The sequence below is a fragment of the Pseudofrankia coriaricola genome, assembly GCF_032027725.1.
Lineage (GTDB): Bacteria > Actinomycetota > Actinomycetes > Frankiales > Frankiaceae > Pseudofrankia.
In genome coordinates this window covers 57,672-158,337 of sequence record NZ_JASNFO010000011.1, presented here as the reverse complement: position 1 = coordinate 158,337, position 100,666 = coordinate 57,672, and the positions used below count along the sequence as shown (strand labels likewise).

Annotated in this window: 82 protein-coding genes and 2 pseudogenes (1 of these 84 running past the window's edge); 49 read left to right on the top strand and 35 right to left on the bottom strand. The window is 71.6% G+C overall.

Annotated features, from left to right (window positions below; genetic code table 11):
* A partial coding sequence (locus QOZ89_RS08150) for an acyl-CoA dehydrogenase family protein (RefSeq protein WP_312623431.1) occupies nt 1–1,283 on the bottom strand: 1,283 nt, incomplete at its 3' end.
* Between the two features lie 104 nt (nt 1,284–1,387).
* Nucleotides 1,388–2,224, bottom strand: a pseudogene (locus tag QOZ89_RS08145) (IS5 family transposase).
* A gap of 860 nt (nt 2,225–3,084) precedes the next feature.
* Here QOZ89_RS08145 and QOZ89_RS08140 point away from each other — a divergent pair.
* From QOZ89_RS08140 to QOZ89_RS08120, 5 genes are all read left to right on the top strand, one after another.
* Nucleotides 3,085–3,303: a hypothetical protein gene (locus tag QOZ89_RS08140; protein WP_083419261.1), complete on the top strand. Its 219-nt coding sequence runs from the start codon at nt 3,085–3,087 to the stop codon at nt 3,301–3,303.
* Between the two features lie 158 nt (nt 3,304–3,461).
* Nucleotides 3,462–4,304, top strand: a complete 843-nt coding sequence (locus QOZ89_RS08135; protein WP_071051197.1) for an alpha/beta fold hydrolase — start codon at nt 3,462–3,464, stop codon at nt 4,302–4,304.
* A gap of 26 nt (nt 4,305–4,330) precedes the next feature.
* On the top strand, nt 4,331–5,161 hold the full coding sequence (locus QOZ89_RS08130; protein WP_241842015.1) for an alpha/beta hydrolase: 831 nt from the start codon (nt 4,331–4,333) through the stop codon (nt 5,159–5,161).
* Nucleotides 5,158–5,559 (top strand): alpha/beta fold hydrolase, encoded by a 402-nt coding sequence (locus QOZ89_RS08125; RefSeq protein WP_071051195.1) that lies wholly within the window; start codon nt 5,158–5,160, stop codon nt 5,557–5,559. The genes QOZ89_RS08130 and QOZ89_RS08125 overlap by 4 nt, the downstream gene beginning before the upstream one ends.
* Before the next feature lie 114 nt (nt 5,560–5,673).
* Nucleotides 5,674–6,444, top strand: a complete 771-nt coding sequence (locus tag QOZ89_RS08120; protein ID WP_312623429.1) for an MBL fold metallo-hydrolase — start codon at nt 5,674–5,676, stop codon at nt 6,442–6,444.
* A 320-nt stretch (nt 6,445–6,764) separates the two neighbouring features.
* Here the strand turns inward: QOZ89_RS08120 and QOZ89_RS08115 are convergent, their stop codons facing one another.
* The 4 genes from QOZ89_RS08115 to QOZ89_RS08100 form a co-directional block, all read right to left on the bottom strand.
* Entirely contained in the window at nt 6,765–9,542 is a 2,778-nt protein-coding gene (locus QOZ89_RS08115) for an ATP-binding protein (protein WP_312623428.1), read from the bottom strand.
* Nucleotides 9,543–9,598: 56 nt separating this feature from the next.
* Nucleotides 9,599–12,373, bottom strand: a complete 2,775-nt coding sequence (locus tag QOZ89_RS08110) for an ATP-binding protein (RefSeq protein ID WP_312623426.1) — start codon at nt 12,371–12,373, stop codon at nt 9,599–9,601.
* Between the two features lie 29 nt (nt 12,374–12,402).
* Nucleotides 12,403–13,143, bottom strand: coding sequence for an alpha/beta fold hydrolase (locus QOZ89_RS08105; protein ID WP_071051226.1), 741 nt, complete (start codon nt 13,141–13,143; stop codon nt 12,403–12,405).
* A gap of 385 nt (nt 13,144–13,528) precedes the next feature.
* Complete coding sequence (locus QOZ89_RS08100) at nt 13,529–14,026, bottom strand: winged helix-turn-helix transcriptional regulator (protein WP_312623425.1); 498 nt, start codon at nt 14,024–14,026, stop codon at nt 13,529–13,531.
* Nucleotides 14,027–14,135: 109 nt separating this feature from the next.
* Here QOZ89_RS08100 and QOZ89_RS08095 point away from each other — a divergent pair, with 109 nt between their 5' ends.
* Both QOZ89_RS08095 and QOZ89_RS08090 read left to right on the top strand, forming a co-directional pair.
* Entirely contained in the window at nt 14,136–14,924 is a 789-nt protein-coding gene (locus QOZ89_RS08095) for an SDR family oxidoreductase (protein ID WP_312623424.1), read from the top strand.
* Nucleotides 14,925–14,953: 29 nt separating this feature from the next.
* Nucleotides 14,954–15,313, top strand: coding sequence for a nuclear transport factor 2-like protein (locus tag QOZ89_RS08090; protein WP_071051191.1), 360 nt, complete (start codon nt 14,954–14,956; stop codon nt 15,311–15,313).
* A gap of 555 nt (nt 15,314–15,868) precedes the next feature.
* Here the strand turns inward: QOZ89_RS08090 and QOZ89_RS08085 are convergent.
* Nucleotides 15,869–17,287, bottom strand: a complete 1,419-nt coding sequence (locus QOZ89_RS08085) for an MFS transporter (protein WP_071051190.1) — start codon at nt 17,285–17,287, stop codon at nt 15,869–15,871.
* Between the two features lie 331 nt (nt 17,288–17,618).
* Nucleotides 17,619–19,454, bottom strand: a complete 1,836-nt coding sequence (locus QOZ89_RS08080) for a glycoside hydrolase family 15 protein (protein ID WP_312623423.1) — start codon at nt 19,452–19,454, stop codon at nt 17,619–17,621.
* Nucleotides 19,455–20,011: 557 nt separating this feature from the next.
* Here QOZ89_RS08080 and QOZ89_RS08075 point away from each other — a divergent pair.
* Nucleotides 20,012–20,422 carry an SHOCT domain-containing protein gene (locus tag QOZ89_RS08075; RefSeq protein ID WP_312623422.1) on the top strand — a complete coding sequence of 137 codons (411 nt, stop codon included), beginning with the start codon at nt 20,012–20,014 and terminating at the stop codon, nt 20,420–20,422.
* A 266-nt stretch (nt 20,423–20,688) separates the two neighbouring features.
* On the opposite strand, the gene QOZ89_RS08070 is transcribed toward QOZ89_RS08075, so the two are convergent.
* The 3 genes from QOZ89_RS08070 to QOZ89_RS08060 form a co-directional block, all read right to left on the bottom strand.
* Nucleotides 20,689–22,023, bottom strand: a complete 1,335-nt coding sequence (locus QOZ89_RS08070) for a Dyp-type peroxidase (protein ID WP_071051187.1) — start codon at nt 22,021–22,023, stop codon at nt 20,689–20,691.
* Nucleotides 22,024–22,057: 34 nt separating this feature from the next.
* The gene (locus tag QOZ89_RS08065) at nt 22,058–23,071 is read right to left on the bottom strand and encodes a hypothetical protein (protein ID WP_312623421.1); all 1,014 of its coding nucleotides are present in this window, start codon (nt 23,069–23,071) and stop codon (nt 22,058–22,060) included.
* A 123-nt stretch (nt 23,072–23,194) separates the two neighbouring features.
* A complete protein-coding gene (locus QOZ89_RS08060; RefSeq protein ID WP_071051185.1) occupies nt 23,195–23,728 on the bottom strand; it encodes a hypothetical protein in 534 nt (177 codons plus the stop codon).
* A gap of 303 nt (nt 23,729–24,031) precedes the next feature.
* On the opposite strand from QOZ89_RS08060, the gene QOZ89_RS08055 reads away from it, so the two are divergent.
* The 7 genes from QOZ89_RS08055 to QOZ89_RS08025 all read left to right on the top strand — a co-directional run bounded on the left by QOZ89_RS08055 (nt 24,032) and on the right by QOZ89_RS08025 (nt 30,828).
* The gene (locus tag QOZ89_RS08055; protein ID WP_312623420.1) at nt 24,032–24,406 is read left to right on the top strand and encodes a PLD nuclease N-terminal domain-containing protein; all 375 of its coding nucleotides are present in this window, start codon (nt 24,032–24,034) and stop codon (nt 24,404–24,406) included.
* 55 nt (nt 24,407–24,461) lie between these two features.
* Entirely contained in the window at nt 24,462–25,178 is a 717-nt protein-coding gene (locus QOZ89_RS08050) for a GAP family protein (protein ID WP_312623419.1), read from the top strand.
* A 107-nt stretch (nt 25,179–25,285) separates the two neighbouring features.
* Nucleotides 25,286–26,461, top strand: coding sequence for an AI-2E family transporter (locus QOZ89_RS08045; RefSeq protein WP_241842011.1), 1,176 nt, complete (start codon nt 25,286–25,288; stop codon nt 26,459–26,461).
* Nucleotides 26,462–26,592: 131 nt separating this feature from the next.
* Nucleotides 26,593–28,050 carry a DUF2252 domain-containing protein gene (locus QOZ89_RS08040; protein WP_071051183.1) on the top strand — a complete coding sequence of 486 codons (1,458 nt, stop codon included), beginning with the start codon at nt 26,593–26,595 and terminating at the stop codon, nt 28,048–28,050.
* Between the two features lie 33 nt (nt 28,051–28,083).
* Nucleotides 28,084–28,254, top strand: coding sequence for a hypothetical protein (locus QOZ89_RS08035; protein WP_491677175.1), 171 nt, complete (start codon nt 28,084–28,086; stop codon nt 28,252–28,254).
* A gap of 583 nt (nt 28,255–28,837) precedes the next feature.
* Nucleotides 28,838–29,500 carry a response regulator transcription factor gene (locus QOZ89_RS08030; RefSeq protein WP_071051222.1) on the top strand — a complete coding sequence of 221 codons (663 nt, stop codon included), beginning with the start codon at nt 28,838–28,840 and terminating at the stop codon, nt 29,498–29,500.
* Nucleotides 29,500–30,828, top strand: a complete 1,329-nt coding sequence (locus QOZ89_RS08025) for a sensor histidine kinase (protein ID WP_312623418.1) — start codon at nt 29,500–29,502, stop codon at nt 30,826–30,828. Before QOZ89_RS08030 ends, QOZ89_RS08025 begins: the two co-directional genes overlap by 1 nt.
* Before the next feature lie 140 nt (nt 30,829–30,968).
* Here the strand turns inward: QOZ89_RS08025 and QOZ89_RS08020 are convergent, their stop codons facing one another.
* Nucleotides 30,969–32,102: a COG4705 family protein gene (locus QOZ89_RS08020; protein WP_241842010.1), complete on the bottom strand. Its 1,134-nt coding sequence runs from the start codon at nt 32,100–32,102 to the stop codon at nt 30,969–30,971.
* On the opposite strand from QOZ89_RS08020, the gene QOZ89_RS08015 reads away from it, so the two are divergent.
* Complete coding sequence (locus QOZ89_RS08015) at nt 32,086–32,904, top strand: COG4705 family protein (protein ID WP_241842009.1); 819 nt, start codon at nt 32,086–32,088, stop codon at nt 32,902–32,904. The genes QOZ89_RS08020 and QOZ89_RS08015 overlap by 17 nt on opposite strands.
* 340 nt (nt 32,905–33,244) lie before the next feature.
* Entirely contained in the window at nt 33,245–35,593 is a 2,349-nt protein-coding gene (locus QOZ89_RS08010) for a molybdopterin-dependent oxidoreductase (RefSeq protein ID WP_312623417.1), read from the top strand.
* Between the two features lie 125 nt (nt 35,594–35,718).
* Here the strand turns inward: QOZ89_RS08010 and QOZ89_RS08005 are convergent, their stop codons facing one another.
* Nucleotides 35,719–35,967, bottom strand: a complete 249-nt coding sequence (locus QOZ89_RS08005) for a beta-eliminating lyase-related protein (RefSeq protein WP_491723645.1) — start codon at nt 35,965–35,967, stop codon at nt 35,719–35,721.
* Between the two features lie 167 nt (nt 35,968–36,134).
* On the opposite strand from QOZ89_RS08005, the gene QOZ89_RS08000 reads away from it, so the two are divergent.
* The 12 genes from QOZ89_RS08000 (at nt 36,135) to QOZ89_RS07945 (ending at nt 49,397) form a co-directional block, all read left to right on the top strand.
* On the top strand, nt 36,135–37,211 hold the full coding sequence (locus QOZ89_RS08000; RefSeq protein WP_312623416.1) for a 2OG-Fe(II) oxygenase family protein: 1,077 nt from the start codon (nt 36,135–36,137) through the stop codon (nt 37,209–37,211).
* 138 nt (nt 37,212–37,349) lie between these two features.
* Nucleotides 37,350–38,405: an ABC transporter substrate-binding protein gene (locus tag QOZ89_RS07995; protein ID WP_071051176.1), complete on the top strand. Its 1,056-nt coding sequence runs from the start codon at nt 37,350–37,352 to the stop codon at nt 38,403–38,405.
* Nucleotides 38,406–38,472: 67 nt separating this feature from the next.
* Nucleotides 38,473–39,822, top strand: a complete 1,350-nt coding sequence (locus QOZ89_RS07990; RefSeq protein ID WP_157910572.1) for an amidohydrolase family protein — start codon at nt 38,473–38,475, stop codon at nt 39,820–39,822.
* Nucleotides 39,819–40,772 (top strand): ABC transporter ATP-binding protein, encoded by a 954-nt coding sequence (locus QOZ89_RS07985; RefSeq protein WP_312623415.1) that lies wholly within the window; start codon nt 39,819–39,821, stop codon nt 40,770–40,772. Before QOZ89_RS07990 ends, QOZ89_RS07985 begins: the two co-directional genes overlap by 4 nt.
* A gap of 171 nt (nt 40,773–40,943) precedes the next feature.
* The gene (locus QOZ89_RS07980; RefSeq protein WP_157910571.1) at nt 40,944–41,702 is read left to right on the top strand and encodes an ABC transporter permease; all 759 of its coding nucleotides are present in this window, start codon (nt 40,944–40,946) and stop codon (nt 41,700–41,702) included.
* Entirely contained in the window at nt 41,699–42,562 is an 864-nt protein-coding gene (locus tag QOZ89_RS07975) for an ABC transporter permease (protein ID WP_312623414.1), read from the top strand. Before QOZ89_RS07980 ends, QOZ89_RS07975 begins: the two co-directional genes overlap by 4 nt.
* A complete protein-coding gene (locus tag QOZ89_RS07970; RefSeq protein WP_071051173.1) occupies nt 42,559–43,938 on the top strand; it encodes a M20 family metallopeptidase in 1,380 nt (459 codons plus the stop codon). Before QOZ89_RS07975 ends, QOZ89_RS07970 begins: the two co-directional genes overlap by 4 nt.
* Before the next feature lie 175 nt (nt 43,939–44,113).
* On the top strand, nt 44,114–45,562 hold the full coding sequence (locus QOZ89_RS07965) for an aldehyde dehydrogenase family protein (protein ID WP_071051172.1): 1,449 nt from the start codon (nt 44,114–44,116) through the stop codon (nt 45,560–45,562).
* 115 nt (nt 45,563–45,677) lie between these two features.
* On the top strand, nt 45,678–47,129 hold the full coding sequence (gene allB / locus QOZ89_RS07960) for an allantoinase AllB (protein ID WP_312623413.1): 1,452 nt from the start codon (nt 45,678–45,680) through the stop codon (nt 47,127–47,129).
* Nucleotides 47,126–48,130: a hypothetical protein gene (locus tag QOZ89_RS07955; protein WP_071051170.1), complete on the top strand. Its 1,005-nt coding sequence runs from the start codon at nt 47,126–47,128 to the stop codon at nt 48,128–48,130. The genes allB and QOZ89_RS07955 overlap by 4 nt, the downstream gene beginning before the upstream one ends.
* The gene (locus QOZ89_RS07950) at nt 48,127–48,939 is read left to right on the top strand and encodes a GntR family transcriptional regulator (protein ID WP_312623412.1); all 813 of its coding nucleotides are present in this window, start codon (nt 48,127–48,129) and stop codon (nt 48,937–48,939) included. The genes QOZ89_RS07955 and QOZ89_RS07950 overlap by 4 nt, the downstream gene beginning before the upstream one ends.
* Nucleotides 48,936–49,397 (top strand): allophanate hydrolase-related protein, encoded by a 462-nt coding sequence (locus QOZ89_RS07945; RefSeq protein WP_198543402.1) that lies wholly within the window; start codon nt 48,936–48,938, stop codon nt 49,395–49,397. Before QOZ89_RS07950 ends, QOZ89_RS07945 begins: the two co-directional genes overlap by 4 nt.
* Before the next feature lie 129 nt (nt 49,398–49,526).
* Here the strand turns inward: QOZ89_RS07945 and QOZ89_RS07940 are convergent, their stop codons facing one another.
* The gene (locus QOZ89_RS07940) at nt 49,527–50,204 is read right to left on the bottom strand and encodes a TetR/AcrR family transcriptional regulator (RefSeq protein ID WP_312623411.1); all 678 of its coding nucleotides are present in this window, start codon (nt 50,202–50,204) and stop codon (nt 49,527–49,529) included.
* Nucleotides 50,205–50,239: 35 nt separating this feature from the next.
* Here QOZ89_RS07940 and QOZ89_RS07935 point away from each other — a divergent pair, with 35 nt between their 5' ends.
* The gene (locus QOZ89_RS07935; RefSeq protein WP_071051168.1) at nt 50,240–50,566 is read left to right on the top strand and encodes a rhodanese-like domain-containing protein; all 327 of its coding nucleotides are present in this window, start codon (nt 50,240–50,242) and stop codon (nt 50,564–50,566) included.
* Nucleotides 50,567–50,793: 227 nt separating this feature from the next.
* On the opposite strand, the gene QOZ89_RS07930 is transcribed toward QOZ89_RS07935, so the two are convergent.
* On the bottom strand, nt 50,794–51,630 hold the full coding sequence (locus tag QOZ89_RS07930) for a dienelactone hydrolase family protein (RefSeq protein WP_071051167.1): 837 nt from the start codon (nt 51,628–51,630) through the stop codon (nt 50,794–50,796).
* 245 nt (nt 51,631–51,875) lie between these two features.
* Between QOZ89_RS07930 and QOZ89_RS07925 the strand changes: the two genes are divergently transcribed.
* Together QOZ89_RS07925 and QOZ89_RS07920 are read left to right on the top strand one after the other, a co-directional pair.
* Nucleotides 51,876–52,700 (top strand): alpha/beta fold hydrolase, encoded by an 825-nt coding sequence (locus QOZ89_RS07925; protein WP_071051166.1) that lies wholly within the window; start codon nt 51,876–51,878, stop codon nt 52,698–52,700.
* Nucleotides 52,701–53,451: 751 nt separating this feature from the next.
* The gene (locus QOZ89_RS07920; RefSeq protein WP_071051165.1) at nt 53,452–53,808 is read left to right on the top strand and encodes a VOC family protein; all 357 of its coding nucleotides are present in this window, start codon (nt 53,452–53,454) and stop codon (nt 53,806–53,808) included.
* A gap of 298 nt (nt 53,809–54,106) precedes the next feature.
* Here the strand turns inward: QOZ89_RS07920 and QOZ89_RS07915 are convergent, their stop codons facing one another.
* The 7 genes from QOZ89_RS07915 to QOZ89_RS07885 are packed head-to-tail and all read right to left on the bottom strand — an operon-like array spanning nt 54,107 to nt 60,611.
* Complete coding sequence (locus QOZ89_RS07915; RefSeq protein WP_071051164.1) at nt 54,107–54,553, bottom strand: PaaI family thioesterase; 447 nt, start codon at nt 54,551–54,553, stop codon at nt 54,107–54,109.
* A 56-nt stretch (nt 54,554–54,609) separates the two neighbouring features.
* Entirely contained in the window at nt 54,610–56,331 is a 1,722-nt protein-coding gene (locus QOZ89_RS07910) for a fatty acyl-AMP ligase (protein ID WP_312623410.1), read from the bottom strand.
* Between the two features lie 39 nt (nt 56,332–56,370).
* A complete protein-coding gene (locus QOZ89_RS07905) occupies nt 56,371–57,132 on the bottom strand; it encodes a thioesterase II family protein (protein ID WP_241842008.1) in 762 nt (253 codons plus the stop codon).
* On the bottom strand, nt 57,129–58,406 hold the full coding sequence (locus QOZ89_RS07900; RefSeq protein ID WP_071051162.1) for a cytochrome P450: 1,278 nt from the start codon (nt 58,404–58,406) through the stop codon (nt 57,129–57,131). The genes QOZ89_RS07905 and QOZ89_RS07900 overlap by 4 nt, the downstream gene beginning before the upstream one ends.
* Nucleotides 58,407–58,410: 4 nt before the next feature.
* Nucleotides 58,411–59,334 (bottom strand): SAM-dependent methyltransferase, encoded by a 924-nt coding sequence (locus QOZ89_RS07895; RefSeq protein ID WP_071051161.1) that lies wholly within the window; start codon nt 59,332–59,334, stop codon nt 58,411–58,413.
* Nucleotides 59,331–59,594: an acyl carrier protein gene (locus tag QOZ89_RS07890; RefSeq protein ID WP_071051160.1), complete on the bottom strand. Its 264-nt coding sequence runs from the start codon at nt 59,592–59,594 to the stop codon at nt 59,331–59,333. Before QOZ89_RS07890 ends, QOZ89_RS07895 begins: the two co-directional genes overlap by 4 nt.
* A gap of 12 nt (nt 59,595–59,606) precedes the next feature.
* Nucleotides 59,607–60,611, bottom strand: coding sequence for an acyl-CoA desaturase (locus QOZ89_RS07885; RefSeq protein WP_071051159.1), 1,005 nt, complete (start codon nt 60,609–60,611; stop codon nt 59,607–59,609).
* Nucleotides 60,612–60,926: 315 nt separating this feature from the next.
* On the opposite strand from QOZ89_RS07885, the gene QOZ89_RS07880 reads away from it, so the two are divergent.
* From QOZ89_RS07880 to QOZ89_RS07840, 9 genes and pseudogenes are all read left to right on the top strand, one after another.
* Entirely contained in the window at nt 60,927–62,120 is a 1,194-nt protein-coding gene (locus QOZ89_RS07880) for an ROK family transcriptional regulator (protein ID WP_071051158.1), read from the top strand.
* Between the two features lie 91 nt (nt 62,121–62,211).
* A pseudogene (locus QOZ89_RS07875) lies at nt 62,212–62,643 on the top strand (Rieske 2Fe-2S domain-containing protein); the annotation flags it as partial.
* 42 nt (nt 62,644–62,685) lie between these two features.
* Nucleotides 62,686–63,360, top strand: a complete 675-nt coding sequence (locus QOZ89_RS07870; protein ID WP_241842016.1) for a hypothetical protein — start codon at nt 62,686–62,688, stop codon at nt 63,358–63,360.
* A gap of 642 nt (nt 63,361–64,002) precedes the next feature.
* Entirely contained in the window at nt 64,003–65,550 is a 1,548-nt protein-coding gene (locus tag QOZ89_RS07865; protein WP_071051216.1) for a sugar ABC transporter ATP-binding protein, read from the top strand.
* The gene (locus tag QOZ89_RS07860) at nt 65,547–66,824 is read left to right on the top strand and encodes an ABC transporter permease (protein WP_083419252.1); all 1,278 of its coding nucleotides are present in this window, start codon (nt 65,547–65,549) and stop codon (nt 66,822–66,824) included. Before QOZ89_RS07865 ends, QOZ89_RS07860 begins: the two co-directional genes overlap by 4 nt.
* A gap of 239 nt (nt 66,825–67,063) precedes the next feature.
* The gene (locus tag QOZ89_RS07855) at nt 67,064–68,137 is read left to right on the top strand and encodes a substrate-binding domain-containing protein (RefSeq protein WP_071051156.1); all 1,074 of its coding nucleotides are present in this window, start codon (nt 67,064–67,066) and stop codon (nt 68,135–68,137) included.
* A 111-nt stretch (nt 68,138–68,248) separates the two neighbouring features.
* Nucleotides 68,249–69,463: a Gfo/Idh/MocA family protein gene (locus QOZ89_RS07850; RefSeq protein ID WP_071051155.1), complete on the top strand. Its 1,215-nt coding sequence runs from the start codon at nt 68,249–68,251 to the stop codon at nt 69,461–69,463.
* Between the two features lie 37 nt (nt 69,464–69,500).
* Nucleotides 69,501–70,508, top strand: a complete 1,008-nt coding sequence (locus QOZ89_RS07845) for a sugar phosphate isomerase/epimerase family protein (RefSeq protein WP_071051154.1) — start codon at nt 69,501–69,503, stop codon at nt 70,506–70,508.
* A gap of 116 nt (nt 70,509–70,624) precedes the next feature.
* Nucleotides 70,625–71,218: a PaaI family thioesterase gene (locus tag QOZ89_RS07840; RefSeq protein WP_083419251.1), complete on the top strand. Its 594-nt coding sequence runs from the start codon at nt 70,625–70,627 to the stop codon at nt 71,216–71,218.
* Nucleotides 71,219–71,285: 67 nt separating this feature from the next.
* Here the strand turns inward: QOZ89_RS07840 and QOZ89_RS07835 are convergent, their stop codons facing one another.
* Both QOZ89_RS07835 and QOZ89_RS07830 read right to left on the bottom strand, forming a co-directional pair.
* Nucleotides 71,286–71,780 carry a hypothetical protein gene (locus QOZ89_RS07835; RefSeq protein ID WP_071051153.1) on the bottom strand — a complete coding sequence of 165 codons (495 nt, stop codon included), beginning with the start codon at nt 71,778–71,780 and terminating at the stop codon, nt 71,286–71,288.
* 409 nt (nt 71,781–72,189) lie between these two features.
* The gene (locus tag QOZ89_RS07830; protein WP_083419250.1) at nt 72,190–73,065 is read right to left on the bottom strand and encodes an AraC family transcriptional regulator; all 876 of its coding nucleotides are present in this window, start codon (nt 73,063–73,065) and stop codon (nt 72,190–72,192) included.
* 48 nt (nt 73,066–73,113) lie between these two features.
* On the opposite strand from QOZ89_RS07830, the gene QOZ89_RS07825 reads away from it, so the two are divergent.
* Together QOZ89_RS07825 and QOZ89_RS07820 are read left to right on the top strand one after the other, a co-directional pair.
* Nucleotides 73,114–73,542, top strand: coding sequence for a DUF2000 domain-containing protein (locus QOZ89_RS07825; protein ID WP_071051151.1), 429 nt, complete (start codon nt 73,114–73,116; stop codon nt 73,540–73,542).
* Between the two features lie 68 nt (nt 73,543–73,610).
* Complete coding sequence (locus QOZ89_RS07820) at nt 73,611–73,796, top strand: hypothetical protein (protein ID WP_071051150.1); 186 nt, start codon at nt 73,611–73,613, stop codon at nt 73,794–73,796.
* A 346-nt stretch (nt 73,797–74,142) separates the two neighbouring features.
* On the opposite strand, the gene QOZ89_RS07815 is transcribed toward QOZ89_RS07820, so the two are convergent.
* The gene (locus tag QOZ89_RS07815; protein WP_071051149.1) at nt 74,143–74,892 is read right to left on the bottom strand and encodes an SDR family oxidoreductase; all 750 of its coding nucleotides are present in this window, start codon (nt 74,890–74,892) and stop codon (nt 74,143–74,145) included.
* Nucleotides 74,885–76,396, bottom strand: coding sequence for a DHA2 family efflux MFS transporter permease subunit (locus QOZ89_RS07810; RefSeq protein WP_312623408.1), 1,512 nt, complete (start codon nt 76,394–76,396; stop codon nt 74,885–74,887). The genes QOZ89_RS07815 and QOZ89_RS07810 overlap by 8 nt, the downstream gene beginning before the upstream one ends.
* 210 nt (nt 76,397–76,606) lie before the next feature.
* On the opposite strand from QOZ89_RS07810, the gene QOZ89_RS07805 reads away from it, so the two are divergent.
* Nucleotides 76,607–77,617, top strand: coding sequence for a sigma-70 family RNA polymerase sigma factor (locus tag QOZ89_RS07805; RefSeq protein ID WP_071051147.1), 1,011 nt, complete (start codon nt 76,607–76,609; stop codon nt 77,615–77,617).
* A gap of 295 nt (nt 77,618–77,912) precedes the next feature.
* Here the strand turns inward: QOZ89_RS07805 and QOZ89_RS07800 are convergent, their stop codons facing one another.
* Nucleotides 77,913–78,266 carry a DoxX family protein gene (locus QOZ89_RS07800; RefSeq protein WP_071051146.1) on the bottom strand — a complete coding sequence of 118 codons (354 nt, stop codon included), beginning with the start codon at nt 78,264–78,266 and terminating at the stop codon, nt 77,913–77,915.
* Between the two features lie 40 nt (nt 78,267–78,306).
* Between QOZ89_RS07800 and QOZ89_RS07795 the strand changes: the two genes are divergently transcribed.
* The 4 genes from QOZ89_RS07795 to QOZ89_RS07780 all read left to right on the top strand — a co-directional run bounded on the left by QOZ89_RS07795 (nt 78,307) and on the right by QOZ89_RS07780 (nt 82,579).
* Complete coding sequence (locus QOZ89_RS07795) at nt 78,307–78,969, top strand: TetR/AcrR family transcriptional regulator (protein ID WP_071051145.1); 663 nt, start codon at nt 78,307–78,309, stop codon at nt 78,967–78,969.
* A complete protein-coding gene (locus tag QOZ89_RS07790; protein WP_312623407.1) occupies nt 78,966–80,069 on the top strand; it encodes an NAD(+)/NADH kinase in 1,104 nt (367 codons plus the stop codon). The genes QOZ89_RS07795 and QOZ89_RS07790 overlap by 4 nt, the downstream gene beginning before the upstream one ends.
* 291 nt (nt 80,070–80,360) lie before the next feature.
* Entirely contained in the window at nt 80,361–82,190 is a 1,830-nt protein-coding gene (locus QOZ89_RS07785) for an FUSC family protein (protein ID WP_312623406.1), read from the top strand.
* 161 nt (nt 82,191–82,351) lie between these two features.
* On the top strand, nt 82,352–82,579 hold the full coding sequence (locus QOZ89_RS07780) for a hypothetical protein (RefSeq protein ID WP_071051142.1): 228 nt from the start codon (nt 82,352–82,354) through the stop codon (nt 82,577–82,579).
* 12 nt (nt 82,580–82,591) lie between these two features.
* Here the strand turns inward: QOZ89_RS07780 and QOZ89_RS07775 are convergent, their stop codons facing one another.
* From QOZ89_RS07775 to QOZ89_RS07760, 4 genes are all read right to left on the bottom strand, one after another.
* Nucleotides 82,592–83,599, bottom strand: coding sequence for an acyl-CoA desaturase (locus QOZ89_RS07775; RefSeq protein WP_312623404.1), 1,008 nt, complete (start codon nt 83,597–83,599; stop codon nt 82,592–82,594).
* 255 nt (nt 83,600–83,854) lie between these two features.
* Nucleotides 83,855–84,571, bottom strand: coding sequence for a GNAT family N-acetyltransferase (locus QOZ89_RS07770; RefSeq protein WP_312623403.1), 717 nt, complete (start codon nt 84,569–84,571; stop codon nt 83,855–83,857).
* A gap of 199 nt (nt 84,572–84,770) precedes the next feature.
* Nucleotides 84,771–85,763, bottom strand: coding sequence for an iron-siderophore ABC transporter substrate-binding protein (locus tag QOZ89_RS07765; RefSeq protein WP_312623402.1), 993 nt, complete (start codon nt 85,761–85,763; stop codon nt 84,771–84,773).
* 112 nt (nt 85,764–85,875) lie between these two features.
* Nucleotides 85,876–87,618, bottom strand: a complete 1,743-nt coding sequence (locus QOZ89_RS07760; protein ID WP_312623401.1) for an amino acid adenylation domain-containing protein — start codon at nt 87,616–87,618, stop codon at nt 85,876–85,878.
* A gap of 281 nt (nt 87,619–87,899) precedes the next feature.
* Here QOZ89_RS07760 and QOZ89_RS07755 point away from each other — a divergent pair, with 281 nt between their 5' ends.
* Entirely contained in the window at nt 87,900–88,568 is a 669-nt protein-coding gene (locus QOZ89_RS07755) for an MOSC domain-containing protein (protein WP_071051140.1), read from the top strand.
* A gap of 289 nt (nt 88,569–88,857) precedes the next feature.
* On the opposite strand, the gene QOZ89_RS07750 is transcribed toward QOZ89_RS07755, so the two are convergent.
* The 4 genes from QOZ89_RS07750 to QOZ89_RS07735 form a co-directional block, all read right to left on the bottom strand.
* Nucleotides 88,858–90,519 (bottom strand): cupin domain-containing protein, encoded by a 1,662-nt coding sequence (locus QOZ89_RS07750; RefSeq protein WP_312623400.1) that lies wholly within the window; start codon nt 90,517–90,519, stop codon nt 88,858–88,860.
* Nucleotides 90,516–90,806, bottom strand: a complete 291-nt coding sequence (locus QOZ89_RS07745; protein WP_312623399.1) for a hypothetical protein — start codon at nt 90,804–90,806, stop codon at nt 90,516–90,518. Before QOZ89_RS07745 ends, QOZ89_RS07750 begins: the two co-directional genes overlap by 4 nt.
* A gap of 40 nt (nt 90,807–90,846) precedes the next feature.
* Nucleotides 90,847–91,671 (bottom strand): YqcI/YcgG family protein, encoded by an 825-nt coding sequence (locus QOZ89_RS07740; RefSeq protein WP_312623398.1) that lies wholly within the window; start codon nt 91,669–91,671, stop codon nt 90,847–90,849.
* A 131-nt stretch (nt 91,672–91,802) separates the two neighbouring features.
* On the bottom strand, nt 91,803–100,666 hold the end of the coding sequence (locus QOZ89_RS07735) for a non-ribosomal peptide synthetase (protein WP_312623397.1). 11,248 nt of this gene lie beyond the right edge of the window; only the last 8,864 of its 20,112 coding nucleotides appear in the window; its start codon lies beyond the right edge, outside the window; its stop codon occupies nt 91,803–91,805.

Sequence of the window (100,666 nt, the reverse complement as noted above, 5' to 3'; positions counted from 1 at the left end):
GCGAGCTCGAGCTCGACGGCGTACCGCGCCCGGGCATCGGCGGCCAGGGACGGGAGGTGGCCGGTGGGGAACAACCCCGGGGCCGGCGCGACGCCGCGCAGCAGCTGCCGGGCCAGGTTCACCTTGTGAATCTCGGTCGGGCCGTCGGCCAGGCCCATGTGGAACGACTCCAGCACCCACCGGCCGAACGGCATCTCCGTGGAGACGCCCAGGGAGCCGTGCACCTGCAGCGCGCGGGACGCGACGTCCATCAGCACCTTGGGCATCGCCGCCTTGACCGCGGCGATATCGGCGCGCACCTTGTCGTAGTCGTTGTACCTGTCGATGCGCCAGGCCGTGCGCAGGACGAGCAGCCGGAACTGTTCCATCTGGATCCAGGAGTCGGCGATCATCTCCTGGACGAGCTGCTTGCGTCCGAGCATCTCGCCCTTGGTAGTCCGGGAGACCGCCCGCTCGCACATCATTTCGAACGAGCGCCTGACCAGCCCGACGGTCCGCATCGCGTGGTGGATGCGGCCGCCGCCCAGCCGGGTCTGCGCCACGGCGAAGCCGGCGCCCCGCTCGCCGAGCAGATGATCCGCCGGGACGCGTACGCCCTCGTAACGGATGTAGGCGTGGATGCCCTCATGTTCGTCGTGCCCGGACACCCCCACATTGCGGACGATATCGATGCCGGGGGTGTCCGCCGGGACGACGAACGCCGACAGCCGCCGGTGCGCCGGTGCGTCCGGGTCGGTGACCGCCATCACGATTAGAAACGAGGCGAACCGGGCGTGCGAGGAGAACCACTTCTCCCCGTCGATCACCCACTCGTCACCGTCGAGGCGGGCCAGGGTGGTGAACCCGGTCGGATCGGAGCCGCCCTGCGGTTCGGTCATCGAGAAACAGGAGACGATCCGGTTCTCGATCAGCGGTTCCAGATAGGTCTTCTTCAGGTCGTCGGTGCCGTAGTGCGCGAGGATCTCGGCGTTTCCCGAATCCGGCGCATGGCAGCCAAAAACGACCGGGCCGGAATGGGTACGCCCGAGGACCTCGTTGAGCAGCGCCAGCTTCACCTGCCCGTAGCCCGGGCCACCCAGCTCCGGGCCGAGATGGCAGGCCCACAGCTTCCGTTCCCGGACCTGGTCCTGCAGCGGCGGGATCAGCTTCGCCCGTACCGGGTCACGCACGTCCCAGGCGTGCTCGATGACGAAGTCGAGCGGTTCGACCTCCTCGCGGACGAACTCCTCGGCCCACTCCAGCTCGCGCGCATACTCCGGATCCGTCTCGAAGTCCCAAGCCATGCCGCCTTGCCTCCTACGGTTGCTCGAACGTCTTTCTCGGTGACAGGCGTTCTTCTTCGATTCGCTCCTGCTGACTTAGAGCCTGTCCTGAATCTTGATGGGCCTTAACTGTCTGTGGCCGCTCGGGGTGCCCAGCGGGCGACTGGTTTGCCTCGGGCGAGGCGGCGGGCCATGGTGCGGATGAGCGCCCAGTGGATGAAGGTGACCGAGCTGGTGGGGTCGCGTTCGTAGTCGCGTGCGAGGCGGCGATGGGCGGTGAGCCAGGCCAGGGTGCGTTCCACGACCCAGCGTTTCGGCAGTGCCTGGAAGCCTTTCTGGCCGTCTTTCTTCCGGACGATCTCGATCGTGGTTCTGAGGATGTTGGTGGCCCAGTCGACGAGCTTGCCCGCGAAGCCGCCGTCGGCGAACAGGTGCCGGCAGGTGGGGGTGGTGAAGTAGTGATCTAGCAGCAGTTGGCGGGCACCGTCGCGGTCCTGGCGGCTGGCCGGGACGACGAGTACGGCCAGCAGCAGGCCGAGGGTGTCGACGACGATGAACCGCTTGCGGCCGTTGATCTTCTTCCCGGCGTCGTAGCCGCGGGTGGTGGCGGTGACGGTCTGGGCACCCTTCACGGACTGGGAGTCGATCACGCCGGCGGTCGGCTCGGTCGCCCTGCCCTCGGCCTAGCGGAGTGCGTCGCGTAACCCGTCGTGCACCGTGATCGTGACTCCTTTCTTCTTCCACCGGTCGAAGAAGCCGTAGACGGTCTTCCAGGGCGGGAAGTCCGCCGGCAGCGCCCGCCACACGATCCCGTTGTGGGTCACGTAGAGCAGTGCGTCGACGACGTCGCGCCGGTCGTGCTTCTCCGGGCGGCCGTCCTTCGGGGCCGGTGGCAGCAACGGCGCCACGTACGCCCACTCCGCATCGGACATATCGGAGAGATACCGGGGAGATCGACCCATGTCCCGACCGTGACCAACCCGCCCCCTCCGGTCGCGTCGCCATGCCGGCAAGATCAGGAACAGGCCACGGCCGGTACATGCCATCAAGATTCAGGACAGGCTCTTATCCGCGGCGGCGTCGCGGCCGCCGTCTCGAGGAGGTCCTCATCGCCGAGGTCGGGGCCAGGAGTCCTCGTCGTCGGATCGCAAGTGAGTCGTCCCGTCGCTCAGCTGATGAATCTTCCTATTTGCCGTGGCCCGAAACGTGGATCGTCGAGTGCCACCGCAGAGAGAACGCAGGACCTCGCATTTGTGATGCGAGTTCGTCGTGATGACGAGGCGTCGTGGCATGTCTGGCGCGCGCAGGCGCTCTGACCAGGACCGTCACCGCCAGCCGGTGGGTTGGACGATGTGCGGGGCCGCCTGTGTGTGGTGTGGGGATGTAGCGGTAGTGAGGCGCCGGTAAGGCTGCCACGCCGCCGGACTCCCGTTCGCCGATCTCACGCTGCGTTACGGCCCGTCGAACGGCACCAACGGATCGATGACGCCGACGTGACGCCGAACGGAACGACACAGGCCGGCACTGTCACGCACAGTACGGGATGAGCGTACGGCGACGAACGCCTATAACACCTCGCCCGCCAGCAAGGACATCACTAAACGGCACGCCACGGCATACGGCGAATCTCTACGACAACCCGCATATGTCAGGGAGAGTCATCCTCACAGTCCCCGGGCCATGGGTCCGAGCCCCACCCGCCCCACCACGCTGCGTGACGAGACATCTAACCTGGGCGAATAGGTTAGTTCTGTGAACCCTCGTTGGGTCGAGGTGCGGGAACGCCGAGGCCAGAGGCCAGTGCTCCCGGTTCGAATCCCAGTTGGCTCCAGAGCAATCGACTACAGCGAGTAGATATGCGCGGCCTCGCGGCGAGCGAGCCACGGTCGCAGGCACAACCACGGGCGGGCCGCTGGAGCGGCTGTTCCTCTCCCATCGCACGGTCGGCTCGCACCTTCACCGGATCTTCCCGAATCTCGGCGTCACTGGGCGGGCGCAGCTCGGTGCCGCGCTCGCCGCGCTCGGCTACGCGGCGGACTAGCCCGGACCCGCGACCCGTCCTCGTGACCACGACGGCTCGACCGGCCGAGATTCGACCGACCAAGACTCAACCGGCTGACACAGTCAACATGCGGATTCGCGCGCGCGGTCGACGGCACACGCTGAGCAGGCAGTTTCGAGACCTGCTCAGGAGGACTGATGAACTGGCCGAGCCCACCCAGGACCCACCTCGCGACACTGCGTCGCAAGCTCGCCGTCGCGGCCGTGACGGTGCTGACCGCGCTGGTGGTCGCCGCCGTGCCGGCAGCCTCCGCCGGTGCCTCGCAGTCAGGCGCACCGAAGCCGACGATCGTCCTCGTGCACGGGGCGTTCGCGGACGCCTCCGGCTGGAACGAGGTCGTCGAGCGGCTGCAGCGCAGCGGTTACACCGCCTATGCGCCGGCCAACCCGCTACGCGGCCTGGCGTCCGACGCGGCGTACATCCGTTCGTTCCTGTCCACCGTCCGGGGCCCGATCGTGCTCGTCGGGCATTCCTACGGCGGGGCGGTGATCACGAACGCGGCCACCGGGAACCCGAACGTCAAGGCACTGGTCTACGTCGCTGCATACGGTCTCGACCAAGGCGAGTCGGTGGCCGCGGCCAACTCGCTCGGCGGTGGGCACACCGACCTCACCGAACACCTTGTCGTGCGTCCGTTCCCCGGTTCCGGCGACCAGAACGGCGACGCTTACGTCGACCCGGCCGAGTTCCCTCGCATCTTCGCCGCCGACCTGCCGCGGCAGGAGGCTGAGGTCCTCGCGGCGGCCCAGCGACCCGGCGTCCTGTCGTCGCTGCTGGAGCCGTCGGGCGTGCCCGCGTGGAAGAAGATCCCGTCCTGGTACCTCGTCGCGTCCAACGACAACCTGATCCCGCCGGTGGCGGAGCGGACCATGGCGGCGCGCATGCACGCGACGACCGTCGAGATCGCCAGCTCCCATGTGGCGATGATGAGTCATCCCGCCGATGTGGTTCGTCTCATCCGCGCGGCGGCCGGGCGATGACGGCCTCGGAAGCGCCACGGACCATCGTGTTCGTTCACGGGCTCTGGCTCACGTCCGAGTCGTGGCAGGGATGGCGTGCCCGGTACGAGGCCGCCGGGCACCGCACCCTCGCGCCGGAGTGGCCAGGCATGGGCCTGCCGCTCGACGAGCTTCGCCTGGCGCCCCGCGCGAGCCGGGTCGGCCTCATCGAGATCGTCGACGCCTACGCCGCGGTCATCAACCAACTCGACGAGCGACCCGTCATCATGGGCCACTCGATCGGCGGCCTGCTGGTCCAGCTCCTGCTCGACCGCGGCCTCGGCTCCGCCGGCGTGGCCATCTCGCCCGGCGGCGTCAAAGGCGTCGCGCGAATCCCGCTCAGCACCGCCCGCAGCGGCCTGGCCGTCCTCGGCAACCCGGCCAACACGCGCCGCACCGTCGCGCTGACGAGGCGCCAGTGGCACTACGCCTTCGCCAACACGCTGAGCCGCGCCAAATCGGACGAACTCTGGGAACGGTACAGCGCCCCGACGCCGGGCCGGCCGCTGTGGCAGGCGGCGACCGCGACCCTCAACCCTCGCGCCGCCAACAAGGTCGACCTGCACAACGCCGACCGGCCTCCGCTACTCATCCATGCCAACACCGCCGACCACACGGTGCCGGCCTCGCTCGCCCGCGCGGCGTACAAGGTGCAGCGCAAGACGGGTGCCGTCACGGAGATCCACGAATTTCCCGGTCGGCCGCACCTCACCGGGCTCGTCGAGGGCTGGGAACAGGTAGCCGACGACGCACTCGACTGGGCGCTGGGGTTCCCGACCGGACCTATCGCGGCACCCGCCACGACCGCGACCGCGCACCCCATAGGGAAACACCGATGAGCTTCGTGACCACCGCCTACGGTACCGACATCTACGTCAAGGACTGGGGTGAAGGCCGCCCCGTGATCCTCGCCCACGGCTGGCCGCTCAGCAGCGACAGCTGGGAGGCACAGCAGTACCACCTCGCCGAAAACGGATTCCGGGCCGTCGCCCACGACCGGCGCGGCCACGGCCGCTCCACCCAGACCTGGCACGGCAACGACATGGACCACTACATTCCCACGCTGGTTATCCACGGCGACGACGACCAGGTCGTGCCATTTCCTGTCGGGGGCGGGGCCTCCGCCGCGATCGTCAAGGGCGCGGCCCTGACCGTCTACGAAGGCGCTCCGCACGGCATCACCGACACCCACAAGCAGCAGCTCGCCGACGACCTGGTGCAGTTCGTCAAAAGCTGACCGGCAGCGCTCGCAGGGGCCGGAGCGCTCCGGCCCTTGCGAACGCGCCGCATCGGCACCGGTGAGAGGTCACACCACCCCCTGGGAGGACGTACAGCCATGAAGGACATACGAGTGACGCACATAGGCGGTCCGACAACGCTCATCGAGGTGGGCGGCTGGCGCATTCTCACCGACCCGACGTTCGACGCACCAGGGCGCCGCTATTCGTTCGGCTGGGGCACCAGCTCCCGCAAACACACCGGCCCGTCGCTGCAACCCGACGACCTCGGCCAGGTGGACGCCGTACTGCTGACGCACGACCATCACGCCGACAACCTCGACGACCGCGGTCGCGCCCTGCTCGCCCGAGTGCCGTCCGTGATCACCACGCGGCCCGGGGCTCGCCGACTCGGCGGCACCGCGCGTGGCCTCGCGCCCTGGGAACACACCGAACTCGAAGCGCCGGGGCGGAACACCATCACCGTGACAGCAACCCCCTGCCGCCATGGCCCCCCACTGAGCCGGCCCGTCGCCGGGCACGTGATCGGGTTCGCCCTGCGTTGGGCGCGGCAGGAACACGGCGTCTTCTGGATCACCGGCGACACCGTTCTGTACCGGGGCCTCCGGCAGGTGCCACGCCGGCTGACCGTCGACACCGTGCTGCTCCACCTCGGCGCGGTCCGGTTCCCCATCACGGGCCGGCTGCGCTACAGCATGACCGCGGCCGAGGCCGTAGAACTGTGCGCACTGCTGCGTCCGCGCACAGTCATCCCGGTGCACTACGAGGGCTGGGAGCATTTCAAGCAGGGCCGCGAGGCCGTCGAGAAAGCATTCGCGAATGCGCCCGACGGGCTCGGCGAGCGTCTGCACTGGCTGCCCCTGCATCCCGCAGAACACGCCTGACCCGGATCCCAATACGCAGTGCGTGCGGTGCGGCTCGCGGGGATGCCTCGTGACCTGCATCGTTTGCTTCGGGCCTGGGGACGGGGACGTGTAGCCGGGTCGGGCCGACCAAAAACCGAGGTGGCTGCCTGTCGGTGCCGCCGCGAGACGGTGGATATTCGGTCGACTCCCTGAATCGACCAGCTCGTGCACGACCTGGCCAGCCACGACACTGACGACGACATCGCGCTCCTGGCCGTTCAGATCGCCGGCGGAGCGAGACCGCCCGACGGCACCCGACAGCCAGTCGGTCGACTGCGTCTGCCCGCGTCGGACGGCCGTCAACTGGCTGAGTAACCGCGCGCGGCGAGCGCTTCAACGAGCTGCGTCCGCCCCCTGATGCCGAGTTTCGGGAAGATCCGGTAGAGGTGGGAGCCCACGGTGCGATGGGAGAGGAACAAGCGCTGGCCGATCTCGCGGTTGCTCAACCCGGCCGCCGCAAGCAGCGCGGTTTGCAATTCCTGCGCCGTGAGCTGCTCCGCCGAAGGCAGCACCCGTCCCACGCTGTCCTCGCCGGCGGCGCGGAGCTCCTCTCTCGCGAGCTTGCCCCAAGCCACAGCTCCGAGCCCGTCGAAGCCGTCGCGGGCGGCGCGCAGCGGAACCCGTGACTCCAGGATGCGCTTGCGTCTGCGTAGCCATGCCCCATGAGCGAGCTGCAGCCGAGCACGGTGCACGGGCCAGGCGCCGAGGTCCATGGCCAACGCGCGATCGAACGCCTGGCCGGCGTCGGCCTCCGGCGCCAGCACCGCTCGGGCATAGGCGAGCGATCGGTGCAGCATCGGCGAGGGGAAGCGCGCGGCGCGCGCCTCGGACCGCGAAACGATCTCCTGGATCTCGTCCCGCCGACCCGAACGGACGGCTGCGTCGGCGAGATCTGGCAGTGCCCATCCCGACATGTCGATGTGGTGCGTCGGGTCGGCGGGGTCGAAGACCCGGGCCAGGATGTCGAGCGCCTCGTCGTAGCGCCCGGCGGCGTTCGCCGCCACGCCTCGCGCGTGCTGTGCCGCCTCGGCGGCGAAGCGCACCCCGACGACGAGCGGGCTGGCGAGTACCGAGTCCGCGAGCCGGAAAGCGTTGTCGCTGTCGCCGCGCATGGCCTCGTGCAGCGCCTGGCTCGACCGGGTGGCGCAGACCCAGAAGTGGTCGCCCGTCTCCTCGGCCAGCGTCTCGGCCTCCTCGAGCTCGGCCCGGACGGTCGGCCACCGGCCCAGCCACAGGCGGATGAAGCCGGCCGAGGCCATCGTGCGGGCGAGCAGCGCGGCCCGGCCCTGAGCGCGGTACCCGGCGGCTGCGGCGCCCATGAAGGACGACGCCGTGACGAAGTCACCGAGGATCAGCGCCGCGCCGCCGAGGAAGTGTAGGCCGTCGATGTCGGTGCGGTCCGGTACCAGGGTCGGGAGCCGCCGCAGGACGCCCGCGCCGAGCACGTCGGACTGCGCGTACGCCTCGATCGCGAGCGTCCGCGGGTCGTCGTCGGGTAGGCCGAGGGTGCCGAGCACGGTGGTGACCCGGGCACCGACGTCCGGGGGAAGGCTCGCCCACCAGCAGCGCGAAGCCGCCCGCCAGCAGAGCGCCGCCGCGAGGTCGGTGTTCCCGGCCGCCCGAGCCTCGGCGGCGAGATCGCAGAGCGCGTCGATGCGCCCGGTATCCCGCACGTCTCCGGGCTCGACGACGTCGCGTACCAGCGCCAGCCGCCCCCGATCGACGACATCGACCTGCGCCGGGTCCACCTTCGCGACGAGCTGCACGGCAACGACCCGGTCGTGCAGCTGCGAGGCGAGTTCGGCCGCCTGCAACAGCAGGGACGAGCGCCGGGCCGGATCGTCGGCGAGTTGTGAGGCTCGGTCGAGATCGCTGACCGCGACACCGAGCGCACCACGTTCCATGGCTCGACCGGCAGCCGCCTCCACCTCGTCGCACGCCCGTTCGTCCGGGCCCAGCGTTGCGGCGGCGCGGTGCCACGCACGGCGGTCGGGATCGTCGGACCATGCGTCGGCGAGCGCGGAATGGATCGTCAGCCGCGCGAAGTCCGGCACGGACCGGTAGACCGCCGACCGAGCGAGCGGGTGTCGGAACCTCAGGCGTCGTGCCTGAATCCGTACGAGGCCGGCTTCGATGGCCGGCTGGATGTCGCCGGTCACGACCTCGCCGCTGGTCAACGTCCGTGCCGTGGTCAACAGGACCGGTAGCGGGCATCCGGTGTCGGCGGAGAACACGGCAAGCACCGCGCGGGTCGGCTCGGGCAACCGCGAGAAATGGCCCGCGAACGCGCTTTCCAGCCGTTCGTTCAGCGGAAGGAGCTCTGGCAGGTCATCGCCACGCTGGGCGGCGGCGGTGAGGCAACGGGGCAGCTCCACTAGCGCCAGTGGATTGCCAGCCGCCTCGGCGAGTATCCGGTCCCGGAGGCCGGATGTGAGCCAGGGGGCGTTGTCCGCAAGTACCCGGTGCGCGGCCGCTTCGTCGAGCTCTGCCACGCGCAGCTGACCGAGGCCGGTTCCGGCGAGGACGTCACTGTGCTGTGTGCGTACCGCCATCACCGCGGCGATCGGCTCGGCAGTGAGGCGGCGCGCGACAAAGACGAGGACGCCGAGAGTCTCCGGATCCAGCCAGTGAGCATCCTCGACGAGGATGAGCAGCGGAGTTCGTGCGGCCCTTTCCCCGAGCAGCTCGAGGACCGCTAGGCCGACGCTGAACAGGTCCGGCCGGCTGTCTTCATGCCCGAACGCGCCGCGTAAGGTTCGCTGCAATCTGGGGGTCAGTGCCGCCAGGTCGTCGAGCACGGGACCGAGCAGCTGGTGCAGCCCGGCAAACGGCAACGTCGACTCCGCCTCCGCGCCGTTTGTCGACAGGACGGCGAGGCCGAGCTCGACGGCGCGGCGCCGGGCAGCAGCAAGGATCACCGTCTTGCCGATGCCGGCATCCCCCCGCAACACCAGTGCCGATCCCTGACCTGCGGCCGCTGCGACAAGTAGGCGGTCCACAGCGGCCAGTTCACGATCCCGACCGTGCAACGCGCATTGTCCGCGACGCGGAGTCGGCCGCGTTCGCGGCCCGGACACCACGGCATCCGACCCGGCATTCGCCTCGGCATCGATGGAGCGACCGGTCCCGGCGATCACCTACGGAGGCTTTCGAGGGCGTCACGGAGTTGCGAACGCGAAGTCACCGCCAGCTTCGGGAAGATCCTGCGCAGATGCGCCCCGACGGTGCGATGCGAGAGGAAGAGCTGCTCCCCGATCTGACGATTGGTGAGTCCGGCCGCGGCCATCTGAGCGACCTGCAGCTCCTGCGACGTCAAGCGGCCGCGCTGGCTCGGTCCAGGGCGGTGGCTCGCCTCGCCCGAGGCTCGCAACTCACGGCTTGCCCGGTTGCACCATGACCCGGCGCCTAGGGCGTCGAATCCATCACGGGCCGCGCGCAGCGGCATTCGTGATTCGACGATCCGGCGTTGCCGGCGCAGCCAGGTGCCGTAACCGAACAGCAGCCGCGCACGGACGAACGGCCAGTGCTGGAGCCCTTCGTTCAAGGCGGCCTGGAAGCCCGCTTCGGCTGCGGCCTCGTCGGCGAGCATCGGCCGGGCATACCTGAGGCTCGCGTGGAGCAAAGGGTTCGGCGTCCGCCGCGCGACGAGTTCCAGCCGATCGAAGACATCGGCTACCTCACGCGTCCGGTGGCATCCGGCTGCGGCCTCGGCCAGGTCGACCACAGCCAGATGGGACAGGGATCCGTGGTGGGACGGATCGGCCACGTCGAAGATCCGCATCAGCTGGTCGACCGCGTCACTGTGCCGCCCCTCGGCGAGCGCCGCCACGCCCCGCACACATTGCACGTGGGCGAGCTGGGGACGCGCCCCCCGAGACGTCGCCCAGCGTTCTACCTCGCTCGCGACCGAGAAGGCGAACGTGGCCTCCCCGTCGTACGCAGCCAGCATCGCCGCGACCAGCCGCGCGGACGTCTCGGCTCCCGGGTACCCGGTCTCGCGCGCGAGGCGAGCGGCTTCATCCGCCGACGAGCGAGCTCTGTCCCAATCGCCGCGCGCGAATGCGCACCAGGCGAGAGACACCAGCGTCTGGGCCAACAGTCCGAGCCGACCGAGGGTGCGCTGGCCGGCGACCGCGTCCGAGAAGTAGCCGGCGGCCTGGTCGAGGGCGCCGACCGTGCTCAGGGCGAGGCCGACCAGGCGCTGTGCCTCAGGGTCGCTCGTCTGGTCGAGAGCGAGGCGGGTCGTGCGGTCGATCACCGCCGCGGCGCGGTCGACCGGTGCGGCCATGGCGACCGTCGCAAGAAGGCGCGGATCGTCGGCGGGCAGCGGCATCCGGTCGACCGCCGCCAGGACGAGGTCCTGCGCCCCGCCCCCCGGCTCGGCCCACCAGGCGACTTGGGCCACGGTGAACAAGCAACGTGAGGCGAGGTCGACGTCGCCGTCCACCCGCATCTGGTCGACGACCGCCACAAAAGGCGCCAGGTTCGTGGTGCTTTGCCAGATCTCCCGCTCGAACAACATGCGAAGCCACGCCAACCTCGCCCGCTGCAGCGGGCCGAGATCGAGCTGCTCGGCCTCGGCCACGACCCGTTCGACGACGTCACGTCGCCCCATCTCGAACGCGGTCTCTGCGGCGAACAGGAGCCGGCGACCGCGTGAGGTGGAACTGTCGCTCAGCGCCGCGGCACGTTCGAATGCCGCGACCGCGACCGCGATCTCCCGGAACTGCCGGGCGCGCTGGGCCGCAGCCTCGAGGTCCGCGGCCACCTGTTCATCTCGTCCGACGACGGCGGCGGCACGGTGCCACAGCCGACGGTCAGGCTCGTCGGCCAGTACCTGGGCCAGTGCCGCGTGCGCAGCTCGGCGACCCGATTCGCTCGCGGACTGCAGAATCGCCGATCGTGCGAGCGGGTGGCGGAACTGGACTCGGCCAGCCCCGACAGTCACCAGGTTCGTCGCGACCGCGGGGCGGAGTTGGCCCTCGGTGACGGGTGCGCCCACGACGACCGAGGCGGCGGCCAGGTGCTCTGCCAGCCCGTCGCCATCGGCCACGGCCACAACCAGGAGCATCGCGCGCGTTGTGGCGGGCAGCCGCAGGGCGCGGTCGGCGAAGGCGCTCTCGAGTCGCGTGGTCAGCGGGAGCCAACTCGGGGGAAGCGGCGCCCCTGCCAGGTCCGCGATCGTCGTCGGGAGCTCCACCAGAGCCAGCGGATTGCCCATAGCTTCGCGAAGCACCAGTTCCCGCTGCTGGGCGGTCAAATCCCCGGCGTCGCGGTCCAGGAGTTCACTCGCTGCTTGATCCGTCAGGCCGGACAGCACCAATTCGGGCAGCGCGGCGCGGGTGAATATCTCGTCGGGATCGTCCCTCGTGGAGATCAACACCACCATCGGCTCGGACTCCAGCCGCCGGGCTACGAAAGCGAGTACGTGGCGGGTCGAGCTGTCGACCCAGTGCGCGTCTTCGACCAAGGCCACCACCGGCGCGCTGGCCGCGTACTCGGTCAGCACGGTGAGGGTGGCGAGCGCGACGAGAAAGAAGTCGTCGGCATCGGGAGGCCGCTCGTCTGCGCCGGCGGTGCCGTCCGTGGCGGTGGCGGTCCCCAACGCGGCACGCAATGCGGCGCGTTGCCTGGCCGGCAGGTCATCGATCATGCCCCGAATCGGCTGTAGGAGCTGGTGCAGGCCGGCGAAGGGAAGGTGCGCCTCGGACTGCACCCCGGAGGCGCGTAGCACGCGCAGGCCCATCGCCGCCGCGCGCCGTCCAGCTTCGGCTGCCAACGCGGACTTGCCGATTCCAGCCTCTCCACGCAACACCAGGCAGCGACCCGTCGCGGGACACCCGGCGAGGATGTCGTCGATGACGCCGAGTTCCCGCTCCCGTCCGAGCAACGGACGGACGGCGGACACAGGTCTCATGCTAGGTCGAGTCTGTGTCGTCATCTCAGGTGCCGGGTCTCGCGGTTGCACCCTGACAGGGCTTCTTGGACGACCGCTACCACGGCGCCCGGCTGGGAGACAGGGACAAGATGCGACGCGTTCACTTCTCGGGTGACCGATCCAGCTCGCTCCGCCATCGCGCGCTGTAGGTCGGGATCGATGAACCGGTCGGACGCGGCGACCAGGTACCACGACGGCAGCGTCGTCCACCCGGCCGAGCTCGCCCGTTCTTCGAGCGCCGCAGCGGCTACCGGCCGCTGAGCCACCGCCAGCGGGCTGGTCACCACGGCGGGCAGGTCAGCGGCCAAGGTGTCGGCGTACTCGCCGGGCCCGAGCCGCAGTTCGCTGACTGAATTCCCCGCCGAGTCAAGGAAATCCTCCGGGCGCAACGAAGCCAGATAGGTGCGCCCCCGCGGCGTGGAAACGACATCGACGACGCTCTGCGCCGGAGCCAGGACAAATCCCGCGACGAACACCACTCCTACAGCGTTCGCGAGGTGGGCCGCGGCCACCGAGGCGACGGCGGCGCCGTACCCGTGGCCCACGAGCAGGACCGGTCCGGGGATCCGCCACGAGACGTCGCGGACATACCTCGCATCCCCCTCGAGTGATCGCAACTGCACCGCGGGAGCTGTCACATCGACGCCGGCCTCACGCAGCAGCCTTATGACAGCCGCCCACACGGAGCCGTCCTCGCACTCACCATGAAGCAGCACCACGGCTGTCGCGCCGTCGCTCACAGTCACCCCTCACCCGCTGACATCGTGACAGCGACGTTAGAAGCCCGCGACCTCGCCCGGCTTCTGCCACATGGCCTAATCGCACCCGTGCGAGCCGGCGCAACGGACCGGTTCCCTGGTGACGATCAATGGCGCCGACCGAAGCGAAAGTTCGTCGCGTATCGGGTCGGCGTCCAGATCGTCTATGCAGGCCGGGCAGGCGCTGGTGGTCGACGCTCCTCACGAGAGCGCCGACGTTCGTGTCGAGCCCTTCGCGGCGGCGTTTGGCGCGAGATGGGGATCAGACGTCTACCTCGGCGCCACCAGGGGGCCGTCCGAGGGATGAGCGCGGAACCCTCTCTGTCAGGCTCGACCCGGCAGCCTGGTCTTAACCACCCCCCGGGGGCTACGTGGCGTCGGCGGTAGAGATGTAGCGGGCGCGCATGGCCGGGCTGGCGGCGGGTCCCGCGGTGAAGACGTAGGCGTCGCTGTCGTCGAGGCGGCGGCCGGTCTTCGCGTCGATGACGACGGGTTCGACTTCTTCTCCACTGTTCGCGTCGACGAGGATCATGCTGCGCTGCTCGGCGGGGAGGCGGGAATTGCCCCACGCCGCCAGCGTCACGATCACCGGGCGCAGCGAGCGGCCGAGGTCGGTAAGGACGTACTCGTGCCGGACCGGGTTGGTCTGGTAGGGCCGGCGTTCCAGCAGACCGTCGGCGACGAGGGTCTTGAGGCGGGCGGTGAGCATGCTGGAGGAGATGCCGAGGCTGTCCTGGAACTGGTCGAAGCGGGTGTAGCCGTCGAAGGCGTCGTGCAGGACCAGCAGCGTCCACCACTCGCCGACGTGCTGCACCGTTGTCGACAGCGGGCACTCTCGGTCCTCGAGCCTGATCCGGCTCGCCATGGCGGACCCCCTCCCCAGTAGCTGCTAAAGTCGAAGCCACTGACTTCTATTTTAGCAGTAACTACGGGGTGTGGGCATCGAGGATGCCCGCGCCCGGAAGGACAGCGTCGTGACCTACATCCCTCCTACCGAGTCCCTGCACGGCCGGCGTGCGCTGGTCACCGGTGGTACCGGGGGCACGGGCGCGGCCATCGCCCGCCGCCTCGCCCATGCCGACGCGACCGTGCTGGTGACCGGCCGCCGCCAGCCGGACGACCTCGATCCGAAGCTGTTCATCCCCGCGGACCTCGCCACCGCCGCCGGGGCGGCGACCGTGGTGGCCGAAGCGCTCGACCGCCTGGGCGGCGTCGACATCCTGGTCCACAATCTCGGCGGTTCCGAGGCACCGTCGGGCGGATTCGCCGCCCTCGGCGAGGACGACTGGGCCACCGAGTTGACCATCAACCTGCTGGCCGCGGTCCGCCTGGACCGCGGCCTGCTACCTGGCATGATCGAGGCCGGAAAGGGGGCCATCGTCCATGTCTCCTCCATCCAGCGCCGGATGCCGCTGTGGAACGGCACCCTTGCCTACGCCGCCGCCAAGGCCGCGCTGACCACCTACAGCAAGGGGCTGGCCAACGAGGTCGCCCCGCGCGGGGTACGCGTCAACACCGTGTCGCCCGGCTTCATTCAGACCGCCGCGGCCGACGCTCTCGTCGACCGGCTTGCTCAGGGCTCCGGCATCAGCCGCAAGGACGCGTTGGCGGGGCTGATGGACTCCCTCGGCGGCATTCCGCTCGGGCGCCCCAACCGGCCCGAGGAGGTCGCCGAACTGGTCGCCTTTCTCGTCTCCGACCGCGCTTCGTCGATCGTCGGCGCCGAGCACGTCATCGACGGCGGCACCACGCCGACCGTGTGATCCGTCCGCCGCTCACAGTCAGGACAGCCATGAGTGACAACGAGCCCCAGCCCATCGCCCCCGACGCCCTACCCGAGGTGATCGTCCGCTACCTGGCCGCGCACCGCACCCACAACACCCCGGCCGCGATCAGCGCGTTCACCACCGACGCCACCGTGATCGACGACGGCACCACCTACCACGGAACAGCGGCGATCGAAACCTGGCTGACCCGCTCGGCCAGCGAGTTCACCTACACCATCGAACTCACCGCCGCGCAGAAAACCGACCAGATCCACTACATCGCCAAGAACCACCTCGAGGGCAACTTCCCCGGAGGCGTCGCCGATCTACGCTACCAGTTCACCCTCCGCGACAACCTCATCGAACACCTCGTCATCGAGCCCTGAACAGCGCTGGCGACAGACGGAAGACTCAACGCAAGGGTCAAACCGTGCGCCATCGACCCCACGGAGAGATCAGCAGACCAGGCAGCACCGCGGCGACCCACCGTCTTACCCAGGCGGATCGCCGGCAGGGACCTGCGGTCAGATGCCACCAGTCGCGGCAGGGGGTGATGCACCTCGACCCCGCACTCGCGGGAGTTGCGATCGTCCGACGTCTTGTATCTCACCGCGCCGCGCTCCCAGCGCGACGGCGGACGCCACGTCGATCAATCCAACCATCGCCAGCTGGTTGGCAGCACGGGAACCGCCCGAGATCCGCAGGTCGATCCCGGGGCGGCCCTCTATGCGAGTCAGATGACCTCAAGATCATCGACCGATGAGGAATACCACAAGGTTTGGATAACGGCACTCCGCCAGTCAACTGAGATTTATCCGCCTCAGATTCATCCGACGCGAGCCGCGTCCAACCGTCCGGCATTGACGACCGCGGGTCGCCAGACAAACAGGTACGCCGCCTTGCGGCATCCGGTCGGGTCCGCAGCCCGGTACGGCGCTCCGCTAGGGCCCGGCGCGGCTTGGGATGAGGAGCGCGATGACGAGGCCGATCAGTGTGATGACCAGCAGCGTCGTGAGGGACAGCGCGAAGGGTCGGCCGCCGGGGTGGGTGGCGGCGACCAGGATCGAACCGGCCGATGCCGTTCCCAGCGATGACCCAAGATTGGAGACACTTCGGGACAGGCCCGAGATATCGCTCTGGTCGCCGTCCGGGAAGCTCGACTGTACGAGGTTGACCGCGGCGGTGAGCATGACGCCTACACCCAGGCCGGTCAGAAGGAGCCCCGGTATGAGGCTGAGGACCCCCGAGGTGGCCCGGACCAGTGCCAGGAGCAGGGCCATGCCTGCCGTGGTGACCACAAAACCCGCTTTGATCAGAGTGCTTTGCGAATGCCGTCTCGCGAGTCTCTCGGCGGCCACAGAGGAGACCAGGATTCCCACGCTGGCGGGGGTGAGCATCAGGCCTGTACGGATCGCGTCGTACTTCCAGACCTGCTGGAGGAACACGCTGACGACGAAGAAGGAGCCCTGCATGGTGAGCCATTGGACGAGCTGTACCCCAAGGCCAAGATTGGCCGTTCGGTTACGGAGGAGACGGCGGCGGAGCAGTGGATCCTTGCCTTTTCGCTCCCACGTGCGCAGGTGCCAGAAGAAACAGGTGAGGATGACCGCGCCGACACCGATGTACAGCCAGACCGGAGACATTCCGCCCTTGGAGATCAGGACCGTGCCCGCGACCGAGAAGTCCTTGCGGGAGACGAACCAGCCATAGGTGTTGGTCTGCAGGATTCCCAGAACCAGGAAGAACAGGCCAGCCGCGGACAGCACTGCGCCGGCCAGGTCGAACGGCGGCCGAGGTCCCTCTCGCGGCTGGTCAGTGAGATTGCGCGCCAGGAAGATGATCAATGCCACCGCCAGGGCCTGGATCAGAAACAGCGCGCGCCATCCGAGCAGGCCTGTGATCAGTCCGCCGATCAATGGTCCGACGGCGGCGCCCAGGGCGCCCGCGCCACTGACCACGCCGAAGTACTTTGCTCGCGTCCTGACCTCGGTGAAGGTCACGGTGACCAGGATGTACACCGGCGGAATCATCAGCGCGGAGCCGGCGCCCTCCAGGATCGAGTTTCCAAAGATCATCAGCCCCAGGCCCGGCGAAAGCGATGCCAGCAGCGCGCCGACACCGTAGACAGCCAGACCGGCGATGAAGCATGTCCGCCGGCCCCAGCGGTCCGACAGCTTGCTGCCGGGGATCATCAGTGCGGCCATGGTGAGCGTGAACAACGTGATCGTTGTCTGCACACCGATCACGGTGGTGTCCAGGTCTTTCGAGATGGCGGTGATGGCCACGTTCAAGCTCGATGCCGCATAGCTGCAGATGAACTGCGCGAGCGCCAGCGGGAGGACGACCGCGCGGGCGTCGATCTCTGACGGACTGCCAGAAGACGGTTTCAGCGTGGTCCTCCTCGGGCGTCCGGCCGGTCGGCTTCGTGAGCTGTCACCCGCCGCCCGCGCGGGACGTCGGCGGAGCCATCACCGGCAAGGGCGAACAGCCAGGTAGGCCCATCCGCGGACCGACGGCCTGGCCCGTGGCGGCCAGGCCAGCGGTCGCCAGGCCAGCGGTCGCCAGGCCAGTGGCGGCCAGGCCAGTGGCGGCCAGGCCAGATCAGCGTCTGGGAATCATTGCCTCGTGTCCGGGATGCCGGTCGGGTCCGGACACGCCAGCCGCTCGTTCGCCGGGTTGACGGCCGTCCGGCTACCCGGGCGCCTTCTCCGCCGCGTCGAGCTCGTCGTCCAGGGCCATGGCCGCGGTGACGAGCGCGAGGTGGGTGAACGCCTGCGGGAAGTTGCCGAGCTGCTCACCGGAAGGTCCGATCTCCTCGGCGAACAGGCCGACGTGGTTGGCGTAGGTCAGCATCTTGTCGAAGGCGTACCGCGCCTGGATCAGGCGGCCGGCGCGGGCCAGCGCCTCGACGTAGAAGAAGCTGCAGAGGTTGAAGGTTCCCTCGGAACCGCGCAGCCCGTCCGGAGAGGCCTCGGGATCGTAGCGGTACACGAGGCTGTCGCTGACCAGTTCCTGGCCCATCGCATCGAGGGTGCTCAGCCACGCGGGGTCCCGTGGGGACAGGAATCCCACGCGGGGCATGAGCAGGAGCGATGCGTCCAGAACGTCGGTGTTGTAGTGCTGGACGAATGCCTCCCGCTTCGGGCTCCAGCCGCGGTCGACGATCTGGTTGAAGATCGCATCGCGGACCTGTGTCCAGCGAGGGACGTCCGCGGGGCGCGAGTACTGGGTCGCCAGGCGAATGCCACGGTCGAAGGCGACCCAGGCCATCAGCCGGCTGTAGGTGAAGTCCTGCTGACCTCCGCGGGTCTCCCAGATGCCCTCGTCGGGCCGGTCCCAGTGGTCGGTGAGCCAGTCGAGCATGGCGGCGAAGGCCTGCCAGCCGCGGAAGCCTCCGATGTCGCCGCTGAGAGCAAGCGCGTCGGCGGCCTCTCCGTAGATGTCGAGCTGGATCTGGTCGGCGGCGGCATTGCCGACCCGAACCGGTGCCGATCCCCGGTAGCCCTCGAAGTGATCGAGGGTCTCCTCACCCAGCTGAGGGTCGCCATCGATCCGGTACATGATTTGCAGCGGCTCACCAGAGGCGGTGCCGCCATCGGTGACCCGGTCACGCAGCCATCGACGAAAGGCCTGGGCCTCCTGGGTGAACCCAAGGTCGATCAGTGATCTGACCGAGAGGGACGCGTCCCGGATCCAGGTGTATCGGTAGTCCCAGTTGCGTTCACCGCCGATCTGCTCTGGCAGCCCGGCGGTGGCCGCGGCGATTGGCGCCCCCGTGGGGGCGTAGGTGAGCAGCTTGAGGGTGATCGCCGAACGGTTGACCGCGTTCTTCCAGCGGCCCCGGTAGGTGCAGGAGCGCAGCCATGTGATCCAGAACCCGCGGCAGGACTCCAAGTCGTCCCGGATGTCGTCCAGTGACAGCGGGCGTGGCGCGGTGCTGTCCGGTGCATCGCTGGTCAGGACGATGGCGGCGACGTCTCCGGCCGAGAGAGTGAAATGGGCCGAGATATCGTTGGAGTCGGCTTGGAACGTGACAGGTCCGGTGGCCTGAAGACGCAGATCTGCGTTGGGCCCTCGGAAGACCGCGGATCCGCGGTCGATCTGTGTGAGGGTGTGCGGCGCGCGTCCGTAGTCGAACCGGGGCCGGCATGTGAACGTGAAGGGGAGGCTCCCCCGTACCACCCGCGCGACTCTCAGCAGGCGATGCCGGTGCGTGGGCACGGTGGTGTCCAGCGGTTCCATGAAGTCGGCGACCTCTCCGACGCCGCTGGGAGCCATGAATCGAGTGACCAGCACGGCGGTGTCCGACAGGTACAACTGGCGGATTGTGAGCTCGCTCTCGCCCGGAAGGTCAGCGGCGAGCCGGCAGTAGCCACCGCGCTCCCTGTCGAGAAGGGAGGCGAAAATGCTGGGCGAATCGAACCGCGGCGTACACCACCAGTCGATCGATCCTTCGGAGGACACCAGCGCCGCGGTCTGAAGATCTCCGATCATGCCGTGGTCGGCGATCGGTGGGTAGCTGGTCACGGTCGCTTCTCCTTCAGTCGGGCCCACGCAACGGGACTGCTCAGACGCAGGTGTCAGCACGTGAGCCACGTCGTCGGAAGGCCCGGCCGGATGCGAGCCCGTTCGTGGGGCGCACGAGAGTCGCGCCCGACGGACGACGCGCGCGCCCCGCCCGATCGGCCGATGCACTCCTACGTTCTGAGCGTGCGCTCGAAAGCGGCGCGGCGCACTCCGACCGCCGGGCCATGGCGCGGGCGTATTGGCTCCATGTGTACATAGGCGCACCATTCATGCACGGATCCGAGTCGCAAAACCCACCGCAACATCATGTTCGCGCCACCCGGCCACCCGGACGTCGACGCACCAGTCGACGCACCAGTGCCGCCCGCGCGATCCGCGAGTGGCGTTCTCCAGCGTCGCCGTTCCGGCGTGGCCTCCAGTCTGGCATGTCCGGAATCCTCAGTTCGCGGCCGGTCAGGGGAATCGTTGGCATGTCACCGTCCGCGACTGATCGAGTCGACCGTTTCCTTATGCGGCGTGATTGTAGAGGTACTACCGGCTGCGGGTTGGAGGACGGCGTGTCGGCTACCCACTACCTTGCGTATGACTATCCGGTTCTAGGCGCCTTCTGGACCCTTTTCTGGATCTTCCTGTGGGTTATCCTTCTGGTTCTCGTATTTCGCGTCGTCGTCGACATCTTCCGGGACAGAGAAATGAGCGGATGGGCGAAGGCAGGGTGGCTCCTCTTCGTCCTGATCCTGCCATTTATCGGTATCTTCGCCTATCTCATCGCGAGAGGGAAGAACATGGCCGAGCGGGACGCGCGGCGGTCGCAGGAACAGCGCGGGATGGTCAACGCCTACATCCGTGAGGCGGCTGGCGGAACCAATAGGGATGTCGACGACCTGACCAGGCTCTCCGGGCTCAGGGCCAGCGGCGACATCACCGCAGCGGAGTTCCAACGTGCCAAGGAGAAGATCCTGCGGTGAGCGCAGGCGTCGCAGGACCGGTCCCGGGTGTTGCCGCCTCGCTGGGCGAGCGCGGGACCGGGCGGTCGGCCCGGGCGCCGCCGGGGGTCGCGTGACCACCGCCGCGGGATGACGATGGCGCGCGGCGCCGGCAGGGTGGCCCCGAGGCCGGCGGCGAACATGGTGGCGGCGATGGAGATCACCGTGACGGCTTTGAACAGCGGATGCAGGGTGTCCACGAGGTTTCCCGCCTGGGTGGCGCGGCGTGTCGGGGCGGTGGTGCGCGGTCAGTCCTTCAGATCGCCCAGCCAGCGCAGTGCGTTCAGGCCTGGCAGGAAGCAGTACTCGCCGCCGCGCGTGACGACGAACCGTGGCAGCGGAGACAGACGCCGGCGCAGTGGCCGTCGGGGGATGGTGAAGCCGGTGGTGCCGTCGTGGACTCCGATGATGGGGTCGCGAGCGTCGTTCGCGCCGAAGAAGACGCCGTCGTTCATCCATTCGGACTGGACGAACTCGAACTGGCGCCCGAGGTGGGCGCCGACGAACGTGAACATCAGGCCGCGGTCGGCCCCGTCGTCGTCCAGGATTCCGGGAGGCAGCGGCGGGCCGTAGACGCCGCCGCGCCTGATCATGCGGTGCAGCCGCGGCTCGCCGGCGACCGAGGCGTCGCGGGGGTTGGCCCGCCGGATGTGGCAGCCGCCGGGGGTGGTGAATCCTGCCGGGTCGTCGCGCTCGTAGAGGAAGGTGTTGCGGCGGTCTGGGTCGGCCCCGAGAGCGGGGTCGTCGTGGTGTGGGCTGAGCGCGAGCGGTGCGCCGCTGCGCCATCGACCCATGATCTTGGCGGCCAGCAGCTCCTCGTCCTCGGGGCTGGTGGCGTTGTCCCGCAGGTAGCGCCGGAACGCGCCGACCCGCTGGTGAAGTTTGCGGATGGCCACGTAACTGCCGTTGCGTCCGAGCACAGCCGGTTGCGGGGACTGGACGCCGCCGAGCTCGTCGGGGTAGCCGAGTACGAACTCGCCGGCCTTCAGCGGTGCCTGCAGCGGGTTTGATCCGGCGATGGGGCTGCCCTCGATCGCTGGCTGGCTGATGCCGTCGCGATAGCCGAAATGCTCTGTTTCGGTGGGCAGGGTGTAGCAGTCCTGTCGCCAGATCGCGGTCACGCCGGACAGGTGGTCGTAGGCGGGCCGGGCCCAGTCAATGGCCGCCCGCAGCTGTGTGGCGTCCGGCGCGACCGCCAGGAGCACCACATGGACGGCGGAGGTGCCCAGCGGCGCCTCCCAGCTCTCGGGGCCGCTCTCGCCGACATCACCGAGCGCTCTGGCCCTGGCGGCCATGCCCTGGCGGAACTCCCAGGCGAACGTGGCCAGGGCGGAGTCCGGAACGCCCAGCGCCCGCAGCCCGTGGCAGGTCAGCGCGACGCTCACCCAGGTGTTCCCCAGAGGGCTGACCGGGTCGGCGGCGGAGGTCACCACCGCGCCCACGCGGCGCATCAGCTCCCGGCCGTGCACCGGGTCATCGACCCGGAACAGGAGGTAGGTCGCCGCATAGGGGGTCGGCCGAGGGCTCAGGACCCCACGCTGGATGTCGTCGAGTTGCAATGAGGCACGCGTCCGCCCGCTCACGTTCCCGCTTCCTTCCGGCCTAGGTCTTCCGCCACTAGGTCGAGACGAGGTTGCGCCAGAAGTTCCGCGGGCTCTCGTCACCGCCGAACAACGAGCTGAAGATCGTGGAGTCCGCCAGGAGCACGTCGCCGGCCCGGTCGCCGGCCGGGGGCATCCACAGGAACATGTCGAACTCGGTGGCGCCGGCCTCGGTGAACGGATGCGGCCGTGTCGTGTCGACGGGCTGCCTGGCCAGGACGTGGACGACGCCCGGCTCGTCGGTCGTCACCGCGTAGTGCGGCAGATGCTGGTGGGAGGTGAAGTGGCTCACGCCGTCCAGCCATCCTCTGGGGTCCAGGTCCCTCGCCACGGACAGCGGGGCGAGCTGGTCGCCGTCGCGGACGGCGGGACGCAGCCCGTAGCGGTTCTCGACGGGCACCCCCAGCCCCCGCATCAGGCCGCGGACGTATCCGGCGAACCGCTGCTGGCGGGGAACCAGGAGATCCCCGTGATGGTGGTACTCGATGTCCCGCACGGCCAGGTCGTCCGAGGCCCCGACGTCGTGGTGCGGTCCAAGGACCAGGCAGGCGTCCTCTCGGCTCAGGAAATGCCGCAGCGCCTCGATCTCGGCCTGCCCGGCCTCCTGCCCGGTGATCGTGTGATCCAGCCCGAACACGAACAAGGTGTCGGTGTCCGCCAGAACCCGCTCGTCCAGCACGGTCCGAAACCCCGCCTGATCGACCCGCTGATACACCGGCACCGCGTGCCCCGTGGCCTCCTGGACGCATGTCTGGAATGGCACCCAGGACCGGAAGAACAATTCCAAAGCCCCTGCGATGCCCTGCTGGAACTGGAACGGGTCGGACCATCGAGGTTTCTCGTAGGCGGGCCAGGAAACCCGTCGGACCTCGGTCATCGTGGAGAACCGGTTGTCAAGCCCGGCCGGATCCCGGCCGGCCTCGGCCGGATAGCTCCACGACACGTAGATGCTCACCCGCCGCCGGCCCGGGGTGTATGGGCGGGGGGCGTGGTTCTGGTTGTAGGTGCGGGCCGTACGCGGCTCGGTCATCACGTTCCCCGATCCACGGCGGAAGGCACGGTCGGCCCGGACGGTGCCATTCTCACGGCGCTTTTCCCTTTTCACGACTGGCGATGGGGGCGGGCCTGGAGCCCGACGCCACGACGGAAACGCTCACTGCATCTGGTCGAGCATCTCCGACAGGGCGTTCTTGATTCGCAGGGCCTTCTTGATCTCATCGGACGTCACGTACGGATACTCGCCGTACTCGATGAAGCTCGGGCAGTGGTGCGCGCGCACGAAACGGACGAACGCCTCGGGGTTGGTCCGCCAGTCCTCGGGGAACCCTTCAAGGTTCTCGAAGGCCGTACTCACCCCCGCCCTGCTGAAAAGCGCGGCCGCGTCCTCGGTGTACTTGTCGAAGTCCGTGTCGAAGATCCCCTGGTACATGAAACGCGTATCGTCATCGAAGAGCACCCAGCGCAGGTAGTGCAGCTTCAGCGGCGCGAGAAGACCGGGATCCTGCTCCAGCGCGCCGGCAAGGGTGCGGCCGTGCGCACGTATCGCCTCGGCCCGGCCAGGCTTCACCTTGGCGATGACGGTGAACCCGTAGCACGCCGGTGTCCTCGGGTAGATAGGGCCGTATTTCCCCTGCTCGAGCTGGTCGATCTCCTTGGGGATGGCCACCGCCTCCGGCCTGATCTCCATCTAGGCTCCTCCACCGCCACGCACAGAAGACCATCACAGCCTCGCACTCGAAGCGGTGGTCCGCCTGGCGAGCGGCGGCGGCTCAACCTCGGGAAAATGGCGAAACCCGGACAGGGTATATGGTTCCTAGCTGCCGCGCCAGCAGATCCGGTAGTCGCCGACTGTCAGGTTCGCCCTAGTTGCACCGTCAACGCAAGTCGGGCGAGTTCCCGACCGCTGATCGAATCGACCGGCCCCTCCTTGAGTGGGACTGTAGATGTCTGACCGCGATGGGCGGGAGCGAAAATAGTGACTCACCAGTATATGGCCTACGACCACCCAGTTCTCGGTGCCTTCAGGACCCTGCTCCGCGTCTTCCTGCGAGTTATCAGGCTGGCGCCCCTATCGCGTATCATCGCCGACATTTTTCGTGATCGAGAACTGGGTGGGTGGGTGAAGGCTGTATGGATTTTATTGGTGCTCGCCCTCCCGTTCCCGGGCATCTTCGCCTACCTGATCGCTCGGCGCCAGCACGTGGCCGGGCGGGACATCGGGCGTGCGCCAGCAAAACGATCAGGTCCACGTTCATATCCGGATGAAAGCCGCCGGCATCAGGACCCGCTTCTAGCGCCTCGTCAAGGTCTCCGGGCTCGAGGCCAGCGGCGATACTCACGCAGCACAGCTCCGGCGCGTCAATGAGAAAGTACTACGCTGAACCCCGGCGCCGGCTGGTGCCACGTCGAGGGAGACGAAAGTGACCGGCGCCCTGCCGCTGGCCGTTGCCGCTGGCATCTATCCGCTAGGCCTGGCGATCGTGGTGCGTTACCTGGGCGATCCCCCTTCGTTGCGGCGCGCATTTGCCTACCTCGGCGGGGCGGCAACAGTAACCGTCGGCGCCGGAGCCGCCATCTTGGTGGCCTTGCGCTCCGCCGAGCTGTCTGGAAGGCAGGAGCGGACCTTGAGCGCCGGCACGCAGACGTTTCTTGGGGCGGTGCTGCTGCTGGTGGCGCTCTGGATCGCTCGACACCGCGCGACCACGATCCGACGGCCGTCCAGACGCAGCGCGACAACCTCGCGAGAAGCGGACGGCTCGGATGCGGCGCGCGACCTGGCGCCGAAAGAGACTTCCGCCAGCCAGGGGCCCACAGGAACCCGAACTATCTTCTTCCTCGGGGTGGCCACATATCTGCCTTCCGCGCTCTATGTCGCCGCCCTGAAATATCTTGCCGATGCCGACATCGGCTCGGGTGTCACCATTCTTTCCCTGTTCGTCTGCGCTTCGCTCGTGCTACTCATGGTAGAGTTGCCGATCATCCTCAGACTGCTCGCGCCGCGACAGACCGGGCGGATTCTTGCCGCTTACAACGCGCGGATGAGCCGACACGGATGGGATATTGTCTTTCTGATTGCCGCGGCGAGCGGGCTGTACTTCCTCGTTAGCGGCATCGTGACACTCCTCGCATCCGACTAATAGTATGACTAATAGTGTTTAGTCGGGCTCCGTGCCAGCCGCCGCGGCCAGCACCGGACGATCAATCACCCGAGCCCCGCGACCTGCGCATCTGGCGGAGCTCGGACATGCCGGGGCCGCTGGCGAGCTCGTCGGCGCCGGCGCGTCCCCACACGCGCGAGCGCGGAAGGGTCGGAAACACCGTGCGGATGTCGTCAAACGGTGCCCCAACAGGATCGCTGGCGCGCCCGATCGTGATTCTGCTGGGACTGGCGTCTCTGGCCGTCGCCACAGCCGGAATGCGGGCCTTCCGGAGCGCACTAGGCCCGGCGTTTCTGGCGTTGGTCCTCGTCGTCATGGTGCACCCGCTGCAGGCACGTCTGCGCCGGCGCGGAGTGCCCGGGTGGGTCGGCATTGTCGTGATGATGACGACGATATATGCGATCCTGGTCGGCCTGGCCGCCGCCCTCGTCGCGTCGGCCGCCCGGCTGATCACGCTGCTGCCGGACTACGGCACGCAGTTCGACAACCTGCTGAACCAGGCCGTCCGGTGGCTGGAGGACCTCGGCGTCCAGCCGAAACAAGCCAGCGCCGCGGTCGGCCGGCTCGACCTGTCCAAACTTGCCGGCGTGCTGCAGAACATCCTTTCCGGGCTGACCTCGGTGGGGTCCAACCTGGTGCTCATCGTCACGCTGGTCTTTTTCCTGGCCATCGACTGCGAGCTGTTTGCGCGCCGACTCGACGTGGTCGCCGAGTCACGGCCGCTGCTGGTGGGTGCATTGCGAGAGTTCGCCCGCAACACACGCCGCTATCTGGCCGTTTCCTCGCTTTTCGGACTGATCGTCGCCGCGCTCGACGCCCTGGCGCTGCAATGGCTGGCAATCCCACTGCCGCTGTTGTGGGGGCTGCTGTCGTTCATCACCAACTACATCCCCAACATCGGGTTCGTGGTGGGTCTGATCCCACCCGCCCTGCTCGGCCTGCTCGAGGGCGGCGTGGGCCGCATGCTCTGGGTCGTGGCGGTCTACTCATCGATCAACATGGTCGTGCAGTCGTTCATCCAGCCGAAGATCGTCGGCAACGTGGTTAGGCTGTCCGCGACGCTGACCTTCTTGTCGTTGGTGTTCTGGGCGTTCGTTCTCGGCCCGCTCGGGGCGCTCTTGGCGGTTCCGATGACTCTGCTCGCCAAGGCTCTGCTCATCGACGCCGATCCCGCGGCCCAGTGGCTGCGTCCGCTTCTGGGTGATACAACTGCCGAGGCAGCGGTAGCGGATGCCTCGAGACCCACCCATCGAAGAACCTAAGAGCCGGGCTGGCTGCCCGGCCGGAAGTAGTGGGCATAGATGGTGTTGCCGCAGGGAACCTGTCGATCGAGGTGCAGTACACGGCGCACTTGTATACATTGTTCAGGGATGAGGCCCACGAGAGGCCGAATATGACCACTTTTGTCACGCATCCTCCCGCGCATGGCTCCCGGCAGCGGCCAGCCGAAGGAACGCACGACAGTGCTGCGCCGCGACCGGCGGAGCGCGCGGCCCAGGGAAAGGCCGCACGAGTCTGGGCCGCGCGCGGGACCCATGCGGAGTACGAACCGGCGCCGGACCGGGCCGACCCGATCGACGTGATTGACCGGCAGTCGCACAGCCGCCTGCCCGAACTCGTCCCTCTCCGCTACCAGCGGATGATGGAATCGCCGTTCAGATTTTATCGGGGTGCCGCCGCGATCATGGCGGCGGATCTCGCCGGGACGCCGACGTCGGGGATCGCGGTCCAGCTCTGCGGCGACGCGCACATGCTGAACTTCCGGCTGCTGGCGTCCCCCGAACGACGCCTTGTGTTCGACATCAACGACTTCGACGAGACCCTTCCTGGCCCGTGGGAGTGGGACGTGAAGCGGTTCGCCGCCAGTCTGGTCATCGCCGGCCGTGCCAACGGCTTCGACTCGTCCGCGCGACGTGAAATTGTCACCGCGGCGGTCGGGGCCTACCGCATGTGGATGCACCGGTTCGCGGCGATGACCAACCTCGACGTCTGGTATGCGCACGTCGATGTCGACGATCTGGTCACGCGGTTCGCGGATGTGCTGGGCCGGCGGGGTTCCAGGCGCCTGTCGCGGGCGACATCGCGGGCCCGGTCTCGCGACCAGCTACGGGCGTTCACCAAGCTGACCGAGGTTGTGGGCGGCGAACGGCGTTTCGCGTCTGACCCTCCGCTGCTCGTCCCGATCGGCGAGCTAGACGCCGGGAGCGAACGAGAGCTGCTGATGGGATGGCTTGGCTCCATCGTGGACCGGTACTCCGCCACCCTGTCGGCTGATCGGCGCTCGCTGCTCGCTCAGTACCGTCTCGTCGACTTCGCTCGCAAGGTCGTCGGCGTCGGCAGCGTGGGCACCCGCTGTTGGGTCGCGCTGCTGCTCGGCCGCGACGATGGCGACCCGCTCCTGCTACAGATCAAGGAGGCGGGAACATCAGTCCTGGCCGATCACCTGGCCGGGAGCGAGTACGGCAACCAGGGCGAACGGGTGGTCGTCGGGCAGCGCCTCATCCAGGCCGCCAGCGACATCTTTCTCGGCTGGCAGCGGGTGGAGGGCCTCGACGGGCGGCGGCGCGACTTCTACGTCCGGCAGCTGCAGGACTGGAAGGGCGTCGTGGAGACGGAGACCATGGGTCCCGACGGCATGACGCTGTTCGGGCGCTTGTGTGCGGCCACCCTCGCGCGGGCCCACGCACGGTCGGGCGACCGTATCGCGATCGCGGCCTACCTGGGCACCAGCGCGGCATTCGACCGGGCGGTCGCTCGCTTCGCGGAGGCATACGCCGACCAGAACGAGGCCGACCACGCCGCGCTGGTCGAGGCGGTCCGAACCGGACGAGTCAGCGCCACCGCGCCCTGACGCCCCGCAGCCCGCTCCTTTGCCCGTCGTGCGATCGCCTACCAGCGCGACCCGGGCGCCCAGTTCGTCCCGATCCAGAGGTCGCTGGCCGGCAAGGTCAACGACGCTCTCAACGAATACATCCAACACGTCGGCAGCGGGCTGTTCGCCTGCCCGCCGGGCGTCCAGCCCGGCCAGTACTGGGGCCAACGCCTCTTCGAATAGGGCGAGACCGGTGTCGCGGGACCACGTCTCGGTGCCAGCGCCCCGCGGTGCGCGGTGACGAGGAACGTCGACCAGCGCGAGCAGGGCAGCCGGGCCAGGGCGGCCGGCGGCAGCTGGCCGGACAGGCTTCACCGCCGGGCGATCGGACGGGCCGAGACCGCCGGCCAAGGTCGCGGTACGGCCACGTGGATTGCTGGTCATCTCGGCCGCGACGTGGACGCGACAGACGCGCCTCAAGACGGCTGCTCCGAGCCGGATGGACGGGCGGACTCGTCCGGCCGTCTTGGCGTGGCGAGATGTGGCGCCGCCCGTAGCCCTCCACGGCGTGTCGGTCGGCCTGACTACTCCCACCGGACCGTTCATCGTGCTCACATGTTCGACGACCGACAATGCGTCGAGCCCGAGCTGGCCGGACGGGGCCATTGGTGCCGCCCAGGCTCGGACAGAGCGGCTTGCAATAGCTTGCAGCAATTTCGGCGCGACGATGGGTGGAGGCAATCGTGGTACCTGACATCGCTCGCGCACGGTGCGTCGCGCCTAACCGTCCATCCGTGGTCAGGCCGCTGGCGGCGTTGAGCAGCTGATGCGCGGGGTTGTCGCGGTCGTCGACGACGATGAGGCGCTGTGCACGACGATCGTGCGGGTGCTACGCCTTGAGGGGTTCGACGTGGCGTGGTCCGCGGCGACGGGGCGTGACGCCATACGGCGCGCGGCAGGTTCCGTGTCGCCTGACGCACTGATTCTCGACGTCGCGCTGCCCGACACGGACGGGCGGGACCTGCTGGGGGCACTGCGTAGCCGCGGCGTCGCGGCGCCGGCCCTGCTGCTGTCCGCGAAAAGCTCGGTCGCCGACAAAGTGCTCGGTTTCGGCGCCGGCGCCGACGACTATCTGACCAAGCCGTTCGTGATCGACGAATTGCTCGCGCGCCTCGACGTGCTGGTACGCCGAGCGTCCGGCGCCGCCGGGACCGAGTTCGCCCTCGATCCGGTACGGCACGTCGTCGCCGGACCGAGCGGCGCGTGTCCGCTGTCGCCGACCGAGTACCGACTGCTCGCGGCGCTCGTCAGCCGGCGCGGCGAGGTGGTGCGGCGGGCATCGTTGATCTCCAGCGCGTGGCCGCCGGGTTCGGTCGTGCGGGAGAACACCCTGGACAGCTATGTCGCGCGACTTCGGCGCGCGCTGCGCGACGTCGGCAGCCACCCGTCGATCGCGACCGCCCGCGGTGTCGGCTACCGGCTCGACTGATGCGTCGACGATTGGTGTGGCTCACCGTCGCGGTCATCACGACCTCGGTCGCGCTACTCACCGTGGCCTTCTGGCTGCTTCTGCGCGGCTGGCTGCGCCACGACGCCGACGCCCTGCTGGCGTCGCGGGCCCGGGCGGCATCGGCGCTGGTCACCGTCGACGCCGGTCGGTTGGTGCTCGAGGAGACACCGGGCGACGAGGCGATCGAGCAAGAGATGTGGCTGTTCGACCTGAAGACGTCGCCGGTGGTACACCCGCCCGTGGACCGGTCCCTGGCGTCCGCGGCGGCCACGCTCGCCTCAGCTGGGCCGGCCACGCGGATGGTCGGTCAAGTAGAGCTCCGGTCGTTGCCGGTCCTGGACGGGCCTCGACGCATCGGCACGGTGGTGGTCGCGCTCAGTCTGGCGCCCTACATCCACAGCGAACGGCTGGCCGTCGGCGCGGCGGTGGCGCTCGACGTCGTGATCGTCGCGGGCGCGGCCGTCCTGGTACGCCGGCTGGTCGGCTCGGCGCTTCGCCCGGTGGCCGAGATGACGGCGCTCGCCGGTGACTGGGGCGCGCACGACCCGGACCAGCGGTTCGGGCTGGGACCGCCGCGTGACGAGATCACCGGCCTCGCCGCGACCTTGGACGGCCTGCTCACCCGGCTGGCGGCGAGCCTGCGGCACGAGACGCTGGTCACCTCGCAGATCGCCCACGAACTCAAGGCACCGCTGGCCAGGATGCGTGCCGCCGCCGAGGCGAGCGCCCGATATGACATCCGGCCCGAACCGCTGCGGGCGGCGCTCGAGGGTGTCGTCGGCGAGGTCGACCAGCTGGCAGGGGTTGTCGAGACGCTCCTGAAAGCGCCCGGCGGCACCGCGACGACGGGTCGCGCGGATCTCGTCGAGGTGGCCGAACGGGTCGCGTTTGCCGCGGGAGCCGCCGCCGCGGGAGGCCCTCAGACGCGGATGAGTGTCCACGGCGCAGCCCGGCCTGCGCTGTGCGATCCGGACCTGGCCGAACGGATCCTCACGCCCATCGTCGACAACGCGCTACGTCACGCCCGGTCAGCCGTCACCCTGCAGATCGACGAGGTAGGCCCCGCGGCGGGCGGGGCGAACACTGCTCGGCTGACCATCACGGACGACGGCCCGGGGTTCACGCCCGACGAGGTGGACGCGGTCTTCGAACCCGGATACCGGGGTGCCGCCGCAACCGGAGACGGCGCGGGCCTCGGCCTGTCGCTCGCGCGCCGGCTGGCCCGGCTCGTCGGCGGTGACGTCCTGGTCCTCCCGGCACCATGGGGCCGCGTGGTCGTCACATTCCCGATGCTGCCCGACGCCTAATGACGAGACCGCGGTCGGGGACGGCCGCGACCGCCGAGGACGACTCCGGTCACCGAGGACACTCGCCGCGTGGAGGCCGTCGGCCGCGCGTCATGCGCGGGACGCCAGCCCTCGACGACGGCGGACCCATCCGTGTCCCGCTAGCCGACAGCTTCTCGAGCGGGGTCGCCATCGCCCAGGCCGCCGGCTGTGGCCCCGGTAGAGCCGGTGTGGACGAGTTCTGTGCGGTCCTTCTTCGCGACGGTCAGGTAGACGACCGTGGCAACGATCGCGACGAGGAACAGCAGGCTCGTAGCCAGGGTGCCAAGCCCCGCGCCGCCCTCGTCGGTGGCGCCGCTGAGGTAGTCGCCGGTCGAGCCACCCAGCGGCCGGGTGAGCACGTAAGCGATCCAGAAGGACAGGATCGGGCCCAGCCCGATCCACCGGTAGGCGGCATAGACGACCGCGAGCGCGACGGCGAAGATGATGACCGCGGTGAGCAGGCTGAGCCCCAGCCGATCGGTCAGCAGGTCGCCCGCGGCGGTGCCGAGCGCGAATGTGGACAGCACCGCCAGCCAGTAGAACGTCTCGCGCCGTCTCGTCACGATGCTGTGGATCGACAGAGTGCGCTCGGTGCGATACCACACGACGAACGTCAGCGCCAACAGCGCGGCGAAGGCAACGGTGCTGACAACGAGGCTGATGTTCAGCCCATCAGTCAGATTGTCGGTGATCAGAGTGCCGACGACGCTGATGAGGACAACCGTGGTCCAATACACGCCCGGGATGTAGCGGCGAAGCCGGAACTGCGCCACCAGCGAGGCGACGAGCAGGACGGACATCACCGTCGTCGTATTGCCGAGCCCGAACCCCAACGTGCTGTTGAGGTAGTCCGCGGCGCTCTCGCCCACGGTCGTGCACAGGGCTTTGATTATCCAGAAGTAGAAGGTGATCTCCGGGACCTTGTTCAACATCGGCCGGCTCGCGGCCCGTGCCTTCACGGCTGGGGTAGACATGGTCACGCCGCCAAGAATGCCGCCGCCAACCTGACGAAAACCTGACTGGCGGCGAGCGCGCCGGCCCCTCCGCGAAGGCTGGGCGGCAAAACCTGATATGCATCGGAACGCCAGCCACACGGGTCCGCGCCCACGTGGTCTACGTACGCGGCCAGCCGCGAAATCAATGACCAGAAAGAGGACGTCCATGACATCGTCAGCCCGGGGAGGGCGGCGGCGCGCCATCAGGCGGCTCGCACCCAAGGTGCCCGAGATCACCGTCATGTTCTGGATCGTCAAGATCCTCACCACCGGGATGGGTGAGGCCGCGTCAGACTTCCTTGCCAACCGCAGCGTGCCGCTGGCGGGCGGGGTGGGCCTCGTCGGGTTCACCTTGGCGATGTGGCTGCAGCTGCGCACCCGCCGCTATGTCACCGCCGTCTACTGGTTTGCGGTCGCCATGGTCGCCGTCTTCGGCACCATGGCGGCGGACGGCGTCCACCGCGTCATCGGCATCCCGTACCCCGTCACGACCCTGTTCTACGCAGTGGTACTGGCCACGATCTTCTTTCGGTGGCATCGCGACGAGCGGTCGTTGTCGATCCACAGCATCGTCACCCGTCGGCGCGAGATCTACTACTGGTCCGCTGTTCTCGCCACGTTCGCGCTCGGCACGGCGGCCGGGGATCTCACCGCGTTCACCCTCCACCTGGGTTTCCTCGCGTCGATCGGCTTCTTCGCGGTCGCGATCCTTGTCCCCGCCGTCGCCTACCGGCTTCGGCGGATTAACGCCGTCGGCGCGTTCTGGTTCGCCTATGTGCTCACGCGGCCCCTCGGTGCGTCGATCGCCGATTACCTGGCCAAGGAACACGACCTGCATGGCCTCGGTTACGGCGACGGGACCGTCGCCGTAACCGCGACGTTCGTGATCGTCATCCTGGTCGCCTATCTCGCCTGGAGCGGGACCGACGTCCAGCGCCCGCCGAAGGCCGCCGATTCGGCGTCGCCGGCGCATCAGGCACCCGCACCCGTGCCTGCCCAGTACGGCGCCCCATACCGTGTCCCAGTGGTCGAAGAGGCGGAACCGTCTGACCGGTGGTGACCGATCGTCGCGGATGCGCCGGTCAACATCTCATTTCGTGCTCATGGCCGACGCGTTCGCGCGGCGGAAATCCTGCACCGGCGACTGCCGACCCGCAGTGACAGCACAGAGTGATTGAGGGACCTCGGCGTCGCCATCGATGCCTGGAGGGAACACCCGGCACTTTTCCCGCGACCCAACCTCACGGTAGCCGGCACCCGAGCCTCGCGGGGCCCGTCAGCAGTCACCCGAACCGGCCGCCGTCCAGAACGTGACGACCCGCCCGCGTCAGCGGTGCGGCCGCCGGGGAGCCCGCGCAGATCTTGGGCCAGGGCCGATCAGATGTGCGACCCTGCCGGGTATGACTCCTGGGTTAGGGACGACCGCGCTGCGTACCTGTCCGCTGTGCGAGGCGACCTGCGGACTGGAGCTGCGGGTGGCCGATGGCAGGGTCGTCGGCGCGCGCGGCGACGCGGCGCACGTGTTCAGCCACGGGTACGTCTGTCCGAAGGGCGCCGCGCTGCCGCAGCTGCTCAACGACCCGGACCGGCTGCGCCGCCCGCTTGTCCGCGACACCGCCGGCGGCGGTCACGACGGTCGCGGCGGTCACGACGGTCGCGGGCGCCCCGGTGACGCCGGGTGGCGCGAGGTCGGCTGGGACGAGGCCTTCGACGTCGTGCGGGCCGGCCTGCGCCGGGTCGTCGACGCGCATGGCCGGGACGCCGTCGGCGTGTATCTCGGCAACCCGAACGCGCACACGATGGCTGGCACGCAGCACCTTCCGGCGTTCCTCAGCGCGTTGGGAAGCCGCTCGCTGTTCACCGCGGCGACGGTCGACCAGATGCCGATGCACGCCGCCTGCGGTCATGTCTTCGGGCATCCGTCCCTGATCCCGGTGCCCGACCTGGACCGCACCGACTACCTGCTGATGCTCGGTGCGAACCCGGCGGTCTCCAACGGGAGCCTGTGCACCGCCCCCGACTTCCCCGGCCGGCTGGCCGCGATCCGCGCCCGCGGCGGCACGGTCGTCGTCGTCGACCCGCGCCGGACCCGCACCGCCGCCCTCGCCGACGAGCATCTGCCGATCCGGCCGGGCACGGACGCGCTGTGGCTGTTCGCGCTGGTCAACGAGCTGGCGGCGGCGGGCCAGATCAGGCTCGGCGCGGTCGCCGAACACCTCACCGGGGTGGAGCGCGCCGTCGAACTGGCCGCGCCGTTCACCGCGGCGGCGGTCGAGGCGGCCTGCGGGATGCCCGCCGAGACGACCCGGCGGATCGCGCGGGAGCTCGCCGCGGCGCCGCGCGCCGCCGTCTACGGCCGGATGGGCACGACGACGGACGCGTTCGGCGGCCTGACGAGCTGGCTCACGATCGTCCTGAACGCGCTGACCGGCAATCTCGACACCGCCGGTGGGGCGATGTTCGGCCGGGGCGCCCATGGCCGCGCCGACCGGCCGCGTCCTGACGGGCGCCCCGGTGGGCGGGGGTGGCGTACCGGGCGGTGGCACACCCGGGTCCGCGGGCTGCCCGAGGTGATGGGAGAGCTGCCCGTCGCGGCGCTGGCCGAGGAGATCGACACACCCGGCGACGGCCGGCTGCGGGCACTGGTCACCGTGGCCGGCAACCCCGCGCTGTCCACTCCGGACGCGAGGCGGCTGGCGGCGGCACTCGACACGCTCGACTTCATGGTGAGCGTCGACCCGTACCTGAACGAGACGTCCCGTCACGCCGACGTCGTGCTGCCGCCCACCGACCCGGCCCGCGTCGGGCATTACGACTTCATGTTCGGGGCGCTGGCCGTGCGCACCGTCGCCAGCTACTCGCCACCGGTCCTGCCGCCCGATCCCGGCGGGCTGGCCGAGCATGACCTCCTGGCCCGGCTCACGTTGATCGCGCTCGGCCAGCCAGCGGACACCGACGTGTCGGCCGTCCACGAGTCGCTGCTCGACGACGCCCTGCGCCGCGCCGTCGCCGAGCCGGGCTCGTCGGCCGCCGGCCGCGACCCGGCCGAGCTGCGCGCGCTCGTCGACGGCGAGACCACGCCGGAACGCCTGCTGGACGTCGCGCTGCGCACCGGGCACTTCGGCGACGGGTTCGGCGCCCGGCCGGACGGGATACGGCTCGCCCTGCTGCTGGCCAACCCGCACGGTGTGGACCTCGGGCCACTCACCCCGCGGATCCCGGCCATGCTGCGCACCGTCAGCGGGAAGGTCGAGCTCGCCCCGGAACCGGTCGCGGCGGACGTGCCAAGGCTGCGCGCCGCGCTCGACGCCGCCGGCGGGGGCGGTGCCGACGGCGTGGGCAGCGCGGGCGCGGGCGCCGGCCTGGTGCTGATCGGCCGGCGCCACCCGCGAACCAACAACAGCTGGCTGCACAACGTCCCGGCGATGGTCAAGGGCCGGGAGCGCTGCACCCTGCTCGTGCATCCGGACGACGCGGCCCGCCACGGCGTCCGCGACGGCGGCCGGACCAGGCTGGCGTCCGCGACGGGCGCGCTGGAGGTCCAGGTCGAGGTGAGCGACGAGGTGATGGCCGGCGTCGTCTGTCTCCCGCACGGCTGGGGCCACGGCCAGACCGGTACCCAGATGACGGTCGCCGCCGAACATCCCGGCGTGAACACGAACGTCCTCACGGACGCCTCCCAGGTCGACCCGCTGTCCGGCAACGCCGTCCTCAACGGCATCCCGGTGCGGCTGACCGCCCTCGACTGACGGCGGGCCACCGGGTGTCCTGGCTGACGCGCCGGGGCCTGAGGCCTATCCCGTGGACGCTTTCGGGAGTGGCTCGGCGGTCAGCCGGACGCCAGCTGCCATACACCGCCGGCGATCACTGCCCCTCAGTGGACGAGGCCCGATCCATCCGCTCGTGCCGCCTCATGCCCGAGCAGACCCGCCGTGTGTTCCTCCAGGGCCCGCACCGACGGGTCCTCGCCATACACGTCGTCGCCGACCTCGGCGTCCGCCATCGCCCGGCGCATCCCAGGAGTCGGGCGGGTCACGGTGTCACTGCGCGGATTGGCGGAGCCGGCGGCCGCGATGGCGGCCGCCGGCGCGGCGCCGGTGGCCGAGGCGGGGTGGGAGTCCATGGTTCGCGACGGCAACGGCTGTGAGCTGGGCCTTCGCGTGGGGTTGCCCGGTAGCGAGGCACCGCCGAAGGTCGTTACGTCCCGGTACGCCCGCGTGACACGCCCGCAATCTGACACCCCTAACGTTCGGATCCAAGTTCGGATCCGAAGTGCGCGGAGGTGTCCCGGTGCAGGTTCCGTCGTTCTCACTGCCGGAGATCGTCGCGGATGCCCGCGCCGGTCGTACGCCCGCCGGCGGGGAGCTCGACCGGGTCTGCCATGAGATCGGCGCCTTCGTGCTGACCGGGCTGCCGCTGCCCACCGGCCTCACGGGCGAGGTGCTCGGGCGGACGCGGGAGCTCTTCGCCCTGCCCCGGCCGGCGAAGGCCGCGCTGGTCAGCCCGGACGACCAGTACGTCGGCTGGCGTGGCACCGACGGCAACCGCAACGAGTACGGCTACGCGGACGAGAAGGAGATGTTCCACATCGGCCCACGGGTCGCCAGCACGCTGCTCGGCTTGGGCGAGCGCGCCGGATCCGGGTCCGGATCCGACCCGGTCGAGCCGACGCCGGGGCGCGCGACCGACCTCGTGGCGACCGCCGTCGCGGACTGCGCGCTGTGGCCGGCCGAGCTGCCCGGCTTCGTCGAGGCCTGGCACCGCTACTACGCCGCCATGCAGGAGTCGGCGGCGCTGCTGGGCACGGCCATGGCGGCGGCGCTCGGCCTTGCGCCCTCCCGCTGGTCGGGCATGGTGGCCGGGAACTGGGCCGATCTCGCCGCCAACTACTACCCGGCGCCCGCGCCGTCCGCCGCGCCGAGGATCCGCAACGCGGTGCACTCCGACCTGACCCTGTTCACCGTCCTGCTCCAGGACCCGCCGGGCAACGGCGGCCTGGTGATGCGGGACCGCTCCGGCGGGTGGCACGACGTCGCGCCCGCCGCCGGCGAGTTCGTCGTCAACGTCGGCGAGCTGCTCACCTACCTGACCCGCGGCGCCTGGTGGGCGGTGCCGCACGAGGTCCGGCCAGCCGGCCCCACCGCCGCCGGCGATCGGCTGACCCTCCCGTTCTTCTACCGGCCGAGCGACCACCGCGAGCTCGTCCCGTTCGATGAGCACGGCGCCAGCTCCGAGCACGGCGACGCGCCGCCGACCGACGGCTTTCTCGCCGACACCGTCCTGGCCGATGCCCTGCGCGACGCCGGCCCGCTGGACGTGGGCGCCTGGGTGCGCCGCCGCAAGCTCCAGCAGCGCGTCACCTCCTGACACCGACCGTTCTCCTCTCGTCCGCCGCGCCCGCGGCCAAGCTCCGGTTCCTTTCCGCCATACCCCGCTCCGCGCCCCTCCCCCGCGGCTCCCCCGTCCTTCCCTGCCTGCTCCTTCGGTGTTCCGGAGAGGAAAACCATGTCTGCGCTCGACTCCACCACCAGCCGCCGTGCCGTGTTGCGTGGTCTGTTCGGCGGGGGTGCGCTGCTCGCCGCCGGCCCGCTGCTCGCCGCCTGCGGCTCGGACGACGACAGCTCGTCCACGTCCGCCGCCGGTCTCACGACCGTTACCTGCCAGCTCGGCTGGAAGAAGTTCACCCAGTTCGGCGGGCACTTCGCCGCGCTGAAGAACGGCTACTTCACCGCCGAGGGCATCGACGCGAAGTTCGTCTCCGGCGGCCCGAACATCGACCCGGTCTCGGTCGTGACCAGCGGCCAGGCCGACATCGGCGACGCGAACGGCTCCGACATCCTGCTGTCCGTCAGCAAGAGCATTCCCGTGATGGCGTTCGCCACGATCTACCAGTCGACCCCGAACGCGCTGATGTCCCTCGAGAGCAACCCGGTGACGTCGCTCGCCGCGATGGCCGGCAAGACGGTCGGCCTGCCGACCACGGAACGCCCGCTGCTGTCGGCGATGCTCAGCCAGGCGGGCGTCGACCCGTCGACCGTGAAGATGGTCCCGGTCGGCACGGACCCGAGCATCCTGAGCTCCAAGCAGGTCGACGGCTACATCGGCTACGGCACCCAGCAGGGCCTGTCGCTGCGCCAGTCCGGCGTGCCGGTCACCATCACCTACTTCTCCCAGCTGGGCAACCCCGACTACGGCAACGCCCTGTTCGCGACGAAGAAGACCGTCGAGGGGAAGAAGGACCTGCTCACCAAGTGGCTGCGGGCGGACCGCAAGGGCTGGGACTACTTCGTGAAGAACCCCGAGGAGATCGCCCAGTACACCTGGGACCAGTACCACAACGAGACGGGCGCGGTGCTCGCCGACGAGAAGGAGTCGGCGAAGGCCGCCGTGCCGCTGATCACCGGGCCGGACACCGAGAAGCACGGCCTGATGTGGGTCGACCAGGCCGCGTTCGAGAAGGTCTACGACCTCTACAAGACCGCTGGCCTCATCGAGAAGCCGGTCGACTACGCCGCCGTCATGACGACCGACATCCTCGTCGGCGCCGGAGCGACGGCGTAGCCGACGTCACCGGGCACGAGGGCGGGACAGGACGACGACCGGGGACCCGATGATGACCGTCCACACCATGAGCGCCACTCGCACCGGCCGCTGGCGGCTGGCCGGCGTCATCGGCGACGCCGGCCTGCCCGAAGCGCGCGCGGGCGCGGGTGCCGAGTGGGAGCTGGCGGTCGACGACGGCGTCATCACGACCCTGCGCCCGGCACCGGCGGCCGGCTCGTCGCCGCCGACGGCGCTGGTGCTCTGCCCGCCGCTGCTGAACGGGCACGACCACGGGCGCGGCCCGGGCACCGTCGACGCGGGCATTCCCGACGCACCGCTCGAGGAGTGGCTGGAAACGCTGGACCGCCCGGTCCGCCCGCGCGGCCAGGACGAGCTGGTCGGGCTCGCCGCGGGCGCCATGCTGCGCGCCGGCGTCGGCGCCGCGGTCTTCTGCGTCAACCCGACGGGGCCCGACGTCGTCGGCGAGGTGCGGGCGGCGGCCAGGGCGGCGATCGCCCGCGGGATCCGCGCCGCCGTCGCGTTCCCGGTCCTCGACGCGGGCGGCGACCGCCGAGGGCGGCGGCGCGACGCGCCCGGTGCCGGCCGCGCCGCCGTCGACGCGCTGATCGAGGACGTCGAGCGGCTCGCCGGCGAGCTGACGGCCGAGGTCACCGGCTCGCGGGCCGCCGGGCTGGTCGACGTCCAGCTCGGCCCGGTCGGCCCGCAGTGGGTCGCCGAGGCGACGCTGGCCCGGCTCGCCGAGCACAGCGCCGCGACCGGCCGCCGGCTGCACCTGCACCTGCTGGAAAGCCCGGGACAACGAGCCTGGGCGGACGACGTGTACCCGGACGGGCTGCTGCCCGCGATGGACCGGCTCGGGCTGCTCACCGAGCGGACCACCGTCGCGCACGGCACCCAGCTGCGCGACGACGAGCTGGCGCTGCTCGGCGAGCGGGGCGTCACGCTCGCCCTGAACGCCTCGTCGAACCTGCGGCTGGCCGCCGGTGTCGCGCCGGTCGCCCGGGCCGCGGCCAGGGTCCGCGCCGCCTGCCTCGGCCTGGACGGGCTCGCCCTGTCCGACGACCACGACGGCTGGGCGGAGCTGCGCCTGGCCCGCGGGCTCTGGCAGGCCCAGGCCCACCGGCGGGTGCCGGGCACCGCGGCGCTCGCGCTCGCCACCTCCGCCGGGCGCGCCGCGTTCGGCGCGGCCGCGCCGCGGCCGCCCGCCGAGGGCCGGCTCGCGGACCTCGTCCTGCTCGACCTGAGCCCGTGGCGGCATCTGTTCGGCCATCCGGACTGGCCGCTCGCCGACATCGCGGTGGCCGCGGCCGGCCCGGCGCACGTCGCCGAGGTGTGGGTCGCCGGAACCCAGGTGCACCACCGCCCCGAACCGTCCAGCGCCCCAGCGCCCCGACCCCGGGAGGTTCCCGCATGAGCATGGCCCCACCCACCACCGGCCGCGCCCAGACCGGCGGCACGGCCACCGCCAGCGGCGGGACCGACGTGCCAGGGCCCAGGTCCGCCATGCCGGAACCAGCACCCACGTCGGCCTCGGCATCGGCGCCCACGTCGGCGGCGGCGGGCCCTGGGCGGTACCCCGCGCCCGCGGTCGCCGGCGGGGCTGGCCCGCCGGTGCTGCGGGTCGACGGCGTGAGCTTCGGATACCCCGGCCGGCGCGGCGCCGTCACCGCCGTCGACGACGTCAGCTTCACCGTGCCCGTGGGCGGCATAGGCGTGCTGGTAGGACCGTCCGGCTGCGGCAAGTCGACGCTGCTGCGCCTGGTCGCCGGGCTGCTGGAGCCGACCGCCGGCACCATCGACGTCGCCGGCGTCTCGCCCGCGCAGCTCAGGCGCGCCCGCCGGGCCGGGTTCGCGTTCCAGGACCCGGGGCTGCTGTCCTGGCGGTCGGTGCGGCGCAACATCGAGCTGCCGTTCGACCTGGCCAGGCTGCCGAAGGACCGGGCCTGGGTCGACCACCTGCTGGAGATCACCGGCCTGGCGGACTGGGCGGGCCGGCGGCCACGGGAGCTGTCCGGCGGGATGCGCCAGCGGGTCGCCCTCGCCCGGGCCCTGGCGACCCGGCCGGATGTGCTGCTACTCGACGAGCCGTTCGGCGCCCTCGACGAGATCACCCGCGCCGACCTGAACTTCGAGCTGCTGCGCATCCTGTCCGACACCGGCACCACCTGCCTGCTGGTCACCCACTCGGTGGACGAGGCGGTGCTGCTGGCCGACACGGTCGTCGTGCTCGGCCCGCGCCCGTGCTCGGTGCACGCCGTGCATGACGTGCCGGTGCCCCGGCCGGACCGGCGCGAGCAGCGGGACAGCGCCGAGTTTGCGGCCCGCTGCCGCGCCATCCGCGCCGCGCTGGAGGGCGCGCGATGACGGCGGCGGCACCCGCGCCGCGCTGGCGGGCGCGCGATGCCGGCGGCGGCCGCCCGGGCCGCCGCCGCGGCCTCGGGACCGGCGCCGCCGACGGGACCGCGGCAGGGGTCAGCGTCCGCGTCGGGGCCGTCGCCGGCCCCGGCGTCCCGGCGCGGGGCCGGGGCGGCCGGTGTGGCGCGCCCGCCGCTCCCGGTCCGCGTGCTCGTCGCCGCCGTGGCGGTCGTCGCGCTGCCCGCGCTGTGGGCCGCGCTCGCCGCGACCGGCTGGCTTGGCGCCGGCCTGATCGGCCCGGCCGCGACCGTGCGGGCGCTGCACGACCAGTGGTCGATGATCTGGTGGAACGCCGAGCCGACGCTGACCGCGACGTTCACCGGGGTCGGGATCCTGCTCGCGGTGACCGCCGTCGGCGTCGTCGTGGTCGCCGCGGTACCCGCGCTCACCCCGGCGCTCGGCGGTGCCTCCGTCGTCATCGGGTCACTGCCGCTGATCACCGTCACCCCGGCGCTCGCGCTGGTGATGACCCGCGGCCAGACGCTCGTGACCACGGTGACCGTGCTGTCGGGGCTGGTGCCGGTGGCCGCGATGCTGGCCGGCTCCGCGCTGGCCACCGCCCGCGGCCGCGACGAGCTCGGCGCGCTGTACTCGACCGGCCGGCTGCGCTGGTGGTGGCACGTCGGCTTCTGGAACAGTGTGCCGGTCATCGACCTGGGGCTGCGCGCGATGCTGCCGGCCTGCTTCGTCGGCGCGATCGTCGCCGAGTGGTCGGGCGCGACCGGCACCCGTGGCCTCGGCCAGGTGATGGTCAACGCGCTGTTCAGCTACCAGCCCGAGGTGCTGTGGGCGGCGCTGCTGCTCGCCGCGCTCGCCGCGCTCGTCCTGTTCGCGCTGGCCGCCGCCCTGATGACACCGCTGCGCAGGAGGATCCGGTGAACGCCCCGTCGACCGACCGCCGCCGAGGCACCACCGCCCGGCAAGGCTCCGCCGGCCGCCGGGGCGTGGCCGCCCGCCGGGGAGCGCACGCGGCCAGCGTCGCCGGGGCGCTGGCCGTCCTGGTCGCTGGCTGGCAGCTCTACGTCTGGGCCGGCGACGTGCCCACCTACCAGGTCGCGTCGCCGGCCGAGGCGGCGCGGGCGGCGTGGTCGAACGCGCCGCTGCTGGTCGATCGCTGCTGGGTGACCCTTCAGGGCGCGGTGCTGGGGCTCGCGGCGTCCGCCGCGGCGGCCCTGCTGCTCGCCGTCGCCGCGATCCGGCTGCCGCTGGTCCGTACCCCGCTGACCGCGTACGCGTTGCTGTTCCGGACCCTGCCGATCGTCGGCGTGGCGCCGCTGCTCACCATGATCACGGGCCGGGGCCTCGGCACGTCGATCGCCTGCGTCGTCGTGGTCACCGTGTTCACCCTGCTGATCGCCGCGCTGGACGGGATGGAGTCGCTGCCGGCGGAGGTGCGCGAGCTGCAGGACCTGTACGCGACGCCGTTCGCGCGCCGGCTGCGCACCGGGCTGCTTCCGAACGCCGTCGGCAGCCTGCTGGTCGGGCTGCGGGTCGCCGCGCCGATGGCGGTGCTCGCCGCGCTGCTCGCCGAATGGCTGTCTGGGCTGAAAGGGGTCGGAGAGCTGATGACGACGTCCCTGGCGAACCGGGACAGCGAGCTGCTGTGGGCGACGTCGGCCGTCGCCGCGCTGCTCGGGCTCGCCGCCTACGCGCTGCCGTCGGGCCTGGTCGCGCTCGCCGACCGGTTCGGCTTCGCCGTCGCCCCGACCGCGTCGGGGGCGGCCGGGGGTGCCCGGTGACCGGCCTGGCGCTCGCCGTCGCCCCGGCCGAGCTGGCGTTCGGCGAGCCGGGTGGGTCGTCGCTGGCCGGCGTCGTCGACGCCGACCCGGCCCTCGTCGCCCGGGTCGAGGACCATCTCGCCGCCGGGCTTGGGCGCTGGTGGGAGCTTTCGCTGGCCATCCACGCCCATCCCGAGCTGGGGCTGGTCGAGTACCACGCCGCCGACGCGCTGTGCGGCGCGCTCACCGAGCACGGCTTCACCGTCACCCGCGGGCTCGCCAGCATGCCGACGGCGTTTCGCGCCGAGTATGGCAGCGGCCCGCTCACCGTCGCGTTCACCGCGGAGTACGACGCGCTGCCCGGCATCGGGCACGCCTGCGGGCACAACCTGATCGGCACGATGGCCGTCGCCGCCGGCGCGGCGCTCGCGAGCGTCGCCGACGCGGCCGGGCTGCGGGTGCTGGTGATCGGCTGCCCGGCCGAGGAGAACGCCGGTGGCAAGATCTACCTCATCGAGGCCGGCGTGTTCGACGACGTCCACCTCGCCGGGCAGATCCACCCAGCCAACCGGGACGAGCTGTGCCCGGCGACGCTCGCCAACGACACCCTCGCGGTCGGCTACGCCGGCAAGGCCGCGCACGCGTCGTCGTTCCCGGAGCGCGGCCGCAACGCCTACGACGCGATCACCGTCGCGAGCGTCGCGATCGGCCTGCTGCGCCAGCAGCTGCCCGACAGCGTCCGCGTCCACACCCTGGTCACCGACGCCGGCGACGCGGTCAACATCATCCCGGACCGGACCGCGATGACGGTGAAGGTGCGCGCGGCCGACGCCGGCACGCTCGACGGCGTCACCGCCCGGGTCGGCGACTGCCTGCGCGCCGGCGGGCTGGCCGCCGGCTGCGCGCCGACCCTGCGCCGCACCCTGCCGCGGTTCTCCGAGATCCGCTATGACCGGCTGCTGTCGCGCCTGTTCGCCCAGGCGTGTCCCCGGTTCGGCGGCGTCGACCTGAGCTTCGTCAACGTCGACGGCGGCGAGGAGGACGGCGAGGATGGCGCCGGCGAGACGTACACACCTCCGTCCGGGCGGGCCGCCAGCACCGACGTCGGGAACCTGTCCTGGGCGATCCCGATGATCCAGCCGATGCTTCGCCTGGAGACCGGCGGCTGCGGCAACCACGAGGCCGCGTTCGCCGCCGCGTCGGCGTCCCCGAGCGCCCGGCTGCTGCTCGCCGACGGGGCCAGGGCACTCGCACTGAGCTTCCTGTCCGCCGGGACCCGGCACGCCGATCACTACCTCGCCGCCGGGTCCCCGGCGCGGCGGGCGGCGCGGCGCGGCGCGGCCCGCGCCGCCGAGGTGCTCGACCTGGGCGTCCCGCTGCTGGACCCGCCGAGGTGACCGCCCGAACGGCCTGCCGCTGGCCCAGCTGCTGACCAGCCCGACCACGAACCGTCCACCGCCCTGCCCCGTCAGTGATCCTGGGGACAACGGCCGCCGGGTGTGCGAAGGAAGATCATTTTCGCACACCCTTTGGCCCTCTAGTCCGCCGCCCACGCCCATCACAGGAGGAACCGTGGCCCCCAGCGACCATCCCGTCACCGGCCATCTCGTCGCCGGCGAGCTGCTCGAGGGCACCGGCGGCGATGCCCTGCCAGTGCACGACCCGTCGAACGGAGCCGTGATCGGGTATGCCGGGCAGGGCGACGACGCGCTCGTCGCGCGGGCGCTGGCCGCCGCCCAGGCCGCGCAGCCCGGCTGGGCGGCCACCCCGTTGCGGGAGCGGATGGCCTACCTGGACGCGTGGCGCGGCAAGCTCGCCGCCGCCGCGGACTCGCTCACCGAGCTGGTCATCGACGAGATGGGCCTGCTCCCGGCGTTCGCCCGCAACATCCACGTCGGCCGGGCGGTCGCCTGCCTGGAGCACCTGGAGGAGCTGGCCGAGGCGGTGCTCACGCCGCGCCGCGAGGGCATCTCGCTCGTCGTGCGGGAGCCCGCGGGCCTGGTCGCCGCCATCACCGCCTGGAACTTCCCGCTGCACATGCTGGTCAGCAAGATCTCGTCGGCGATCGTGCTCGGCAACACCGTGGTGGTCAAGCCGTCGGAGGTGAAGCCGCTGGCCGCCTGGGCGGCGACCCGGCTGCTCGCCGAGCTGGACCTGCCGCCCGGCGTCGTGGGCGTCGTCGGCGGCACCGGCCCGACCGTCGGTGCCGCGCTGGTCTCCCACCCGGACGTCGATATGATCAGCTTCACCGGCTCGCGGGCGGTCGGCCGGCAGATCCTCGCCGCGACCGCCGCCACGATCACCCGCAGCGTGCTGGAGCTCGGCGGCAAGAACCCGGCGCTGCTGCTGCCGGGCGCACCGCTGGACACCGCGCTGCCGGCCGTCCTCGGCAGCTGCTTCTTCAACAACGGCCAGGTGTGCGGGGCGCAGAGCCGGCTGATCGTGCCGCGGTCGCTGCTCCCCGAGGTGGAGGAACAGCTGGTGGGCCTGGTCGCGGACACCGTGGCCGGGCCGCCGCGGGCCGCCGGGACGCGGCTCGGCCCGGTGGTGAGCGCCGTCCAGCGCGACCGGGTCGCCGGCTACCTCCGCTCCGGAGTCGACTCTGGCCTCCGCCTGCTCGCGGGTGGCCCGGGCGCCCCGGAGGGGCTCCCCGACGGCGCCGCCGGCGGCTACTACATCCGCCCGACGGTGTTCAGCGACGTCCCGCCCGACCACCCGCTCGCCCAGGAGGAGATCTTCGGGCCCGTGCTGACCGTGCACGCCTGCGACGACGTCGACGAGATGGTCGCGGTGGCGAACGGGACCCGCTACGGGCTGACCGCCTCGGTCTGGAGCGGCGACCTGGACCGGTCGGTCGCCGTCGCCCGGCGGCTGCGGGCCGGCCAGGTCGTCGTCAACGGCGGCGGGTTCAACCTGTCGGCGCCGTACGGCGGGGTGAAGGAGTCCGGGAACGGACGCGAGCACGGCCGGGAGGGGCTCGCCGAGCTGACCGAGGTGAAGTCGATGCAGCTGCCCGCCTGACCGGCCGCCGTCACGCCGTCACCCTGGACGGCGTCGCGCCGTCACCCTGCACGGCGTCGCCTGTCACCATCGACGCCGTCCCGCCACCCTGGACACGCAACCGAGGAGCACGCTCATGAACAGCCACGCCGGCCCTGCCGCGGCGGGGCCGCCGTTCGACCTGGTCGTACACGGCGGCACGGTCGTCTCGCACGACCGGGCGGTACGCACCGACCTCGGCATCCGCGACGGCCGGGTCGCCGCGGTCGGCACCGAGCTCGGCGGCGGGCTGCGGGAGCTCGACGCGACCGGCCTGGTGGTGCTGCCCGGCCTCGTCGACGTGCACGTCCACCTGCGCGAGCCGGGGATGACCCGCAAGGAGGACTTCGCCAGCGGCACCAGGGCGGCGGCGGCCGGCGGGGTGACGACCGTCGTCGACATGCCGAACACGCTGCCACCGGTGGAGACCGCCGCCGGCTTCACCGAGAAGCTCGCGCTCGTCGCGCCGAAGGCGCACGTCGACTTCGGCCTGTACGGCATGCTCGGCAAGGCGAACGCGGACGAGATCGCCGGCATGGCCGCCGCGGGCGCGATGGGCCTCAAGCTGTTCATGGGGCAGACGACCGGCGACAACCCGTGCCCGGACGACGGCGCGATCTTCACCGGGCTGCGCGCCGCGGCGGCCGCCGGTCTCGTCGTCGGCGTGCACGCGGAGAACGACGCGCTGCTGCGCCGGCTGTCCGCCGAGCTGCGCGCGGCCGGGCGCACCGACCCCCACGCCCACCTGGAGGGCCGGCCGGCCGTCGTCGAGGTCGAGGCCGTCACCAGGATCATCACACTGGCCGGCGCGGCGGGCACCCAGCTGCACATCCATCACCTGTCCACCGCCGCCGGGCTCGACCGGGTCCGCCTGCTGCGCTCGCTCGGTCATCGGGTCACGGTCGAGGTGCTCGTCGCCCACCTGCTGCTCGACGACACCGCGTACGACCGGTACGGGAACCTGGTGAAGCTGAACCCGCCGATCCGGCCGGCGGACGACGTCGCCGCGCTGTGGCGGGGTATCGCGGCCGGCGACGTCGACATCATCGCGACCGACCACGCGCCGCACACCGCCGACGAGCAGACTGAGGTGGACGTGTGGCGGGCGCACGGCGGCTTCATCGGCGTGGAGACGATGCTGCCGTTGCTGCTCACCGAGGTACACCGAGGCCGGCTCACCCTCCCCGACCTGGTCCGGCTGTGCTGCCACACCCCGGCCAGAACCTGGCGGCTCGACGACCGCAAGGGCCACCTCGGCGGCGGCGCCGACGCCGACCTGGTGCTCGTCGACCCGGCCGCGCCCGGCGAGATCGACCCCGGGCGGCTGCACTCCAAGCACCCGGTGACGCCGTACGCGGGCTGGCCGACGGTCGGTGCCGTACGGGCCACCTACCTGCGCGGCGAGCTCGTCGCCAAGGACGGCCAGGCCCTCGGCGCGGCGCGCGGGCGGCAGCTCGCCCCGGTGCCGGCGACGGCCACCGGAACGGCCGCCCCCGTCACCGCGACGCCGATCCCCGTCGCCGCGGCACGCGCCGGGGGCCTGGCATGACCGCCACCGTCGCCGCCTGGACGAGCCTCGCCCCCGGGCCGATCTGGCCGAACGGCGGTCCGGTTCCCGGAGACGACGTCGTCGGCATGACGGTCGCCGCCTTCCTCGCCGCCGAGCTCGGGCCGCTCGGCGTCCGAACGGACGGTGCCCACGTCGGCGCGGCCGGCGTTCCTGGTCCGACGGTCGGGATCGGCGCGATCGGCACCACCGCGCCGCACGCCGTAGGCAGCCCGATGCTCGCGCGCGCGGTCACCGCCGCCGGCCTCACCCTCGGAACGGCCCGTCCCTTCGCCGACCCGGACGCGCTCGTCGCGGACCCCGGCTGGACGCTGGGCGTCGTTCTCAGCCCGTGGAAGCGCGACGTCGCCGCCCGGCTGGGCCGGCTCTCCCCGTCGGCCGCCACCACCGGGGTCGTCGACACCGTGCTTCGGCCACCGGCCGCCTGGGCGCCCGGCGCCCCGGCCGGGACGCAGCCGTCCGGGGCCGGCCCGATCGGGGTGAACACCAACTCGTGGGCGGCGCAGGCCGTGCTCGAGCTGCTCGCCGCCGGACGTGTCCCGGCCAGCATTGTGCTGCTCGGCGCCGGCGCGTCGGCCCGGTCGGTCGCGCTCGCGGTACGCCGCGTGTGGCCGGTGGCGCGCCTGCTGGTCAGCGCGCGGTCGACGGCGGGCGCGGCGGAGCTCGCCGGGCTGGCCGGCGCCGACGCGGTCGCCCCCGTCGACCTCGCGGACGCACTCGCCGGCCGGCCCCCGACGATCCTCATCAACTCCACCACGTGGGGGGAGACGCCCGAGTCCGAGGCCCATCCGTTCCCCTTCCCGACCGAACTGCTGCTCGGGCCAGGAGGCGCGTTCTTCGACCTGAACAACCGCCTGTCCGAGCTGCAGGGGCGCGCGCTGGCCGCGGGCGCCACCGTGAGCTCGGGGACGCTGATGCAACGCGCGACGCACGCCTCCCGCGCGGCGGCGGTCCGCGCGGTCCTGACCCAGGAGAACCCATGACACCCGAGGTACTGCGCCCGTCCGAGCCGGGCGGGCTCGCGCACGGCTCCAGGTCCGGCACCGGGTCCGACGCCTCGCCGGTCGTTGGCGCGGCCCCCACCGACGCCGCGATGGCCCCGGCCCCCACCTCCGCCATGGCCGCTACGGGCGCCGCCGGCGCCGCGACCGTGCGCGAGCGCGTGTACCGCTACCTGCGGCAGGCCGTGATGACGGGCGAGCTGCCACCCGGCACCCGGCTCGTGGAGGACCGGATCGCCGAGGAGCTCGGGGTGAGCCGGACGCCGGTCCGGGAGGCGTTGCAGCGCCTCACCAGCGAGGCGCTGGTGACCCGGATCCGGCGCGGCCAGCTGGAGGTCTGCGCCGTCGGGCCACGGGAACGCGCCGAGATGCACCTGCTGCGGGTCGCGTTCGACGAGGTGGTGGCCCGGCTGGTGAGCCGGCGCGCGGCCGAGGTCGACTGGCAGACGATCCTCGACAAACTCGGCCCGCTGGACGCGGCGTTGCGCGACGGCGGGATCGGCAGCCCGGCGTTCGCGATGGCGCACCTGGACCTGCACATGGCTGTGAACCGGGCGGCGTTCAGCACGCGCACGTCGACCTTCCTGGAGTCCCAGGCGTTCCTGTACCCGACCGACGACTACGTCCAGCAGGGCGGCTACGAGCCGGTCGAGCAGCACAGGGCGCTGATCGCGGCGCTCGCGAGCGGCGACGAGGAGCAGGCCGTCGCCGCGGCCCTCGCGCACGCCGTCCGCGGGCACGCACGCCGTACCGGCCACGCTGCCGGCCCGGTAGGGGATGACGGAACATGACCGACGTGAACATGGGTGCACGGCAGGGCGTCGACGACCTCGGCGTCGGCCTGCCCCACTTCGGCAACCGGTCCGGCATGGTCCGGATGTTCGTCAACGGCCAGGCGATGAGCGGCGGTTCGATCCATGCGCCGCTGGCGGACGCGGAGTTCCTGGGCCGGGCGTGGACGGCGCCGCGCTACCGGTTCTGGTCGTTCCGTGACGAGTTTCCCGGCCTGGAGCCGGTCACCGCCGACGGCTGGTCGGTACCGGGTGAGCTGTACGCCGTCAGCTACGCGGTGCTGCGTGACCGCCTGCTCCCGCTCGAACCCCCCGAGCTGGAGCTGGCGGTCATCGAACTGGCCGACGGCGGCGGTTCCCTGAGCATGCGCGTCCGGGCGGGCGCACAGGCCGACGCCGTCGAGATCCGCCATCCAGACGGCTGGCTCGGCCACCTCGCCGCCCGCCGCACCAGCTGAGGTCCGTCCGTTTCCTCCGCCGCGCGGCGCCGCCTACAGGCGCGCGCAGTCCATGTCGACGGCGCCGAGCGGGCGCCTTTCGAAATGCACCAGGCCAGTTGTTTCTCAGCCCCATCGGTCGAGCACCAGTTAAGGGGTGATCCCCGGCCTTTGGGTCTGGTCGTGGGCCGGGCTCGGAGACGGGTCGCGCCACCGGGAGTAGTCGTCGGCGAGACGGCGCAGGCCCGTTCTCATGCGCGGCTCGCCTAGCTCGGGCAGCAGGGCGGCCACGTGCTCGGCCGCCAGCGCGGCGAGCAGGGTGTGCGCGGCGTGGTCCGGGTCGGGTACGCCGTCCAGCAGGATCGCCACGTGCCGGTGCCAAAACCGGTAGGCCCCGATCCGGTAACGGGCGCCGGGCGTCGCCGTCTCCGACATCCGCACCAGGTCCAGGTGTTCCAGCAGGTAGTCGAGGTAGGAGTCGACGAACGCGGTGAGCCGTTCGGCGGGCGGCGCGCCGGGACCGAGTGGCGCCGGCCCGCGCAGGATCGCCTCCTGCAACACCCGCTCCCGCAGGTCGAGCAGCGCGACCGCCAGGCCCGCCTTGTCGCCGAAGCGGCGGAACAGGGTGCCCTTGCCCACGCCCGCGGCCGCCGCGACCTGGTCCATGGAGACCGCCGCCACCCCGCGCTCGGCGAACAGCCGGGCGGCCGCCTCGAGCACGGCGGCCCGGTTGCGTGCGGCGTCGGCTCGCTCCCTGGGCGGCGGGGCGTGGAACAGCTCCAGTGGGGTTGCGCAACCGGACTGCGGTCCGTTAATATCCTGGGACATAACCGGACTATAGTCCGTCTCCAGGAGGCAGTGGCATGACCGCACTCATCACCCGTGACGAGCTGAAGGCGGCGATCGACGCCGGAAACGTGACCGTCGTCGACGCGCTGGGCGGCGGGTACTACGCACAGCAGCACCTGCCCGGCGCGCTCGCCCTGGTCCCGGCCGAGGTCGACGCCAAGGCGCCGGCCTCGCTGCCGGACCGCGACGCCGCCATCGTCACCTACTGCTCCAACCCGGCCTGCCCCAACAGCGGACAGGTCGCCGACCGGCTCACCGCGCTCGGCTACTCGAACGTCCGCAAGTACCGCGAGGGCATCCAGGACTGGGTGGACGCCGGCCTGCCCACCGAATCGGCCTAGCCCACGAACCACCAGGAGCCATGGGCTGGCGGGGCGCGGGCGTGACCCGTGTCTCGCCAGCCATGGAACCGGCCCCGTCAGCGGCAGGCCGTCAGCCGCGGCCGCGGGCCGTCGGCCGGCTGGACGGACCGAGTGGGCTCGGCCGTGCCTGCCGCACGTCCTACGACGGGCGCCCGAGCTGATCGACGGCAACGGCTCGCCGCGTCGGCGATCCGTCCGGGCGCGTGCTATTCCGGTAGTTCGCCATTCCGAGGTAGTAGGAGGCGTGTTCGGAACAGGTCGAGGACCTGGTCGAGCGCCGCCCGCGTCGGCTGGCCCGGCTCGTCGATCAGGTGCTCGGTGACGACGGAGTGCGGCTTCATCAGCGCCTCGGGGTTGGCGCTGCTGTCGTCGAGTTCGACGGCGACGAAGGCGTCACCGAGCTGCTCCCGCAGGAACTGGAAACGCTGAGGGGGTGCGATGGTGTCGCCCCGGAAACGCAGGCCAAGCACCTGCAGGTTTTCCGCGGCGCACCGCCCCTTGATCACGTCCAGGTCGGCGCCGGAACAGTCGATGGCACCTTTTCTGCCCTTGGTGAGCGGAAACGGTAGGGACGGCGAAGCCAGCACCGGAGCGATCAGGCTGGGGTGGGTCGCCATCGCCAACGCGAACCCGCCGGTGAAGCACATGCCGATGGCCCCCACACCGGGCCCGCCGCAGCGCGTGTGCTCGTCCGCGGCGAGGGCGCGCAGCCACGAGACCACGGGTGACGTCCGATTCGTCGCCAGGACGGTGAACTCGCGGCTGACGCAGACGGGCAGCATCGACGACGCGCCGTATCGCATCCAGCCCAGCCTGCCGCCGGCGAGTGGGTCCTTGCCGGGAACACCGAACAGGTGCGGCATCACCGCGGTGCAGCCGATGCCGACGATCCGGCGCGCGAGCGCGGCCACCTTGGGAGTGATTCCCGGCATCTCGGCGATCACGATCACGGCCGGGCCCGTGCCAGCCCGGTACACCGTCCGAGTCCTGCCGTCGTGGGTGAAGCTCTTCGCCTCGAAGTCGGCGAGACTGTCGTCGGCCACGCCCCGGAGTCAACCAGAACGTCCGCGCTCCGGCGAGATCGGCGCGTCCGCACAGTTCGCGACGCGCCGACGGTGAGCGCCAGCAGCCCTCGCGCACGCCATCCCTCGCGTGCACCATCCCTGGCCGGACGCAACGAAGCCGGCGGTAGGCGACTTCGCCGGCCATCCACGCGCCGTTGGTTGATCACCTTTTCCGTGCCACCGATACTGGGCCGGTCTGAGAACTGCCACGAAGACGAGGGGCCATGCCGACCATCGACGTCAGCGGGGCGACGATCTCCTACTCCGACACCGGAGCTCCCACCGACCTGCCCGACGCGCCGACGATCGTGTTCGGCCACGGGCTGCTGTTCGGCGGCTGGATGTTTCGCCCGCAGATCACCGCTCTGCGCGACAGATACCGCTGCGTGGCGGTGGACTGGCGGGGACAGGGCGCCAGTCCGGCGGCCCCCGGCGGTTATGACATGGACACCCTCACCAACGACGCGGTCGCCCTGATCCAGAAGCTCGACGTGGCCCCGGTTCACTGGGTCGGACTGTCCATGGGTGGATTCGTCGGGCAACGCCTCGCGGCCCGCCACGGCGAGCTGCTGCGCTCGTTGACCCTGTTGGACACGAGTGCCGGCCCGGAAAATCCTGACAGGGTCGGGGAGTTTCGGCTGCTTTCCCTGGCCTACCGGTTCCTCGGCATCAGGCCGGTCAAGAGCAAGGTCGCCCCGCTCCTGTTCGGTGCGGGCTTCCTCGCCGACCCGGGTAGCGAACCCGTCATGGACGAGTGGGTCCGCCGGCTACGCCGTGGCGACCGCGCCGGGATTCGCCGTGCGGTCCTCGCGGTGGCGGACCGCGTGCCGGTGTACCAGGAGATCGGCGGAATCACCGTTCCCACGCTCGTCGTCGTCGGCGCCGACGACCTGGCCACGCCGCCGGCGGACGCCGAACGCCTGGCCGCCGGTATTCCCGGCGCCAAGCTACAGATCATCCCGAACTGCGGGCACACGAGCACCCTGGAACAACCCGCCGCGATCACCGATTTGCTGGCGAAGTTCCTCGACGCGGCCGACCAGGCATAAGCGACGCCGGCAAGTCAGCGGCGCGGCGAACCTGCGCCGGCGGCCGCAGCGGCCGCGCCAGGATGTTTCCCATGGATCTTCCGGGAATGGCCGTCGACGGTCGGCCGGACGCCAGTTCTCATACCCCACCGACGATCATTGACGCTCGACCGATGAGCCTCCAGCCGTGATCGGCGAATGGGTACGCCGCAGGTCAGGTCGTCGAACAGCGCAGGATCGGCTTCTCGGTGACCTCCGCCGTGCACACGGGTGGACACCATCCGGGTCGTCTACGATCCTGACCAGCCCGGACACGTGGCTCTGGCAAGCCAGCTGGATGGCGAGCCGATGTGGTGGGACCTGGCGGGGGCTGCTGCCGGGGCAGCGTTTGCCGTCGTCGGCGCGATCGGCTTGGCCAGCCGCCTGGGCAGATGCCGACGGTGAGCTCCGGAACAGGCGGCTCCGCCAGGGCTCGACGGCGAGGCGGACGCCAAAGGCGCTCAGCAAGAGGCCGGTGACGCGGTCCACCCAGCGCCGGACCGGGCCGTCCGCGAGGACCCGGATCAGGAAGTTGTACGGTCCGGCGCCGCACGTGGAGCAGGACACACCACGGGCGTCGCACCGCCCTATGCGGGCCCCGCGTAATCTCACAAACAGGAGCCCTGCCGGCACCGCCTCTCAACTCGCCGAGCGCGGCGGCGTCCTCGTTTCTCCCACGAAGACGCCGCATGGCACACCGCAGGGCGGCAAGCCGCCCGAAGAAGGAGACGACGTGTTCGACGGTGCGCACGTGATCCTCTACAGCCATGACGCCGCCGCCGACCGGGAGTTCATCCGCGACGTCCTCGGATTCCCCCACGTCGATGCCGGCGCAGGGTGGCTCGTCTTCAAGCTGCCACCCGCCGAAATCGCCGTACACCCGACCGACGACGCGCCACGGCACGAGTTCTACCTGCTGTGCCCCGACGTCGACGAGGCACTCGACGCGGTCGCGGCCACCGGCGTCGACGTTTCCCGCGACGTCACCGAACTTCGCTGGGGCCGGCTCGCCACGATTCCCCTCCCCAGCGGCGGCGAGTTGCCGATCTATCAGCCACTGCATCCCGTCGCCTACAACCTGGCCGACTGACAGCATGATCGCCGAGGCGGCTACACCCGCCACAACCCGACGTGCGAAACACGGGTCTGGCTCGCAACCACGAAGATCGTTTTATGGGGATGTCCCGACCGGCGGACCGTCAGGTGACCAGCGTCACATATGCTTTTGCGTCGTGACTTGAGTAATTTCAGTTGCTCGCTCTGACTCCGACGATCCCACCAGATCACCACCGGCCTCCAGCGCCACCGGCCACCGGCGGAGTTCCCTCGCCCTCCGTGGCCGGGCCAGGCCGGCCCTGATCACTGAGGGGTCGGGGAGTTCGCGGCCGTCAGGTCCTGGGTATGCGGAGATTGCGCATGGTCACGAGAGCGGTCGCGCACAGCGTCTCCCCCGTGTCGCCGAGCGCGAAGACATCCGCGGCGGCCACGGACAGGGTCATTCCGGGTTTGACGACCCGCCCACGCGCCACCACACTGTCGCCCCTGGCCGGCGCCACGATCTTGACCGTGTAGTCGATGGTCATGTTCGTCCATCCCGGCGGCAGCAGCGTTCCGGCGGCCGAGCCCCCGGCGAAGTCCGCCAGGGCGCCGAGCACGCCTCCCTGAATGAAACCGTCGTGCTGGGTCAGCTCCTCTCGGTACGGCTGAACGATCTCGACCTCGCCCGGCGCGATCCGCCCGAACACGAATCCCAGATGCCTGGCGGCGGGCATGCTGAGCACCGCGGCCCGCACGGCCTCGGCGAAGTCGGGATTCTGCGCCGTGAAAACGTCCACGTACCGTCCTTCCACGTGCCGTTTTTCCGCGTGCCGCCATTCCACAGGTCGGGCCGTCAGGCGACCGAGGACGTCTGCGCCGTCCAGAGCTCGAAACCGGCCTCGAGGTAACGTTTCCGAGCGGCGGCCCGCATGATCTTGCCACTGCTGGTCTTCGGGAGGCGGCCGGGCAGCGTGAGCACCAGGTCGCCCACCGAAAGCTCGTGCTCTCGCAGCACCGCCGCGCGGATCGACGCGGCGACCTCGTTCGCGTCGGCCTTCCGCCGCTGCTCGGCCCTGATCTCCTGGACGACCACAAGCTTCTCGCCGCCGGCGCCGGGAACCGAGAAGGCGGCGCACCCACCGGCCCGCAGCGCGGGATGCGAGGACTGCGCCGTGTGCTCGATGTCCTGGGGGTAGTAGTTCCTGCCCCGGATGATGACGACGTCCTTCAGCCGGCCCACGACGTACAGTTCGCCGTCGACCACCAGGCCGAGATCGCCCGTGCGCAGATAGGCGCGGCCAGGTTCACCGGCGCACTCGGCCTGGAAGGTGCCGGCAGTGGCCTCCGGGCGTCCCCAGTAACCCCGCGCGACGTGCTCGCCGGCGACCCAGACCTCGCCGATGTGGTCGTCGGGACAGGGGCGCAGCGTCTCCGGGTCCACGATCCGGACGTGCTCGTCGGACAGGGCGATGCCCGATCCGGCGAGAGTCCGACCGCCGCCACCGCGGGCGGCGGCGTACCGTCCGCGGCCGAGCGCTTCGGTGTCCATCTCGAGCATGCGCGGACCGCGGCCCTTCTCGCTGCCGGTCACCAGCAGTGTCGCCTCGGCCAGGCCGTAGCAGGGGTACAGCGCGTTCTCGCTGAATCCGAAGGGCGCGAACGCGTCGGCAAAGCCGCGCAGCGTCTCGGGCCGGATGGGCTCGGCGCCGTTGAACGCGACCTTCCAGCAGCTCAGGTCGAGCTCGGGCAGTCCCCCGCGGGCGGCGCGGGCGACACAGGCGTCAAAGGCGAAGTTCGGCCCGCCGCTGGTATGCGCGCGGTAGCGGGAGATGGCCGAAAGCCAGAGCAGCGGCCAGCGGATGAACGCCCCCGGTGACATGAGGATGCTGGTGGCCCCGAGGTGGAGGGGCTGCAGGACGTTCCCGATCAGGCCCTGGTCGTGGAACAGCGGCGCCCAGCCGACGACGGTCGAGTACGCGTCGTGGCCGAACGCGCGCCGGATCATCTCCTCGTTCGCGGACAGGTTCCGGTGCGAGACCATGACGCCCTTGGGATCGGAGGTCGATCCCGACGTGTACTGGAGGAAGGCGATGGCGTCCGGCGGGCACGGCTGAGGCTCGAATCCGCCGTCCGGGGCGTCGGGCAGCTGGTCGACCGGGAGCCAGCGCAGCTCCGGATGCAAGGGCTCCAGCGCGGCCCTGGTGGCCTCGAGCATCGCGCCGACGGTGAGCACCACGGCCGGCGCGCAGTCCCGGACGATGCGGTATGTCGCGTCCTGAACGTGATTCCTGCGCGGCGGGCTGGCGGGAACCGCGATGACCTGCGCGAAGAGGCAGCCGAAATACGCGACGATGAAGTCGAGGCCCGGCGGGAACAGGAGCAGCGCCCGGTCACCCGGTTCGCAGTGCCGGCGCAGCTGCTCGGCCACGGCCAGCGCCCGCGTGTGGAGGTCGCGGTAGGTCAGCACCGCGGTCTCCTCCAGGTACTCGTTGGCGAAGACGTATGCCCTGGCGGCCGGCTCGTCGGTCGCGCGGCGGCGCAGAACATCGGGAAGCGGTGTTCCTTGCTGTGTCATGCCCTGCCCTGTCCGCTGTCCGGGTGGGGCGCCGGAAGCTCACCCCAACGCCCGGGTGATGTGCGTCGCGATCGCCGATCGATGACGCTGATGAAAGAAATGGTCGCCGGAGAACGCGTGCATCCCGAAGTCCGCCGCGGTCAGGTCCCCCCAGGCGGCCACCTCGGCCGCGGTGACAATCGGGTCCTCAGTTCCGTGGAAGGCCGTGATTGGGCAGCCCAGCCGGGCACCCGGCTGGTACGCGTACTCCTCGGACAGCTCCAGATCGGCGCGGATCAGCCCGAGCGAGTACCGCAGGAGCGCCGGGCTTCGGCCCAGGGGCGGTGCCGTCCCACCCATCGTGGCCAGCGCGGCGGCGAACGCCTCGTCAGGCAGGTGATGAACCGGCGCCGTACGCGCCGGCCGCTGCGGTGCCCGGCGCCCGGAGACGAACAGATGCAGCGGTGGCACCCCCTCGGCGTCGAGGGCCCTGGCCAGCTCGAAGGCGACCAGGGCGCCCATGCTGTGGCCGTAGAGCGCCACCGGCAGGTCGCCGTGCCGCCTGACCCGCGGCAGGAGGGCGTCGACGGCGTCGCGGACCCGGCGGAACGCGGGCAGCGCCGCGACGTCCTCACGACCGGGCAGCTGGACGCGCACCACCGCGATCGACGGCCCGAACAGGCCGAGCCAGCGGTTGAACGACGCGGCGCCGGCGCCCGCGTGTGGGAGGCACAGCAGCCGCACGGCCGCGTCCGACGGCTCCCGTCGCGGCCCTGTGCCCGTTCGCAGCCAGGGGTCGGTCAGGAGCCGGCCGGCCGTCACCCGCGGCCCCGAACCGTGACCGGCAGGTTTTTCAGGCCGCGGACGATGAAGCTGTGGTCCTGCCACTGGAGCTGACCGCCGAGCAGCTCCAGGCGCCCGACGCGCCGGAACAGGTGGTCGAAGGCGATCTCGGCCTGCAGCTCGGCGAGAACTCCTCCCAGGCATCCGTGCATCCCGTGGCCGAACGCGAGATGCCCCCGCGCGTCCCGGCCGATGTCGAAGTCGTCCGGCTCGCCGAACACCGCGGGATCGCGGTTCGCCGCGCCCAGGCACAGGAGAACCTGGTCGCCCGTCCGCACCCGCTCCTCCCCGATCTCGACGTCACGGGTGGCGACCCGCTTGGTGAGCTGGAGCGGGCTGTCATAGCGCAGGGCCTCGGTGACGGCGCTCTTGCCCAGCGCGGGCCGGTCGCGTAGGAGATCGCCCTGGTCAGGATGGCGCAGCAGTGCGAGCAGGCCGTTGCCGATGAGGGATTTTGTGGTCTCGTTGCCGGCCACGAAGCACATGATGCAGACAAAGACGAGCTCTTCGTCGCTGAGTCGGTCGCCGCCGCCGCCGGTGCGGGCGGCGAGCAGGTGGCTGATCAGGTCGTCGCCCGGCGCGGATCGCCGGTGGGCGACGACCTCGTCGAGAGCGTGCGCGAACAGGTCGACGACCTGCGCGACGCGCACGAAGTCGTCGGCTCTCATCAGCCCCGGCTCGAGCAGGAAACGGATGTCGTGGGTCCAGGGGCCGACCTGCGCGCGCAGGCTGCCCGGCAGGTCCATCCAGTCGCACATGACCGTGAGCGGCAGGACCGCGGCGAAGTCGGCCATGGCGTCCATGCCGCCGTCGTCCAGGGCCCGCTGCACCAGGCGCTCGGCGATCTGGGAGACACGGGGCCGAAGCCTGGCGGCCGCCGGCGCGGTGAAAACACGGTTCACCAGGCCACGTAGCCGCGCATGGTCCGGGTTGTCGGTGAAGACCAGCGACTTGTTCCCCAGCCGCACGATCCGGTCCGCGTCGACATGCGCGAACCGGTCCGCCTGCTGGCTGACCAGCCGCGGGATGAGCCCGGCGCTGAACGTGCGGTCACGCAGCACGCCCCGCACATCCGCGTGCCGGGTCAGGACCCACATGCCCAGCGTCCTGTGCACGGGCCGGATCTCGCGCAGCTCGCGGTAGACCGGATAGGGATCGCGCTGGAACTCGGCGCTGAAGGGGTTGAACCGGACCGGCGGCCGAGGCTGCTCGGCCGCGCGCTCGACGCCCACCGGCCGCGTCCGCGGGACCATCCGCCTACTCCCCCGGGCCCGCGAAGTACCGGCGGTCCCCCGAGCCCGCGAAATACCGCTGGTCATATGGGCGCAGCACGATCCTCAACAGGCAGATCTTCCCCATGCGGAATCCGAGCGCCGAGAGCTTCAGGTAGCGCTCGTACCGCGCCACCGTCTCCGGTCCGACGAGCCCGGCGGCCTCGTCGCGGCGGGAGCGCAGCCGGCGTGCCCACCGCTCGCAGGTCCACGCGTAGTCGAGGCGGCCGTTGCTCACCGACCGCACCTCGAACACGCCCTCCGCGGCGGCCGTGATCTCCGCCAGGGTCGGCAGGTCCGCGTTCGGAAAGATCTCCCGCTGCATGAACGCGCTCGCGTCGTCGCGGGACATGTTCGCGTAGGCGATCGTCTGAAGCGACAGCACGCCGCCCTGGTTGAGCCAGCCGTGGCAGCGGCGGAAGAACTCCCGGTACAGGCGCACCTTCTCGGCCGGTGGGTCCGCCGGGGTGGCGAAGTGCTCGAAGGCGCCGATCGAGATGATCCCGTCGAACGGGGCCGCCGGCTCGTAGTCCAGCCAGTTGTCCGTCCGGACCTCCACGCCGGGGTATCCGCGGTCGCGGACGTAGGCCGCCTGTTCGTCGCTGAGGGTGAGCCCGACGGCCCGGGCGACGCGGTGCGTCTCGGCCAGCCGCGCCAGGACCGCGCCCCATCCGCAGCCGATGTCCAGGACGCTCGTGGCCTGACCGGCACCGATCGCGTCCAGGTGAAAACGGATCTTCCGTTCCTGGGCGGCTTCGAGAGTGTCGTCGTCACCGGCGGGCATCGCGCACGAGTAGGTCAGGGACCGGTCCAGCCAGAGGCTGTAGAACGCGTTGCCGACGTCGTAGTGGTGACGGATCGCCGCCGCGGCCTGACTGGTCCGGCCGGTGTCGGCCGACACGGCCGTCACGGCTGGGCCACCTGCCGCGGGCTGTGGGCGTACAGGTACGCGGCGACCGCGCTCAGGTTCGGGTTCTCGAACAACGCCTCCGGCGGGAGGTCCACGCCGTAGCGCTCCTCGACCTCGATCAGCAGGGACACGGCGAGCGCGGAGTCGACTCCCAGCCGGTCGAAGTCCGCGTCCGGGTCGATCGACTCGACCGACACCTCGAGCAGGTCGGCGAGATACGCCCGGCACCACTGGACGATCTCCGCCTGGGATGGCGTCATCTTGGCTGCTCCTTATGCCGCGGCGGCGGTGACGGGATCGTCTTTCCTGGACACGCGCCTCGACCTGATTCGTTCCTTGGACGGAACGCCGAGATCCGAGGCGAGGCCGCAGGCCGCGAGCAGCCTTATCAGCCAGTAGCCCGGGTCCAGGCGGTACCAGCTCAGCCCGAAGGAGGGCGACTCCGGGAACGCGTGATGGTTGTTGTGCCAGGACTCCCCGAGAGTCAGCAGGGCGAAGAAAGCGCCGTTTCTGCTCCTGTCCCGGGACTGGTAGGGACGGGTACCGACCATGTGCAGCACGGAGTTGATCGACCAGATGATGTGTTCCAGCACGAACATCCGCACCAGCCCGCCCCAGAGCAAGCAGCTCAGCGCTCCGGTCCAGCTCTGGTAGACGATCCCGCCGACAAGCGCGGGGACCGCGAGCCCGAGCGCGACCCAGTAGTAGTAGAGCCGGGCGACGCGCAGCAGCGGGCGGTTCCTGATCAGGTCTGGCGCGTAGTGCGCGACGTTCGGGTACTCGTGCCGACGCATCCACAGGAAGTGGGAGTGGGCGAGGCCGCGCAGCCGGCCCCGCGCGCCCCCGCCGGCGAGGTTGGGCGAGTGTGGGTCCCCCTCGCGGTCGCTGCGCTCGTGGTGACGCCGGTGCAGGGCGACCCAGGACACCACGGGGCCCTGGCCCGCCATCGAACCGAGCACCGCGAGCGTGCTCGCGACGGCGGGCACCGCCTTGAAGGTGCGGTGGGTGAAGAGCCGGTGATAGCCCACGGTCACCCCGAGCCCGGTGACGAGCCACAGCGAGAACAGCAGCGCGACCTCCGTGACCCCGATGGGGCGCACCGCCAGCAGGGCGAGGGCCGCCGCGGTGCCGAGAATCGGCGCGACGTCGAACAGCAGGAAGTGGCGGCGCTGGAGGCGGTGCAGATAGGGACTGCTGATGGTCTTTCTGCGCGGCTCCGGTCCGTCGGCCCCGTTGTCGGGCTCGGGAATGTGCATCGTAGGCTGGGCGTCAGCCATTTTCCGACCGCCCCTCCTGAGCGCTAGACCTTCAGGTCGTCAGCGTTACGCCCAGGACCGTAACAGGCGGCCGGCATCACCTCGGCCATCCATTGTCGACACCAATCGCGGGATCAGGAAACAACCGTGGGTCCGGTGGGTGGCTCAGGGCAGGGCCGCGCCGCCGTCGGTGCGCGGCGTCAGCGCGCACCCACCCCGCCGCCCCGGCCCCGTATGATCGGGCCGGCCCACCGGCCGCGCCTCCCGACCGCTCACCGCTCGGCCTTCGGGCCGGCCGGCGGCCGGGCGCCACCGGCCCGCGCGACAGGAGCCGCCATGGCCTCGACCCTTGCCGCCGGCGCGGAGAACGGCACGCAGGCGCGCATCCTGCGCCACCTCCGCGACGGCGGTCCGCTGTCCCGCGTCGAGCTGGCGGAACGCATCGGCACGTCCCGCACGACGGTGGCCACCGAGGTGAGCCGGCTCGCCGAGCTCGGGCTGGTGGACGACATCGGACCGGGCGTGTCCCGGGGCGGCCGGCGCGCCACCCTGGTCGACCTGGCGGGGCGGCTGCGTTTCGTCGGCGTCGACGTCGGCGCCACCTCGCTGACGGTCGGGATCACCGACGGCCGGCTGCAGGTGCTCGTGCAGCGCGAGGAGGACCTCGACGTGCGCCGCGGCGCGGAGCACGTGCTCGGCCGCGTCCTGGAGCTGACCAGGAAGCTGCTCGCCGAGCAGCACCTGGCCCGGCCGGCCGGGCTCGGCATCGGGCTGCCCGGGCCGGTGAACTTCCACACCGGCGCCCCGGTCGCCCCGCCGATCATGCCGGGCTGGGATGGCTACCCGGTGCGCGACGTGCTGGCCCGCGAGCTCGGCTGCCACGTGCTGGTCGACAACGACGTCAACGCGATGGCGCTCGGCGAGCTGCACGCCGGTGTCGCCCGGTCGGCGAGGGACTTCCTCTTCGTCAAGATCGGCACAGGCATCGGCTGCGGCATCGTGGTCGACGGCCGGCTCTACCGGGGGGTCGACGGCTGCGCCGGCGACATCGGGCACATCCAGGCCGAGGAGTCCGGGCCCGCGTGCGCCTGCGGGAACTCCGGCTGCCTGGAGGCGTTCTTCGGCGGAGCCGCGCTGGCCAGGGACGCGGCGGCGGCCGCCCGCTCCGGCCGCTCCCCGGAGCTCGCCGCGCTGGCCGAAGGCGGCGCCCCGCTGACCGCGGCCGACGTCGGCACCGCGGCCCGACACGGCGACCAGGCCGCCCTCGCGCTGATCCGCGACGGCGGCCGGCGGGTCGGCACCGTGCTCGCCGGCCTCGTCTCGTTCTTCAACCCGGGCCTGGTCGTCATCGGCGGCGGCGTCTCCGGGCTCGGGCACCTGCTGCTCGCCGAGATCCGCGGCGTGGTGTACCGCCGGTCGCTGCCGCTGGCCACCGGCAACCTCCCCGTGGTCCTCACCGAGCTGGGCGACGCGGCCGGCATCGTCGGCGCCGCCCGCCTGGCGAGCGACACGGTCTACTCCCCCGGCTGACCCGCGCCCTCCCCCGCCGCGCCAGGCCCGGGGAGGTGGCCGAAAGCCCTGGGGTGGTGCTCGGCCGCAATGGCACCGAAACCGGGTGGCCATGTTCGGGGGGTTAGCTCGGGGAAGAGGTCTCGTGGGTGGCCGGCGGTTGGTTACCGCCTCCACGCGGCCCTCGGAGGACGGTCCTGATATGAGGGCGGCCCCACGGACTTCCGGCAACCAGCACCAGGATCGAGCCACGCGGCACGACGGGCCCGATCATCTGGTGATCTCCGAACATCCAATTCTTCGCAGGTTCTGGTACGCCGTGTGTCTGGCCGGGAGTCTGGGCGACGAACCGGTGGCGATTACCGTTCTAGGCACCCCCCTTGTGCTCTGGCGCCCTTCTCCGGGCGCCCCGGCCAGCGGCGCGCTGGACCGGTGCGCGCACCGGGACGCACCGCTCTCACGGGGCTGGATCGCCAACTGCCATCTGGTCTGTCCGTACCACGGTTGGGAATGGGACGGCGCCGGACACACACGGCGCATTCCACAGTTCCCGAACGCGCCGCATCCGACGAAGAGTGGCCTGACCATGGTCGCGACGCGGGAGCGGCACGGAATGGTGTGGGTCTGCCTGGCCGACGATCCGATCGTCGACATCCCGCCGTTGCCGGAGTACGACGACCCCGCCTGGCGCGTGGTGCCGGAATACGAGTTCGACTTCGCGTGCACCGCCATGCACCTGTTGGAGAACAACTTCGACCCGGCCCACGTCGCGTTCGTGCACCGGAACACGTTCGGAAACCCGGACCGCGCCGAGCTGACCGACACGGTGGTGACCCGCGAGCCACACGGCCTGCGCTCGCGTGGCCAGGTCAACGTCGAATCCCGGCCCGGTGAGATCGGCGCGACGACACGTACCACCGTCGCCGACCTGTACGCGCCGTTCTTCGCTCGTATCCACATCACCTATCCGGACGGCCTGCGGCATCTGATGACCAAAGCGATCACGCCGGTCGACGACGAACGGTGCCGACTGGTGCAGATCGTCCTGCGCACCGACACCGAGCAGGAGCGCCCCGCCGCCGACATCCTGGCCTTCGACGTCGCCGTCGAGACCGAGGACCGTGACCTGCTCGACCTGCTGCCGACGCCGTTCCCACTCGCGCCGCACCTGAACGCCCACGCCCGGGCCGACCGCAACAGCCTCGCGATCCGGCGCCTGTGGACCGACCTGGTCACCGGCCGCTGGCTGCCCTCCTGCTAGACGAAAATCGCCGGCGGCCGGTACGCGGGACGCCGCCGATCAGCTGGTGCGATTTTCGGAGTTCCGACTCCGAAAATCGCGCCAGATCATGAGCCGGGCCATGATCTGGTGCGACCCTCGGCGACGCCTCGATCACCGGTCCGAGGATTTCCCTCTGGATCATGGACCCGGCCATGATCCAGCGGAGTATCGACGCTTCCCCGGCTCGCCGGCGTTGGCCCGTCGTCGCGCCCGGGCTGGCGTGCCACCGCTGCTCAGCGATCAACGGGTTCTTCCTGTGAGTCGCCACGCTCCGACCTCGGGGAGATGGGCGTGGTGGCGACCAGCGCAGGGTGTCCCTGCTCCATCAGACGTCGTCGCGGCGCTCGCCCCTCTCACAGTTCACCGGGCCGAACCGCCGACCGACCTGCGCTTGCTATGGCAAGCGCCTAGCAAGCGCAGGTGAGACGAGCTGCAACCAAGGCCGACGAGGACGACCCTCATCGATCACGGTCGACCGGTCGCCCGTCTTCGGCACAGGGCCGCTCCATCGAACTTTCGTCAATGACTTTGAAACTTATGAAGATGACCTCTTGACCTGGGTTGAAGGGATCTCTAACTTGACTGCAGGCCGATCAAAGTTGGTCGGAAGTGGCGCAGATCATGGGATCAGTGGTGGACAACGACCCCGCCTTACCGAACACGTCCGATCCGCTCCTAGCCGTTACCGGTGTCGTCAAGACGTTCCCCGGTGTGCGCGCGCTCGACGGCGTCGACCTCGACGTCCGCGCCGGCGAGGTGCACTGCCTGCTTGGCCAGAACGGGGCCGGCAAGTCCACGTTGATCAAGGTGCTGTCCGGGGCGCACCAGCCGGACGCCGGCGCGATCCACTGGCGCGGCGAGCAGGTCAGCCTGCAGACGCCGACCGCCGCGACCAGGCTCGGCATCGCCACGATGTACCAGGAGCTCGACCTGGTCGACGGCCTGTCGGTCGCCGACAACATCTTCCTCGGCCATGAGCTGGCCCGCGTCGGGCTGTCCCGCCGGCGCGCGATGGACGACGCCGCCCGGGCGCTGCTCACCCGGCTGGGCCACGCCGAGATCCCCGTGAACCGCGAGGTCGGCCACCTGTCCGCGGCCGGCAAGCAGGTCGTGAGCATGGCCCGCGCCCTGTCCCACGACGCGCGGCTGATCATCATGGACGAGCCGTCCGCCGTGCTCGACGCGGACGAGGTCGACAACCTGTTCCGGCTGGTCGGCGACCTGACCGTGCACGGCGTCGCCGTCGTCTACATCTCGCACCGGCTCGCCGAGATCCGCCGGATCGGCGACCGGGTCACGGTCCTCAAGGACGGCCGCACCGTGGCCCGCGGGCTGCCGGCCCGCACCACGTCGACCGACGACGTCATCCGGATGATGACCGGCCGCGCCATCGAGCACGCGTTCCCGCCCAGGGTCGGCCCGGCCCCGGACGCCCCCGAGGTGCTGCGGGTCAGCGGCCTCGGCCGCCCGCGCGAGTTCCACGACGTGTCGTTCGCCGTGCGCGCCGGGGAGGTCGTCGGCCTCGCCGGGCTCGTGGGCTCCGGGCGCTCGGAGATCCTTGAGACGGTCTACGGCGCCCGCCGGGCCGCCACCGGCGAGGTGCGGGTGGCCGGCCGGCGGCTGCGCCGCGGCTCGGTCGGCGCCGCGGTCGCCGCCGGCGTCGGGCTGTGCCCCGAAGAGCGCAAGAGCCAGGCCCTGCTGCCCGACGAGCCCGTCTACCGCAACATCACGCTCGCCACGCTGACGCGGTTCGCCGCCGGGCCGTTCACCCGGGACGGCCGCGAGTCGGCGGCGGCGAGCCAGCAGGCCGGCGCGCTCGACATCCGGCCGGCCGGGGTGGCCCGCCCGGTGCGCACCCTGTCCGGCGGCAACCAGCAGAAGGTCGTGCTGGCCCGCTGGCTGCTGCGGGACTGCCAGGTGCTGCTGCTCGACGAGCCGACCCGCGGCGTGGACGTCGGCGCCCGCGACGAGATCTACGCCCTGGTCCGCCGGCTGGCCCGGTCCGGGGTCGCCGTGGTGCTGGTCTCCAGCGAAGTGCCCGAGGTGATCGGGCTGGCCGACCGGGTCCTGGTGGTCGCCGCCGGCCGGGTCGTGCACGAGGCCGCGGCCACCGACATCAGCGAGTCCCAGGTCCTCGACCTGGTCATGGAGGAGGGACGCGTCGCGTGAACGAGCCACACCTGACCGACGCCCCGGCACTGGACCCGGCGGCGGCCGAGGCCCCGGCCGCCGCCGAACCACTCGAGCCGCCGGCAGCGGCACCGCCGGCGGCGATCCCGCCAGCCGCGGCGCCGTCGGCCGCGGCCCTGCCAGCCGCCGCGCCGCCAGCCGCGGCACCGCCGACGGATGAGCGGGCGCGGGTCGAGCGGGCCGCGGTCGAGGCGGACGCCGCCGTCGCCCCGGGCCTCACCGGCGCGCTCGCGGGGAAGGCTGACGCCGCCGAGGCGCGGGGACCGGGCATGGCCGGCTGGGCGGTGCTGGGGAGGCTGCTCGGCGGCGGCGCCGGCCGGAACCTCGGCCTGATCGCGGCCCTCGCGCTGATCTGCGTCATCGGGCTCATCACCGCCGGCGACCGGTTCGGCAGCACCGACAACACGCTCACGGTTCTGCGGCTGGCGTCGGTCATCGGCGTCGTCAGCGTCGGCATGACGTTCGTCATCGCGGGCGGTGGGATCGACCTGTCCGTCGGCGCCATCGTCGCGCTCGCCTCGGTCTGGTCGACCACGCTCGCCACCCAGAACATGGCCCGCGACTCGACGTTCCTGGTGATGGTGTTCGTCGCGCTCGCGGTCGGCACCGTATGCGGCCTCGTGAACGGCATCCTGGTCGCCTACGGCCGGATCGTGCCGTTCATCGCGACGCTGGCGATGCTGGCGTCGGCCCGCGGCCTCGCCGAGGAGATCTCGAACCGGCAGACGCAGGTCGTGCGGGTCCAGGGGTTCCGCGACTTCTTCCGCGCCGAGCCGGGTGGCATCCCGGTGCTGGTCATCATGTTCGCGCTCGTCGCGCTGGTCGGGTGGGTGGTGCTGAACCGGACGACGTTCGGCCGGCGCACGTTCGCGGTCGGCGGCAATCCGGAGGCGGCCCGGCTCGCGGGCATCAACGTGCGGCGCCAGACCCTGTGGCTCTACACGCTGCTCGGGTTCTGCTGCGGCATCGCCGCCATCATGATCACGGCGCGGACCACGTCCGGCACCTCCACCCACGGCCTGCTCTACGAGCTGGACGCGATCGCCGCCGTGGTGATCGGCGGCACCCTGCTCTCCGGCGGCCGCGGCACGATCGTCGGCACCGTCCTCGGAGTACTGATCTTCACCACGGTCAGCAACATCTTCACCCTGAACAACCTGACGACCTCCACCCAGGCCCTCGCCAAGGGCCTGATCATCGTGGCCGCCGTGCTCCTGCAGAAACGGCTGGCCCGGGAGAACACGCGGATGTAGTCCCGCGCCGTACCCACGCAGCTCAGCCGTCATTGGCGACGGCGCATCAGCGCAAGTACCAACCCGACCACGTCGTCAGCCCGGACCCAGCCCGACCACCCCCATACGCCTAACCCCGGAACCACGCATTGAGGGCGCGCAGCGCCCGAGGCGGAGCGGCGATGGTCGCCCCTGGGCGACCTTGAGCCGACCGCCGCTCAGAACGATCCAGGCTCAGAACGATCCAGAGGGAGCGGGACATGGCACAACTGCGCGGCACGATGCTCGGCCGGCGCCGGTTTCTCGCCGGCGGCGCGGCCTTAGGCGTGGCGGGCGTCGCGACGCTCGCCGGCTGCACCAGCAACGACGACGACAGCTCCGGCGATGCCACCAACGTCTCCACCGGCGGCGGCGGCGACAACGCCGCGGCCGGCAAGCAGATCACCATCGGGTTCTCCGCCCCGGCCGCCGACCACGGCTGGATCGGCGCCATCACCCGCAACGCCCGCGCCCAGGCCGGCGTGCATCCGGACGTGACCCTGAAGGCGACCGAGGGCACCAACGACCTCAATCTGCAGATCGGCCAGGTCGAGACCCTCATCAACGAGGGCGTCGACGTGCTGGTGATCCTGCCGCATGACGGCAAGGCGCTGACCGAGGTCGCCCGCAAGGCGATGCTCGCCAACATCCCGGTGATCAACCTCGACCGCGTCTTCGACAGCTCGCTGGCATACCGGACCTGGATCGGCGGGGACAACTACGGCATGGGCGTCGCCGCCGGCAACTACATCGCCGGGCAGCTCAAGGCCAAGGGGGTCAGCAATCCCGTCATCGCCGAGATCCCCGGCATCGACAGCCTGCCCCTCACCCAGCAGCGCAGCCAGGGCTTCAAGGACGCGCTCGCGACCGCCGGTCTCAAGGTCGGCCCGCGCGTGCCGGCCGAGTTCACCGTCGAGTCCGGGGAGCGATCCGCCGCGAACCTGCTGCAGGCCGCGCCGCGCATCGACGCGCTCTGGAACCACGACGACGACCAGGGCATCGGCGTCCTGTCCGCGATCGACTCGGCCGGCCGCGACGAGTTCTTCCTGGTCGGCGGCGCCGGGTCCAAGGACGTCATGGACCTGATCAAGGCGGACAGCGGGGTCGTGAAGGCCACCGTCACCTACCCGCCGACGATGGCATCCTCGGCGATCAACCTGGCCCGCCTCGTCGCGCAGGGCAAGACCCTGTCCGACCTGGTCGAGAACGACGTCCCGTCGTCGATCACCCTCGCCTCCGTGACGGTCACCAAGGACAACGTCGACAGGTACCTCAAGTTCGGCTTCGCGTCCTGACGCACGGCGCACCGCCATCCTGACCGACGGCGCGCCGCCGTCCTGACGCGCGACGCGCCGCCGACGAGGCAGAGACATCTGAGCGACGTCCCTCACCTGGAGAATCTCGCAATGACGGAACGACAGCGGCTGGGCGTCGGAATGGTGGGCTACGCCTTCATGGGCGCCGCCCACTCCCAGGCGTGGCGCTCGGTGAACCGGTTCTTCGACCTCCCGCTGGAGGTCGATCTCGCCGCGGTGTGCGGCCGTGACCAGGAGAAGGTCACGGCCGCGGCCGCGAGGCTGGGCTGGCGCTCCCACGAGACCGACTGGAAGGCGCTGCTGCGCCGCGACGACGTCGACCTGGTCGACATCTGCACTCCCGGCTCCAGCCACGCCGAGATCGCGCTCGCCGCGCTCGCCGCCGGCAAGCACGTGCTGTGCGAGAAGCCGCTCGCGAACACCGTCGAGGAGGCGCGGGCGATGGCCGAGGCCGCCGAGCGGGCGGCGGCGGCGGGAGTGCGCTCGGCGGTCGGCTTCAACTACCGACGGATCCCCGCCGCGTCGTTCGCCCGCGACCTGGTCGCCGCCGGCCGGCTCGGCACCCTGCGCCACGTGCGCGCCGTCTACCTGCAGGACTGGCTGGTCGACCCCGAGTTCCCTCTGGCCTGGCGGCTGCGCCGGGAGATCGCCGGGTCCGGCGCGCTCGGCGACATCGGCGCGCACATCGTCGATCTCACCCAGTTCATCAGCGGCCAGCGGGTCACGGGCGTCTGCGCGATGACCGAGACCTTCGTGCGGGAGCGGCCGCTGCCGGCGGCGGCGTCCGGCCTGTCGGCCAGCGGGCTGTCCGCTACCGGGCCGGGTGGCGGCAGTGGGCAGGGCGGCGGCGGTACCGGAACCGTGACCGTGGACGACGCGGCGCTGTTCCTGGCCCGGCTCGACGGCGGGGCGCTCGCCAGCTACGAGGCGTCCCGGTTCGCGCTCGGCCGCAAGAACGGGCTGCGGGTCGAGGTGAACGGCTCCGAGGGCTCCCTGGTCTTCGACCTGGAACGGCTCAACGAGCTGGAGTTCTACGACGGCCGGGTGGACGGCGAGACCGCCGGCTTCACCCGCATCCTGGTCACGGAGCCAAACCACCCCTACCTGGACGCCTGGTGGCCGCCCGGCCACGCCCTCGGGTACGAGCACTCGTTCACCCATGAGGTGCGCGACCTGGTGGCCGCCATCGCCGCCGGCACACCGCCGACCCCGAGCTTCACCGACGGCCTGCAGGTGCAGCTCGTCCTCGACGCCGTCGACCGCAGCGCCGCGGACGGCTCGTGCTGGGCACCCGTCGAGAACTGACCGCGAGCGAAGGTCACGAGGAAGGTAGGGACAGATCATGGCGCGACCGGTCACCCTGTTCACCGGCCAGTGGGCGGACCTGCCGTTCGAGGAGGTCGCCCGGCTGGCCTCCGGCTGGGGCTACGACGGCCTGGAGATCGCCTGCTGGGGTGACCATCTCGACGTTCGGCGGGCCGCCGAGGACGACGCCTACGCCCGGTCCCGGCTCGACATCCTGGAGAAGAACGACCTGAGGGTCTGGGCGATCTCCAACCACCTGGCCGGGCAGGCGGTCTGCGACGACCCGATCGACGTTCGCCACCGGGACATCGTGCCCGCCCGGGTGTGGGGCGACGGCGACCCGGATGGCGTGCGGGCCAGGGCCGCCGAGGAGATGATCGCGACCGCGCACGCCGCGGCGCGCCTCGGGGTGGACACCGTCGTCGGCTTCACCGGGTCGGCGGCGTGGAAGTACGTGGCGATGTTCCCGCCGGTGTCACAGGAGCTGGTCGACGCCGGCTACCGCGACTTCGCCGACCGGTGGAACCCGATCCTGGACGCGTTCGACGCCGCGGGCGTTCGGTTCGCGCACGAGGTGCACCCGAGCGAGATCGCCTACGACTACTGGACGACGGTGCGGGCGCTGGACGCGATCGGCCGGCGGCCGGCGTTCGGGCTGAACTGGGACCCGAGCCACTTCGTCTGGCAGGACCTCGACCCGGTCGGGTTCCTCTGGGACTTCCGCGACCGGATCTACCACGTCGACTGCAAGGACGCGAAACGCCGGGTCGGCAACGGCCGCAACGGCCGGCTCGGTTCCCACCTGCCGTGGGCGGACCCGCGGCGCGGCTGGGACTTCGTCTCCACCGGCCGCGGCGACGTCCCCTGGGATGACTCGTTCCGGATGCTGAACACGATCGGCTACGACGGGCCGATCTCGGTCGAGTGGGAGGACGCAGGCATGGACCGCCTCGCCGGGGCACCGGAGGCGCTGGCCTTCGTCCGCCGGCTCGCCGTCGACCCGCCGTCCGCCGCGTTCGACGCCGCCTTCAGCTCCGGTGGCTGACCTGCCGGTCTCGCGACGAGATCGATTCCCTGGCGGAAATCGGACGGCGTCAGGGGATTCTCGGCGCGACAGTCCATCTAGGTTCGCCTATCGAACCTAGATGGTAGGGTGCCGCCATGACGATCGCGGACCCGTCCACGCCGCCCTCGTCGGAGTCGGTGCCACCGGAATTGTTGGTGAGCCCGCCGCCGGCCTTTGACGCCTGGGGGGAACCGCGACACAAGACCGTCAACTGGCACGACCCGCTGGCGACGGCCGCGCGCGCCGCGACCATGAGCGGTCTGGAGTTCCTGCGCGCGCTGCGCGACGGCGAGGTCCCGCCGCCGCCCATCGCCGCGATGTTCGGCTTCCGGCCCGTGGGCGTCGAGCCGGGAGACGTCCGGTTCGCGTGCACGCCGGACGAGTCAGCTTACAACCCGATCGGGGTCGTGCACGGCGGGCTCGTCTGCACCCTGCTCGACACCGCCGCGGCCTGCGCGGTGCACTCCACCCTGCCAGCCGGCGTCGGGTACACCTCCATCGAGATCAAGGTGAACTACCTGCGCCCGGTGCGGGTCGAGCCGGGCACGCGGACCGATCTGGTCGCGCACGGCTGGGTCACCAAGCCGGGGCGGCGGGTGGCCTTCGCGGAGGGTGACGTCCGCGACGAGGCCGGCCGGGTCGTCGCGACAGCGAGCACGACCTGCCTGATCTTCCCGCTCACGGGGTAGCGAGCCCGGACCCAGGGTTCTTCCGTGCTCCAGCCGCCATCGGCCCGCCGCGTGGTTACCCGCGCGCCTACTCGGCGGCGACCACCTTCAGCTCGGCGTGGCCGTGATCGTGTTCGTGTTCATGGTCGTGGCCGCAGCCGCAGGCGTCGTCGTCGGCAAGGGCGTCGGCGAACTGCTCGATGCGCTCGAACAGGTCATGGGCGGCCGGGATCAGCGAGTAGTACTCGTGCATCATGTGATCGGCGAGGAAGATCGACTGAGTTCCGACCTCCTGGCCGACCAGCGCCCGCGCCTCGTCAAGGATCTTCTTGAGCGACGCACGCTCGGACTCGTCCAGGTCGTCGTCATCCTCGAGCGAGCTGACCAGGTCATCGTCGATCGTGAGGGGGCCGACGTACGCCTCGGCCGGCTCGAGGTCCTTCGCGGCCTCGAGGAAACCCTGGAGGTCGTCCTCCCAGCTGACGACCGGAAGGTCCTCATCGACCTCCGGCTCATCGGCGACGACGGCAATCCCGAGCGCCCGCAGCGACTCGGTCACCTCCCGCACCTCGACTGCCGTCATCAGTGCTCTCCTCTGCTCGGGCCGGCCAGATGGCATCCGGGGCCGCTCACGTTCCGTCGTCTCGACGGGACCCTACCGGTCCGCCTCCGCGGGCCAGGACAAGGAACCACTCCCCCGCGCCGCCCCCACCAACCGCCCGAGCCCGCGGGGCCGGACGGCACGCGCGCCGTCCCCGCGTTCCGCGGAACGCCAAGATCGCCAGCACCGCTCCCGGCAACGTTCACCCGGCCTCCAGCCCGGAAGATCGCCAGGACCGTACTGGGATCCGAACTCCGAGCCCCGGCCGGTTCGGATCCCAGTACAGTTCCGCCGATCAAGCTCACAGCGTGACGAGGTCACCGGGCCAGCCTTGCCAAACGGGCGCCTGAAGCGCCACTAGGGCCGGCACTCGGTCTACGGCCGGGCGGTGCTAGTCGTTCGCTCGACGCGACGGGTACACGGGTGGGAGCGCTCGAGACTCCGCCCGGCCAGTTCCCGTGACCGTCTCCGGTGCCAGTCCCCTGGCATAGCGCCCAGGCGCGGTCCCCACCATGCGGATGAGGTGGCGCGTCAGGTGGGACTGGTCGTAGAACCCAGCCATCGCGGCCGCCTCCGCCGGGCGGTGGCCGGCGAGGAGCAGGCGGCGGGCCAGGTCGAGACGGCGGCCGATCAGGTACTGGTGCGGCGGCAGACCGTACTCCCGCCGGAAGGCGCGCACGAGGTGCGCCGGGTGGGCGTTCAGCGCCTGGGCCGCCTCGTCGAGTGACAGGCCCCGCGGCACGCTCCCGTCCAGGAGGTCCCGCAACCGGCGGGCCACCCCGGAGTCCCGGCGGACGGGCGGGTCGCCGAGCCGGGGGCGCAGGTGCCCCAGCAGCCGCTCCCGGATCAGCGCAAGCCGGCTCTGCGCCTCGAACAGCTCATGCGGACGAGCGAGCAGGTTGTGCAGTTGATGGACCTCGCGGCGCAGAGCCGCATCCCGCAGGCTCGGAGCGTCGACCGCCGCGCCGACCAGGCCGTCGTCGAGTAGGGCGCGGTCCAGGTACAGGACCCGCTTGCGAAATCCCTCCGGACGGACCGAGCGGCCGTCATGGGGAACGTGCGGCGGCAGCAGCGTCACGAACGGGGGCAGCGCGCCGTGCTCACGCCGATCGAGGTCGTACCGCACGACCCCCTCGTCGAGGACGAGCAGTGTCCAGGCGTCGTGGGTGTGCGACGGATACGCGTGCTCGGTGAAACGGGCGTGGAAGACCTCGACGATTCCGCTCACCGAAGGCCGCCACGCCGCGATGTCCGAACGTCCGGCCACGTCAGGAACGTACAAGACAGCCGCGCCGGCGCCGTACAGATTGCACCCATGTCAACAGACGGGCCTGTCCCCTTCACCACCAAGATCGCCGTGATGGTGCGCGACGATCTGGCGACCTGGCAACGACTCAACGTCTGCGCGTTCCTCGCCAGCGGCATCGCCGCCGCGGATCCGGAGCTGATCGGCGAGCCGTACGCCGACGCCGACGACACGCGCTACCTTCCGATGTTCCGCCAGCCAGTCCTCGTCTTCTCGGGGTCGAAGGAGACCATGACGGCAGCGCACTCCCGCGCGCTGGCACGGGGCATCGCGATGGCCGTCTTCACCTCCGACCTGTTCGCGACCGGGAACGACCACGACAACAGGGCAGCCGTGCGGGCGGTCCCCCGCGATCAGCTCGACCTGGCGGGACTCGCCCTCCACGGCCCGCGGAACGCCGTCGACAAGATCCTCAAAGGCGCCCGCCTGCACACCTGACCGACGGCGAGTCGGCCTGGGCGGCTCGGCGTCTTGCGCGATCTATCCGGGGGGCAGACATTCGGGACATGCATCCGGTGGTCGACGTCGTGCTGGAGCCCGGTCTGCGCTACACGGAGACGATCGAGTCGGGTGCGGGTAACCGGGCCGTGCGCTACTGCCGGCTCGTGGCAGGCGAGGACACGCCGGTCGGCGAGCTGGAGGTGCATTCCTTCCGGTGGCGGTTCGCCGACCAGGGGCCAGGCCCGGCCTGACGGTGGGTCCGCCCGGACCAGCCGACAGCCGGACAAGCGCCAGACGGTCGGACGAAGCCCGGACGGCCGGACGAAGGCCACATGGTCGGACGAAGGCCGCGCGCGTGGCCGGGAGCCTCCTACGATGCGACCGCGTCGCCGCCGACGACCGGCCGGCAGACGGCGTTGCCGCCCTGCTCACCGCGGGTGGTGGTACGCCGTCCGGCGGCCTTCTCCCGCGAATGAGGAACTGCCATGATGATCGATGATCGCGACGCCGCTCACCCAGACCGGGCACTCGCCGCCGTCCTGGACCATCGCGTCCCACAGCTTTGGCTCGCCTGCTTCGTCGCGAGACTCCCTCGGCCTACCGTGGCAGTGCCCTCAGGCCGTCGCCGGTCAGCAGGTAGCCGGGCGCGACGGTGGCGGCGTCGGCCCGCGCCAGGTCGACCAGGGCGGTCCCGGCGATCTCGGGGGTGAGGGGCTCGCCCAGCTGCCGGAGGTAGTCATCCTCGGACTGGCCGCCGCGCGCCGCGTAGGCCCGGACCGCGGGCTGCCCGAGACCGGTCAGTGGCGTGAGCCGGGGAAGCACCGCGGTGAAGGTGATTCCCAGGCCGGCGCGGTCCGCCTCGTCGCGCGCGTAGCCGGTGATCAGGTGCTGGGTGGCCTTGGCGCCGGCGTATCCGCCGCTGAGCGGGGACCCGGCCAGCGCGGCGCCACTGCTGACCACGACCACTGTGGCGCCAGGCCGCAACGGCCGGAGCAGGGCCTCCCGGAGCCAGTGGAACGCGATCCGGACGTCGGTGTGCCAGTTGGCCGAGAAGGTCTCCCAGGTCTGGTGGTGCAGCGGACGCATCAGCGGGCTGGCGCCGGCGACCAGAACGACGATCGACGGCTCGTAGCGGTCGAAGAGGCTCCCCGCCGCCGCGGCGTCGGCGGCGTCGGCGACCTCGGTCCGGATGCGCGCGTCGGTGGCGGCGAGCTCCGCGAGCGCCGCGCCGGTGCGGGCGACCGCGACAGTCGGGGCACCCGCCTCGGCGAAGGTCCGGGCGATCCCCCGTCCCAGGCCCCGGCTCGCGCCGACGACGAGAGTGGTCCGGTCCGAAAGGTCATTCATGCTGTCCTCCGGTCGATGCTGTCGGGATCGGGGTGAGGTCGTGGCGACCTGGGACGGCCGCGGCGGCGAGGATCCCGACCGCGGAGAACGCCGCCCCGATCCACACGGCCGTGGTGAAGTGGTCGACGAACGTCCGCGTGGATGTGTAGACGCCGGAGCCCGCGAAGACGGAGGCCAGGATCGCGATCCCGAACACGCCGCCGATCTCGCGCACCGAACTGTTGGTGCCCGACGCGACGCCCATCTCCGAGGCGGGCACCGAACCGACGACCGCGTTGGCGACGGTCGGGAAGCACAGCGATATCCCGACACCGGCGACGCCGAGCGCCACCGCCAGCCACCGGTAACTCATCCCGGGTTCGGCGATGGCGGCGATCCAGCCCAGCCCGACGGCCTGCAGGGCCAGGCCGACGACCAGGAAGGGACGATTCCCGAACCGGTCGGCCAGCGCGCCGGCGATGGGCGCGACCACCATCGGGGCACCCGTCCACGGCAGGGTCCGCAGGCCCGCCGCGAGTGGCGAGTATCCGAGCCCGGTCTGCAGGAACTGCATCATCAGGAACAGCACGCCGAACAGCGACGCGTACATGAAGAAGCTGACGCCGTTGGCGGCGTTGAACGCCCGCGACTGGAACAGCCGCGCCGACAGCATCGGCGTCGCGGTGCGCCGCTCCCACACCAGGAACGCCGCGACCAGGACGAAGCCTGCTCCGAGCGCGCTGATGGTCTGTCCACTGTCCCAGCCGACCCGGCTGGAGCGGATCAGGCCCCAGGTGATGCCGAAGAATCCGGCGGCGGCCAGCACCAGCCCGACGATGTCGAGTTGCGACCGGGGACCGAAGCTCTCGTTAAGCCGGGCCATGGACAGCGGTACCAGCGCCAGGCCGACGGGGACGTTGAGCCAGAAGATCCAATGCCAACTGATCCCGCCGACGATGGCGCCGCCCACGACCGGCCCGAGCGCGACCGCCAGCCCGGTGATACCGCCCCACAGCCCGATCGCGGCGCCCCGCCGGTCGGCCGGGAAAGCTTCGCTGATCAGGGTCAGCGTCATGGGCATGATGGCCGCCGACGCCACGCCCTGCACGCCGCGGGCCGCGATGAGCACGCCGACGCTCGGTGATAGCGCCGCCGCGGCGGAGGCAAGGGTGAACCCGAGCAGGCCCATCCAGTAGGTCCGTTTGCGTCCGTACCGGTCGCCGAGGGCGGCCCCGGTCAGGAGCGCGACCGCGAACGCCAGGTTGTAGGCGTTCACCGTCCATTCGAGATCGCCGAGATCGGCGTGCAGGCTCGCCCGCAGCGCGGGCAGGGAGTTGGCCACCACCAGCGTGTCGAGCGCGGTCATGAACACCCCGAGCGAGGCCAGGACCAGCGTCCAGGCCCGCCGCGCCGGCTGGGCGCCCGGCTCGGTGGGCAGCGTGGTCGGGGCTCGGTCGCCCCGGTCCAGGCCCGGTGCCGGTGCCGGCTCAACGCCGGGCCCGGTAGTCGTCGATGACACTGACATGTCGCGTCGTTCTCCTTCGGTTCCGCCCTCATGGGCGTTCGCACGTCGTCGACCGCCGAGGCCGCCAGGTCGCACGGCGGTCCGCGGCCGGTACGGATGCGTTCGAAGGAACAGAACCGACGCTCGCCGGAAACTGGGCGGCCCGACGGCGACCAGTTCCGCTCACGCCCGGGGTCAGTAGGTGGAGAGACGACCAGACGGAGGTGGCAGATGTCGGCGGAACTGCTCCAGCGGGCCCGCGACGGCGACCGCGACGCGTTCGCCGACCTCGTCGAGCCCTACCGCGGTGAGCTGGCCGTGCACTGCTACCGGATGCTCGGTTCGCTCCAGGACGCGCAGGACGCGGTGCAGGAGACGATGCTGTCCGCCTGGCTCGGCTTGGCCGGCTTCGAAGGGCGTTCCTCGGTGCGGACCTGGCTGCACCGGATCGCCACCAACCGGTGCCTCAACCTGCTGCGCTCGTCCACGCGGCGGCCGACGACGGCGTCGCCCCTGCCCGCGCCGCCCCTGCCCGCGCCGTCGCCGGAGCCGACTCACCTGGGTGAGGTCCCGTGGCTGCAGCCGTATCCGGACGCCCTACTGGAGGGGCTGCCCGACGAGGCGCCAGGGCCCGAGGCCCAGTACGCCTCCCGCGAGGCGATCTCGCTCGCGTTCGTCACCGCGGTCCAACTGCTGCCGCCAAACCAGCGGGCCGTCCTGATCCTGCGAGACGTGCTCGGGTACCGCGCGAGCGAGACCGCCGACCTGCTCGGGCTCACCGAGGACGCGGTCACCAGCGCGTTGCGACGCGCCCGCGCGACGATGGACGCGGCCCGCTCGCCCGGCCCGCCGCCGCCGGTGCCCCGGAGTCCCGAGGAACGCGCGCTGCTCGACCGCTTCGTCGCCGCCTTCACCGACCTGGACGTCGACGCGCTCGTGGCGCTCATGACTGACGACGCCTGGGTACGGATGCCGCCGCTGCCGTTCGAGTACCGCGGCCGCGAGGCCATCCGCCAGTTCTTCACCGCCGTCCGCTCCCGCCTGCGGCGGATCGATCGCCTGGTGCCCGTGCGCGCGAACGGCCAGCCCGCGTGGGGCGAGTACCTCCGCGATCCGGTCACCGGCGGCCTGCACCTCGCCGGGATCATTGTGATCGATGTCGCCGGCGACCTGGTCCGGGAGATCACCCGCTTCGAGACAACGGTCGCCCCGCACTTCGGCCTGCCCCGGACCCTCGACTAAAGGTGCGTCTCACGGGGACCCATACGACGGTCGGCTCGATCGGCCCACCCGCCGGGTTCGCGTAACATCGCCGCCGCGACCGGCGCTTCGTGGACCGCGTCGTCGGGCTCGACGGTGTCCCCGAACATCGGCGATCTCGACGACGGCACGCCCCGACCTTGCGGCGGCACGACCGGCCTGCCGCCTGTGGGTGCCTGGCCGTCGCGGGTTGTTCCCGTACGCGCCGGTCGTCGACTGTGCCCAGTCCTGGCATCCCACAGGCCGCCGCCCGCCTCGGCGTGCTCGGCGGTATCGGTCAGGCCGTGACGGCGCGCAGCACCACGACGATGACGGCGAAGGCCCCGACGCCGATCGGCGGTACCAGGGCCGCCCCCAGGAATCGCACCCGTAGGTGCAACGCGACGGCGCCGGCCATCAGCAGCGCGGCGCCGACGGCCGCGGCGACGCCGAGGGGCGCCCGCCACAACCCGGCCACCAGGCCGACGGCGGCGAACGCCTCCGGGAGACCGACCGCGGTCCACAGCCACGGCGGCACGCCGAGGCGGTCGCGCAGCAGCAACGTCTGCTTGTCCGGGTTGGCCTTGCGGACCGCGGACTGTGCCATCACGGCGGCGAGGAGCAAGGACAGCACGGCGGTGAGAATGAACATGGAACACCCTTCGCTATAGTGTCGATGAAATGAGGTGAGCATGACTGTAGCGAAAGAATCGCGGCCCTACCATGCCCCGCGGCGGGCAGAACAGGCCGCGGCGACCCGAGAGGCGATCATCTCGGCCGCGTCGGTGTTGTTCGCCGAGCACGGGTACGCCCCCACCACGATGGCGGCGATCGCGAAGCGGGCCCGGGTCACGCCGAAGTCGGTCTATGCGGTGGCCGAGAAACCGCAGCTGCTGCTGCTCGCCGTCGACCGGGCGATCGTCGGCGACGACGAGCCGGTCGCCCTGGCCGACCGGCCGGAGATGCAGGCGCTGTTCGCCACCCGCGATCCGGATGCGCAGGCCAGGCTCGCCGCCCGGATCGGTGCGCCGACCCTGCTGCGGCTCTACCCGATCTACCGCGCGTTCGAGCAGGCCGCCGTTACCGACCCAGCGCTGCGAGAGGCGTGGCGCGAATCCCAGCGCCAGCGCCACGACGACGTGCGGCGGGTCGTCGGTGCCGTGGCCGAGGCCGGCGGCCTGCGGCCCACCCTGTCCGTCGACGACGCCACCGACACGCTGTGGGCGCTGGTGGGCTGGCACGCGGTCGCGCTGCTCGTCGAGGAGCGCGGCTGGGACCTGGCCCACCTCACCCGCTGGCTCGAAGACGTCTTCGTGTCACTGCTCGGTCCGGCATCCGAGGACGACCGCCGTTGAGGGACGGCGTGGACGACGACATAGTGCTGGCCGCGCTCGCCGCCCTCGCCGACCGGATCCCGCCGCTGACCGTCTGGGGCGCGCAAGAGACAGCGTTCCCCTGGAAGACTGCTGGGCAGCCCGCGGCGATCGTCAGCAGAATGAGGCGGGGCCGCGGCTGTACGCGGCCGTGGGGACCGGTGGCGGCGGAGAGCGGAGCGAAACGGATGCACACGGTGGGGATCGTGCTGCACCCTCTTCGCGACTCGGCTGAAGCGGTGACCGCCATCGTTGACTGGGCCGCCGTCCGCGGTGCCCAGGTGCTCGGCGTCGACGAGGAGATCCGGCGGTTGCGATGCGCCGCCCTTCCGGTGCCGGCGGCGGAGCTGGGCCGTCGTAGCGACCTGATCGTCAGTCTGGGCGGCGACGGCACGATGCTGCGGGCGATGCGGCTGGCCGACGGCGGACACGCGCCCGTGCTCGGCGTCAACCTCGGCAGGCTGGGCTTCCTGGCGGAGGTCGACGTACCCGATCTGCCCGACGCCCTGTCCGCGATCGACCAACATCTGTATACGGTCGAACCGCGGCTCGCGGTCGACGCCGAGGTGCACGGCGAGACGGTCAGCGCGTTCAACGACGTCGCTGTCGTGCGAGTACCCGGTCACGGCAGCGCCGCGGTCGCCCTGCGGGTAGGCGGCCGGCCGTTCGTCAGTTACGCCGCTGACGCGGTGGTCGTCGCCACGCCAACCGGATCGACCGCCTATAGCTTCTCCGCCGGGGGGCCGATCGTCAGTCCGTCGGTCGAGGCGCTTCTCGTCACCCCGGCGGCTCCGCACTCGGCGTTCAACCGCGGGCTCGTGCTGTCGGTGCATGACGCGCTTGCTCTGGACGTTCTGCCGGCGAGCGGTCGGCTCGCGGTCGAGGTCGACGGCCGCGTGTCCGGCTACGTCGAGCCGGGCGCATGCGTCATCCTGCATCCGCGGCCCGCCGCGGCCCACGTCGTCCGCCTCGGCCGGACGACCTTCTACGAGCGCGCACAACGCAAGCTGCGGCTGATGGGATCAGCCGAGGTCGAGCCGACGCCGACCTGGCCGCGCGACGGCCGTCCCACACCGTCATGACCCGCTGACCCGGTCAGGGCATCGACGCGTCCGTCGCGGGGACGCGGGTCCGGGTAGCCAGAGTCGTCGCTGATCTCGTGGACCGGCCGAGGTACCTGAGCCCCGGTTCGCGGTGGCCGGCCACCGCGGTCGATCGGCAGGGCTGGGGAATGCTTGCGGTGTGGTGCCGAGCCCTGCCGCCGCCTCATGACGAGCGACCCGCCCCGTCCTCCGGTTCCCGCGCCCGCTGGCCCGAGCCGGATCGGCGCGGTGTTCGGCGTGGCCCGCCCTCGCGGGCGGCTGCGGATAGCCATGGTCTGCGCAATCGCGTTCGCCGTGCCGTTGACTGTCGGTGAACTTGCCGGAAAGCCGCAGGACGGACTTTTGGCGACGTTCGGTGCCTTCATCGCCGCCTACTTTCCGGACGCGGCCTTGGCCTTCCGAGCACGGGCACTACCGGTGATCGGAGTCGGCCTCGCCCTGTCCGCCGCGATCGGGGTAACCGCGGCGGGAGCCAGCTGGACGATCGCGGTGGGGATCTCCGGACTGGCGGCCTTGGCGACCCTACTCGTGCGCGCGTTCGACGTGCCCGCTCCTGGGGCATACCCGTTCATTATCAGCTGCGCCGTGGCGACGCAGCTTCCGCAGGACGTCGAGCGGATCGGGGAACGCGTCGCGCTCACGCTGGCCGGCGCCGGTTTCGCCTGGCTGCTGACGATATCCGCGTCGCTCCCGGACCGGCACGGGCCGGCGCGGCGGGCAGCCGCGACGGCCCTGACCAGCCTCGCCGACATGCTGGAGGCGATCGGCACGCCGGACTACGACTCCGCGCGGCACAACGCCGCGCAGGCCGTTCGCCACCTCAGGACGGTGCTCAGGGAAGGCTCCGGGCAGGACCGGAGCAGGCGAGCACTGTCGGCGGTGGCATACGGGGCGCAGCACGTGTTCGACGCGTCCGTTTCCTACGCGACCGTGACCCGGGAACCGGTCCCACCCGCTCTCCCCGCAACCCTGCGCGAACTGGCCGCCGGGATCCAGGTCGACGCTGGTGGCACCGGTGCCGACCTGGTCGACCAGGACCAGGACCGTGCCGGCCTGCCAGGCGTGGGGGCGGCGGCCTCGAGGGCGCGAGCCGGCCTCTGTGCGGCCGTCGCCGGGCTGGCTCATCCCGCGCCGGACCGGCCGGCGGCCCCACTACTGCCCGCCGCCCGGGCCGAGCGGCGCCGGCGGTTGGACCGGGACGCCCTGGCCTGGCCACTGGCGGCCCGGGCCGGCCTGGCCGGGCTCGTCGCGGCGGCGCTGGCGATCGCCGCCGGGGTGGACCATCCCTACTGGGCTCCGGCCGCCGCGGCCACGGTGGTGCAGGGGACGACCGTCCGCGCCGCCGGCCGACGGTCACTGCAGCGGGCCGCGGGGACGGCCATCGGAGCGGTGGTCGCGCTGGGCATCCTCAGCGTGCAGCTGCCCGCCTGGTGGCTGATCGCCATGATCGCCGTGTTGGAGGGGGCCGCCCAGGTCCTCATGGCGGCGAACTACGCACTGGCCACGGTGCTTATCACACCCTTGGCCCTGATCCTCGTGGAGTTCGCCAGACCGGGCACGCCCCCAGCCGAGCTGGTCGCACCACGACTGCTGGACACGCTGCTGGGCTGTGCCGTCGGCCTTGTCGTCGTCCTGCTGCTCTGGCCGCACGCCGCCGAACGCAGGCTGCCGCGGGCAATGGCGGACTCCCTCGACGCGACCGGCGACCTGCTCATCCTCCGGCTCACGGCAGGCGGTGAAGGCCCAGGCGACGCCAGTCGCGCGGCGGGAGTCACCGATGCCCGCGAACGGCTGGAAACGGCCCTCGCCCGGATGACCGCCCTGCACGTCGACGCCGAGGACGAGTGGATACGCGGACCACGGACGGCCGACCTGCTCTGGCCCGCCGTGGTCGCCGCCCGCCGGCTCGGCTATCTGGTGCTGGCCGATCCGGCCGGTCTCCACGGGTCGCTGCCTGCCGGACCGACCGCCGTCCGCGCCGCGTTCCAGGCATGCGCGGACGCGATGACCGGCCTTCCGGTGTCCGGCGGAGATCCGATGTCCGCGCTGCCCGCCTTCACCCCCTGCGGACCGAGTTCGCCGCCTTGGCCGAGGCTGTGACGGTCGCCCGGGCGGCCGGAGCGCTACCCCCGTCCGGCGAGACTTCCTGACCCGGACGAACCCGTCGACCGCACAGCAACGGATCCCGCACCCACGGCGACGTGACCCTCCATCGCCACCGGGTTCACCCAACGCCCGACCGGCATGACAGGCTGAGGCCTGTGACAACTGTGGGCGTCTCGCTCGTTATTGACGGCACCATCGAGCACCGGGTCGACATCGGCGGCCTGGTGGACGCCCCTGCGCCCTGGGATGCCCGGATAACCGCGTTCATGCGGGACATCCAAGGATGGATCACTCAGGGCGACGTGACGGCGTTCCCACTGGATGGCGGCGGCCAGGTGGTCGTGTCGTGGCGAACAGTCCGGACGGTCGAGGTCCGGCCGTAGCCCCGCGGGCGGTCACCGATCCAGATGGCCGCCGGCGTCCATGGCGACCGGAGCGGGCCGGTAGCCGAGAATTCTGGCCCGCTCCTTTCTGTACCACTTGACGTCCCGGGCGAGACCCGACCGCTCGAGCGACCAGATCAGCCATTTCGTGGGATCGGGACGCAGGCCGGACCCGTGGACCACGCACCCCGGAATCACGTGATGCATCCAGTGCCATCCCTCACCCATGGTCGGGAGCGCGATCACGGCGAAGTCACGAGCCAGGCGAGCGGTGCGGACCGCTGACGGCTTCCGGCTGCCGTGAGTTCCCCAGATGTGGCAGACGGAGTTGATCGAGGCCGTGAAGTGGAACAGCAGAAAGACCCGGAGGAAGCCGGCGACGAGGAGCCCGTCGAGCTGCCAGCCGGTCGCGGCCCACGGGATCAGGAAGCTCAACACCGCCGGCACCGCGTAGTACTGACGCTGCCACCGCACGAGCAGATCGACGTCGTTGCGTTGGTCGAACGGCTCGGGAAGCTGTTGATGTACCATCATCCAGCCCACGTGCGAATGCCACAGACCCATCCAAAAACCGTCGTACTGGTTCGGCGTGTGCGGGTCGAGATCCCGCACATCGGTGTGCGCGTGATGGGCCAGGTGCGTTCTGCGCCAGCTTTCCAGGGTCCCCTGGATGGCCATGGCGCCTGTGAAGAGCAGGATGGCGCGGAGAACCGCCGAGCACCGGAAGCCCTCGTGCGTCAGGTATCGGTGGTATCCGACCGTGACCCCGAAGCCGGTCACGAAATAGCTGCCGACCGTCCAGGCGAGAACGTCATGGCTGACGCCGTGATAGACAACACGCCCGACGGCCACGGCCGCCAGTACGGTCAGCACAGCCAACCACACGAGGTTCAGCGTGATGACGCCCGATCTGGGTGGCGCGCTCTCGTGCGATCCGTCGATGCGAGGGCGGGTGGACGTTCCCCTGCCATCACGGGAGTGCCTCGAAGGCGCCGACGACGATTGGCGGTCCAGAATCACCACGCGACGTCCGCGATCACCGGGACCACACCGATCCGGCGGGGACCGAGACCGCAAAGAACTCGGCCGGCGGGAAACGCATACCGCTCTACTTCGGTAAACAGATCGCCACTCCCTGCGTTACGAGGATCTTGCCCAGTCCCGTCAGCCTGTCATCCGCGAGCAGCCGCCGAAAGGACAATCGGGTGAAACCGCCGTGTCGTCCGGGTGAGTCCGTTGGAACGGCTGGGGGAATATCCCGTCGGGTAGGTCTGTCTATGCCGGGCCGTCGCCGAGGCGTGCTCGCAGTTCGGCGAGCGACCGTCGCTGGCGGCCGGCCCCGTCGAAGTTGTCGTCCGCGAGCCAGGCTTCGAGCGCCTTGCGGACAAGGGGCCACTCGTGGTCGGCGATCGAGTACCAGGTGGTGTCCCGGTTGCGCCCCTTGACGACCAGGGCGTTGCGCCAGGTGCCCTCCTCCACGAAGCCCAACCGGGTGGCGGCCACGCGGGAGGGCTGGTTGAGGCTGTCGCACTTCCACTCGTACCTGCGGTAACCAAGGTCGTCGAAGGCGTACCTCATGAGCAGGTACTGCACCTCGGTCGCGGCTCGGGTCCGCTGCAGCGACGGCGCGTAGATGATCCCGCCGACCTCGATCGACCCGACGTCCGGCTGGCTGCGCAACAGCGCCACCCGCCCCTGGAACACCCCGCTGGCCAGGTCCACGATCGCGAACGCGCATGTGTCCGCCCGCTGGGTCATGACAGTGATCCCTAGGGCCGCCTCCTCCGCGTCGGCCGGCGCGTCGTCGCCTTGGTAGGTCCACAGCTGGGGATGCGGGCTCAGCTGCTCGACCACCTGCCGCGCATGTTCCTCGACGGACAACGGGCACAGACGCACCGAGCGCCCGGTGAACACCCGCGTCCATGGCGGTCGCGCTCCCGACCAGCTGACTGGATCTCCTACCAGCTGTCCCAGGTCGTTTCGTCGCGGCATGCCACCCATCATCACCGACCCGCACGACACCGCCGCCTCCACAGGCCCGGGCCAGGAACAGCGGACGTGCGGTCCCTTACGCGCCGCACCCGGCCATATGGCCAAAGGCCAGTGGGCCGAGGCGGTGAACGCCGCTCGCTGGCCGGTCACCGTTGCCACTCGCGCGGCGAAGGCCACGCGAGCTCCGCTCCGCCGGGGGTCAGCTGCTGGCGGCGGCCTTGGCCAGGGTCGGCTTGAGCTGCTCGAGCTGCCACGGGATGTTGAGAATCGTCGGGTTGTTCACCGCGCCCGCCGTGAAGGCGTCGACCTCCAGGACCCGTCCCGCCCTGACCGCCGGGATCTCGGTGAACAGCTTATTGCTGTCCATCTCGGTCTTCAGGTCCGGGGTGGCGTACCCGATCAGCACGAAGTCGGCGTCCAGCGCGCTGAGCTTCTCCATGCTCAGCGAACGGTCGACCACGTTCTCCGTGACGCCCGGCGCGAGCTTCATGCCGAGCTCGGAGTAGAGCTGGACCGAGACCGTCTCCGGGTCGTCGATGACCGCCAGGCCACCCGGCTCGTAGTAGAAGGAGTAGCTGAACGTCTTTCCGGCCAGGCCGGGCAGGCCCGTCGCGGTGTCCTTAATGATCTTACCGGTGGCCGCGATCGCCTTCGCGGTGTCGGCCTCACGGCCCACGGCCTTGCCGATGATGGTGCTGTTCTCCTGCCAGGTCGCGATACCGGCGTCGTCGGTGAAGCCCACGGTCGGCGCGATCTTGGACAGCCGGTCGTAGTAGTCCGCCAGACCGTAGAAGTTCGTGGCCAGGATCAGGTCGGGCTTCAGCGCCGCGATCTGCTCGAGGTTCAGGTCCCCGGCGGTGTCGAGCGCGGTGCTCTTCGAGAGGTCGACCTTCCCCGTCAGCCACGGGAAGACGCCGTCGGGCTTGTACTCGTTCTTCCCGTAGGCGATCGGCGTGATGCCGAGCGCCGCCAGAGTGTCCTCTTCGTAGCTGAGCGCGATGATGCGCGTCGGCTCGGCCGGGACCACCGCGGTGCCGAACTTGTCCTTCAGCGTGACCGGAAAGCTGCCCGAGGCCGCGCTCGCCGGCGCCGGCGTCCCGTCGCCGTCGTCGCTGCCGCCGCAGCCCGCCGCGAGGGCGAGCGCGATGACGGCGAGGAAAAACGCCGGAATGAGTTTCAGTCTGTTTCGCACTCTTTCTCGTTTCCATGGTCAGGCCGCGCGCCTGGACAGCTCGCGGTCACGGGTGAGATTGCGCGGCTGGTCGACCTGGGATGTCGTCCACCTGCGTCGCGCCGAATCAGGGTTATCGCCGTCCGACGGATGGCGTCCGTGGGCGGGCGGTCGCTGACGCCGATTCGGTCAGAGCGCGGCGGTCCACCTTTCCGCCGGCGGTGACCGGGAGCGTGTCGAGCACGGTCACGACGCTCGGCACCATGTATTGGGGAAGCAGGTCGGCGCACCAGGCCAGCACCTCGTCGGCGAACGGCTCACCCGCCGTCCCCGGCGCCGGGGAGCCCCCGGCACGGTCGGCGGCGGTCGCGCCGGCATCGGGGACGACGAAGGCGAGCAGCCGGGGCGCGGCGGTGTCGCGGGACACCGCGACCGCCGCCCGCCGTACCCGGGGGTGCGTGGCGAGCGCCGCCTCCACCTCTTCCAGCTCGAGCCGCATCCCGCGGATCTTCACCTGGTTGTCGGCCCGGCCAACGAACTCCAGCCAGCCGGCGGCGTTCCAGCGGGCGAGGTCCCCGGTCCGGTACATCCGCTCGCCACCGCCCACGAACGGGTTCGCGACAAAACGCGCGGCGGTCAGCGGCCCGTTGTTCACATAGCCCCTGCCGAGCAGAAACCCGGCCACGTACAGTTCACCGACCTCGCCGTCGGGCACCGGTGCCATCGTGTCGTCGACGACGTGGAGCTGGGTGTGCGGGTTGGGCCGGCCGATCGACGCGGCGAGACGCTCGGCGTCGTCCTTGTAGATCACGTGGGAGACGCCGATCGTCGTCTCGGCCGGTCCGTAGCCGTGGTACATCGCCGTACCGAGCTGGGCGCGGAACCGGGCGAAGAGCGCGGGCGTCAGCACCTCTCCGCCGCACCAGACATGCCGCAGCGAGGCCAGCGCCTCCGTGCCCTCCGCCGCCTCCAGCAGGATGTCCAGCATCGACGACACCAGGTAGACGAAGGTGACCCGCTCGCCCTCGATCAGGTCGACCAGGTATCCCGGGTCGAGCTCGCCGTCCGGCTCCGCGATGACCAGCCGGCCGCCGCAGACCAGCGGCAGCAGGATCTCGTTGATCGAGATGTCGAACGACAGCGGCGCCTTGAACAAGGACGCGTCGTCCGGGCCGAAGCCGAACAGGTCCGTCACCTGCCACCGCAGCCGCTCGGCGATCGCGTCATGCCGGATCATCGCCCCCTTGGGAGCGCCGGTCGACCCTGAGGTGAAGATCACGTACGCCAGCCCCGCCGGTGGGATCGGCAGATCGAGCGGCTCGGCCGACTCGGCGCCCCAGGACCAGGCGTCCAGGTCGACCGGGACGGCCGGCACTCCGTCGACCAACCCGCCGTCGACCAACCCGCCGTCTACCAGGCCGCCGTCTACCAGGCCGCCGGGCGTGGCCGGCGCCTCCGCATCGGTCACGATCAGCCGGGCCCGCGCGTCGGCCAGCACCCGCCGGCGCCGCTGGTCGGGCCATCCCGGCTCGATCGGGACGAAGGCCCCGCCGGCGACCATGACCGCGAGCAGCGCGACGACCATTTCGGCGGACCGGACCAGCCGGATGCCGACGATGTCCTCCGGGCCGAGGCCCCGGGCGCGCAGTACCCGCGCGAGCTGGAACACCCGCGCCCCGAACTCCCCGTAGGTCATCCGCGCCCCGGGAGCCACGACGGCGGTCGCCTCCGGCGTGCTCCGCACCTGGGCCGTGAACAGATCGACGACGGTCGTGATGGCCGCGGGCACGCTGAAGTCGTTGAAGTTCTCGAGCGTCGCCGGTCCGTCGACCGGCCGGGCCGGCAACGCACCGTCGCCAGAGCGCGAACTCACCATCGTTCCCCTCGGTCAGCGGGCAAGATCCAGCCTGCCCCGGCACACACACGGCCAACTCCCGAGGGCGGCGGAGGCCAAGTCGGACCTGACGCGCAGGAAGATTAGCAGGTAAGCCTTACCTACACAAGAGTTAGCCTTACCTAACAAACCTTTTTCGGGTGATCACGGACTGCCTCCAGATGCCAGGTCCGCCGGGCGACCGCCGCGTGGGACCGTCCCCGCCCGGCCGCGAGACCGTAGCCTCTGTTCAAGGTCTTTCATTGCGGATGTTGGGGTATCCGATGGGGAGTCTTCTTGCGGTCAATCTCGCCGTCGTCCGGAATGACGCGTGGACCGGGCGGAAGGGCCGGAGCGGGATCGACAAGCGTCCCGTCAGCGGGCCGGTGCGCGTCGGCCGTGTCGGCCTGACCGGGGACACCATCTGCGACCTCACGTTTCACGGCGGTGTCGACCGCGCCGCGTACGTCTACGCCCAGGAGGATTTCTCCTGGTGGGAGAGCGCGCTTGACCGCGGCATCCCTCCCGGCAGTTTCGGCGAGAATCTGACCTCACTGGGGATAGATGTCACCGGTGCTCTGATCGGCGAGATGTGGGCCATCGGGTCCGCGGTGCTCCAGGTGACGGCGCCGCGCATACCATGCCGCGTGTTCGCCGGCTTCTGGGACGTCCCCGACCTCATTCAGCGTTTCATCCAGCGCGGCACGCCCGGCGCGTACCTCCGGGTTCTGGGTGAAGGAGACGTCTCCGCCGGGGACCCGATCAGGATTCTGCGCCGGCCCGATCACGGGATAACCGTCGGGCAGGTCTTCCAGGCGCTCACGACTGATCCCGACCAGCTCCCCGCCCTCGCCGGGGTCACGCGGCTCCTGGCGGAGGACGTGCGGAAGAAGGTCGAGCGGCGGCTCGCTCCGCCGGCTCCCGTCGGAGGCGAGCTTCATGATCTGGTGTGATTTTCGAAGTGATAGCCCGAAAATCACACCAGATCATGAACGGCTCACACGTTCTGGGCCAAGGTGCGTCGCACGGCTTTCTGCGTGAGGGGTGCCGGTGCCGAAGCTGTCGAAGGTCGAGGTGTGCGCGGCGATCCGCGACGACCGCCGCCCGGAGCCCATTCCCGAACGGCGCTCCGCGGCCCGCCACGGAACGATCAGGTGGTCTGGGACGACCGGCCGGTCGTCCCAGACCAGGGCACGACGAGCACATGCCCGAGCCCTGGGTGACGTGGTCGCGTCGGCGGGCTCAGAACTTCAGGTACATGTCGTCCGGAATGATCGGCTGGTGGTAGGTGCACGATCCCGACAGCACGGTGGACCCGTGCAGCCGCGACTTCGGAATCAGGATCTTGTCGCCGTCACTCAGCGCGATCTTGTGGGTGACGTTGTTCCAGAAGTGCATGTCACCGGACTCGATCATGACCAGCCGGTGCTCGTCGTGGACGTGCGTCGTCGACGTCTCGTCGCAGGACTCGACGAACGTGTCCAGGTCGACCTCGATCCGCTCCGCCGTCAGGTATGCGTCGATGGCCTCGGCCTTCGCCTTGTACTCGTCGATCGAGTCCGCCCACGCCAGCTGCGCGGCTAGGTCCCGGTCCCACAGGCGGGCGAGGTGGGCCGCGTCGGCGAAGCCGGTGTGGAAGGCGGCCAGCGCCGCGTCGCCATACAGCGCGAGCAGCGGGGCGAGGAGCGTGTCGACCAGGACGTCCAGCGCCGCCGGGGCCACCGCCGGAACCGACGCGAAGAGGGCCGTCCGCTCGCCGAGGCCGTCCTCGACCGCGTCCGCCCACGCGGTGGCGACGGCCACGTCGTCGATGCGCTGGTGCACGAACGCGCCGAGCAGCTCCGCGTGCCGTCGCGGCGACCGGGACAGCTGGTGGAGATGGTTGCCGCGGGCCAGCGAGGTGTTCAGGTAGAGCTGCCAGTACGCCCCGGCCCCCGGGGTGAGCCGGGCCGCGGCGAGCAGGGCCGTCCACGCGGCCGAGCTGGCCACCCAGCGCTGGTAGTCGCCGAGGAGCAGCGCCCGGGCGGCGGGCTGGGCGAGGTCGTACTCGCCGAGTGACGCCCGGGCGGTCGCGGCGCGCCCCGCCGGCAGGTAGGCCGAGAGCTGCAGCAGCGCGAACGTCGTCGCCTCCCGCCGGTCGCGGGTGCCGCGCAGCACCGCGAACGCATCCCCGGGACGGTCCCGGCGCTCCTCCCAGTAGCCGTGCAGCTCGCGCAGGAGCCCGCCCAGGCGCTTGTGACCCGCGCCGGCGCCGGCGTCGGTCCCGCCGGCCGGCGCTGTCTCGGGGTTGGCGGCAGGTTCCGCCGGGCTGCCCGGCACGGAGGGGCGCTGGTGCGCCAGGAACGAGAACAGGTGGTGTTCGAGAATCGGCTGGGCGAGCGCGCCGCGCAGCCGGTTCGCCTCACCGTAGAAGTCCGCCGCGTCGCGCTCGGCCGCCGCGTCGCGGCTCGGCGGCAGGTACAGCAGGTCCGCGTCGTAGATGTTGCGCAGCATCCGGTGCCCGAGCAGCCCCGAGAGCTTCAGCACCTCCTCGGGCCGCAGCGGGGTGCCGTAGTCCAGCCAGGCCAGGTCGGCGGGCCGGACCGGGCGCCGGTACGGGTCGTCCTCGGTGGTCAGCTCCTCCCACTCGGCCGGGCGGAAGGCCGGGTTCGACGCGAACGAGCGCACCAGCGCGTGCGCGCCCGGCCCGCGCCGGGCGGCTTCCACCCGGCGGGCCAGGTCGTCGAACCCGGCTGGGCCGACGGGTCCGGACGGGCCGGGCCGCTCGGCCGCCTCGTGCGGGTGGACCTGTCCGGCCGCGGGCGGAGCCGGCGCCGTGGCCAGCGGGGCTGTGTCGAGTGGCGCTGCGTCGAGTGGGCTGTCCGGCCTGCTGAGCTCGGCCAGCGTCGTCTGGTCCGGAGTCATCGGATTCCTCTCCCGGCGGGGCTGGTGGTTGGGGCGTGCTGCCGGTCCTGGCTGTCGACCGGGCCGAGGAACTCGACCTCACCGTCAGCGCGGAACCCGGCCAGGTCTCCGGTGGCCCGCAGCACACCGAGCAGCGCGACCACCAGGGCGGCCGCCCACTGCACGGGCACCCCGACGGTCATCTCCGGGCCGGCCTCGGCGTCGTCGCCGGACCGGTGCGAGGAGGGGGTTGAGGGCCGGCTCGCGACCATCGGCAGTGTTCCCTTCAGTTCCACGATGAACGACAAGGCGCTGGTCGGCGACGGTGGGCGACCGGCGGTGCGCGCCCTACCTCTTGCTGTCTGCGTGGGCCGGTTCCGCCGCGGTCAGCCGGAACTCGCCGCGACCGGCTCGCGGTCCCGCGTGGAACGGGCACCTGGCGGGGACCGAGGCGTCGTCGCGCAGGAAGTACTGCTTCCACTCCCGGTTGGCGGGATCACCGTACGAGCCCAGCAGCGGGGTCGAGTCCACCTTGTCCATCCGGCGGAGGCGCTCGCGGATGGTCCTGCGGGCGGCGGCGCCGCGCGGGGTGTGCGGCTCCAGCCCCTCGAAGACCCAGCGCGGCTGGAACGTGATGTTGAAGACCGGGCTGCTCCGGCTGCGCAGCCGCTGGTGGGCCGGCGTGTTGCAGACGACGAAGATCGGGGTGCCGCGGAAGCTGAACTCCCAGCCCGGTGTGTCGGTGTCGGTCGGGATGTCCGACGGCCAGGGCTCGCCGTCGCTGTCGTGCAGGTACCGCAGCAACGACCAGAACCGCCGCTCGTACCCGAGGACGTCGTCGGTCCACTCGCCCACCGTCTCGCCGCCGGACCCGACGAACACGACGAGTGAGGTGTTCCGGGATATCGACTGGTAGACCGAGAGGTAGGTGGCGAGTATGTCCGGCAGAACGGACCAGGTCCGCTCGTCGTCAAGGTCGTCGACGAAGCCGAACCGCAGCCCGCCCCGGTTCGCCGCGGCCGTCGCGAAGATGCAGGGGAACGGCTCGGCGCTGGACCGCAGCGTCGCGATCATGTCCCGCGCGCAGCCGGTGCCCCATTCCGGCACCGGACCGATGGCCAGGTCCAGGATCTCCTCGCGGTGCGCATCCTGCGCATCCGTCGTGCCGGCCATGCTCGCCCCACTGAGTTTCAGCCTGTCTCGCACTGTGGTTTCTCTCTTTGGTCAGCCGCGGGCCGGTCCCGACCCGGGTCATGGCGTGGCTCGGTTGCGTGGCTCGGTTGGAATGGCTTGGTCGGGGCGGCTCAGCTGGCGCTGTCTGAGACGGATGCCGAGGATGCAGGCTCCCCCAGGCGCGTGGCGCGGGCCGAGAGGGCGTCGAGCGCCCGCGTCCACGAGGCCGCGAGGCCGCGCAGGACCCCCGCCGGCGGACCGTCCGGTCCCACGGACCACCGCGCGCCGAGCTCCGGGCCGTCCGGGCCGTCGACGGCCCGGACGATCAGGCTGAGCGGGAACGGGTCGGGCTGGTCCGCGTTCCAGTCGGCGAACAGCTCCTCGTCCTCGGCGGCGACCGACCAGTCCGCGACCTCGCCCCGCGTCAGCCGGCCCACGTAGTTCAGGTAGACCGTGGGCAGCGGCGTCGCCGCGAGGACCGGCGCGGTCCGCGGGTTGAGGTAGCGCAGCATGCTGTAGTCGGTTCCGCCGTCGGGGATCTGACCCATGAGCGCGTGCACCCGCGCCACCGTGGCGTCCACGGAACGGTCACCGAAGACGGCGCCGTCGTCGGGGGCGCGCTCGAGCAGGAACGGGAAGATCTCGGCGAGCCAGCCGACCGTCCGGGACAGGTCCAGGTCGTCGACGACCTGCTCCTGCCGGCCGTGGGCCTGCACCACGGCGACCATCGCCGACGAGCCGGCGCGGTCCGGCTGGGTCTGGTCGGCCACGGCCAGGGACAGCGCCGCGAGCAGGAGCTCGTCGACACCGACCCCGAACGCGGCGGGAACCGTCGACAGCATGGGCGCCGCCCGCTCCGGCGGCAGGCTCACCGTGAGCGCCGCCGCCTGGTCGTCGCCGCCCCGACCGGCCACGCCGACGGCGTTCGCCTGACCGGCCGTGTTCGCCTGACCGGCCGCGTCCTGCTGACCGACGGGGTCCGCCTGACCGGCCGGGTCCCGCGGGCCCGCCGAGTCGGCCGGTCCGGCCGGGTGCGCCGTCCACACCACGGGCGTGGCGCGGTCGAGCAGGCCCGACCAGAAAGGCAGCCGCTGGTCCGTCTCCGCCGCGCGCGCCCGTTCGTCGAGGCGGCGCGCCCAGTCGGTGAACGAGACCGGGACGGGCGCGAGCCGGGGCCGCCCGCCCGCCGCCAGCGCGTTCGCCGCGGCCGCGAGGTCCTCCAGCACGACCGGCCAGGAGACGCCGTCGATCAGCGCGTGGTGAATGATCAGCAGCAGCCGGCCGGGACGGGAGCCGCCCGCGTCCAGCCAGACGCAGCGCATGGTCTGCCCGTCGTCCGGATCGAGCTCGGCGTTCGCCGCCGCCGCGAGCCCGGCGACCAGCGCATGCCCGCCCGCGCCGTCGAAGCCCTCCCCCGCGGCGAGGTCGGCCGCGTCGACCCGGCGGACCCAGCGCCCGACCTCGACGCCGCCGCGCGGCGCGACCGCCAGCGACCAGGCGGGACCGCCGTCGGCGCCCGTCGCCGCCGCGCCGTCCGGGAGCGGCCTGGCGGAGTCCGAGCGGACGAGACGGGCCCGCAGGACGTCGTGGTGGTCGACGACCGTCGTGATCGCCGCGACCAGCGTCGCCAGGTCGAGACCGGCGGGGGTGCGCAGCAGCACCGGCGAGGAGAAGGACGCGAACGCGAGGCGCCCGTCCGTCTCGGTGCCGCGGCCGCGCACCGCCTGCAGCGCGGGCGTCGGCGGGGCGACGACGACCTCGGCGGGCTCGGGGCCCGCCTCGGCCGTGCCACCGGCCGCCTGCCCGGTCTGCCCGCCAGCAGCGGCGGTGGACCGCGACGGCGCGCGGCGGGTGACGACGGTGGCGAGCGTCTCGGGGGTGCGGTGGCCGAACAGCAGCCGCGGGGTCACGGTGAGGCCGGCGGCGCGGATCCGGTTGACCAGCCGCATCGCGACGATGCTGTCGCCCCCGAGGGCGAAGAAGTCGTCGTCGACGCCGACCTCGTCGACCTTGAGCACCGCGGCGAACGCGGCGACCAGCGTCGCCTCGATCTCGTTCGAGGGCACGCGCCCCGCCACCGGCCGGGCGGTCCGCGCGGAAATCGGCGCCGCCTCCTCGAATTTCCTCACCGCCAACGCGCGCTCGACCTCGCCGCCGACGTCCAACGCGCTGACCGGTGCCGGCTGGTCCGCGGCGACCGCGGCGAGAACGTGCAGCAGCCGCTCGCCGAGCCGGTCGGCGCTGGCGCGGTCGAACAGGTCGTCGCTGTAGCGGACGCCGACGACCAGGCCGCCGTCGGCGCCGGTCCGTTCGAGGAAGTCGAAGGACAGGTCGAACTTGGCGCTCGCGGTCCGCACCGGTTCGGGGCGGGCGCCCACGCCGTCGAAGGCCAGCTCGCCGACGGCGTCGGACGCCGCCAGGTACACGATCATGACCTGGAACAGCGGGTGACGGGCCAGCAGCCGTGGCGGGTTGACGGCGTCCACGACCCGGTCGAACGGCAGCTCCTGGTGGTCGAAGGCGGCGAGGTCGCTGTCGCGGACCCGCCCCAGCAGCTCGCCGAACGTCGGGTCGCCCGACAGGTCGGTCCGCAGGACGACCGTGTTGAGGAAGAAGCCGACGAGGTCGTCGAGAGTGTCGTCGACCCGGCCGGAGACCGGGCTGCCGATCGGGATGTCGTCGCCCGCGCCCAACCGGTGCAGCAGGGTCGCGACGACGGCCCGCAGCACCATGAAAAGGCTGGCGTTGTGGGCTCGGCCGACGGCGCGCAGCGCGGCGACGTGCTCGGCGTCGATCGACAGCTCGACGATCCCGCCGGTGTGGGTCGGCTCGTCCGGGCGCGGCCGGTCGGTCGGCAGCGCCAGCCCGGCCGGCAGGCCGGCGAGCTGGCGGCGCCAGAACTCCCGCGACGTGGCGGCGGGGCTCGTCGCGTCGGCCTCATCGCCGAGCAGCTCCCGCTGCCACAGCGTGTAGTCGACGTACTGGACGGGCAGCGGCGCCCAGTCCGGCGCGGCGCCGGCGGCCCGCGCCCGGTACGCGGCGGACAGGTCGCGGGCCAGCGGCCGGTCGGAGCCCTCGTCAGCGGCGATGTGGTGGATCAGGAACAGCGCGATGTGCAGCTCGGGCGAGCACCGGACGACGGTCACCCGCATCGGTGGTTCGCGCTCCAGGTCGAACGCGTAGGCCGCGGCCTCGGCGAGGACGTCCGCCAGCACCGGGTCGCCCGGTTCCGGCACGGGCCGGCCGCCGCCGCCCCCGGCCACGGACGCCCACTCGACGACGTCGAACGGGATCTCCGTGTCGGCCGGGTCGAGGATCCACTGGACCGGCTCGCCACCGGGCGCGGGGAAGACGGTCCGCAGCGCCTCGTGCCTGGCGACGACGTCGTCCACCGCCGCGCGCAGCGCGGCCAGGTCCAGCGGCCCGGTCAGCCGCCAGGTGATCGGGATGTTGTACGTCGAGCTGGGGCCCTCCACCTGCGCCAGCACCCACAGGCGCTGCTGCGCGAACGACAGCGGCGGGTTCACCGGGCGCCGCGCGCGGCCGACGGCCGGACGGGCGGCGCCGGCCTGGTCCATCCGCCGCGCGAGCCGGGCGACCGTCGGGTCCTCGAAGACCGCGCGCGGCGTGATCTCCACGCCGAACGTCGACCGGATCGCGGCGCACAGCCGCATGACGAGCAGCGAGTGGCCGCCGAGGGCGAAGAAGTCGGCGTCGGTCCCGACCCGCCGGGCGCCCAGCACGGCGGCGAACCGCTCGGCGAGCAGTTCCTCGCGCGCGTCGCGGGGCCGGCGGCCGCCGGCCGGCGCGGGCGCTGTCGGCTCAGGCAGCGCGGCCCGGTCCAGCTTGCCGTTGACCGTGCGGGGCAGCCGGTCCAGCGCGACGAACGCCTGGGGCACCATGTACGCCGGCAGCACCCGGGCCGCGTGCGCGCGGGCGGCCTCGACCGGGTCCGACCCGGCCGTCGCGCCGGACGCGCCCGGCCCGGCCGCGTCGGCAGTGGCGGCAGTGGCGGCAGTGGCGACGGCGACGGCGGCGACGGCGGCTGGCACCAGGTAGGCGACGAGCTGGAGAGCGGGCGGGGCGTCCGGGCGGAACCAGACCGCCGCCTGGGCAACACCCGGCGCCGCCTCCAGCGCCCGCTCGATCTCGCCGAGCTCGATCCGGAACCCGCGCAGCTTGATCTGGTCGTCGGCGCGCCCGAGGAACGCGAGCGAGCCGTCGGGCCGGCGGCGCGCCAGGTCCCCGGTGCGGTACATGCGCTCCCCCGCCGCGCCGAACGGGCCGGCGACGAAACGGCCCGCCGTCAGGCCCGCGCGGCGCAGGTAGCCCCGGGCGAGCCCGGGACCGGACAGGTACAGCTCGCCCGCCACCCCGTCGGGAACGGGCCGCAGCGCGGCGTCCAGGAGGTACGCGCCGGTGTTCCCGATGGGCGCGGCCCAACCAGCGCCGGCCTCGGCCGCCGAGTCCGCGCTGTCGGCCGCCGGCCGTGGGACGCCACCCGCGCTGTGCCAGCCGTAGGCGTCGACCGAGAACTCGGTCGGCCCGTACAGGTCGTGGGCCACCATCCCGGGCAGCGAGCAGAGCCGCTCCCACAGCGCCGGCGGGGTGGCCTCGCCGCCGACCAGGAGCACGCCCGGCCGGTGGCCCGCCGGCCGCAGGAAGCCGTTCTTGACCAGCTCCTGGAGGTAGGTCGGGGTCAGGTCGAGCACGTCGATCCGGGTCCGCTCGATGTAGTCGACGAGGGCGGCCGCGTCCCGCGCGACCCGCTCGTCGACGACATGCGTCTCGTGCCCGGCCAGCAGCCACAGCAGCGGCTCCCAGGAGCCGTCGAAGCTGAACGAGGCCGCGTGCAGGACACGCCGGGCGCCCCGACCGGGACCGGCGGCACGCTCGGCCGGCGCGATGAGGTCGACCGCGTGCGAGGCGAAGAGGTTGACCAGGCCCCGGTGGGTGCCGACGACCGCCTTGGGGACGCCGGTCGACCCCGAGGTGTAGATCACGCTGGCCGCGCCGGCCGGGTCGGGCCGGCGCCGGCGCGCCGCCGGCCGGCGGGCCGACTCGGACGCGCCGTCGGGAAGGGCGGCGTCACGATCCGGGCCGTCGGACGGCGCGGCGTCGAGCGTCCGGCCGTCGAGCGGCGAGGCGTCGGGCAGCGGGACGTCGAGCGGGATGACAGCGGCCGGGACAGCGGGCAGCAGCCTCGCGAAGGCCCTGGTCGTGAGGACGGCCGCCGGCGCCGCGTCGGCCAGCAGGAACGCCAGCCGGTCCGCCGGCGCCTCGACGTCGATCGGCAGGTAGCTCGCGCCCGCCGCCAGCACGCCGAAGATCGCGGGGACCATCAGCGCGCGAGGCAGCGCGAGCGCCACCACCGCCTCGGGGCGGGCGCCCAGGCGGGACACCACGCCGGCGATCCGGTCGGCCTCTCTCCCCAGCTCCGCGAAGGTCGTCCGGCCCTCGGCGGTGACCAGCGCGACCCGGTCGGGATACACGGCGACGGCCCGGGCAAGCAGGTCCGGCACCGTCGTCCCCGCCTCGGCGGCACCGACATCGGCACCGGCGTCGGCATTCAGGCCGGGCAGCGCCCGCACCGGGCCACGGGACACGCGCAGGGCGGCCGCGCGCTCAGCCTCGTCGACGATCTCCAGCCGGCTGACCGGCAGGTCCGGGCCGCGGACGATCTCGGCGAGCAGCCGGACCAGCCGGTCGGCCAGCCGGGCGCCGCTGTCCGGGTCGAGCACGTCGGTGGCGAACTCGACCAGCGCCGTGATCTCGCCCTGGGCGAACCGGTCGACGAACGTCACGTCCAGGTCGAACTTGGCCGTCCCGGCCTCGGGGCTGATCCAGGCCACCGGCGCCCCGAGCAGCTCCCGGTCGTCGTCGGCCAGGTGGTGGTAGCCGGCCATCACCTGGAACAGCGGGTTGACGCCGGGCGCGCGGCGCGGGTTGACCGCCGCGACCACCTCCTCGAACGGGAGGTCCTGGTGGTCGAAGGCGGCCAGGTCGGTCTGGCGGGTCCGGCCCAGCAGGTCCCGGAAGGTCGGGTCGCCGGTCAGATCGGACCGGATCACCAGTGTGTTCACGAAGAATCCGACGAGGCGGTCGAGGGCGGCGTCGGTCCGGCCGGCGATGGGCACGCCGATCGGGATGTCGTCGCCGGAGCCCAGCCGGTGCAGCAGGGTCGCGATGGCCGCGTGGGCGAGCATCGACATGCTCGTCCCGGTGGCCGCGCACAGGGCGCGCAGCCCGGTCGCCACCGGTGCGGTCAGGACGCGGGCCACCCTCGCGGACGCACCGTCCCGGGCATCCGGGCGCGGCCGGTCCAGCGGCAGCGGGATCTCCTCCGGCAGGCCGCGCAGTGCCTCCAGCCAGAAGGAGAGCTGCCTGGTGGCCAGGCTGTCCTCGTCGCCGGGCTCACCCAGCAGGTCGCGCTGCCAGAGCGTGTAGTCGGCGTACTGGACCGGCAGCGGCTCCCAGTCCGGCGCGTGCCCGGCCAGCCTCGCGGCGTAGGCGGCGTCCAGGTCAAGCAGGAACGGGCGGTCCGACCACTCGTCCGTCGCGATGTGGTGCAGGACGGCCACCAGCACGTCGGCGTCCGGGCAGCGCAGCAGGGCCATCCGCAGCGGCGCCTCGCGGGTCAGGTCGAACCGGCGCGCCGCGGCCCGGGTGATCCAGCCAGTCACCTCGTCCGGGGCGCACCTGAGCACCTCGACCCCGAGGTTCGCGTCGGCCGAGTCGAGGATCCGCTGGTAGGGCTCGCCGTCGACGACGTCGATCACCGTGCGCAGGGCCTCGTGCCGACTGAGGAGGTCAGTCACGGCGGCGCGCAGCGCGGCGATGTCGAGGCGGGCGCCCGTCCGGAACGCGAGCGGGTAGTTGTAGGCGTTGGTGCCGCCGGCCAGCGCCTCGACGAGCCAGAGGCGCCGCTGCGCCGGCGAGAGCGGGATCCGCTCGGGGCGCCGCGCCGGGACCAGCGGCGGGCGCTTGGCCACGGTGCGGCTGGCTACCTTCGCCGCCAGCGCCTCGACCGTCGGCGCGTCGAACAGGTCCCGGATGGCGAGCTCCGCGTCGAGCGCAGCCCGGGCCCGGCTGACCACCCGGGTCGCGAGCAGGGAGTGGCCGCCGAGCGCGAAGAAGTCGTCGTCCGCCCCCACCTCGGGCAGGCCGAGGACGTCGGCGAACAGCTCCGCCAGGGTCCGTTCGACGGGGGTGGCCGGCGCCCGGCCCGAACGCGGCGCCGCGGCCGCCTCGGCCGGCGGCAGGGCCGCCAGGTCGAGCTTGCCGTTGGCGTTGCGGGGAATGGCCGGCAGCGGCACGAACGCCGACGGGACGAGGTAGTCCGGGAGGACGGTGGCCAGGTCGGCGCGCAGGCGGCCGACGAGCGCGCCGGCGGCGCGGGCCGCCGTCGGGTCGTTCGTCAGCGCCGCCCCCGGGTGCGGCCGGCCGGCCGGGTCCGCGGCCGGCCGGGTCACCGGGAGGGCCGCCGGCCCCGAGCCGCGCACGAGCACGGCGTCTAGCCGTCCGGCGTCGTCGGGGCGAGGCGTCACGGCTGCCTCGTAGCCCAGGGCGTCGGCCAGCGCGTACACGTCATGCGGATCGACGGCGCCGGCCTCGGCGTCCGCCGAGCCCGCCCGGCCAACCGGGTCGAGCCCCGCCGCGGCGACGTCGGCGGCGACGCGGGCGTCCGGGATCGCGGTGAGGCGGATCCGCTCCGGTCCGCGGGCGCGCACGAAGGCGCCGAACTCGTCCAGGCTGTGCACGTCGACGCCCCAGGCCGTGACGAACGGGTCCGGCTCAGCGCCGGGTGAGGCGGTGGCCGGCCCGGTGCCGGTGTCCGCCGGGCCGGGGTGGCGCAGCACGACGTCGTAGCGGTGCTGGGTGAGCTCGTCGCGGTGGCGTCCCCGCCGGACCCGCACGCACACCTCAAGATCGGCGACTTGGGCCACGTCGGCGAAGAACGCCGGCGCGACCACCAGCTCCTTCTCCAGCAGGACCCGCCGGTCGACGGCCGCCGCGAGCCGGGCCGGGTCGGGGCCGGGCCGCACAGGCGCGGTGGCGGCGGGCGCGTGGCCGGAGCGGGCGAGCTCGATCGCGCTGTGGAACACGCGCAGCCGGCCCAGGTCCCGCACGTCGCCGACGAACAGCGAGCCCCCGGGGGCGAGCAGGTCGAGCGCGCCGCGCAGCACCGACCGCAGGTAGTCGGCGCTCGGGAAGTACTGGACCACCGAGTTGATGACGATCGTGTCGAAGAAGGCCGCGGGCAGCCCGTCGGTCACGTGGGCCGGCTGGTGGCGCAGCTCGACCTGGCCGAAGCGGGCCGGGTCGGCGGCGAGCTCGGCGCGCAGCTTCGCGATGACGGGGGCGGCGAAGTCCGTGCCCCAGTACTGCTCGCACCCGGGCGCGAGCTGCCCGAGCAGCAGGCCGGTGCCGACACCGATCTCCAGCAACCGGCGGGGCGCGAGCGCCCGGATCCGGTCGACGGTCCTCGCCCGCCACTCCCGCATGTGCTCCAGCGGGATCGGTTGGCCGTCGTGGCTGGAGTCCCAGCCGTCGAAGCTCTCCGCGCGCAGCGCGGTCGGGATCCGCTCGTACTCGTCGGTGTAGACCTGGCGCCACTCACCGACCTGTTCGGCCTCGATCGCGGCCCGGTCGGCCGCCGACCGCTCGGCCGGCACCACGTAGGCGACAAGCCGCTTCGCGCCCGGTGTCGCCGGGTCGTCGGCCGCGATCACGGCCGACTGGCTGACCGCCTCGTGGCCGTCGACGGCGGCGGTGACCTCGCCGAGCTCGATCCGGTGGCCGCGGATCTTGACCTGGTCGTCGGTGCGGCCCAGGAAGTCGAGGTTGCCGTCGCCGGCCCGGCGCGTCACCAGGTCGCCCGTGCGGTACATCCGGCCGCCCGGACGGGCCGGGTCGGCGACGAACCGGGTCGCGGTCAGGCCGAACTGGTCCAGGTAGCCGCGGGCGAGGCCGTCGCCGGCGATGTACAGCTCGC

Excerpts from the sequence above, each read along its gene's own strand:
- QOZ89_RS08030 (WP_071051222.1), top strand. The coding sequence starts at position 28,838 with ATGCGCGGGGTTGTCGCGGTCGTCGACGACGATGAGGCGCTGTGCACG.
- QOZ89_RS07755 (WP_071051140.1), top strand. The coding sequence starts at position 87,900 with ATGGGGAGTCTTCTTGCGGTCAATCTCGCCGTCGTCCGGAATGACGCG.
- QOZ89_RS07770 (WP_312623403.1), bottom strand. The coding sequence starts at position 84,571 with ATGCCGCGACGAAACGACCTGGGACAGCTGGTAGGAGATCCAGTCAGC.
- QOZ89_RS07870 (WP_241842016.1), top strand. The coding sequence starts at position 62,686 with ATGGTCGCGACGCGGGAGCGGCACGGAATGGTGTGGGTCTGCCTGGCC.
- QOZ89_RS07855 (WP_071051156.1), top strand. The coding sequence starts at position 67,064 with ATGGCACAACTGCGCGGCACGATGCTCGGCCGGCGCCGGTTTCTCGCC.
- QOZ89_RS07810 (WP_312623408.1), bottom strand. The coding sequence starts at position 76,396 with ATGTCAGTGTCATCGACGACTACCGGGCCCGGCGTTGAGCCGGCACCG.
- QOZ89_RS07890 (WP_071051160.1), bottom strand. The coding sequence starts at position 59,594 with ATGACGCCATCCCAGGCGGAGATCGTCCAGTGGTGCCGGGCGTATCTC.
- QOZ89_RS08065 (WP_312623421.1), bottom strand. The coding sequence starts at position 23,071 with ATGACCGAGCCGCGTACGGCCCGCACCTACAACCAGAACCACGCCCCC.
- QOZ89_RS07995 (WP_071051176.1), top strand. The coding sequence starts at position 37,350 with ATGTCTGCGCTCGACTCCACCACCAGCCGCCGTGCCGTGTTGCGTGGT.
- QOZ89_RS07760 (WP_312623401.1), bottom strand. The coding sequence starts at position 87,618 with ATGGTGAGTTCGCGCTCTGGCGACGGTGCGTTGCCGGCCCGGCCGGTC.
- QOZ89_RS08100 (WP_312623425.1), bottom strand. The coding sequence starts at position 14,026 with ATGGCGAGCCGGATCAGGCTCGAGGACCGAGAGTGCCCGCTGTCGACA.
- QOZ89_RS08025 (WP_312623418.1), top strand. The coding sequence starts at position 29,500 with ATGCGTCGACGATTGGTGTGGCTCACCGTCGCGGTCATCACGACCTCG.
- QOZ89_RS07950 (WP_312623412.1), top strand. The coding sequence starts at position 48,127 with ATGACACCCGAGGTACTGCGCCCGTCCGAGCCGGGCGGGCTCGCGCAC.
- QOZ89_RS08005 (WP_491723645.1), bottom strand. The coding sequence starts at position 35,967 with ATGGACTCCCACCCCGCCTCGGCCACCGGCGCCGCGCCGGCGGCCGCC.
- QOZ89_RS07885 (WP_071051159.1), bottom strand. The coding sequence starts at position 60,611 with ATGGCTGACGCCCAGCCTACGATGCACATTCCCGAGCCCGACAACGGG.
- QOZ89_RS07900 (WP_071051162.1), bottom strand. The coding sequence starts at position 58,406 with ATGGTCCCGCGGACGCGGCCGGTGGGCGTCGAGCGCGCGGCCGAGCAG.
- QOZ89_RS07820 (WP_071051150.1), top strand. The coding sequence starts at position 73,611 with ATGCATCCGGTGGTCGACGTCGTGCTGGAGCCCGGTCTGCGCTACACG.
- QOZ89_RS08090 (WP_071051191.1), top strand. The coding sequence starts at position 14,954 with ATGAGTGACAACGAGCCCCAGCCCATCGCCCCCGACGCCCTACCCGAG.
- QOZ89_RS07955 (WP_071051170.1), top strand. The coding sequence starts at position 47,126 with ATGACCGCCACCGTCGCCGCCTGGACGAGCCTCGCCCCCGGGCCGATC.
- QOZ89_RS07815 (WP_071051149.1), bottom strand. The coding sequence starts at position 74,892 with ATGAATGACCTTTCGGACCGGACCACTCTCGTCGTCGGCGCGAGCCGG.
- QOZ89_RS07785 (WP_312623406.1), top strand. The coding sequence starts at position 80,361 with ATGGTCTGCGCAATCGCGTTCGCCGTGCCGTTGACTGTCGGTGAACTT.
- QOZ89_RS07805 (WP_071051147.1), top strand. The coding sequence starts at position 76,607 with ATGTCGGCGGAACTGCTCCAGCGGGCCCGCGACGGCGACCGCGACGCG.
- QOZ89_RS08060 (WP_071051185.1), bottom strand. The coding sequence starts at position 23,728 with ATGGAGATCAGGCCGGAGGCGGTGGCCATCCCCAAGGAGATCGACCAG.
- QOZ89_RS08010 (WP_312623417.1), top strand. The coding sequence starts at position 33,245 with ATGACTCCTGGGTTAGGGACGACCGCGCTGCGTACCTGTCCGCTGTGC.
- QOZ89_RS08045 (WP_241842011.1), top strand. The coding sequence starts at position 25,286 with ATGCCGGGGCCGCTGGCGAGCTCGTCGGCGCCGGCGCGTCCCCACACG.
- QOZ89_RS07825 (WP_071051151.1), top strand. The coding sequence starts at position 73,114 with ATGTCAACAGACGGGCCTGTCCCCTTCACCACCAAGATCGCCGTGATG.
- QOZ89_RS08125 (WP_071051195.1), top strand. The coding sequence starts at position 5,158 with ATGAGCTTCGTGACCACCGCCTACGGTACCGACATCTACGTCAAGGAC.
- QOZ89_RS07865 (WP_071051216.1), top strand. The coding sequence starts at position 64,003 with ATGGGATCAGTGGTGGACAACGACCCCGCCTTACCGAACACGTCCGAT.
- allB (WP_312623413.1), top strand. The coding sequence starts at position 45,678 with ATGAACAGCCACGCCGGCCCTGCCGCGGCGGGGCCGCCGTTCGACCTG.
- QOZ89_RS07935 (WP_071051168.1), top strand. The coding sequence starts at position 50,240 with ATGACCGCACTCATCACCCGTGACGAGCTGAAGGCGGCGATCGACGCC.
- QOZ89_RS07845 (WP_071051154.1), top strand. The coding sequence starts at position 69,501 with ATGGCGCGACCGGTCACCCTGTTCACCGGCCAGTGGGCGGACCTGCCG.
- QOZ89_RS07910 (WP_312623410.1), bottom strand. The coding sequence starts at position 56,331 with ATGACACAGCAAGGAACACCGCTTCCCGATGTTCTGCGCCGCCGCGCG.
- QOZ89_RS07985 (WP_312623415.1), top strand. The coding sequence starts at position 39,819 with ATGAGCATGGCCCCACCCACCACCGGCCGCGCCCAGACCGGCGGCACG.
- QOZ89_RS07750 (WP_312623400.1), bottom strand. The coding sequence starts at position 90,519 with ATGACTCCGGACCAGACGACGCTGGCCGAGCTCAGCAGGCCGGACAGC.
- QOZ89_RS07880 (WP_071051158.1), top strand. The coding sequence starts at position 60,927 with ATGGCCTCGACCCTTGCCGCCGGCGCGGAGAACGGCACGCAGGCGCGC.
- QOZ89_RS07990 (WP_157910572.1), top strand. The coding sequence starts at position 38,473 with ATGAGCGCCACTCGCACCGGCCGCTGGCGGCTGGCCGGCGTCATCGGC.
- QOZ89_RS07940 (WP_312623411.1), bottom strand. The coding sequence starts at position 50,204 with ATGTCCCAGGATATTAACGGACCGCAGTCCGGTTGCGCAACCCCACTG.
- QOZ89_RS07925 (WP_071051166.1), top strand. The coding sequence starts at position 51,876 with ATGCCGACCATCGACGTCAGCGGGGCGACGATCTCCTACTCCGACACC.
- QOZ89_RS08015 (WP_241842009.1), top strand. The coding sequence starts at position 32,086 with ATGTTCTGGATCGTCAAGATCCTCACCACCGGGATGGGTGAGGCCGCG.
- QOZ89_RS08055 (WP_312623420.1), top strand. The coding sequence starts at position 24,032 with ATGGCCTACGACCACCCAGTTCTCGGTGCCTTCAGGACCCTGCTCCGC.
- QOZ89_RS07945 (WP_198543402.1), top strand. The coding sequence starts at position 48,936 with ATGACCGACGTGAACATGGGTGCACGGCAGGGCGTCGACGACCTCGGC.
- QOZ89_RS08040 (WP_071051183.1), top strand. The coding sequence starts at position 26,593 with ATGACCACTTTTGTCACGCATCCTCCCGCGCATGGCTCCCGGCAGCGG.
- QOZ89_RS07740 (WP_312623398.1), bottom strand. The coding sequence starts at position 91,671 with ATGGCCGGCACGACGGATGCGCAGGATGCGCACCGCGAGGAGATCCTG.
- QOZ89_RS07850 (WP_071051155.1), top strand. The coding sequence starts at position 68,249 with ATGACGGAACGACAGCGGCTGGGCGTCGGAATGGTGGGCTACGCCTTC.
- QOZ89_RS08135 (WP_071051197.1), top strand. The coding sequence starts at position 3,462 with ATGAACTGGCCGAGCCCACCCAGGACCCACCTCGCGACACTGCGTCGC.
- QOZ89_RS07795 (WP_071051145.1), top strand. The coding sequence starts at position 78,307 with ATGACTGTAGCGAAAGAATCGCGGCCCTACCATGCCCCGCGGCGGGCA.
- QOZ89_RS07835 (WP_071051153.1), bottom strand. The coding sequence starts at position 71,780 with ATGACGGCAGTCGAGGTGCGGGAGGTGACCGAGTCGCTGCGGGCGCTC.
- QOZ89_RS07840 (WP_083419251.1), top strand. The coding sequence starts at position 70,625 with ATGACGATCGCGGACCCGTCCACGCCGCCCTCGTCGGAGTCGGTGCCA.
- QOZ89_RS07800 (WP_071051146.1), bottom strand. The coding sequence starts at position 78,266 with ATGTTCATTCTCACCGCCGTGCTGTCCTTGCTCCTCGCCGCCGTGATG.